Genomic DNA, 115,343 nt, shown 5'->3' with positions numbered 1-115,343 from the left:
TCCATTCAGCTATGGTAAACTGCAGGACCGCTTGAGAAATCGGGGCATGGAATACACCATTCATGGCCGCAGCCTGCGTCTCACGCCTTGCCGCTTGCGTCGGGGCGGTTATAGAGCGCAATCACAGATTTTGACTGAGGACCACTACCGATCATGAGCGCCGTGAAATTCTCGACCTTCCGCCCGGCCCGCTTCGCGCTTGTCTGTGCTGCTCTCGCTACGCTCGCAGCCTGCGGTGGTCGCGATCGTCCGGTAGCAGATCTTGCCGCGTCGCAGATCACCACGATCGGGGTCAATTCCTACCTGTGGCGCGCCGCGCTCGAAACCGTCAGCTTCGCGCCGCTGGTGCAGGCCGACAGCGCCGGCGGCGTGATCATCACGGACTGGTACGCCAACCCGAGCAATCCGGGCGAGCGGGTCAAGGTGACTGTGACCATCCTCGACCAGGATCTCCGTGCCGACGCCATTCGGGTGGCCGCCAGCCGCCAGGTCGCACAGGGCAACGCTTGGGTCGACGCGCCGGTGCAGGCGGCGACCGTACAGAAGCTCGAAGACATTATCCTGACCAAGGCGCGCGACTTGCGCCGCCAGGCTGTGGCTTCCTGATCCAACTTTCCCTAACGGGGATAGCATGACCGATACGCGTTTCGATCCGTCCACGGCCGACGGTCGCTGGCAGCGTGCCTGGGAAAAAGCGGGCACGTTCGAGGCAGACAGCAACTCGCCCAAACCCAAGAGCTACGTCCTCGAGATGTTTCCCTATCCCTCGGGGCGCATCCACATCGGCCATGTGCGCAACTACACGATGGGCGACGTGCTGGCCCGTTACAAGCGCATGCGCGGTTTCGAAGTTCTTCACCCGATGGGATGGGACGCCTTCGGCATGCCAGCCGAAAACGCCGCCATGGAAAAGGGCGTCCATCCGGGAGGCTGGACCCGCGCCAACATCGAACACATGAAGGCGCAATTGAAGCGCATTGGATTTGCGCTCGACTGGTCGCGCGAACTGGCGACCTGCGAGCCCGAATACTACGGCCATGAGCAGGCGCTGTTCCTCGATCTCTATGAGGCGAGGCTGGTTTACCGCAAGGAGAGCGAGGTCAATTGGGACCCGGTCGACATGACGGTGCTCGCGAATGAGCAGGTGATCGACGGCAAGGGTTGGCGCAGCGGCGCCGAGGTCGAGAAGCGCAAGCTCAACCAGTGGTTCCTCAAGATCACCGATTTTGCCGAGGAGTTGCTCGAGGGGCTGGGCGATCTCGAAGACTGGCCGGAAAAGGTCAGGCTGATGCAGGAGAACTGGATCGGCAAGAGCCAGGGCCTCGAATTCAGCTTCCAGCTTTCGAACGGCGAGACCTTGCCGGTTTACACCACGCGGCCGGACACGATTTTCGGCGCGAGCTTCGTTGCAGTCGCTGCCGATCATCCGGTGGCGCAGGCCGTCGCGGCGCAGAACTGCGACGCAGCCAAATTCATCGAGCAATGCAAGCGCGGCGGTACGACCGCAGCCGAGCTGGAGACGGCCGAGAAGCTCGGCTTCGATACCGGCATCGGCGCGGTGCACCCATTCACCGGCGAGCATCTGCCTGTCTACATAGCGAACTTCGTGCTGATGGACTACGGCACCGGAGCGATCATGGCGGTGCCCGGCCACGACCAGCGCGACTTCGAGTTCGCCAGCAAGTATCGGCTACCCATCCTGCGGGTGGTGGCGCCCGATATGGATCAGGCCGACCGGCCGTTCGGGACCGAGGCCGAGCCGGGCGACGGCGTTTGCGTGAATTCCGATTTCCTCGACGGAATGGCTGTCGAGGACGCCAAGACGGAAGTGATCGCGCGTGCCGAGCGCGAAGGATGGGGTCAGGGCACGACCGTGTGGCGCCTGCGCGACTGGGGCGTCAGCCGCCAGCGCTATTGGGGCACGCCGATCCCGTTCATCCATTGCGACAAGTGCGGCGTCGTGCCGGCGCCCAAGGCAAGCTTGCCGATCACCCTGCCCGAAGATGTCGACTTCCAGACGCCCGGCAATCCGCTGCTGCGCCACCCAAGCTGGAAGCACGTCGATTGCCCCAAATGCGGCGGCGCGGCCGAGCGCGAAACGGACACGCTCGACACCTTCGTCGACAGTTCGTGGTATTTTCTGCGCTTCGCCAGCCAGCCCGACGACAAGCCGTTCGACAAGGACGAAGTCGCCAAGTGGCTCCCGGTCGAGCAATATATCGGCGGGATCGAGCATGCGATCCTGCACCTGCTCTATGCCCGGTTCTGGACCCGCGCGCTGGCGCACATGGGCCAGATCGATCTCGCCGAGCCCTTCGCTTCGCTGTTTACGCAGGGCATGGTCACGCACGAGCTCTACTCGCGCCGATCGCCGGAAGACGGGCGGCAGACCTATTTCAGTCCTGCCGAAGTCGAGCGTCGAAGCGACAGCGCGATTCTCAAGGAAGACGGCTTTCCGGTCGAGATCGGCCGGGTCGTCAAGATGTCCAAATCGAAGAAGAACACGGTCGACCCTGACGACATCATCGATCGCTTCGGTGCCGATGCCGTGCGCTGGTTCATGTTGTCCGACAGCCCGCCCGAGCGCGACCTGCCGTGGTCGGTCGCCGGGATCGAGGGCTGCGGTCGCTTCGTTCAGCGTCTGTGGCGCCTGTTCGAAAGCGTCGACGACGCGGCCCAGGGCGAGGACATCGCGCTTGAACGCAAGGCACATCAGGCGATCAAGGCGGTCGCCGAGGATATCGAGGCGCTCTCGTTCAACAAGGCCGTCGCCCGCATCTACGAACTCACCGCCGCGGCAGAGAAGGCGCCGTCGAGCGCCTCGCGCAATTTCGCCATTCGCTCCGTGATGCTGTTGTCAGCACCTATGATGCCGCACCTCGCGGAAGAGGCCTGGGCCAAGGCAGGGGAGTCGGGCCTGATCGCAAACGCCGCCTGGCCCGAAGTCGACGAAGCCATGTTGGTCGAAGATGAGGTGACGATCGCCGTCCAGCACAAGGGCAAGCTGCGCGATACGCTCACTGCGCCCAAAGGTTCGTCGAAAGAAGACCTCGAGGCGCTTGCACTGGCGAGCGAGAAGGTCCAGCGTTCGCTCGACGGGGCAGAGATCCGCAAGGTGATCGTAGTGCCCGACCGGCTGGTGAATATCGTAACCTGATGCGTTCTGCCTTCGCCCTTTTCCTGTGTGTCGCGCTCGCCGCTTGCGGCCTTCAGCCGATGTATGCGGGAGGCAACCGGGCGGATGTGGCACAGGGGCTGGCAGCGGTAGAGGTCCCTGCTATTCCGGGGAGGGCGGGTTGGCTGGTGCGCAATGCGCTGGTCGATCGCCTCGGCGTCGCCGGCAATGCCGACGCCCGCTATCGGCTCGATGTCCGGCTCGACGATTCGCTCGAAGGGCTTGGGGTTCTGGGTGACGATACGATCAGCCGCGAACGCCGCATCTTGCGCTCGCGCTACCAGTTGATCGAGCTTGCGAGCGGCGAGATCCTGCTCGATGCAAGCGCCGGAAGCGATGCAGGGATCGATGTGGTGAGTTCTGAGTATGCGACAATTGCCGCCGAGCAGACAGCACTCGAAAACCTCGCCAGCGATCTTGCCGACCGAATGGTCCGCCGCGTTGCCTTGCGGCTGCGTCAGGGTGTCGAACCCGAAGGCCCGGGCGATGGGGAGAACCTCGGCCAGTGAAGGCGACCCAGCGCGATTTCAGGCAGGTTTCGCAGCGCGCGGCAGAGCAGTGTTCGACCTTTTTCTTTTGCGGTCCTGACGAGGCGGGGGCAGCGGCCGCAGCGGCGCATCTGATTACGCTTCTCGACGATCCCGGCGAGCGGGTTGAAATGTCGGGCGCCGACCTGCGGCGCGATCCGGTTATCCTGGGCGACGAGGCGCGCTCGGGCTCGCTGTTCGGAGACACGCGCTACATCTATGTCCGCGCGAATGGTGATGAGGCGCTCGACGCGATCGGCAACCATTTGCTGGCCGAGGGCGAAGGCTGCCCGGTGATCGTCGTCGCCACGAGCGCAACCGACAAGTCACGCACGGCAAAGCTGCTCGAGAAGCGCAAGGATGCGCTCGTCGCCATGTTCTGGCCGCCCGACCTCGCGACGGTTTCGGCGAACGTCCGGCAAATGGCTGATGCTGCGGGTCTTCGGCTCAATGGCGACCTGGCGGAACGGATCGCGCGAGGGGCCAATCTCGATGTGCGTCTGGCGCAATCTGAGGTGACCAAGCTTGCGCTCTATTGCGATGCCTCGCCGCAATCGCCCAAAACCGTCGAGGCGGCGGATCTCGAGGCGATTGGTGCCGCGACCGAAGAAGACGGCTTCATGCCGCTGGTCAATGCGGTGCTCTCCGGCGAGACTGGCAAGCTGGGCCGCGAACTGGCGCGCATGCGCGAGCATTCCATGAACCCGGTCGGCCTGCTGCTGGCGATCGAGCGCCGCGCGGCGCAACTGGCGCAGATCACGGCGAAGCTTGGCCCACGCGGCTCGCTTGAATCCATGAACAAGGGCGAGAAGGCCCAACTGGGGATCTTCTGGAAGGAAGAGCGCGAGATCCGCAACCAGTTGACGCGTTGGCGCGGGGACCGGTTGGAGCGATTGGGGCCGCGTCTGATCGAATTGCATCGGGCGCTCATTACCAACAGCCAGGCGGCGGAAACCCTGCTGGCTCAAGACCTTGTCGAGATCGCCCGCTTCGCCTCGCGCCGCTAAGCAGTTGGAATCAGTAGATTCATCAACAGTTTCGGCGCCTCGCTCGCTCCACAAACCAGGTATTTGCGCGTAATTCGGCTCCAGCGAAGTAGCGGGTCGAGAAATGAACAAGCCGGTTGCCGACCTCACCCGCGCCATCAGGGCGCATGACACGGAAATCCCCGTGGCATCGTCGCTTGAGCAGCGGCGGCTCCGACTTTATGCCGCCTTGCTGTTCGGCGATGGCGCGCTGCTCCTGCTCGGTTTCGCGATCGCGGGTCTCGCCTACGAAGGCGCATGGCTCGAACCGAGGGCGATGAAACAGGGGCAATTGCTGATGCCGCTGTTCTACACCATCGCGCTCTACAATCGCACCTATTGCGCCCAGGCTCTGACCGATTGGCGCTTTGCCATCGGCAAGGCGGCCGTCGCGCTCATGATTGGCGCCGGGCTGCTCAACTTCATCGCATTCTACCTCAAGACCAATGCGACTTTCTCGCGCGGGAGCTTCACGCTTGGCTTGGTCTTCACATTCATCCTGATCGCCGGCTCGCGGCTCGGCGTGACTTGGCTCGTTCGATCCATCTGGGGAGGGCGAGTGCGCAATTGCCTGGTCATCGACGATGGCGGTCCCGAATTCTCCGAACGGGACTCCGACCGCGTCAGTACGGCGTCGATGGATATCGATCCGTTCAGAAACGATCCGCAGATGCTCGATCGCCTGGGTCGCTTGTTCGCAGCTCGCGATCGGGTCGTGGTCAGTTGCCCGCACGAAAGACGCGGCCAGTGGGCCCTGCTCTTGAGGTCGATCGGCGTACATGGCGAGGTGGTCAGCGCCAGTGCCTATGAACTCGGCGCTGTCGGCGTGCGACGTCATGAAGATCAGGGCGTGGCGACGTTGGTCGTCTCGGTGGGCAAGCAAGGCCTGCGGGCGCGAACGATGAAGCGCGTCTTCGACCTGGCGGTGGCCGCTACTGGGCTCGTGCTGCTTGCGCCTCTGCTGCTGGTCGCGGCGCTGTTGATCAAGCTCGAAGACGGCGGCCCGGTGCTGTTCGTGCAGCGCCGCATGGGCCAGGGGAACCGCTTCTTCTCGATGTACAAGCTACGCACCATGCGTGAGGACGGCCGGGACGCAGAGGGAGCGCGTTCGACGCGCGAGGATGATCGCCGGGTGACTCGCATCGGTCGGTGGCTCAGGCGCAACAGCTTCGACGAGCTGCCCCAGCTATGGAACGTCATCCGGGGTGAGATGTCGATCGTCGGCCCGCGTCCGCACGCGCTGGGAAGCCGGGCGAATGACAAGCTGTTCTGGGACATCGACACCCGCTACTGGAAACGGCATTCGCTCAAGCCGGGACTGACGGGTTTGGCGCAGGTCCGCGGGCAAAGGGGCAGCACCTGGGAGGAAAAGGACCTCACCGACCGGTTGCAGTCCGATCTTGAATATATCGCGGCATGGTCGATCTGGCGCGACATGCTGATCGCGTGGCGCACGCTCAGCGTACTGCGCCACGAACGCGCCTACTGATCCTCGTTCAATTGCCGCCGTCTTCGGGGACCTGGAAGGTGCCCGAGACCCTGCCGCCGGGACCCGAGGTGGCAGACCCTGCGACCGGCGACGAGCCGCTGGCGCGACCATCGACACTCGAGACCCCGCTGCGCAGGTCGATCACTAGGCGTCCGCCGTTGAGCGTGTCCCCGCCGCGATTGAGCCTGACATTGCCCGCCATGGTGATGATCCGCCGGTTGAAGTCATAAACCGCGACATCGCCGCGCGCAGCCTCGTTGCCGCGCGTCACCGACACGCCGCCTGTCGCAGTGATGCGCTGAATGCTGAGCGATCCTGCGTCGCTGTAATTGACCAGCATACGGTCGGACCGGACGGTCAGGCCGGCCTGGGTCACGACGACGTTGCCAGACAGCACCACCCGGTTCTGCTTGTCCTGCAGTTCGATTCTGCCCGCTTCGTAGGAAACGGGCGCGTTCGAATTGTGTCCGGCGATCGCCTGCGCGTTGAGTTGCATCCCTCCAAGCGCAACCGCCGTCAGCGCAAAGGCGCCGAGACCGGAGCGGAGCGAGGTTTTCCAAAGCGGGCGTTGCGTATCGGTCATCAGGGCATCCTCAGTTCGCCCGGGCGCATGTAGAGCCGGGCATTGCCGATCAGTGTGACGGTGCGTTCGGGCAGGTCTGCTTCGAGCCGGTCGGCCGAGAAAGTTCCCGCCGGTACCGCCCCCTCGACCCCGCCAGCGCCAACCATGCGGCGTTCCTCGAGGTCGATCGAAACGCCTCGCGCGACCATGGAATAGCCGTCGGCGGCGGTCATGCGCAGCGGCCCGATGACCGAGACCCGCTCATCGTCGATGTCGTAGGCGCCGGCCTCGGCGCCGATCCGGGCAGGCCCTTCGGGAAGCACGATGCTGGCGACGAGGTCCTGCATCCGCACAATGCCCTCGCGGCTCGAACGTTGCACGGCCTCCCCTGCCGTGAGCGAGAAGGGGCGGCCATCGTCGTCCTCGCCGCGGTACATCGCGTTATCGACAGTCAGTCGCTCGTCGATCATCGCGACCTTGTTGCGATCGAGCAGAAAACTGATCTCCCCGCGCGGGCTCAACGGCGTGATCACCATTAACGCCGCGATCACTCCCACTGCCATCGGCAGCGCCTTGGCAAGGAACGAGACGAGCTTGTCATGGCTACCGCCGGGCGCGGCGAAATGCTGGCGCTTGGTGCGCAACTCCTTCGCTTCGCTGGTTTCGATGCGGCGCTTGATAACCATGTCGCTTGTATGACGCTCCGGCTGATTAGGCGTGGCTGAATATATCGTGGTCGGCCCAGCCGGCCATGTCGAGCTTCGCCCGGGTTGGGAGGAAGTCGAAGCAGGCTTGCGCGATCTCCAAGCGCCCTTCGCGTTCGAGCCGGCGCAGCAGTTCCTCGCGCAGGCGATGCAGATAGCGTACGTCGCTGGCGGCGTATTCGCGTTGCGCCTCGTTCAGTTCGGGCCCACCCCAATCGCTCGATTGCTGCTGCTTGGACAGGCTCTCGCCCAGCAGTTCTTCGACCAGGTTCTTGAGGCCGTGACGGTCGGTGTAGGTGCGGGTCAGCTTGCTCGCGATCTTGGTGCAGAAGACTGGTCCCGCCTCAACCCCCAGGTAGTGCTCGATCGCTGCAAGATCGAACCGGGCGAAATGATAGAGCTTGAGCCGATCGGGATCGCCCAAGACTGCCTTGAGGTTGGGGGCGTCGTAGGTGCTTTCCGGCCCGAAGCGCACCAGATGTTCGTCGCCATTGCCGTCACTGATCTGGACCACGCACAGGCGGTCGCGATGGGTGATGAGACCCATGGTTTCGGTATCGACCGCGATTGGTCCATCGGCGAGCACGCCTGCGGGCAGGTCTTCTTCGTGAAAATGTACAGCCATATGCGATTGTCGCTTAGGCTGATTGGGGATTGAAGGGAAGGGGCGGTGGCGAGTGAAGGACGCGCCGCGTATCAGGCTGGTATGAGCGCGGATCAGGTCCCCGAAAGCTGGCGTGAGGCGATCGAGCCGGTGCTTGCCGCGCCCGAGGCGCGCAAGCTGGGCGGGTGGCTGCGAAAACAGGAGGATGCCGGTCGGACGGTCTATCCGCCGCGTGGCGAGCGGCTAAATGCGCTGGCGCTCACGCCGCTCGATCAGGTCAGGGTCGTGATCCTGGGCCAAGACCCGTATCACGGGCCGGGACAGGCGCATGGGCTCGCCTTTTCGGTGCGGGATGGGGTGAAGGTGCCGCCCTCGCTGGTCAATATCTACAAGGAACTCGAAAGCGATCTCGGGGTAGCGCGGCGCGAGAACGGCAACCTCGAGCATTGGGCGCGGCAGGGCGTGCTGTTGCTCAACAACACGCTCACCGTGGAGGCTGGGCAGGCCGGCAGCCATGCGGGGCGCGGTTGGGATGCGATCACCGATGCCTGTGTGCAGGCTGTGGTGGATCGCGGCGATCCCGCGGTGTTCATTCTGTGGGGCAGCCATGCCAAGAAAAAAGCCAGCCGGGTCAAGGGGTTGGGTGCAGGGGACCATCACCTCGTGCTGACCAGCCCGCATCCAAGCCCGCTCTCGGCGCATGCCGGCTTTTTCGGTTCACGCCCTTTCAGCCAGGCCAACGCCTTTCTCGAACGGCATGGACGCGCGCCGATCGACTGGTAAGCTCATCGCAATGACCGAGGACGAGGCGAAAGATTTGCTGACAACGCGTCTTGCGCAGATCGAGCGCGAGGATGCGGCCAATGCAGACGCGCGCGATACGGTCGAATTGCAGCAGGACAGTGTCGGGCGGTTGAGCCGAATGGACGCGCTGCAGCAGCAAGCGATGGCGCAGGCTACAGAGCGCAGGCGTCAGGCCGAAAGGCAACGGATCTTGGCGGCGCTGGCGAGGATCGACGAGGGCGAATGGGGCTATTGCCTCTCCTGCGGTGAGGAGATCGCCGAAAAGCGCTTGCGTAACGACCCCGGCGTGCCACGCTGCGTCAAATGCGCCAGCGGCATCTAGGCAGGCGTCGAGGGAGGAAGCGATGCGCAAATCGGCAACATTGGCCTTGGCTGGAGGACTGGTCCTCGCCGCATGCGTCGTGGTCCCACAGGTCGCGGACGCGCCCATGGCCAAGGAAGCCGCAGCCCAGGCGGAGGCACCCAGGTACGATCTCGGTCGGCCCTATATCGGCGGCCCGCTTTCCGGCGGGGAAAGCCTCATCCATCCGCCACCCGAAGCTGGCAGCACGCGCATGACGATCGACGAGGAGGCCAATGCCCGGTCCCTGTCGCTACGTGGATCGCCGCGCTGGGAGCAGGCTGCGCGCGACGCCGACCTGGGTGAGAACTGGTACGGGCGTGCCTTCTCTTGCGCCGCAGGGGTCAGGATATCTCCGGAGGCGACGCCCAGGATCGCCAATCTCCTGCGCCGTGCCGGAACGGATTTCGGCATGTCGACCGGCGCGGTGAAAGACGTGTTCAAGCGACCGCGACCGTTCACGGTCAATGGCTCGACGAGCTGCACTCCGCAGGAGGAAGAAGCGCTGCGCGGCAACGGATCCTATCCTTCCGGCCACAGCGCAATCGGCTATGGGACGGCGTTGGTGCTGGCAAGCCTGTTGCCCGACCGCGCTGCCGAACTGGCGAAGCGCGGGCGCGGCTATGCCAACAGCCGTTGGGTCTGCAATGTCCACTGGTACAGCGACACGGTGGAATCGCAGGCCTTTGCCGGCGCGACCTTCGCCCGGCTCCAGTCCAATCCCGATTTCCAGGCGGACTACGCAGCAGCGCGTGAGGAAGCGGCAAGCCTTGCTCCAGCGCCCGTTGATGAAATCTGTGCTGCCGAGGCGGAGAACCCGGGCGCCTAGAACGCTGCCGTAAGTCGCAGCCCGGCAATCACGCCAGTATCGCGCGGCGCGATGGCGCTATCGACGAGCTGAACATCGGCGGTGAGCTGGAGGTGCTCGCCAATCCCGAGTGTGTAGAAAGCCTCGACTCCTTCCTCGTCTTCGAGCGGAATGCGGTTCGCGAGAGCATCGACCAGGCCGTCGGTCAGCGAGTAGCGGAACCAGGCGAGGCCGAACCGGTCCTGCGGCCGAGCCCGCGGATTGCCCGAAATGCCGATGAATCCGCTCTTGTCGAGGAAGGTCGGGTCGCCCTTCGAGAGGTAGACCTGCCCGAAGATGCCCCAGCCCTTGCCGGGCGCCTCGGGATAGACGCCGAGATACTGGTAGCCGGCCAGCACGGCGGCAAACTCGCCGCGATCGGTGCCGAAGCCCGATCCAGGCGCAGGGATCAGCACCGCCGGCAGCGAATCGGCGTTGATGTCGTTGCGGGTCGAGCCGGAGAGCTTGAGCGCATAATAGCCCGGCTTGCCCCCAATCTTGACCGGGAAGGTGACCGAACCAAGAAAGCCGACTCCGCTGCCGAAGGCGGTCTCGAAACCGCTGCGTCCATATTGCGAATCGGGATCGAACACCCACAGCCGATAGAGCACCTTCTCGGTTGGCACTTCGAGGAGCGCGCCCGTAATCGTGTTGGGGATGATCGCGGAAGGCGGCAGCGCCATCGAGAGGTTCTGGAAGCCATAATGGCCGTCGCTGCCGACCACCGGGAGCCTGCCGCCCTGGTCGAGCACGTTGACCTTACCGACGATCAGCTTGGCGCCCGAATTCCAGCGCTTGGAGATGCTGACCGACAGATCGAAATCTTCCCGGCCCTCGCCCCGAAACAGCGCCGTGTTATTGGGGATCAGACCGATGGTGCCGTTCGAATCCTTGCCCCAAGTGAACTCCGGGCGGATTGTCAGGGTGAGGCTGTCGTCTGCACCAAAGCTGCTACCGCCGATGTCGACATAGGCATCCGCCCTGCCGCTGTAGCGGAGCGTTTTTTCCGCATCGCCAGAGATAGGTCGATCGACGAACTGAGAGACGACCAGCCGGGCCGCGATTGGACCGGGGTCCGGTTGGGCTACCGGTGCAACAGGAGCGATCGCCGCCCCAGCTTCCTGTGGTTCTTCTGCAGAAGCGGCATCGGCGCCCTGCGCGGCAAGCGGGCCCGACAAGGCCAGGAGAAGAACCGAGGTTCCCGCCAGCAAGCGCGCCTTGGACAGCAATTCCCGCCTGCATCTGGCTATCACGATGTCGCGACCCCCGTCCCGCCCGGTCGGTCCGCAGGTTGCGGGGGCCGGGTCTTGTGCATTTTTCTATCGGGCGGAATGGAAGCATGCGCGACAATTCGCAGCAACGCGAAATGCCGGAATACATCCATTCTGGTCCCAACTAATTCGTTATGAATCAGCGAAAACTTCGCGAATTGTACAAACGCGACAAGCTGGAGAGGTCCCCGACCTAGCGTGGCAATTCGCTCACACCCATCAGGAACTCATCGACTGCGCGTGCGGCCTGCCGCCCCTCGCGGATCGCCCAGACCACCAGACTCTGCCCACGACGCATGTCGCCGCAAGAAAACACCTTGGGCTGGCTGGTCGCGTAACTTTCCGTATTCGCCGAGACATTGCCGCGCTCGGAGAGCTCAACGCCGGATTGGTCGAGCAATCCGGCCTTCTTGGGTCCGGTGAATCCCATAGCAAGCAGGATCAGCTCGGCCTCGAGCGTGAACTCGCTGCCGGGCACTTCCTCCATCTTGCCGTCATTCCACTCGATCCGGACGCACTCGAGCCCGGTGACGTTTTCCCCATCGCCGACGACGCGCTTGGTCAGTACGGCCCAGTCGCGATCGACGCCTTCCTCGTGGCTCGAGGAGGTGCGGAGCTTGAGCGGCCAGTCGGGCCAGGTCAGCGCCTTGTCCTCGTGCTCGGGCGGCTTGGGCATGATCTCGAGCTGGGTAACGCTCTTCGCACCCTGCCGGTTCGACGTGCCGACGCAGTCGCTGCCGGTATCCCCGCCGCCGATGACGACGACATTCTTGCCGGTCGCGAGGAGCGAGCCGCGCGGCGCAGCACGAACTTCCTCGTCGCCCGCATTGCGCTTGTTCTGCTGGGTGAGGAACTCCATCGCGAGCCGTACGCCGGGCAGTTCCGCACCCGGGATGACCAGGCCGCGCGCTTCTTCTGCGCCGCCCGCGAGAACGATGGCGTCGAAATTCTCCTCCAGGCTCTTGAACGAGACATCGACACCGACTTCCTTCGAAGTGCGGAATTCGACCCCTTCGGCCTCCATCTGCACCGCGCGGCGGTTGATGAGATGCTTCTCCATCTTGAAGTCGGGGATGCCGTAGCGCAGCAAGCCGCCAATTCGGTCGCTCTTCTCGAACACGACGACGGTATGACCGGCCCGGGCGAGTTGCTGGGCACAGGCTAGCCCGGCGGGGCCGGAGCCAACCACGGCGATACCCTTGCCGGTGCGTTTCGCCGGGACTTGGGGCAGGATCCACCCTTCGCGCCAGCCGCGGTCGACGATCGCGCATTCGATCGACTTGATGGTTACCGGCTGGTCGATGATGTTGAGCGTGCAGCTCGCTTCGCATGGCGCGGGGCAGACGCGTCCGGTGAACTCGGGAAAATTGTTGGTCGAATGGAGCACGTCGAGCGCGTTCTTCCAATCGCCCTCGTAGACCAGGTGGTTCCAGTCCGGGATGATGTTGTTCACTGGACAGCCGTTGTGACAATAGGGAATGCCGCAATTCATGCAGCGGCTGGCCTGCGCCTTGAGCGTTTCGTCGTCCGGCTGGACCACGAACTCGCGGTAATTGTGCACCCGTTCTGCCGGATCGAGATAATCGCGATCGCGGCGGTCGAGTTCGAGGAAGCCTGTTTCCTTGCCCATACCTTCTGACCCTTACTCCGCTGCGACGGTTTCGGCTTCGAGCCGCTCGGTCTCGAGCGCTTCGAGCGCGCGCTTGTAGTCGCGCGGCATCACCTTGCGGAAGTTCTTCAATGCATTCTGCCAGTCGTCGAGCAGCGCCTTCGCCTTGGCCGAGCCGGTGTGCAGCAAGTGACGTTCGACGAGGATCTTCAGCCGTTCGGAATCGTGATAGAGCGGATCGCCCATCCCGAAATTGTTGACGGAGATCGGGCGCTGCTCGGGGCGGCTCCAGCTGTTCTGGGCACCCTCGCCATCGCCCGGGGTGACGTCGACGATCTCGACTTGCGCCTTGTTGACGAGCTGGTCGAACGCGCCGTCGGGATCGTACACATAGGCGATCCCGCCGCTCATCCCCGCGGCGAAATTGCGACCGGTCTGGCCGAGTACGACAACTACGCCGCCGGTCATATATTCGCAGCCGTGGTCGCCCGTACCCTCGACAACCGCAATGGCGCCTGAGTTTCGCACCGCGAAGCGCTCGCCAGCGACGCCGGAGAAATAGGCTTCGCCCGCAATCGCGCCGTACAGCACGGTATTGCCGACGATGATGTTCTCGCCCGGATCGCGGTCGACGCCTTCGGGTTGCTTGACGATGATCCGCCCGCCCGACAGGCCCTTGCCGACATAGTCATTGGCATCGCCGGCAAGATCGAGCGTGACGCCGTGCGCCAGCCATGCGCCGAAGCTCTGGCCTGCCACCCCAGTCAGCTTGATACGGATGGTGTCGGGTGCAAGACCCTCGTGGCCATGCGCCTTCGCGATCTCGCCCGACAGCATGGTGCCAACGGTGCGGTTGACGTTGCGGATTTCGCGCGTGATCTCGACCGCTTGGCCGCTTTCGATGGCCGGCTTGCAAGCTGCGATCAGCTCATTGTCCATCGCCGCTGCCAGCCCATGATCCTGGCCCTCGGTGTGACGGAGCGGTGCCCCTTCCTCTAGCGTGATCGTGTGCAGGAGCTTGGACAGGTCGACGCCCTGCGCCTTCCAGTGGCGGTGGACGCGGCGCATGTCGAGCCGGTCCACTCGGCCAACCATCTCCTCGACGGTGCGGAAGCCGAGTTCGGCCATGATCTGGCGCAGTTCCTCGGCGACGAAGAAGAAATAGTTGATCACATGCTCGGGCGTGCCGGTGAAGCGCTTGCGCAGCACTGGGTCCTGCGTCGCGACCCCGACCGGGCAGGTGTTGAGGTGACACTTGCGCATCATGATGCAGCCCGCCGCGATCAGCGGCGCAGTGGCGAAGCCGAACTCGTCCGCGCCCAGCAGCGCACCGATGGCGACATCGCGACCGGTGCGCAGGCCGCCGTCGACCTGGACCGCGATGCGGCTGCGCAAGTCGTTGAGGAGCAGGGTCTGCTGGGTCTCGGCAAGGCCGATCTCCCACGGGCTGCCCGCATGGGTGAGCGAGGTCAGCGGAGAGGCACCGGTGCCCCCCTCGTAGCCCGAGATCGTGACATGGTCGGCACGCGCCTTTGACACACCGGCGGCAACGGTGCCGACGCCGACTTCGGAGACCAGCTTGACCGAGATGCGCGCGCTCGGCTGCACGTTCTTAAGGTCGTGGATCAGCTGCGCGAGATCCTCGATCGAATAGATGTCGTGATGCGGCGGCGGGCTGATGAGGCCAACACCGGGGGTCGAGTGCCGCACCGCGCCGATCCGCTTGTCGACCTTGTGACCGGGCAACTGGCCGCCTTCGCCGGGCTTAGCGCCCTGCGCCATTTTGATCTGGATATCGTCCGAATTGACGAGGTACTCGGTGGTCACGCCGAAGCGGCCGCTGGCGACCTGCTTGATCCGGCTGCGCATCGAATCGCCATTGTCGAGCGCGCGGAAGCGCTCGGGCTCTTCGCCGCCCTCGCCGGTGTTCGAACGACCGCCGATCCGGTTCATCGCGATGGCGAGGGTCGAATGCGCCTCGTGGCTGATCGAGCCGAAGCTCATCGCCCCGGTGCTGAAGCGCTTGACGATCTCGCTTGCCGGTTCGACCTCTTCCAGCGGGATGGCCTGGTCAGCCCGCTTGAACTCCATCAGTCCGCGGATCGTCAGCAGCCTTTCGGACTGCTCGTTGATCGACCGCGCGAATTCCTCGTAATTCTTCGCATCATTGCCCCGCACCGCGTGCTGCAACTGCGCGACGCTGGTCGGGGTCCAGGAATGCGCCTCGCCCCGCAAGCGGTACTGGTAGATTCCGCCGACATCGAGCATCGATCGGTAGAGCGGGTTGTCGCCATATGCCTGCGCATGACGCAGAACGCTTTCCCTGGCGACGTCTTCCAGCCCGACGCCCTCGATCGTGGTCGCGGTGCCGGTGAAGTATTTCTCGATGAAATCGGAGCACAGGCCGACCGCGTCGAAGATCTGTGCACCGCAATAGGACTGGTAGGTCGAAATGCCCATCTTGGACATGACCTTGAGAATGCCCTTGCCGACCGCCTTGATGTAGTTCTTCTGGACGGCCTTGGGATCGATATCGGGGTGCCGCTTGGCGCGCACTTCCTCGAGCGTTTCGAACGCGACGTAAGGATTGACCGCTTCGGCGCCGTAACCGGCAAGCACGCAGTAATGGTGCACTTCGCGCGCCTCGCCGGTCTCGATAACCAGCCCCGCCTGCATGCGCAGGCCCTGGCGGACGAGGTGATGGTGCACGGCAGCGGTCGCGAGCAGCGCGGGCATGGCCACGCGATCCGGACCCTGCGCGCGGTCTGACAGGATCAGGATATTATGGTCCTGAAGTACCGCTTCGGTAGCCGCCCAGCACATTTCGCGCAGCGCGAGCTCGATCCCCTCGACGCCCGCCGAGGCATCCCAGGTGATGTCGATGGTCTCGGTCCGGAAGGCGCCGTCGAGCGCGATCTCGACCGAGCGGATCTTGGCCAGCTCGTCATTGGTGAGGATCGGCTGGCCGATCTCGAGGCGCTTGTGCGTACCGGCATCGCGGCCCAGCAGGTTGGGGCGCGGGCCGATCATCGACAGCAGGCTCATTACCAGTTCTTCGCGGATCGGATCGATCGGCGGGTTGGTGACCTGGGCGAAGTTCTGCTTGAAATAGTCGTAGAGCAGCCGACTGCGGTTCGACAGCACCGCGAGCGGCGTATCTGTACCCATCGAACCGATCGGATCGTCGGCGCCGACCATCATCGGTTCGAGGAAGCGCGCAATATCCTCCTGCGTATAGCCGAAGGCTTGTTGGCGCTGGAGCAGGGTAGTGGTGTGTTCGGCAACGGCCGACAGCTCGGGCTCGATATGATCGATATCCTCGAGCTTGAACTGCACGTCCTCGAGCCACTTGTTGTAAGGGTGCGCAGCGGACAGCTCGGCCTTGAGTTCCTCGTCCTCGATGATGCGACCCTGTTCGAAATCGATCAGCAGCATGCGCCCGGGCTGGAGGCGCCACTTGCGGGTGATGTCTTCCTCGGCAAATGGCAGCACGCCGCTCTCCGAAGCGAGGCAGACGATTTCGTCCTTGGTCACGCAGAAACGCGCGGGCCTGAGGCCATTGCGGTCGAGCGTCGCACCGATCTGGCGCCCATCGGTGAAGGCGACCGCGGCGGGGCCGTCCCACGGTTCCATCAGAGCGGCATGAAATTCGTAGAAGGCGCGCCGACCCGGATCCATCAGCTCGTTCTTGGCCCAGGCTTCGGGGATCAGCATCATCATCGCATGGGCAAGGCTGTAGCCGCCCAGCAGCAGCAGCTCGAGCGCGTTGTCGAGGCAGGCGGTGTCCGATTGGCCATGCGGGATGATCGGCCACAGCTTGTCGAGATCGGCGCCGAACAGCGGCGATTCCATCGTCCGGCGGCGCGCATTCATCCAGTTCACATTGCCGCGAACCGTGTTGATCTCGCCGTTATGCGCCATGAAACGGTACGGGTGGGCGAGCCGCCAGCTCGGGAAGGTGTTGGTGCTGAAACGCTGGTGGACCAGGCCGAGCGCCGAAACGCAGTCGGGGTCGCGCAGATCGTCGTAATAGGAGCCGACCTGGTTGGCGAGCAGCAGGCCCTTGTAAACGATGGTGCGGCTCGACAGGCTCGGGATGTAGAGCTCGGTCAGGCCGGGAAGATCGTGCTTTTCCTCGAGCTTCTTGAGCGGGTTTTGCACCTGTTTGCGGATGACGATCAGCTTGCGTTCGAAAGCGTCCTGGTCGGCGCAATTGTCGCCCCGGGCGATGATCGCCTGGCGCATCACCGGCATCGATTGGACCACCGCCTTGCCGAGCCCATCAAGCGTCGTCGGGACCTTACGCCAGCCGATCAGGCGCTGGCCTTCCTTTTCGATGAATTTCTCGAACTGCTCGGTCACGAAGGTGCGCGCGGCATCGTCCTGCGGCATGAAGCATTGCGCCACTGCATAGTCGCCTGGCGCCGGGAGTTCCTTGCCCTCGCTGACCGCCCATTTGCGGAACAGCGGGTCGGGAATCTGCAGCAGGATGCCCGCACCATCGCCCAGCAGCGGGTCGGCGCCCACCGCGCCGCGATGGTCGATATTGGCGAGAATCTCGAGCGCCTGGGTTACGATCGCGTGCGATTTGTCACCCTTAATGTGGGCGACAAAGCCCACACCGCAGGCGTCATGCTCATTGCGCGGATCGTAGAGGCCCTGCCGTTCCGGCAGGCCATGCGCCGGGTAACCCATTCAATCTCCATCCCATCGTCGCTGCATCCTGCCCTGCTCGCCGGAGCGGCCAGTGGGCAATGAAGCGCGATTCGCCCCGCATCAGGGCTTCGAAAATGTCGCGAAGGAACTTCTTGAAGAAATGAACGTGTTTTTGCAACTGCGAAGGGAAGTGAATTCGATTGCCCCGGCTAAAGGCCGACTTTAGCCTTGCCGCGCAAATTTGGCCTCTGTCGCCGGCTGCCGTAGCGTCGGATCAGAAGTTGCCGCTCATGCGCTGGAGCTTCTCCAGCGCCTCGCGCAGGGCTTCTTCAGTGGCCTCGGCCTGCTCGCGCGTCGAGATGTCGAGCGCGGCATTTCCCTGGGTCGCCTGGTACTGAGTGGGCGCCGCGCGCTTTGCCCGTTCGTGACCGGTCAGGGCCTTGAGCGCGGCTGCGATCACGGGCTGGACCTCGTTGCGCAGCGCCGGGTCGCGCTCGATGGCGTCACGGTGTTCGGAGAGCGCACCGCCGAACCTTTCGACCATTTCCGCAAGGCTCAATTCCTCGAGCCTGCGCGAGCGAAGCCTGCCGAGCCCATCGCGGGCATCGGGCGCAGGCGCTTGTGGAGCCACCGAGTGGGGCGAAGGAGCATGAGCAAGCGGCGCAGGCTCGGGCGTGGGTTCGAAGTCTTCAACCTCTTCCTCAAGACCCCATGCGCCCACATCGGGCCTGAAATCCTCTGGATCGTGGCTTGCTTGTTCGAAGTCCCAATCCTGCGCCTCGTCCTTGGCGACAGCTCGGTCGAGCCCGGCCTGATCGAGTTCCTCGATTGTAAGGATGGCCGGTTCGCTGGGTTCTACCGAAATTTCGGCGATCGCCGGTTCTTCGATTTCATCATCGAGCATGTCGGGGTCGATGTCGAAGGGGAACGGGTCCTCTTCTTCGCTGTCGATTTCCGGTGCGAAGACTGGATCCTCAATCTCGGGATCTGCGACATTCTCTACTGCAACCCTGGCCTTGCGGGCGGTGAGGCGTGCCAGCAGCCGGGCGATCATGAATCCGGCCACTCCGCCGAATACTGCCGCGGCTGCTGCGACCAGAAATCGGGCAGTGCTGCCGAGCGGAGGTTCGGCTGCGGGGAGCACGGCGGCAAGACCGCTTCGTGCAACCAACCCCTCCAGCATGGCGCCTGGCAGGACCATTACGGCGAGGCCAAACAGAGCTGCGACCCACAGGCACAGGATCGCGGCAAAGGCGGGATGCGCAGCGAGCGGCTGGCGCGGTGTTGCGGTTGTCCTGCGGCCCAAAGCCATGAAATACACCTGTTTCCTGCGTTCGGTCGTCCGGCTTCAGGCTGCCTGCCTGTCGCCGCTTGTCCGATTGCCTAGCAGTTCATGGTAAACGAGCAGATAACGCTCGACGTTCTTGGCCCAGTCGTGCCGCGTGCGGACATGCGCCAACGCACGCTGCTTGATTGCGTCCCATTCGTGCCGGTGACGGATGAGGTCGCCGAGCGCATCGGCGCAGCCTTCGGGATCGTCGGCCGGGAACAGCGTGCCGGTCGCACCATCGGTGATGAGTTCGCGATGACCGCCGACGTCGCTCGCGGCGACCAGCCGCTGCTGGGCCATTGCCTCAAGCGGCTTCAGCGGAGTGACGAGATCGGTCAGGCGGCTTCTCTTGCGAGGGTAGGCCAGTATGTCGATCAGCGAGTAATAGCGCTCGACCTCCGAATGCGGGACGCGTCCGGTGAAGATCACGGCTTCGGGATCGGACAGGGCCGCAACCTGCGCGCGCAACGCAGCCTCCATCGGACCTCCACCGGTCATCAGCAGTCGGGCGCCCGGGTGTTCCGCGCGCAGCAGCGGCATCGCCGCGATGAGATCGTCGAGCCCTTCGTAATCGTAGAAGCTGCCGATGTAGCCGATCACCGGCTCGTCTGGCGCGATGCCAAGCTCGGCTGCCAGCGCGTCGTCGCGCGGCGCCGGCTCCCCGAACAGCGCCATGTCGACGCCGTTGGGTGAGATGCCGATCTTTCCCGGATTGAAGCCCCGCGCGATCAGGTCGTCGCGAAGTCCGTGGCAAATGGTGAAAACGGCATCGGCACTGGCTACGACCCGATTCTCCAGCGCCCTGGTAAGCCGATACTTGATCGATCCTTCGCGTCCGGTGCCGTTGCCGACCGACGCGTCTTCCCAGAAGGCGCGGATCTCGTAGACCAGCGGGATATTGTGCTTGCGCGCCACCTTGTGTGCGGCGGCGCCACATAGAGCGGGTGAATGGGCATGGATGACGTCAGGGCGCCAGTCCGTGACGACCCGCTCGATCCCCTCTGCGAAAGCGGCAATCTCGCGCCATTCGCGCAGGCCGGCGGGGCCCTCGGCAGTCCCGGCAGTACGGTGGAACAGCAGCCCGTCGACTTCCTCGACTGGTGGGCCGTCGCCGAGCTGGCGCGGGCCCGTGACGCCGCGCACCTCGAGGCCTGCGGCCTGCTGGCTCTTGAGGATCGCACGTGTGCGAAAGGTATAGCCGCTGTGGAGCGGGAGCGAGTGGTCGAGGACGTGCAAGATGCGCATGGCGACCTTCCTTTGCCACGAATGTGCTTAACGGGCCGTCAACTGCATGCTGCTAGGCGGGAATCACGATGGGCGCATTGTGCGCTCGCCATGGATCACGAAACGGAAGCGGCGCTTGATCGATTATTTCGCCCTTGCCCTTGGCCACGGACTTCTGATCGTCGCGCTGCTGCGGCTGATGGCGCGCGACGAGTTGGACGAGGAAGTGCTGGCACCGGAACCGACGACGGCCCCCGTTGCCGAGCCGGACGAGCCGCGCCGTTATCGCTCGGGAAACCGGGTCAGGCGATGATCGATCTCGTTTTCCTTGCCTTCATCGGCTTCGTGTTGGTGCTCGGACTGAAGCGCCCGTTTTTCTGGGTGCTGGCCTATGCCTATATCGACATCCTTGCGCCGCAGAAGATCGGTTACGGCATCATCCAGTCGGTCCCGGTCTCGCTGATTGCCTTTGTCGCGGCGTTTGGCGGCTGGCTTCTTCTGGACGGGAAGAAGGGTGCACGCTTTTCGCTGCGCCAGGCGCTGATGCTGGCTCTGCTGGCATATTGTGCCTGGACCACTTCGCGGGCGGATTTCCCGATTGAAGCGCTCGAGAAATGGGAGTGGGTGTGGAAGGCGTTGGTGTTCGCGATCTTCCTGCCGCTGACCCTGACGACGCGACTGAGGATCGAGGGGCTGGCGCTGGTCATGACGCTGACGGTGGCGACTATCGTGGTCAGCGCGGGCATCAAGACTGTGCTTGGTGGGGGCGGCTATGGCGGGCTCTACCTGTTCGTGAACAACAACAGCGGCATCTACGAGAGCTCGACACTGGCGACCGTCGCCATTGCCATGATCCCGGTGATCCTGTGGTTCGTGCGCTTCGGCTCGATCTTTCCGCCCGACTGGCGGGTCAAGACCTTCGCCTATGCGCTGATCTTCGCCAGCCTGCTGATCCCGATCGGGACCGAGGCGCGCACCGGACTGCTGTGCATCGCCGCGCTCGGCCTGCTGATGCTGCGCGACGTCAAGCAGCGCGTGCTCTACATGATTGCCGGGGCGACCCTTGGCCTGGCAGCCCTGCCGTTCCTCCCGCAAAGCTATTACGAGCGCATGGCGACGATCACCGGGCACCAGGGAGACCAGTCGGCCTCGACCCGCCTCGCCGTGTGGGAATGGACCATCGAGTTCGCCGAGGAGCGCCCGCTTGGCGGCGGGTTCGACGCCTATCGCGGAAACAAGTTCGCCTACGACATGCCGGTCGTCGAGGTGCAGGGGAACACCCAGCTGATCGAAAACCGCGAGGTTGTCGATGAAGGGCGCGCCTATCATTCGGCGATCTTCGAAATGCTCGGCGAGCAGGGCTGGCCCGGCCTGATCCTGTGGCTGTGGCTGCATGCACTGGGGATCATCCACATGGAGAAGATCCGGCGACGCTGGAAGGACCGGGTCGGGGAGGGTAACCAGTGGCAGGCGCCGTTCGCTGCCGCACTCCAGATGGCGCAGATAATCTATCTTGTCGGTTCGCTGTTCCAGGGCATTGCCTACCAGCCCTTCATCCTGATGTTGCTTGGCCTGCAGATCGGGCTGTGGAACTACCTCAAGCGGATCGAGACGCCGGAAAAGGTGCCGATTACTGAGCGGCGCCCTCGCGGAGGCGCTGGCGCGCAGCCCACCGTTCCGAGCCCCATCGCGCCACCAGCGCATCGACGGCCGAGCGTTTCTCGCCCTTGAGCGCGCCATAGCGGGTGCAGCTTCGGCTTGCCTCGAAGCAGGCCTCTTCGCGGTCGAAGCGGAGCGAGACAATTCCGTGGTGCTGGTCAGTCATGCCGATCGCGGTCGGCTCATCGAGCGTTCCAACATGCATGAAGGGGGCAAACTGCCGGGCGGAAGGCAGTTTGGCGCCGAGCAGGCCATGCAGGATGCGGCGGTAGTCGCTGATCGCGATGGGCGCGGTGACCTGGTCGAGCGGGCGATTGCTGGCGAGGAAGGTGCCGTACTGCAGGCGGTCGATCATGTGTCCATGGCCCAGGAAACCCTCCTCGAACAGCGCTTCGCCATGATCGCCGCTGACCAGCAGGATGGTGTTGTCCCACTGCCCCAGCTCCTTCAACTGATCGACGATCTGGCCGAGGGCGGCATCCGCATGCGCCACCGCGTTCCAATAGGTCAGCCGCACGCGCTCCGCATTCTCGGCGCCGATCTCGCCGCGTTCGATCGGCGGATGCGCGAAGCGTTCGGGAACGCCGGGATGATGGTAGGGGAAGTGCGGCGACTGGAAGTTGAGATAGACGAACTGGGGTTTGGCCCACTGGCTCTTCTCGCCCAGCGCCTTGGCGAACTCGCCGGTCACGACCGCTTCGTCGACCAGCAGTGAGCCTTGCGCTGCGAAGCTGAAGGCGCGCTGCTCCTTGAGCGCTTCGGCATCCACGAAGCGATCGGCCAATTCGCGCATTCCGACCGCTTCCGAGATGCCGCCGAAATCCTCTGGCTGGCCGGAGAAGACGGAGATGCCGTAGCCGCTCTGCTTGAGCTCGCGAAACAGGCTGGGCGCGCCCGGTGCGACCTCGATCGCTCCAGCAAAGATCGATTTCAGCGAGCCGGTGGTAAACCCGATATGGCTGAAACTCGGGACTATTGCGCCGCCCTGGGCCACCACGGCTTCGAGGTTCGGCGCGACCGGCTTGCGGTCGATGCGTTTGCCGATCGCGTCCCAGCGGGTGCTTTCGAGGATCACGATCACGACGTGCGGTTGGTCGCCTGCTACCGGCGTCAGCGGTAGCGGGGCCGGCACCGGCACCAGCTCGAGGTCGCCGCCATAGCCGTCCTCGTCCACGCCATTGCCCGGAATGTCGAGCGCCAGCGGATGGCGCGCGCCGTCGAAGGGGTGGGTGTCGATGCTCCTGCCCGCAAGGCCATAGCCATCGCCATCGAAATCGGTGGTCGCGGCGAGCGCGGAGGAGGCACCCTGCCAGACCAGCATCCGGCCCAGCCCCTTGGTCGCGTCGCCACCGAATTGCGGGACGATGAAGAGCGCGGCGAGGAAGGCGGCCCAGGCCAGACCCACATGCCGCTTGCGCAGCGGACCGGCGGGCGCGCGGTCACCCGCCGTCGCAATACGCCGCACCAGCCTGGCGAGCCCCCACCACAGCGCAATCACGATTGCTACCGCACCCAGGCCCAGCGCGATCTCGTTCTTGGCGAACAACAGCGCGTCGGTCGCGCTGCCTCCGCCCAATTGCTTGAGCAAGGCGAAGCTTACGGCATCGCTGAAATAGGAATGGAGCTGGTATTGAACATTGAGCGCGATCAGGCTCAGCCCGCCATAGAGAAAGGCAAAATGCACGACCGTGACGGACGAACCTGAATCGCGGGCAATCCACTTGGCGATAACCCATGCCAGGAGGGCCGCCGCCAGCTGCGAGAGGACGTAGCCGATCGCAAAGATCGCCAGTTCGGATGGGGTGTCGACCGCCTGCGACTGGCCGAACCCGCCCGTGAACACCCCGTATTTGCGGTCTGCAACTAGCAGTTCGGCCGCACTTACCGCCAGCACAACCAGCGGAACCGCGAGCCGCGGCCTCAGCGATCGGTCGAACAATCCTGCGAGCATCGCCCCTTCCCTCACACCGCCCAATATCGCGAATGCGCCCGCGTCAGCCATAGCGGGCGGCGGTTAATGCACGGTCACGCGCAAGTAGGGCCGAAATTGAAGCTTTCCCAAGCCCGCCAAGCCGTAACGGCAAGTTGACGTAAACGGAAACTTGATTGCGCTCTTGGCTCCGATGCGCCATGAGTCCCGCGACAACGCGCGCCGGAGTCGCGCGATTTCGAACGCACAGATTTAGGAGAGGCGCATGACCCCGCAGGAATTGGCAGCAAAGACCGGCGAAAACATCGGCACCAGCGAGTGGGTCGAAATGAGCCAGGACCGCATCAACCAGTTCGCCGATGCGACCGGCGACCACCAGTTCATCCATATCAACGAAGAAGCGGCCAAGATGACGCCCTTCGGCGGAACGATCGCCCACGGCTTCCTGACGCTCTCGATGATCCCCTATCTCTCGGCCAACAGCGACATACCGAAGATCGACGGCGTGAAGATGGGCGTAAACTACGGTGGCAACAAGACGCGCTTCATTTCGCCCGTCCGCTCGGGCAAGCGTATCCGCGGCCACTGGAAGCTCGTCGAGATGGTCGAGAAGCGCCCCGGCCAGTGGCAACAGACCGCCGAGATCACCATCGAGATCGAAGGCGAGGACAAGCCCGCACTGATCTGCGAATGGATCACGCAGTTCTTCGTCTGATCCCAGGCGCCCGGCCTCGCCCGGGCGCATCCCCTCCCCAGGGATACGGACCCTCGAAACAATTTGAAGGAATACCCCATGTCACGTGACGCAGTCATCGTCTCCACCGCCCGCACCGGAATGGGCAAGGCTTACAAGGGCGCATTCAATTCGACGCCCGGTGCGACGCTCGGCTCCTATGCCCTCGCGCCCGCCATCGAGCGGGCCGGCATCGAAGCGGGCGAGGTCGATGACGTGATCTGGGGTGCAGCGCTCCAGCAGGGCGCCCAGGCGGGAAATCTCGGGCGCCAGGTCGCCTTGCGCGCCGGCTGCCCGATCACCACCAGCGGCATGACGATCGATCGCCAGTGCTCCTCGGGCCTCATGACGATCGCGACCGCTTCGAAGCAGGTCGTGATGGACCGGATGGATGTGGTTGCCGCAGGCGGCCAGGAGTCGATCAGCCTCGTGCAGACACCCGAAATGCGCGTCATGCCCGACAAGTCGCTGATGGCGATGCACGGCGCGATCTACATGCCGATGCTCCAGACGGCCGAAACGGTTGCGCAGCGTTACGGCATCAGCCGCGAGGCGCAAGACGAGTACAGCCTGCAGTCGCAGCAGCGCACGGCTGCCGCGCAGGAAGCGGGCTTGTTCGGCGACGAGATCGTCTCGGTCAGCACCACGCATATGGTCAAGGACAAGGAGACCGGCGAAGTCTCCGAACAGGACGTGACCATCGCCAAGGACGAGGGCAATCGTCCATCGACCACGCTCGAAGGCCTGGCTTCGCTCCAACCGGTGCTCGGCCCAGGCACCACGATTACCGCGGGCAATGCCAGCCAGTTGTCGGACGGTGCGGCTGCAGTGGTGGTGATGGAAGGCGCCGTTGCCGCTCAGAAGGGTCTCACCCCGCTTGGCCGCTGCATCGGCATGGCGGTTGCCGGGACCGAACCCGACGAGATGGGCATCGGCCCGGTCTTTGCCATTCCCAAGCTGCTCAAGCGCTTCGATCTCTCGATCGACGATATCGACCTGTGGGAGCTCAACGAGGCCTTCGCGGTTCAGGTGCTCTATTGCCGCGACAAGCTTGGCATCGACAACGACAAGCTCAACGTCAACGGCGGCTCGATCTCGATCGGCCACCCCTATGGCATGACTGGGGCGCGCTGCGTCGGTCACATCCTGCGCGAAGGTCAGCGCCGCAAGGCGAAATACGGCGTCGTCACTATGTGCGTCGGCGGCGGCATGGGTGCAGCGGGCCTGTTCGAGATTTTCTGATGCGCCTTAAGTCTCCTCGGATCGAGCCGGTCGACATGGATCGGCTCGACGAGGAGCAGCAGACTGTGCTCGCACCCCTCACCAATCCCGACAACATGGTCGGGGGCGGCAAGGTGCTGAATATCTTTCGCACGCTCGCCCATGCGCCAAAGGGGCTCGCAGCCTTCCTCGGCTGGGGCAGCTATATCCTGTCGCGCCGCAACAGCCTGCCGCCACGCGAACGCGAGATCGTGATCCTGCGCACGGGTTGGCTGTGCCGGTCGGGTTACGAGTTCGCCCAGCATACGCGGATCGGCAAGCTCTGCGGCCTCAGCGATGATGAGGTGGCGCGAATCAAGCGAGGCCCCGATGCCGAGGGGTGGACTCCGCTCGAGCGCGCGATGCTGCGCGCCTGCGACGAGCTCGTTACGGACCACCATGTCAGCGATGCGACCTGGGACGACCTGTCCGAACTCGGTACTAAGGGGCGCGTGGATCTGGTGATGACGGTGGGCCAGTACACCCAGGTTTCGATGATGCTGAACAGCTTTGGGGTGCAGCTCGAGGAGGGCGACATGGCCGATCCGGACCTGACGCCAAGCTAGCCTGGAGTTTACAAATAGCTGGCGGGATTGCCGTTTTCGGCATTTGCGCGCATTCTCCCGGGCGGAGAGGACGCGACAATGGGCATCATGGAAATCATCGGGATCGCGGGAAGCGTCAGCCTGCTGTCAGGCTGGCGGCTCTATCTCTGCATCTTCGCGACGGGCCTGGCGATGCGGCTCGAAGCGCTGCCGATCCCCGAACACCTCGCTTCGCTGGGCGTGCTCGCCAACCCGTGGGTGATGGGTATCGCCGCGCTCGGCGCACTGGCGGAGTTCTTCGCCGACAAGGTGATGTGGCTCGACAGCATTTGGGACACGGTCCACACGCTGGTCCGCCCGGTCGGCGGCGCATTGCTCGCGCTCGCCATTGTCGATCCGTCCGATCCGGCGATGCAGGTGGTTGCCTTCCTCCTCGGCGGCGGGGCAAGCCTCGCCGCGCATGCGGGCAAGGCGGGGACACGCGCTGCGGTCAATGCCAGCCCTGAACCGGTCAGCAATATCGCGGTTTCGACGGCCGAGGATGTCGCGACCGTGGGCCTACTCTGGGCGGCCTACGAATATCCCTACATCGCGGCCGGTATCGCACTGGTCCTGCTGGGTCTGACCATCTGGCTCATTCTTGCTTTGCGGCGCTTGATCCGCGGCTTCTTCAATCCGCGACCCAAGGAACCGCCGCCAGCATCGTAGCCGCCTTTCTGTTTTTTGCCGGATAGAGGGCTAAGCCGTCCCCCGCTTGGTCGCCTCCCACGCGCGGCCATCCAGTACGACCAGTCCCAGCGCAATGATTGCCATGCCGGTGATCTCGTTGGGGGATAGCTGCTCTGCAAGAAAGGTGGTGCCGAGTGCGATCGCCGAAACCGGAATGAGGAATGTGACGAGCAGGAGGTTGGTCGCGCCTGCTTGCGCCAGCAGCCGGAAATAGAGGACGTAGGCGAGCGCGGTCGAGAACAGCGCCAGTCCGAGCAACGCCAGCATGGCTGCGATCCCGGGCATCGCCATCTGGCCGGGACGGTCGATCAGGATGGCGACCGGAGCGAGGAAGACCGCCGACGCAGAGAGTTGTCCTGCGGCGACCATCACCGGGTCGACTCCGTAGTCGCGAAACCGCCGGCCGAATGCCCCCGCGAAAGCATAGGAAATCGCGGCAAGCAGGATTGCTGCCTGCGCCATGGTGCTCGCACCCAATCCGCCGAGAGCGTCGCTGCCGATCAGAACTACTACGCCGACGAAACCGATCGCCACGCCTGTGATCTTGGCAGGGCCGGGACGTTCATCCGGTAACCAGAGCGCAGCGACAAGGACCGCGAACAGCGGTGTCGTCGCGTTGAGGATTGAAGCCAACCCGGAAGAGATCTCGGTCTGACCCCAGGCGATCAGGCTGAACGGGATGAGGTTGTTGAGCAGGCCCATGATTGCGAATGCCAGCCAGATTCTCGGTTGCAGGGCGAGCGGGCGCCGGGTCACTAGGAGAAACACCCATAGGCAGGTTGCGGCGATCGTGACCCTGCCCAGCACAAGCGTCAATGGAGGAAGATCAACCAGGATCGCTTCGACGAAGAAAAACGAGCCTCCCCAGAGCATCGAGAGGAGCACCAGCATCGCCCATTGCGCCTTGGTCATCCGGATATCGATCATGCTCGCTTGCCCTTCCGCTACCGGCAAAGGGTATAAAGAGGCGCATCGCGATGCGTCCCGGAACTTGCGCTCAATGTTTGTGAACGGCCGTCCGCCGATCAACCGTGCTTGGCGATGAATTCCTCGACCACCGGGGCGACCTTGGTGCGCCAGCGGCTGCCGTTGAAGATGCCGTAGTGCCCAGCACCCTCGGCCATGTAATACCGCTTTTTCTTCTTTGAGAGGCCGGTAGCGAGATCGAGCGCGGCCTTGGTCTGGCCGAGCCCCGAGATATCATCGCGCTCGCCTTCGACGGCCAGCAGGGCAGTCTCGGTAATAGCCCCGAGATCGACGATCTCGCCCTTGTGGCGGAACTCGCCATTGGGGATCGAGTGCTTCTGGAAGACCTCCTCGACCGTCTGGAGGTAGAATTCCGCGGTCATGTCGCAGACGCTGCGGTACTCGTCGTAGAAATCCTTGTGCGCCTGCGCGCTGTCGCCATCGCCCACGGTCAGATGCTTGAACATCTCGTAATGGCTCATCATGTGGCTGCCGAGGTTCATGCTCATGAAACCGGCGAGTTGCAGGAAGCCCGGGTAGACGCGCCGCCCGGCGCCGCGATGGTTCATCGGCACGGTTGCGATCACCGTCTGGCGGAACCATTCGATCGGGCGTTCCATGGCGAGGTCGTTGACCGAAGTCGGGCTTTCGCGCGTATCGATCGGGCCGCCCATCATGGTGAGGGTCGCGGGAGCGGCGGGATCGTCATGCAGGTTCATCAATGCGGTTGCGGCGAAAGCCGGAACCGAAGGCTGGCACACCGCCATCATGTGCGGGCGCTTGCCGCCGCCGCCGGCATGGATGAACTGGAGGAACTCGATCAGGTAATCGATGTAGTCGTCGAGGTCGAAACTCCCCTCGTGCAAGGGCACGGTCTTCGCGTCGGCCCAATCGGTGATGTAGACCTCGTTCGTCTCCACCATCTTTTCGACCGTCCCGCGCAGCAGCGTGGCGTAATGCCCGCTCATCGGGGCGACGATCAGAAGCTTGGGCGCGTTTTCGGGCAGCCCCTCGCGGTGGAAGCGCTTGAGGTCGCCGAACGGGCGGTTGACCACCGTCGCCTCTTCAACCGGATATCTCTTGCCCTCGATCTCGACGAACTCGATGCCGAAAGCCGGCTTGCCATAGGTCGCCGTCGCATGGGCAAACACTTCGAGCGCGCTGGCTGCCATCGGACCAAGGCCGAGATAAGCCATCGGATTGGCCGGATTGGTCATCAGTTCGGCACTGATCGAGGCCCAGGCGCTGGCGCCGTTCAACCAACTGCGCTGCAGTTCGTATGCGTGATAAAGCAAGACATTCCCCTGTTGCGACGTCGTATGCGCGCGCCTCTTCCGTGCGCTTGAACGAGGGAGACTGACGCGTTGACGGTCATTGTGCAATGCACAAAATGCGCAAAAGTGCCCTTTTCATCGCCTATTTGTGGATTTGCGGGGTGAAATTCATGAGCCTGGGGGCTACCTGACAGCGCAATGGACGGAAATTCCGAGGAACTGGAGGCGGCTGAGCCGCAGGGCGGATTCTTCGCTCGCCGCAAGGAGCGGCGCGCGGGCAAGCCGGCGCGCACGCTCGGGCCGCTCAAGATGATCTATCGCGAGGCGGCCAAGTATCCGACGCAAATTGCCCTCGCCTTCCTCGCGCTCTTGACCACCGCAGGCGCCACATTGGCGATCCCGTGGCGGTTCAAGGTGATCATAGACGAGGCGTTCAGCGGTGCCGCAGGGCAGGAACAGATCGCGCATGCCTTCCAGTACTTGCTGATGATCGTGGTCGTGCTCGGCCTGGGCACGGCGCTGAGGTTCTACTTCGTGAGCTGGATCGGCGAGCGTGTCGTGGCGGATATCCGCAAGAAGGTGCAGAGGAATCTCCTCCGGCTGGCGCCGGGCTTCTACGAAGAGAACAGCCCGAAGGAGATCTCTAGCCGGATGACGAGCGACACCTCGATCATCGAGCAGGTTGTCGGAACAACGGTCTCGATCGCGCTGCGTAACACGCTGATGGCGATCGGCGGCACGGCGTTGTTGCTTTACCTGGCGCCGACCCTGACCCTGGGGCTGTTGATCGGCATCCCGGTAGTGATCCTGCCGATCATGGTGTTCGGGCGGCGCATCCGGTCTGTCTCCCGCACCAGCCAGGACCGGGTCGCCGACGTTGGCGCGATGGTCACCGAGGTGCTGTCGGGCATGAAGATCGTGCAGGCTTTCAACCAGGAAGCGCGCGAAGAAGAACGCTTCGGCGACGTGGCCGAACGGACCTTCGAGACGGCACGCAAACGCATCCTGTTGCGCGCGATCATGACCTCGATCGTCATTCTGCTGATCTTCGGCGGAATCACCCTGGTCATGTGGCGCGGTGCGATCGCAGTGACGGAGGGGACGATTTCCGGCGGCACGATCTTCGCCTTCGTCCTGACCGGCGGACTTGTCGCAGGCGCGTTCGGCGCGCTGACCGAAGTATATGGCGACCTGTTGCGGGGCGCCGGCGCGGCCAGCCGCCTCAACGAGCTGCTTAATGCCAAGCCCGATATCGCGCCGCCCGAGCGGCCCGAGGCGCTGCCGCTTCCCCCGCGCGGCAGCCTGTCGTTTCGCAACGTCACGTTCCGATATCCGACCCGGCCCGAGACGGCGGCGCTCAAGGATTTCACGCTCGAGGTCGAACCCGGCGAGACGGTGGCGATCGTCGGCCCTTCGGGTGCGGGCAAGTCGACCATCTTCCAGCTGGTCGAGCGGTTCTATGACCCGCAGGCAGGGACGATCCGGCTCGACGGCGTACCCCTGACCAAGGCCGATCCGGCCGAAATCCGTCAACGGATAGCCTTCGTCCCGCAGGATGGCGTGCTGTTCAGCGCCAATGCTCGCGACAATTTGCGCTACGGCAATTGGGAAGCGGATGACGAGGCGATCTGGGAGGCGGCGCGCGCGGCGAACGCCGAGAGCTTCCTGCGCGATCTGCCCGAAGGTCTCGACACTTACCTTGGCGAGAGCGGAACCCGCCTGTCGGGCGGCCAGCAACAGCGCATTGCCATTGCGCGCGCCCTGCTGCGCGATGCGCCGATCCTGCTCCTCGACGAAGCGACCAGCGCGCTCGATGCCGAGAGCGAGCAATTCGTCCAGCAGGCGCTCGAGCGGCTGATGGAACACCGCACCACGCTGGTCATTGCGCATCGCCTGGCAACGGTGCGCGCGGCCGATCGCATTGTCGTGCTCGACGATGGCCGGATCGTCGAACAGGGAACGCATGCGGAGCTCAGCCAGGCCGGCGGGCTCTATGCGCGACTTGCGAAACTCCAATTTGCCGCTACCGAGGCGGCCTGAGCCAAACATCTGAAGGCGCGAGCCCGCTTCCATGACATTCCTGCAATTGCTGCTGATCGCCATTGTCCAGGGGATCTCGGAGTTTCTTCCGATCTCGTCCTCGGGTCACCTGATCCTGATCCCCCACCTCACCGATTTTCCGGACCAGGGGCCGATGATCGATGTGGCGGTTCATGTCGGGTCGCTGCTGGCGATCATCATCTATTTCTGGCGCGATGTTATGGGGCTGGCGCGCGGCGGCTTCGCGACGGTTGGGCTGGCCGACGATCCGCTCCAGCGGCGACTGTTCCTGTGGGTGCTCGTCGGCACCATCCCGGCGGTGGTGGTCGGATTGTTCCTCAAGATGGGCGGCTACCTGGAGAGCTTCCGGAGCACCGATCTCGTTGCCATCAACCTCATCGTCTACGGGCTGCTCCTCGGCGCGGCTGATCGTTGGGGGCGGCAGGAGAAGAAATTCGAGGATCTCACCTTCCGCGACGCGGTTCTTGTCGGGCTGGCCCAGGCCCTCGCGCTTATTCCGGGGACGAGCCGTTCGGGTTCGACCATGACGATGGCACGTTTTCTCGGCTACGGCCGTGTCGAAGCTGCCCGCTTCTCCTTCCTCCTGGCCATGCCTGCCGTGGCCGGCGCCGGCCTGCTGGCGGCCCTCGATCTCGCGGAAGCTTCGCAGGCCATGCAACTCGACGCGCTGATCGCGGGAGGACTTACCTTCCTCGCCGCGTTTGCCACGATGGCCTTCCTGATGAACTTTCTCAAAAAGGCGTCGATGCTCGTTTTCGTGATCTATCGTGTCGCGCTCGGTATCATTCTCCTTGCGTTGTTCTAAACCACAACGGTTCATCGCAAATCTGGAACCAATTGCACTGCAAGCTTGTTGTACCGACTAAACCGAGTTGGAAGAAAGCATGGCACTCATTTTGCTGATCGTGATCGGCGCCATTCTGGGATGGCTGGCATCGATCATCACACGCACCGAAGATCGCAACGGTATCCTAACGGATGCCGCTGCGGGCGTCATCGGTTCCCTGCTGGCGGGCCTGCTCGTCAACAAGGGCTCGATCATCGGTGGCCTCAGCGCGACTGCACTGCTCGCAGCGGTTGCCGGAGCGGTAGTGCTCCTGGCCGCACTCACTCTTTATCAGAGGCATCGGGCGAACGCCTGAGCGGGTCCACCTTACGACATCAATCAGGGTCAGGGGATGTTTCCTACCGCTGTCCCAATTTCAAGAAGGGGAAAGTAAATGAAGTTCACTATGAAGAGCGCCGCGTTCGCTTCGGTTGCCGCTATGGGTCTTGCTCTCGCAGCATGCGACAGCCCGGCTGAAGAAGCTGCCGAAGAACAGGCTGAAGCCATGGAAGACACGGCTGATGCGATGGAAGACGCCGGTGCGATCACCGACGAGCAGGCCGATGCCATGGAAGCCCAGGCTGACGACATCGAAGACGCTGCCGAAGGCGACACCGACGCGCTGACCGAAGGCGTGGAAGAAGCCGTCAACTAAGCGGCCGATCCAATCGGATTAGAAGCCGGCTCGGGAGCGATCCCGGGCCGGTTTTCTTTTTGGCTTGGTTCAGACGGGTCTTGCCCCGCTACCCCGACCGCCGCGCAGCCAGTATTCCTGGGTGCCGCGGTGCAGCACATTGTCGACGTCGATCACCGCCGAATTGGCGTAGGTGAAACTCGGCGCAAGGCTGCGGTAAAGCCGGTCGAAATCGCGTTCCACCGTCTGCCGGTAGAGATCTTCGAAGCTTTCGATGACGAAATAGGTCGGCTGCAGGTCGCTGATTACGTAGTCGGTGCGCATGACCCGGTCGACATTGAGCATGATGCGGTTGGGGCTTTCGGCTTCGACTGAGAATACGGCCTCGGTCGGCCCGGAAAGGATGCCCGCACCATAGGCACGAATATCGTCGGGCGCTTCCTCGATCAGTCCGAACTCGACCGTGTACCAATAGAGTGCGCCGAGCGCCTTCAAGTGGTTGTAGCGCATCGCCTTCCACCCGGCGCGGCCATATTCCTGCATGTAATCGGCATAGACCGGATCGGTCAGCATCGGGACATGGCCGAAGACATCGTGAAAGACGTCAGGTTCCTGGATGTAGTCGAAGGTCTCGCGCGTGCGGATGAAATTGCCCGCCGGGAAGCGGCGATTGGCGAGGTGCCAGAAGAACACGTGATCGGGGATCAGCATCGGCACGGGAACCACCGTCCACCCGGTGAGGGCCGACAGATCCTCGCTGAGCTTGCCGAATTCGGGAACGCCGCCGCGATTGAGATTGAGCTTCTGCAGGCCGGCCATGAAGGCGCTCGCTGCGCGGCCGGACAGCACATCCATCTGGCGCGCGAACAGGTCGTTCCAGATATCGTCTTCCTCGGACGAATATTCGGTCTGCTTGGGCTCGAGCCAGTCCTCCCCAACATGCGCGGGTTTCTTGAGCGGCGCGGTAAAGACATCGGCCGGCAATTCGGGCAGGATGGAATAGTCCTGCTGTGGTTCTGCGATCGTAGCCATAGTTTCAATTGCAACCATATCACGCGCTTTGCCGCGTGACAATTCGGGAGATGGGCGTGGCCGGCGACGAAGGCAAGTTGAAGCGTAAGCAATATGAGGACCTGCTCGAACCGCTCGAACTGGAGCTTGTCGCGATGGCGCGCTGGGCCAAGGCGACCGGCGCGCGAATCGTGGTCCTGTTCGAAGGGCGTGATACCGCGGGCAAGGGCGGCGCGATCCGCGCCGTGAGCCAGCGGCTCAATCCGCGCCAGTGCCGCGTAGTGGCCCTGGGCAAACCGACCGATGCGGAGCAGAGCCAGTGGTACTTCCAGCGCTATGTCGACCACCTGCCCAGCGCAGGCGAGATCGTGCTGTTCGACCGCAGCTGGTACAACCGCGCCGGGGTGGAGAAAGTGATGGGCTTCGCGTCAGAAGAGCAGGTCGATGCCTTCCTCAAGCAGGCGCCGAGTTTCGAGCGGCAATTGGTCGACGATGGCATCCTGCTGTTCAAATACTGGCTCACCACCGACCAGGAAAACCAGGAGGAACGGCTGGCCGAACGGCTCGAGGATCCGCTCAAGCGCTGGAAACTCTCCCCGATCGACCTCGCCGCCCGCGAGCAATACCAGGCCTATACCAAGGCGCGCGAGGCGATGCTCAAGGCGACGCACAGCGAATGGGCGCCGTGGACCTTGGTCGATTTCAACGATCAGAAGCGCGGGCGCCTGACATTGATCCGCGACCTGCTCGACCGACTGCCTGATACGCATATCGATCCGCCGCCGCTGGAGTTTCCCGAGCTGGGTCATGCGGCGCTGAAGGAGACCTATGGGGTGATTGAGCCGATCGAAAGCTATCCCGTGAACGTCGACTAGAACGTCGCGTTGGCCTTCACGCACTGCCTTCCGTCGCTCGCGAAGGTGCCGAGTTCAACGCCGTCGTCGCCCCGACGCATGGCGAGGTGAAGCACCTCATCTGCGATCGCCGGGCTGACTGCGCGGAAGCTGAAGCTCTTGAGCTTGTTCTCGCCCAGCTCGCGCGCCGCCAGCTGCAGCAGGAGGCTGGCCATCAACGGGCCATGCACCACCAGCCCACGGTAACGCTCGACATCGCGCGCATAGGGGAGGTCGTAATGAATCCTGTGGGTGTTGAACGTCAGCGCCGAGAATCGGAACAGCAGCCGCGGATCGGGCGTGACGATTGTGTGCGCGTCCCATGCAGTGATGTCGAATGTGCCCTGCCCCAGACCCGGCGGGCTCATCGGCGCGTCGGGCGACACGCTGTCGCGGTAGACCAACGTCTGCGTCTCGCGCACTGCCTCCGCGCCATCAGCCGAGGTCACGTGCTCGACGTCGACGAAGCCCAGCTTGCCGGTCGAGCCTTCCTTCTCGGCGATTGAGGCGATGCGGCTGACGCGTTTGATCTCCGTGCCGACACGGATCGGGGCAAGGAAGGCGATATTACTCGCCGCCCACATCCGGCGTGGCAGCGGGATCGGCGGGAAGAAGCTGGTCGCACTATCGTCGCGCCGGGGATGTCCATCCTCCCCAAGTGCAGATTGCGGCGCTTCGGGAGTGCAGAGGCACAGATGAATGCCCTGCGGCATGATACCGTCTACGGGCGGGGAAAGATCGAATGTGCCGCACCACCGCCGTGCGAGCGCAGGATCGAGCACGTCCTCTTGGACCAGTTCGCGACCGATCCAGGCATCCCAGTCGCTCATGGCTAGGCCGCCCGTTCGAAAATCGCGGCGATGCCCTGCCCCCCCCCGATGCACATGGTTTCGAGGCCGTAGCGCACCTCGCGTCGGTGCATTTCGGCGGCCATGTCGGCAAGAATACGTCCGCCGGTCGCTCCGATCGGATGCCCCAGCGAAATGCCCGAACCGTTGACGTTGAGCATGTCGCGGCGACTGTCACCCGCGGACCAGCCCCAGCCCTTGAGCACCGCGAGCACCTGCGGCGCGAAGGCCTCGTTGAGTTCGACCAGGCCAATGTCGTCCCAGCCCATGCCGGTGCGCGCGAACAGGCGCTCGACGGCTGGCACGGGGCCGATGCCCATGCGGCTCGGATCGCAGCCCGCGGCCGCCCAGCCGCGGAACCAGAGCGACGGCTCCAGGCCCATTTCCTCGAGCTTGTCCTCGGCCACGACGAGGCAGGCTGCCGCGGCGTCGTTCTGCTGGCTGGCGTTGCCCGCGGTGACGATGGCATCGGGATCGCGCTTGAGATCGATCGCGCGCAAGGCGCCGAGCGATTCCATACTGGCATCGGCGCGATAGCCCTCGTCATGGTCGAACACCACCGGATCGCCGCGCCGCTGCGGAATCTCGACCGGCACGAGGTGATCGGCGAATTTGCCTTCTTCCCACGCCTTGGCTCCATTCTGGTGGCTACGCACGGCAAAGGCATCGGCCTCCTCGCGTGTGATCGCGTAATCCTTGGCGAGGTTCTCCGCAGTCTCGATCATGCCGGTGATCACCCCGAAGCGCTCGATCGGCTGGCTCATCAGCCGCCCGCGCGAGAGGCGGTCGTGCAAGGTCATGTCGCCCATGCGCACGCCGCCGCGCAGGTCGGTGGTGTAGTGCTCGACATTGGACATGCTCTCGCAGCCGCCTGCGACCACGACATCGGCCATGCCGGTTTCGACCATCATCGCGGCGGTCGCCACCGCCTGCACGCCCGAGCCGCAGCGGCGGTCGAGCTGGAAGCCTGGCACTTCGAGCGGCAGTCCGGCCGCCAGCCAGCTCCAGTGGCCGATGGCAGGCGCCTCGGCATTGCCGTAGCCCTGGCTGAAGACGACGTCGTCGACCCGCTCAGGATCGATCCCGCTGCGCTCGACCAGCGCCTTGAGGATGACCGCCCCGAGCGCCCCTGCATCGAGCGGCGCGAGCGAGCCGAGGAACTTGCCCACCGGCGTGCGCAGGGGAGAAACGATGGCGGCGCGTCTGGTCATCTTGATTCCTTGTCACTGGTGGCGACTGTTCCGGCGTCGATCAGCTTGCCGATAGCGCCCGACGACAGCCCCAGCTTTTGCGCAAGCACCTCTTCGCTGTGCTGGCCCAAATATGGCGCGGGCGCGGGATCGCCGGCGTGCTTCTCGGGCATATGCGCAAAGCTGCGCGTGGCGGGATAGGCAAAGCCCGAGGGGTTGGCGGGCGATGGCCCGAACAGCGGGTTGTCATCGATCAGCACCGGATCGTTCGCCGCCTCGTGCATCGTACGATAGCGTTCGAAGGTGCAGCCCTGCGCAGCCATGCGGGAGGCAAGCTCGTCATAGTCCCGTTCCTCCGCTGCCTGCTGGAACAGGTCGAACAATCGGTGGCGGTGTTCGAAGCGCGGGCGGTCGCCAGCGGCAAAGTTCGCTCCGACCTCGGCCTCGAGCGCGGCGATCTCCTCTGCTAGTTCGAAGGCGGCGACGAGGCCATCCCACTGCTTAGCGGTGAGCGCGGCCACCATGAATCGCTTGCCGTCGCGGCTGCGGAAATCGCGCCCGAAGGCGCCCCAGATGGCATTGCCGAGCCGTTCGCGGTCGGCGCCGCGATAGAGCATCTCCGCCATAGCTCCGGAATTGGCCATGGTGCCGATCGCGACGTCACCCAATGGAATGCGCACTTCGCTCCCTTCGCCGGTCGCGTCGCGATGGCGCAGTGCGGCGAGCAGGGCGAAGGCGCCATAGGCGCCGGTGATGAAATCCCAGGCGGGCAGCACCTGGTTGACCGGCGGCGCGGTCTTGTCATCCCACTCCTCCGGCCCGCACATCAGCGGATAGCCGCTGGCGGCGTTGACCGTGAAATCCATCGCCTGCCGTCCGTCGTGCCAACCCATGATCCGCAGCGAGACCATGTCCGGGCGGCCGTCAGCCATGGCCGCGTGGCTAAGGAAACTTTTCTCGGGCAGGTTGGTCACGCATTGCCCCGTCTTTCTCGCGAGTTCGACGCACAGCTCGCGTCCCTCTGCGCTCCGCAGGTCGAGCGCGACCGATTTCTTGGCGCGGTTGAGGTTCTCCCAGCTCAGCGAGCGCCCCTCTTTCGTCAGCAAGTAGCGATCGTAGTCGAGCCCTCCCGCCTTGTGGTCGACGCGGATCACCTCGGCCCCCATTTGCGCGCAATAAAGCCCGATGGTGGGCGAGGCGACGAAGCTCGAGACTTCGATGACGCTGAGGTCGCTGAGCAGCTTGTACACGCGCCAGCCTCAGCCGTGTTCCGCTGCCCAGTCGCGCAGCATATGCTTGGCGATCTGGAGCTGGAGGATTTGCGTGGTGCCCTCGTAGATGCGGTAGATGCGGGCATCGCGGAAGAACCGCTCGGCATCGTATTCGGCAAGGTAACCCGCGCCGCCGTAGATCTGCACAACGCGGTCGACCACGCGCCCGCACATCTCGCTGGCGAAGACCTTGAAGGCGGCGGCCTTGCGCAGGATGTTCTCGCCGCGGTCGGCGCGCGCCGTGACATCCGCCATCATGCATTCGGCGGCGTAAATCTCGGTCTCGCTCTCGGCGAGCATCTGCTGGATCAGCTGGAAGTTGGCGATCGGCTCGCCAAAGGCCTTGCGCTCGTTGGCATAGCGCAGCGCGCTGTCGAGTGCGCGGCGAGCATAGCCGGTCGAGGCCGCGCCGACCGAAATGCGGCCATTGTCGAGGCTCTTCATCGCGAAGATGAAGCCCAGGCCCGTCTCGCCGCCGAGCAGCGCTTCGCCGCTCACGTGGACGTCATCGAGCATGACATCGGAAATATGCGAACCGGACTGGCCCATCTTCTTGTCGGGACTGCCGGTCGAAACGCCCGGCGTGTCCATCGGCACGATGAAAGCGCTGACATGTGCGTTCTTGGGCAAATTGTCCTTCTCGGTGCGCGCCATGATCAGCCCGACCGAGGCATGCGGCGCATTGGTGATGTAGCGCTTGGTCCCGTTGAGGATCCAGCCATTGCCGTCGGGATCGGGGCGGGCCGAGGTCTGCATTGCAGCGCTGTCGGATCCGCTGCCCGGTTCGGTCAGGCCGAAGCAGGCGATCTCGCCAGCGGCGATACGCGGCCACCATTCGGCCTTCTGCGCCTCGGTGCCACCATTCTTGATCGCCGAGTTGAACATGCCGACATTGATCGAGAAGATCGAACGATAGGCGGGCGCGGCATAGGCCATCGTCTTCACGACCTGCGCATATTGCGAGGTGTTGAGCCCTGCCCCGCCAAATTCCTCGGGCACGGTCAAGCCGAACAGGCCCATGTCCTTCATTTCCTGCAGGATGGCGTCGGGGATGCGGTCGTTCTCGATCACCTCCTTTTCGGCGGGGATGAGCCGCTCGCGCACATAGCGCTCGAGCTGGTCGATGAACTGTTCGAAGATCTCGGGGTCCATCCCGCTGTCGGCCATGTGCTCTTTCCTTGCGTTGGTGTGGCTCGAACTAACCGGCATCCGGCGGCGCGTCGCCTGCCTCGACTTCGGGAGGCTTGGGGGCTTCGTCCGCGCCCGTATCGGGCAGGGCCTCTTCGGGGAGGCGGCGTTGCTCGATCATCTCTGCCGCCTCGTCTAGCGCGCGCGCCTCCCCCACGGTCACGCCGCCCGGGCCGGGGTCATTGTCGGCGGGCCCGCAGGCGGCGAGGGCCAACAGCGACATGGCGAGCGAGGCAGGGATGCGTTGCTTCATGCAATCGACCATAGCGAGCCCGACAAAAAGAAAAAGCCGACGAATCGAATAGGGGAGCATGTCCCCACCCGATCCGCCGGCCTTCGGAATTCGCGAGCCGCCAGCGCGGCGCAGTGCTTATTCGGTTGCCGCTGCCTCGGCTGCTTCTGCTGCGGCAGCAGCATCGGCAGCGACATCGGCGGCGGCTTCTGCCGCTGCGTTGGCCTCGTCGACGCTGACATTGGTGTCGTCTTCTTCGGCGACGGCATTGGCATCAGCATCGGCCACCGGCTCTTCGGTCACACCTTCGAGCGCCTCGTCGGCGGGCATTTCAACCGTGTCGGCAGTGGCTTCGGTCGAAGCGTCGTCTGCGCTGCCACATGCGGCGAGCGCCAGCGAAGCGGCGGACACGGCCAGCAGCGCGGAAAACTTCTTCATTGCATAATCTCCTGGTTTCTTCCGGCAGCGAGGTCCGGACCGGGAGGGCATACAATGGGGTTTTCGGCTGCGCCAAGTAAAATTGCGGCAAAATTGCGACCAAGCGAGCCTTATCAGCGGGTTAACCATTTCCGGCTAGGGATTCCGCCATGTTCGACGATTCTCCTTCGGCAATTCCGGTTCGGCTCGGCTGGATGGGCGCGGCGGCCATTGCGCTCGCCGTTGCTGCAATACCGCTCGCGGCACTGCTGGCCCAGCCGGCGCGCGGCCCGTTCTCGATCGAGGAGAGCGGTCGAAGCTACGCCAACCTGCAGCAGGCGCTGGACGCGATCGGCAATGGTCGCGGCACCATCGTGATCGCGCCGGGCGTCTATCGTCAATGCGCCGTCCAGGAAGGCGGCATCATCACGCTGCGGGCCGAGCAACGCGGCACCGTCGCCTTCGAAGAAGAAACCTGCGAGGGGAAGGCCGCGCTGGTCCTGCGGGGCCGCAGCGCAAATATCGACGGAATCATCTTTCGCGGCATGGCCGTGGAGGACGGGAACGGTGCCGGGATCCGGCTCGAACAAGGCGATCTCACCATCAGCCAGAGCTGGTTCGTCGATAGCCAACAAGGTATCCTTACCGCCAACGATCCCGACAGCGCGATCACGATCGACAAGTCGACCTTTTCCGGCCTTGGCACCTGCGAGAATTCTGCCGGCTGTGCGCATTCGATCTACACCGGTGACTACGGCCTGCTGCGCGTCACGCGCAGTCGCTTCGAACGCGGCACCGGGGGGCATTACCTCAAGACGCGCGCCGCGCGGGTAGAGATCGAAGGCAACAGTTTCGACGATGCGCAAGGGCGCGAGAGCAACTACATGATCGACCTTGCGGCGGGGGCGACTGGTCGCATCGCGGGCAACTGGTTCGTCCAGGGCCGCGACAAGGAAAATTATTCGGCCTTCATCGCGGTGGGGCCGGAGGACAACCTCCACCCTTCGCATGGCCTGACGATCGTCGACAACACCGCCCGGTTCGTGCCAGGGCTCAGCCGGTCATCGGCCTTCGTCGCCGACTGGACCGGGCATCGCTTGGTGATCGAGCGCAACGAGATCGCGCCGGGTATCGCGAAATACGACCGGCGCTAGCCGAAGGCAGGTGCGTAGCGCACTTCGCCTGAAGGCAAATTTTCATCGAGCAGCAGGCACTGGAAATACTCGGGCGACGGGCCGGGATAGGTGAGCTGCGGTTCATGCCGGAAACCGAAGCGTTCGTAATAGGCCGGATCGCCCAGCAGCACGATGCCTTGGGCGCCGAGCGTGCGCATGTCGGCGATCCCGCGCTGCACCAGCCGGAATCCGATCCCGCCACCCTGGCATTCGGGCAGCACGCTAATCGGGCCCAGCCCGTACCAACCGGTCGTACCGTCCGCGATCGTCACGGGCGAAAAGGCAATATGCGCGACGATGCGCGCGCCATCTTCGGCCACCAGTGACAGCGCCAGGTCGCCATCATCGCGCAGGTTATCGACGATGCGCGGCTCGCTGCCATCGCTGTGTTCGGCGTCTCGAAATGCCGCCGCCGTAACGAGATGGATCGTCGCATGATCCTGCGGCAGCTCCGGGCGGATCGAGATCGCCGTCACCCGAGGAGATGCCCGGACTTGTCGCGCTTGGTCGCGAGATAGCGCGCATTATGCGGGTTGTCGGGCAATTGATGCGGCACGCGCTCGCTGACCGCGACACCTGCGTTTTCGAGCGCTACAACCTTGCGCGGATTGTTGGTCATCAGGCGAATGCCGCGCACGCCGAGCAGGTCGAGCATGCGTGCGGCAGTCGAGAAATCGCGCGCCTCGTCGGGCAGCCCGAGCCGCTGGTTGGCCTCGATCGTGTCGAACCCCTGGTCCTGCAATCGATAAGCGCGCAGCTTGTTGACGAGGCCGATACCGCGCCCCTCCTGCCGCATGTAAAGCAGCACGCCCCAGCCGCCGCGTTCTGCCTCTGCCGCCATTGCGGCAAGCGCGGCGTCGAGCTGCGGCCCGCAGTCGCATTTGAGGCTGCCGAGGATATCGCCGGTAAGGCATTCGGAATGGAGCCGGACCAGCGGTTCGACATCGCCCTGCTGGCGGCCGATCACCAGCGCGACGTGCTCGCGGGTGTCATCGGCGCTGCGAAAGGCAACGATCTCCGCAGTCTCGCTGGCCGCGATGGGCAGGCGCGCGCGGGTCGCGATCTGGAGCCGATCGGGTTCGGACCATGCGTCCACATCGCCAGCCGAGATAGGCTGCGCTTCGCCCGCATTGTCAGGATCGACCAGGAACGCCGGGAGGATACCCGCGATCCGCGCCAGCTCCATCGCTGCCAGCGCCGCATCGCACCAATCGATATGCTCGGCCTTGAACGGGCCCTTGAGCGGGTTGGCAAGGTCGAGCGCGGGGTCGGCAATCGGCAGGGCGGTGCGCAGGTCGAGCGGCTCGCCGCCGCGGATCAGCACCGGAGCGTGCGGCTCGGCGGCCTCGCGCTGGTTGGCTAGCTTGAGCGTTGCCCCACGCGCCGCTGAAATCAGCATCAGCGGGCTGGTCGCTTCCCGCGCGATCGAGGTTTCGACCGGCAGCAAGATCGGCCCACCCTCGAAGGCGATCGGCCAGCCGTGCCGCAAGGCGTCGACCGCCAGCGCCGCGCGCCTCGCCGGGCTTGGGGAAGGCGGAGGCGCGTTCAGAGATTGAACTCCGTGAACAGTGGGATGTGGTCGCTCGGCTTGTCCCAATCGCGCGCGTCCTCGCGCAGCCAGTGCCGTCCCGCCTGTTTCGCCAGATCGGGGCTGGCCCACATGTGATCGAGCCGCCGTCCGCGATCGTTCGCTTTCCAGTCCTTCGCGCGGTAGCTCCACCAGCTGTAATAGCGATCGGGATCGCGGATATGCTCGCGCCCGATATCGGTCCAGCCATGCGCGTCCTTGAAGCGCTGAAGTGTGTCGACTTCGATCGGCGTGTGGCTGACGACCTTGAGCAGTTGCTTGTGATTCCAGACGTCGCTTTCGAGCGGGGCGATATTGAAATCACCGACGATCAGCGTGGGGCGATCGACCGCGTCGGCCCAGCGCGTCATCCGTTCGAGGAAATCGAGCTTCTGCCCGAACTTGGCGTTGATCGTGCGATCGGGCTCGTCCCCGCCCGCCGGGACATAGACATTCTCGATCACCATGCCCTGGCCCGGCCCGAGCAGTTCGACCCCGACGTGGCGGGCCTCGCCATTGTCCTGCCAGTCGTGGCGCGAAAATTCCTTCAACGGAATGCGGCTGACAGTGGCGACGCCGTGATAGCCCTTTTGCCCGTGGATCGCCTGGTGGACATAGCCGAGATCGGCCAGCGCCTGCGCCGGGAACTGGTGTTCCTGGCACTTGATTTCCTGCAGGCACAGCACATCGGGCGCTTCCTCCTGCAGCAATCGCTCGACGATCGGCAGGCGCAGGCGAACCGAATTGATATTCCAAGTTGCGATAGAGACCATGGGAGACGACTTAGGGACGGTGCGGCGGTGGGTCCAGCCTACAACTTTCGCTTTCGCGTCACATTCGAAATGGATAGCGAGGCGGCAAAGGAGAACCCACCGATGACCAGTCGCACCAAATCTCTCGCCCTGGCTGTAGCGCTGGCCATGCCGCTTGCGGCCTGCGCCACGGCCGAAGCCGGCGCGCCCCTGGCCAGCGCCCCGGTCGCGCCTGCCACCGCGCCGGCCAAAGCGAAGAAGGTCATCCTCTTCATCGGTGACGGCATGGGCATCTCGACCATCACCGCCGCGCGCATCTATGCGGGGCAAAAGCTCGGCCAGAGCGGCGAGGAATTCGTCCAGTCGTACGAGCGGTTCGATAATGTCGCGCTGGTCAAGACCTACAATACCGATGCGCAGGTACCCGACAGCGCGGGCACGGCCAGCGCAATGCATACCGGCAAGAAGACCCGCATTGGGATGATCGGGGTCGGGCCGGAAGCACCGCGCAACGATTGCGCGGCCTCGCTCCAGCACCGCCTGCCGACGCTGGGCGAGGATGCCAAGCGCAAGGGGCTCGCCGTCGGCATCGTCAGTACGGCACGCATCACCCATGCCACGCCCGCGGCAGTTTACGCCCATATCCCCAACCGCGACTGGGAAGCCGATGCGAGCATTCCCGAAGACCAGCGCGGGCTCGGATGCGAGGATATCGCGGCGCAATTGATCGGCAGCGGCTTCGATGTGGCACTCGGCGGTGGTCGCGCGGTGTTCTATGGCCCGGACAAGCGCGGGGTACGGCTGTCGGCCGATGCCGACCTGCCGGCGGCATGGCAGGCGCTGAGCGGCGGGACATTCGTCGAAGACGGCGCCGCAATGGCGGCGGCTCCGGTCGACAAGCCGCTGTTCGGCCTCTTTTCGAACAGCCACATGACCTACATGATCGACCGCGAGGCCGATAGCAGCGAGCCGACCCTGACCCAGATGACCGCGGAAGCGATCAGGCGGCTCGAGCGCGACCCGGATGGCTATTACCTGATGGTCGAGAGCGGGCGGATCGATCACGGCCACCACGCCGGGCAGGCGGGATATGCGCTCGAGGAAGCCATCGAGTTCGCCCGCGCGATCCAGTATGCGATCGACAACACCGATCCAAACGAAACATTGATCCTGGTGACGGCCGATCACAGCCACGTCTTCACCATGGCCGGCTATCCCCGGCGCGGGAACGATATTCTCGGACTGGTGCATCCGCCCGAAGGCGGCGGTGAGGACGGAGGGGAGTCGGATGGCGGGCCGATGCTGGCGGCAGACGGTAAGCCCTACACCACGCTGGGCTACGCCAATGGGCCTGGCGCCGTGACGGGCGAGCGGCCAATACCAGAAACCGGGTCCAAGGCACGCCAGCAAGCGGCGATACCCATGCGGAGCGAAACCCACGGGGGTGAAGATGTCGCCTTGTTCGGCACGGGGCCCGGCGCGGAGCGGGTGCGCGGAGTCATCGAGCAGAGCGTGATCTACGACATCATCGTCAAGGCGCTCGGCTGGAAGGATTGAGACGTATTCGTCTATCGCACGTAGGTAGGGGCGAGAGCGCCATCGCTTGAGGCAAGACAAGCAGGTCGAGCCCAACAAAAAAACCCTCGCGCCGGGGGCATTGGCACGAGGGTTCTTTTTGAGCGTTCGTCACGCTTGGCCAAGGCGGATCTTGATGAAGATCGGGCAACAGGGGGGAAACCCGCTTCGTCCGCCTTGGATTAGGAGACTACGCTCCCGTGGCTTTCCTGTAAATGAACAGCGCGCAGCGTCTTGTCGCGTTCGTACAACGAATTACGGTCCAGCCGTTCACCGTGGGCGACGAGACGTGCGGCGCGGATCCTTGAAGGTGAAGGCGCTGTCAGAGACGGCGACTCCGTAACGATGGTTACGGAGCTTGACGGTCGTGCGGTGATTCTGGGAATCGAGCGCAACCCAATTCGTCAGCTGGAGCCCACCGGGTGCGGAGGAGCTTCGCACGAAGATCATCGTGATCACGCCGAATTCCGGACGGCTCGAATCGCGCACTTCGATGCTCACCACGTCGGGATTGCTGGTCGGAATGAGCTTGCCGTACTTCTTCACGTCGCGATTGGGGTCGAGCAGCGCGCCGAGCGGCGAACGCCTGATCGGCCAGCGCTGGACCTGGTCGACCTCGTAGTCGATCATGTAGAGCGACTTGCCGTTCGAGACGACCAGCATCGGGATGCTTTTCTCGTACTCGAAACGGATCTTGCCCGGACGTTTGAGCGTCATCACCCCGCGCGCGACCTGGCCTTGCCGGTCGGTCTGGGTGAAATCCGCCTTCATGGTGGAGATTCCGCGCAGAGCGGTCACCGCGCGGTCGAGATCGTCCTGCTGGGCAGCCGCCGGGCTGGCAGGGGCGGTCAGGGCGGCCACCGGCAAACCGACGGCCAGCGCCGCGGCCAGGGCGGCACGCAACGGGCGTTGGGTAAGAGAATGCAAGATGTTCATGCTCCTGTGACTAGTTCCAGGGCATTGAACAGCGAGTGAACCCGGGAAGTTCCCGAGGTTCAGCTTACTTGATCTTCGCTTCCTTGAACTCGACGTGCTTCTTGGCGACGGGGTCGTACTTGCGGAAGGTGAACTTCTCGGTGTGGTTGCGAGGGTTCTTCTTCGTCACATAGTAGAAACCCGTGTCGGCGGTCGAGACGAGCTTGATCTTGACGGTTGCGGGCTTCGCCATGGCGTGTTCCTAAAGATCCTGTGAGGCCGCCCCTGTTACGGGAAAATGGCCGAAAAAATAATGGCGGCGCTCAGCATGCACCGCCGTCCGGCGCGCCCATTGGGTGATTCACGGGGAAAAGTCAAGCGTGGGCGCGCATTGTTCGCCCCTCTGGCGACCTACCAATCAGAGCGCGAGACCTTGCCGCGATTGGCCTTGACCGCACCGCGCACCTTCTTCTCTTTCAGGCGCTGCGCCTTGCCGACGCGGTTGACCCGGCTCTTGGCGCGTTTCTTGGGCTGCCTGTGCGCCTCGACCAGCAGCGCCTCGAGCTTCTCGCGCGCTTCGGCGCGGTTTGCTTCCTGCGTGCGATGCTCGCGCGCGGTGATGAGGATGTCGCCTGCGGCCGTCAGCTTGCTCCCGGCGATCTCCTTGAGCCGCGCGAAGACGGGCGGCGCCAGCTTCAGCTTGTAGGCGTTGACGCGCAGCTGCACCTCGGTCGCGACCTTGTTGGCATTCTGCCCGCCCGGACCCGACCCGGCGAGGAAGCTTTCCTCGGCAAGCGCATGGGCGCGGGCGATCAGGTCCTCATCCATCGATCATTTCGTCGGTTACGCCGAGCGCACGAAAATCGGCCGGTAGCGGCGCCCGTGCCTCGATCGCCGACTTGCCTTCGCGCGGGACTACCAGCCTGTAGGCGTGCAGCATGGTGCGCGGCGCGCCCTTGGACGAGCCATAGACCGGATCGCCCAGCAGCGGGATGCCGAGCCCGGCCAAGGCGTGAATCCGGATCTGGTGGGTGCGCCCGGTCTCGGGCGTGAACCGGACGAGGCTGTTGGCACCAAGGACGGCGATCCGCCGCCAATGGGTGACCGAAGGCTTGCCTTTCTTCGCCGCGATCATGCGCCAGCCTTTCTCGGCGCTGCTGATCTTGCTGAGCGACAGCTCGATCGTGCCCTCGTCCTGCTCGGGTATGCCCGCTAGGATCGCAAGGTAGCCCTTCTCGACCTGGCGCTCCTCGAAGGCCCGGTTGAACCGCTTCAACGCCTTGGGATTGCGCGCGAGCAGCAGGCAGCCCGAAGTATCGGTGTCGAGCCGGTGCGCGGGCATCGGCGGGCGCTGGAACCCCAGCTTGAGCGCCTCGAGGTGATCCTCGAGCGAGGCGCCGCCCTTGCGGGGTCGATCGATCGACAGGCCGGCGGGCTTGTCGATGACCAATGCTTCGCCGTCTTCGTAGAGAATGTCGATCATGGGATGAATTTGGCCTTGGTCAGCCCGCGCACTGCATTGCCGAGCAGGAATCCGTCTGCGAGATCGTCCAGCGTCAGCTCGGCCTCGCCGGCCTTGCCCGCCTCGATCAGCGACCGGCGCAGGACGCCGGGCAGGAGGCCGAGCGTGGCCGGAGGGGTGAGCAGCACCCCGTCGCGTTCGACGAAGATATTGGTGAAGCAGCCTTCGGTGACGAGCCCGTCTGCGCGCACCAACAGGGCCTCCTGCGCGCCGCAGTCCTGCGCGACCTTCAGCGCGTCCTCGTAGAAGGCGCGGTCGCTGGTCTTGTGCCGCAGCCGCCAGTCGCCGGGGTCGACCGGCAGCGGTAGGGCGATGCAGTGCAGGGCGGCAGCCGATGGCTCACCCAGCGCCTGCGCCTCCAGCGCCAGCGCGCCCTTGCGCGACGCGAGCAGACGAAGCTTGCGCCGGTCCTCGAGATCGAAGCACAGCGCCTGGATCTGGTTGCGGGCGGCATGGCGGTCGAAGGAAAACCCGAGTTCGGCGGCGCTCGCCTTCATGCGCTCGAGATGGAGTTCGAGCAGTTCTATTCCCGCCTCGGGTTCGAACAGCATGGTCTCGATCAGGTCGAACTGCGCGGCGCGATGATCGGGCGACGTGGCGCGGGCGAATCCGGCCTTCACCTCGCTTTCGCGGCGCTCGGCGAGCGCGTCGCTGTCCGCAACGATGGCCGAGCCAACGCCAAGCACGGCGCTGCCCTGCTCGTTCTCGATCGGGGTCAGGCGCAGCGTACGGATCGCGACGTTGAACGCGGCGCTGCCATCCGGATCGATTCGCCCGATGGCGCCGCAATAGGGGCCCCGCGCGTCCCGTTCGACATCGTCGATCAGTTCCATCGCGCGGATCTTGGGCGCGCCAGTGATCGAGCCGCAGGGGAAGATCGCGCGCACCAGATCGACCGCCCCCTTGCCGTCATGCAAGCGGGCATGGACGGTCGAGACCATCTGGTGGACGGTGGGATAGCTCTCGACCGCGAACAGCCCCTCGACCTCGACGCTGCCGGCCTCGGCCACCCGGCTTAGGTCGTTGCGCATCAGGTCGACGATCATCAGGTTTTCGGCCCGGTCCTTGGCCGACGATGCCAGTTCCTCGGCCATGGCAAGGTCGGCGACCTCGTCCTCGAGCCGGGGACGCGTGCCCTTCATCGGCTTGACCTTGGCCCCAAACCCGTCGGCGCCGCCCTTGAGCGAAAAGAACAGTTCGGGGCTGAGGCTCAGCAGCCAGTGCGAACCGTCGTAGACCAGTCCGCCGTAACCCGCGCCCGCCGATGGGCGGAGCGCCGCATAGAGCGCCAGCGGATCGCCGCGATAGGACCCGGCGAGCGGATAGGTGAGGTTGGCCTGGTAGATGTCGCCCGCGCGGATGGCCTCCTGCAAGGTCGCGAAGGCTGCCTCATAGCCGCCGTTCGAAACCTGCGGCACCAGCGGCCCGAGCGAAGCATCTCCGCCCGATTGTTCCTCCAGCCAGCGCGGCATGTCTTCGGCGGAGATCTCAACCGCGTCGTCGAACAGGCCGAGCCAGACCAGCGGCCCCGCCGCCCCGCTGCGCGCGGCCGCGAGCGGCGCGAGCCTCGGTTCGAGCGCCAGCCCGGCCTCATAGGCGAGGTAGCCGGCCAGATGTCCGCCGGTCTCGACGCGCGCCGCATCGGCGGCTTCGAGAATGGCGGGAACATCCTCGGCGCGCTGCGCGACGAACACCTGGCGCGGGTTTTCGAACAGTTGCGCGGCTGCGGCGCCAACTGCACGCGCGTCGTCCAGCAGGATGAAAGGTGTGTTCTGACCCATTTCCATCATGCCTTAGTGGTCTCGCGCGCGAATGGAAGCCTTGGCTTGGCCCTTTAGAACCGCGCAAGGGTTTTACGAGCCGGAACTTGACCCATCGCCTACCCCTGCTCCACACCGTGCAAATCATTCGGGAGCGGAGAAACCCTACAAATGAGCCAGATTTTCATCGGCCTCGCGGCCAATGGCGAAAAGCAATATCTCGACCTGTCGCGCGCCAACCGCCACGGGCTGATCGCCGGGGCGACCGGCACCGGCAAGACGGTGACCTTGCAGGGGCTCGCCGAAAGCTTCTCCGCCAACGGCGTCCCGGTGTTCGTCGCCGATGTGAAGGGCGACCTTTCGGGCGTCGCCATGCCCGGCTCGCCGACCTTCAAGCATGCCGATAAGCTCGAAGGCCGGGCCAAGGAACTGGGCATGGACGATTATGCCTATTCGGATAACCCGGTCGTATTCTGGGACCTTTATGGCGAACAGGGCCATCCGATCCGCACCACGGTATCTGAAATGGGGCCGCTGCTGCTCAGCCGCCTGCTCGATCTCAACGACACCCAGGAGGGCGTGCTGCAGATCGTGTTCCGCCACGCCGACGACAACGAACTGCTGCTGCTCGATTTCGGCGACCTGCAGGCGGTGCTGGCATGGGCGTCCGAGAACGCCAAGGAGCTCTCGGGAGAATACGGCAACGTCTCGCGCCAGTCGGTCGGCGCGATCCAGCGGCAATTGCTGAGCTTCGAAAGCCAGGGCGCGGACCGGTTCTTCGGCGAGCCCGCGCTCGAGATTGACGATTTCCTCAAGGTGGACGAACAGGGGCGCGGCTATGTCAACGTCCTCGCCGCCGACAAGCTGATGCGCAGCCCCAAGCTCTACGCGACCTTCCTCCTGTGGCTGCTCGCCGAGCTGTTCGAAAGCCTGCCCGAAGTGGGCGACCCGGAGAAACCCAAGCTGGTGTTCTTCTTCGACGAGGCGCACCTGCTGTTCGACGACGCGCCCAAGGCGCTGCAGGACAAGATCGAACAGGTCGTGCGCCTGATCCGTTCGAAGGGCGTGGGCGTCTACTTTTGCACCCAGAACCCGATCGACATTCCCGAGGAAGTCGCCGGCCAGCTGGGCAACAAGGTCCAGCACGCGCTGCGCGCCTTCACCCCGCGCGACCAGCGCGCGATCAAGGCGGCGTCCGAGACCTTCCGCATCAATCCCGACCTCGACGTCGAGCAGGCGATCACCGAACTCAAGGTGGGCGAGGCGCTGGTCTCGACGCTCGATGAAGACGGCGCGCCCACGGTGGTCCAACGCACGCTGATCAAGCCGCCGCGCAGCCGCCTCGGCCCGGTCAATCCCAAGGAACGTGCGATCATCCAGTCGGTCAGCCCGGTCGAGGGCAAGTACGACACGGCCGTCGACCGCCAGAGTGCGGAAGAGGTGCTGGCGCAAAAGGCCGCCGATGCCGCGGCGACCGCCAAGGAAGTCGAGGAGAAAGGGCGCGAGGAAGTCGGCAAGCGCGAGCGCAAGTCGACCAGCCTGTGGGGCATCGATTTCGGCAAGGCCGGCAAGAGCGCGGCCACCGCGGCGGCCGGTTCGCTGACCTCGATCGCGGTCGCGACGGTGCTGGGGAAGAAATCGCGCGCCGACCCGCTACGGACCGGCGCAACCGCCTTCGTCCGCAACATCATTGGCGGATTGATGCGCTAGGGAGGGCCGCGCCATGTGGAAGGTCTATGGCTCGTCGGTCTCCTATTACACCGGCAAGCTGGAGGCCTATCTGCGCTACAAGGGCATCGCCTATGAAGCGCTGCCGACGCCCTATGGCGAGGCGAGGATGCTGATCGAGAAGGTCGGCGCGGTGCAGATGCCGATCGTCGAACGCGATGACGGTCGCTGGATGAGCGACACCACGCCGATCCTGCTGCAGGTCGAGCAGGAACATCCGACGCCATCGATCCTGCCTGCCGACCCGGTCGTTGGATTCGTCGCGGCATTGGTCGAGGATTATGGCGACGAGTGGCTGTGGCGTCCCGCGATGCATTATCGCTGGAGCTATCGCCGCGACCGGCGTTTTATCTCTGATCACCTGGCCGAGGAGGTTGGCGGCTTCATCAGGGCGCCGCATTGGCTGAAACGGATGCGGATTGCCAAGCGCCAGTTCACCAATTTCGTGGTCAAGGACGGGGTGAATGAGGCGACCCGCGCGCATGCCGACAAGGCCTATCTCAACGCGCTCGATGCCATGAGCGCGATGCTGGCGAATCGGCCCTTCCTGCTCGGCAATGCACCCTCGCTCGCCGACTACGGCATGATGGGGCCGATGTTCCGCCATTTCGGGCAGGACCCGACCCCGGCGGAAATCATGCGCCAGCGCGCGCCGCTGGTGTTCGAATGGGTGGCGCGGATGTGGTGTGCTGCGCAGGTCGACGAACCGCAATTCCTTTCGGAAGTGCCGCCGGACGCTGCCGCGCTGCTGCGGGAAGCCTGCGAGACGCACCTCGTCCAGCTTGCGGCCAATGCCGCGGCCTTTGGAAGGGACGAGACGCACTTTGGCGTCACGATCCAGGGCTGCCGCTACGAGAAGCTTCCGGCTTCGCGCTACCGCGTATGGTGCCTCGAGGAGCTGCGCCGGGCGTTTGCGGCGCTCGATGCCGATGCGCAAGGCAAGGTTCGGGCGTTGCTGAGTTACGACGGCGCCGAGATCCTCTGGTCGGGCGACATACCGCCCCCTCGCTTCAACGAGGACCACCACCTGCCCTTCGGCAAGGCGATCAATGTCTATGGCGAGGGAACGCCGCCCTAGCGCGGCAGGCTGATCCCGGCGCGCAATCCGCCCTCGGCGCGATTGGCGAGCGATAATGCCCCGCCATGCTGCTCGGCAATGGCCCGCGCGAGCGTCAGGCCCAGCCCGGCGCCGCCGGTCGCGCGGTTGCGGCTCGCCTCGCCGCGCGCGAAGGGTTCGAGCATCGCGGAGATCTGGTCTTCCGGGATTCCCGGGCCATCGTCATCCACGCGGATTGTCACGCGATCACCCTCGGCGGCGAGCGAGACCCGGGCTGTGCCGCCATAGCGCAGTGCATTGCCGATCAGGTTGCGGACCGCGCGGCGCAGCCAGGTGGCGCGGACCTGCGCGACAACGCGGTCCGTCTCGGCCATTTCCACGGGCTCGCCCATATCCTCGTATTCCTCGACCAGCGACGAGAGCAAGGCGGCGAGATCGGTCTTCTCGAGCGGATCGGTCGAACGGCCGACGCGGGCGAGGTTGAGAATATCGTCGAGGGTGCGGGTAATGTCCTCGATACTTTCGGCCATGCGGAGGCGCTGCGTCTCGTCGGCGACGTTCTCGATCCGCACCCGCAGGGCCGCGAGCGGGGTCTTGAGGTCGTGGCCGATCGCGCCGAGCATCACGTCTTTCTCGTCGAGCATCGCCGCGATCCGCGCTTCCATCGCATTATGTGCGGCGATCAGGTGGCGGATATCCTCCGGCCCGCTCTCTGCGAGCGCCACCGGGCGATCGGGATTGCGGGCGAAATCGTCGACCCGTGCGGTGAGGCTGGCGAGCGGCCGGGTGATGCGTCGCAGCATCGGGAACAGCAGGGCCACCAGCACGACAAAGGTGACGAGGGTCTGCAGCAGTATCGAGCCGACGATCGCACGCGGCGCGCGGGGTTCGGGCACGCGCACGATCCGCCAGGGCGCGCCATCCTGCGCGATCCCGGCCACGTAGATCTGCCGCCGCTGCCATCCTTCGCCGCCCAGCCGTTCGTGGAAGCGTGGGCGATCCTGCAGAAAGGGGTCATCGCCTGCGCTGCGGCGCAGCACGACCAGCTTCGATAGCTCGAGATCATGCTGGTCGAGCAGGTCGCGAATCGTCGCCTCCAGCTCCGGCAAGCGCTTTCCGCCCTGGCCCAGCGGGGACACCTGGCTGAGTTCGACGCCCAGCCGCGCGCGTCCGCGCATGTCGTGCGGGCGGTGGCCGCCGCCATCGCGATTCAACCGGCGGGCCTGGTGGCGCGCGATCCGCTCGGCATTGGCCGGGCCTTCGAGCGCCGCGACGATGCGGAACGCCAGCGAATGCACCAGCGCGGTTTCGCGGCGCTGTTCGGCGGCGCGGTAGAGCATGGCGCCCGAAACGGCCTGGCCGACCATGAGGCCGAGCGCGAGCACCAGCATCACCTGGCCAAGCAGGCTCCTGGGCAGCAGGCGCGCCATTATCGGACCGGACCCGTCCGGCGGACGTCCGCGGCAAGGCAATAGCCGCCTCCGCGCACGGTCTGGATCAATTGCGGATCGCGTGTGTCGGCCTCGATCTTGCGCCGCAGGCGACTGACCTGGTTGTCGACGGCGCGGTCGAACAGATGCGCCTCGCGCCCCTGCACCATGTCGAGCAGCCGGTCGCGGTCTAGCACCTCGCGCGGATGGTCGAGAAAGGCACGCAGCATGCGGAACTCGGCAGTCGACAGCGGGACGGCGACGCCCTGCGGGTCGGTCAGCTTGCGCTTGAGCGGGTCGAGCTGCCAACCCTCGAACTCGTAGCCGAGATCGCCACTCGCAACCGCACTGCCGTTGGTCGTCGCGCGGCGCAGGACCGAACGGATGCGCGCGACCAGTTCGCGCGGCTCGAACGGCTTGGCGACGTAATCATCCGCCCCCATCTCGAGCCCGACGATGCGGTCGGTCGCCTCGCCCCGCGCGGTGAGGAGAATGACGGGAGGCCCGCCGGTCTCGATCAGGTGGCGGCACAGCGACAGCCCGTCTTCGCCCGGCATCATCACGTCGAGCAGCACCAGGTCGGGGCGGCTGTCGATCAGCCGGCTGCGGGCCACGGCCGCGCTGTCAGCCTCGCGCACCGCAAACCCTTGGCCGGCAAGATATTCGGCCAGGGGCTCTCGCAATGTCGCTTCGTCGTCGACGAGCAGCAGGGACACGGGCTTGGTCTCGCTCATGACTGGCCTAATGAAGCAGTCGCGCCGGTTGCTCAACCGACGCGAATGCGGCCTATTGTGTTTGGCGCCGTTCCGTCATCTTTGCGCGCATCGCCGCGCGGGCGGCCTGGCGCTCTTCGGCGGAGATGGTGCCCGAGCCATCGGTGTCCATGCTGGCGAAATGAGCGTCCGTCGCCGCGTCGAACTCGGCGCGGCTCAGCGATTTGTCGCCATCGGTATCGGCGCGCTTGAGCATGGCATGCATCCGGTGCATCCCGCCGCGACCCTGGCGCTTGCCGCGCATTTCGCCATCGCCGCGCTTGGCAGCCATGTGTTCCTTGCGGGCCGCATGGGCGGCCGCCATTTCTTCCTGACTGATCGAGCCATTCCCATCGGCATCGAACTTCTCGAGCATCTGGGCTGGGCGCGCCTCGCTGCGTCCGCCACGCTTCGATTCGCGCTGTGCCATGCGCGCGGCGTGGGCCGCCTCGATCTCGGCGGCGGAGAGTTCGCCATCGCCATCGGTGTCGGCCTTGGCGAAATGTTCGGCGCGGCGTTCGGCGCGCCGGGCATCGTGTGCGGCGCGGTCGGTCTCGTTGAGGACGCCGTCGCCATTGGCATCCATCCGCGCGAACATCGCGGCGGCGTGCGCGCGGTGCTCTTCGAGCGTGACGACACCGTCGCCATCGGTGTCCGGATTGTGGCCGCGCTTGCCGCCGTGGTGATCGGCAAGCGCAACGCCGGCGCCGGTCAGCGCCAGCGCGGCTGCGGAAAGGGAAAGGGTCAGTTTACGCATCGTGATACTCCCAAGAGAAAGGCTCTTGAGCTGCGGGGCGCGGGGCCGGATGGGGGAGGGGGTCATCGCCCGCCGCGCCGCCGCAACTCGTTCGCCTTGTCTAGCCTGCCAGTGTCGCAGGAATATGCCGGGAGCGCGGAGAATTGTCGCGAATTGTATCGCGATCTGCGCCCCGTTCACCTGGGTGCAAGGCGAACAGGCGCGCGCGCCATCAGCCCTGGGTCATGCAGAAGGCATTGAGCTTGTTGCCCTCGGGATCGCGGAAATATCCGGCGTAGAAGGTATTGCCATTCTCGTCGGGCTCGCCGCGCGGACCGGGCGCACCTTCGTCGCTGCCGCCGTTGGCCAGGGCAATGTCATAGATGCGCTTGACCTGGTCGGCATCCTTGGCCTGGAGCGCGACCATGGTGCCGTTGCCGACGCTCGCCGCCTTGCCGTCGAAGGGCTGGGTCAGCGCAACACCGGCCACGTCCCAATTGCCCCAGGCAATGAAGGTGTCGAAATCCATCATCCGCTCATATCCCATCTCCTGGGCGATGGCGTCGTAGAATGGCGCGTTCTTCTTGAGGTCGTTGGTACCCAAGGTGACATATCCGATCATCTGAAATCTCCTTTGCGAATCGCGACCATCAAGCGGAACAATACGAGAACAAATACGATCGGGCAAGCCCCGTCACAGCGGCGCGCATTGTCCTTCGAGCCAGGCCAGGTCGTCCCCTTCGAGCTGCGGTGACAGCAGGGCGTAGACCTTGGCGTGATAGCTGTCCCACCAGGCGATTTCGGCGGGCGAGAGCATGGACTTGTCGACCAGGCGCCGGTCGATCGGGACGAAGGTGAGGTTCTCGAACCCGAAATAGTCGCCTTCGGCACCCTCGATTTTGCGTGGCTCGACCAGCACGAGGTTTTCTATCCGGATGCCGAAATGGCCCTGCTTGTAATAGCCCGGCTCGTTCGAGAGGATCATGCCGGCGAGCAGTTCCTGGTCGGTGCCGGCCTGGCCGCCCGCTGCCTTGGCGATGCGTTGCGGCCCTTCATGGACCGACAGGAAACTGCCGACGCCGTGGCCGGTGCCATGGGCATAATCGACACCCGCCTGCCACAGATATTGCCGGGCAAAGCTGTCGAGCTGGCTGCCTGCGGTGCCCGAAGGGAAGATCGCGCTGTCGATCGTAATATGGCCCTTCAGCACGCGGGTATAGCGATCGCGCATCTCTTGCGTCGGCTCGCCCGGGCCGACCCACACGGTGCGGGTAATGTCGGTGGTGCCATCCTGATACTGCCCGCCCGAGTCGACGAGATAGATGCTCGAGGGCGGGATCGGGATATTGCTGTCCTCGTCGACCTTGTAGTGCGGCAGGGCGGCGTGCGGCCCGGCGGCCGAAATCGTGTCGAAGGACAGGTCGCGCAGATCACCATGCGCTTCGCGGAATTCCTTGAGCTTGGCTGCCGCGGTGAGCTCGTCGATCTCGCCCGACGGCGCGTTGAGCTCGATCCAGCGCAGGAACCGCGCGACCGCGGCGCCATCGCGCGCCTGCGCATCGCGGTGTCCCTGCTGTTCGACCGGGTTCTTCACCGCCTTGGGCAGGATCGTCGGATCGCGGTCGAAGCTGACCTTGGCACCGCCTTTCTCGAGCAATTGGGCGATCGCCGCTGCGCCATAGTTGGGATCGACCGACACGCTCTTGCCCGAATAGCCTTCCAAGGCGTCGGGAAAGCCCGACCGCTCGCGGATCGTCACCGCATTGCCGAGGTGCTGCGTCAGCTCGGGCGACACCTTCTCCGGGGCGATGAAGAGCTCCGCCGTGCCATCGGCATGGGCGACGAGATAGGACAGCGCGACGGGAGTATGCTCGACGTCCTGGCCGCGGATATTGAGCACCCAGGCGATCGAATCGAGCGCCGAGATGACAGCCGCGTCATGCCCTTCCGCCTTGAGCCATTCGGCGATCTCGGCACGTTTCTCGGCCGAGGAGCGTCCAGCTACCTCTTGGGCGTGGATCAGGGCCGGGGCGTCAGAGGGGGCGGGGCGATCCTGCCACACCGCGTCGATCGGGTTACCGTCTACCGGGACGAGCTTGGCGCCCTTCTTGTCGAGCTGCTTTTGCACCGTCTCGACCCAGCGCTTGGTGTGGAGCCAGGCGTCATAGCCGATCCGCGCACCCTCAGCCGCATTCTCGACGATCCAGCCGCCGATCGTGTCCTTGGGTACCGAGCGGTACTCGAACAGCTTTTCGTCGACCTGGTCGCGGACCTGGACGGTATAGCGGCCATCGACGAAGATTGCCGCCGCGTTGCCCAGCACCACCGCGCTGCCCGCGCTGCCGCCAAAGCCCGTGAGCCAGGCGAGGCGCTGCGCATAGGCGCCGACATATTCGCTCATGTGCTCATCGGAGATCGGGATGACGAAACCGTCGAGTTCGCGGTGCTTCAGTTCGCGGCGCAAGGCATCGAGACGGGCTTCGTGTGTCTGCATCAGCATTCGGGCGGTTCCTGCAATATTGTGTTGCTCGCGCGGTTTTGGCACGAGCGCATTCCATAGCGACCAACATAGGGGCCAAAGCCCCGGCTTGCCAGCCATTGGGCGCGAATAGGAAACGGATCGCACAAGAAGGCATACCCAATGAAAACATGGAAACCCGCTGCGGCGGCTCTTGCCGCTTGCCTCGCCGCTATGCCCGTGGCAGCGCAGGCCGCCAATCAGGACAAGGACAAGCCCCAAGTGAACAGCGAGGTACCGACCTCTCCGCCCGTCGCCGAGAAGCGCGAGCACAGCTACACGCACCACGGGATTACGCTCAGCGATCCCTATCACTGGCTCCGGGACCCGTCCTACCCGACGGTCGATGACGAGGGCATCCTCGACTACGTCAAGGCCGAGAACGCCTGGTTCGAAGCGCGGATGGCTCCGAACAAGCAGCTCACCGAAGAGCTGTTCCAGGAGATGAAGGCGCGGATCAAGGAGGACGATTCGACCGTTCCGCAGAAGGATGGCGACTGGCTCTACTGGTCCGAGTTCGAGGAAGGCGCGCAATACCGCAAGTGGTATCGCCGGCCGGTCGCGGGCGGCGACGCGGTGCTGATGCTCGACGAGAATGCGCTGGCCGATGGGCACGAGTATTTCCGCCTCGGCGCGCTGTCGGTCAGCCGCAACGGTCGCTTCATGGCCTATTCGACCGACACCAACGGTTCGGAACGCTTCACCGCCCGGATCAAGGATCTCGAGACGGGCGAACTGCTGGGCGATGAGATCCCGGAAACGCTCTCCGGCCTGACCTGGCTCACGGGCGACACCATGATTGCCTACGGCAAGGTCGACGACCAGTGGCGCGTCAACAATGTCCGGCTGCACAAGATCGGCACGCCGGTGAGCGAGGACGTCGAGATATTCAGGGAAGACGACGTCACCTTCCGCGTGGGATCGGGCTTGTCCGCGCAGGAGGACTGGCTGGTGATCTCGACCGGCGACAACGAGACCAGCGAAGTGCGGCTGGTGCGCGCCGACGATCCGACCGGCGAGCAGATCCTGGTCAAGCCGCGGCGCAAGGGCGTCGAATATTCGGTCGATGTCCGCGACGGGGAACTGTTCGTCTGGACCAATGACGACCACGTCAATTTCCGGCTCGCCAAGGCCTCGCTCGCTTCGCCGGGCGAATGGGAAACGGTGATTGCGGGATCGGACGAATTCTACCTGACCGGGTTCGACCTGTTCAAGGACTTCTTCGTCACCGAAGGGCGGCTTGACGGCTTGGACCAGATCCAGCTGCGCAGCTACGACGCACCGATGGAAGCGCGACCGATCGCCTTTCCCGAGGCGAGCTATGACGCGGGCCTGGACAACAATCCCGAATACGACATGCAGAAGCTGCGGCTCGGCTACGAAAGTATGGTCACGCCGGATTCGGTCTACGACTACGACGTCAGGACCGGCGCGCTCGAACTGCTCAAGCAGCAGGAGATCCCGAGCGGCTATGACGCGACGCTCTATACTACCGAGCGCACCACGATCACCGCGCGCGACGGGACGCAGGTGCCGGTCAGCGTGCTGATGCGCAAGGACCGGAAACCGGGCGGGCCGCTCCATCTCTATGCCTACGGTTCCTATGGCTATGCCGTGCCGCCGGGGTTCTCGACCACGCGGCTGAGCCTGGTCGATCGCGGCTTCGCCTATGCCATCGCGCATATCCGCGGCGGCGACGACCTCGGGCGGCGCTGGTATCTGCAGGGCAAGGCGTTCGAACGGCGTAACACCTTCAACGATTTCGTCGATGCGGCGAAGGGGCTGATCGATCAGGGCTACACCGCCAAGGGCAAGGTCACCGCCTCGGGCGGTTCGGCCGGCGGCGAACTGATGGGCGCGGTGATCAACCAGGCGCCCGAGTTGTGGGGCGCGATCGTGGCGCATGTTCCGTTCGTCGACGTGCTCAACACCATGCTCGATGAAAGCCTGCCGCTGACTCCGGGTGAATGGCAGGAGTGGGGTAACCCGATCACCGACAAGGAAGCCTTCGGCTATATCCTAAGCTACTCGCCCTATGATCAAGTCGTACCTAAGGCTTATCCTCCGCTACTGGTTACCGCCGGACTCAACGATCCGCGCGTGACCTATTGGGAGCCTGCCAAATGGGTCGCCAAGCTGCGCGATGTGAAGACCGACGACAACGAACTGCTGCTCAAGACCAATATGGGCGCAGGCCACGGCGGCAAGTCGGGCCGGTGGAATTCAGTCTATGAAGTCGCCGAGGAAGTCGCCTTCATCCTGTGGCAGATGGGACTGACCGAGGAGGAATAGCGCTTGCCAATCCGCAATATCGTCTTCGACATCGGCAATGTGGTGGTGCCCTGGGATCCGCATGCCATCGTGCGCGATGCGCTTGGCGATGAGCGGGTCGACCAGCCGGGGTTTCGTTCGCCCTTTGCGAGGAGCGAAACCTGGATCGCGGTCAATCGCGGAGAGCATTCGCTAGAAGAGGCAAAGCCACTTTTCATCGAAAGACATGGGCTCGCCGACGATGAAGTCGACCGGCTTTATCAAGCCTTGTTCGACAGCATGGTGCTGCTTGAGGGTACGGTCCCGCTAATGCGCGACTTGGCCGCCGCCGGCCACCGATTGTTCGCACTTACTGACAATGTTCGTGAGATCGTGGCGCACCTGCGGCGCCGCTACGATTTCTGGGACCTGTTCGAGCATGCCGCGGTTTCAGCCGAAATTGGCGTGCTCAAGCCAGATCCGCGCATCTATCAACATCTGATCGATGCGGGATCGCTCGATCCGCAGGAAACCCTGTTCTTTGACGACCTGCCCCGCAACGTCGCTGGCGCTGAAGCGGTCGGCATGATCGGCCGGGTCTTCACCACCGCTCAAGCTGCGCGCTGCGACCTTGCCCAACTCGATGTGATAATGTGAAAGCACAGGCATGAGCACCGCGTTCAGCATGGCCTTCACCGCATTGCCGGAACACATCGACGAGCTTGGTCACGTCAACAACACTGTCTGGGTCGGCTGGGTTCAGGATATCGCGACGGCGCATTGGGATGCGGCGGCGCGAAGCGAAGACCATGGCGCCTTCTTTTGGGTCGTGATCCGCCACGAGATCGACTACCGCGGCAATATCGCGGAGGGCGAGACCGTGACCGGCGAGACCTGGATCCCCGATGCGCCGCAGGGTGCCAAGTCCGACCGGCGGGTCGACTTCAGGACCGACGCGGGAAAGATTATCGTCTCTGCCCGAACCACATGGGCAATGCTCGATCGTGCGAGCCAGCGCCTTGTCAGGGTGAGGCCCGAAGTGATCGCACCTTTCCAGATATCGGAGGAACCATGAGCGAAACCGACAGCCCGATCTTCCAGCCGCTCAAACTCCCCAACGGCACCACGCTCGCAAACCGTCTCTGCAAGGCGGCGATGGAGGAGAATCTCGCGGTCCAGCCCGGTCAGTATCCGGGCACGAAGCTGTTCAATCTTTACCGCCAATGGGCCGAAGGCGGCGTCGGCATGATCCTCTCGGGCAATGTCATGGTCGATCCCGCGGCGCTGACGGGGCCGGGCGCCGTGGTGCTGCAAAAAGGCACCGATCTCGCGCCGTTCAGGGAATGGGCGCGGATCGGCAAGTCCGGCGGCGGACAGTTCTGGCTGCAGATCAGCCATCCGGGGCGCCAGCTATACAAGAGCCTGGGTGAAACCGCCGTCTCGCCTTCGGGCGTCGAACTCAACCTGGGCAAGTTCTCTTCGCTGTTCGCGCCGGTCCGCGCGCTGGAGGAGCGCGAGATCGAGACGATCGTCACGCGCTTTGCCGATAGTGCGGAGGCGGCGCAGGAAGCAGGCTTCGACGGGATCGAGATCCACGGCGCGCATGGCTACCTGGTCAGCCAGTTCCTCTCGCCATTGACCAACCGGCGCGAGGACGAATGGGGCGGCAGCCTTGAAAACCGCGCGCGCTTTCTGCTCGAAATCGTCGATGCCGTGCGCAAGCGGGTGAAGCTCAGCTTTGGCGTCGGGTTAAAGCTCAACTCGGCCGATTTCCAGCGCGGCGGTTTCGATTTCGACGACGCGCGGCAGGTGGTTGAATGGCTCAACGGGCACGGGCTCGACTTCATCGAGTTGTCGGGCGGCAGCTACGAGAGTCCCGCGATGCAGGGCAATGCCGACCACGAGAGCGGCGGCTCGACGTCGTCGACGCTGGCGCGCGAAGCATATTTCATCGATTTCGCGCGCGACATCGCCAAGGTCGCCGACATGCCGATCATGGTCACGGGCGGCATCACCCGGCTGGAGGTGGCGGAGGCGGCGCTCGCGCATGACGAGCATGGCTTCGGGGTCGAACTACTGGGGCTCGGCCGGGCAATGGCGAGCGATCCGGCTCTCCCCAGGCACTGGCGCGAGCGGCTCAAGACCGACGTCACCCTGCCGGTCGCGGGCTTTGCCAATCCCTCGCTCAAGGGGCTTGCGACCATGGCGCTGACCAAGCAGCAGATCGAGCGCATGGCGAAGGGCAAGGCACCCGGTGATGGCGGTTCGGCAACGATGGCATTGCTGGCCGACCAATACCGCGCGGCCAGGCGCGCCAAGCGCTATCGTGACTGGCGCGCCGCGGCCTAGGCGACCTTGGCGTCGCCGCGCCGATCGTTCTTGTTGCGCGGGCTGAAAGGGCGCAGCTTCTCGCTGACCATCCGGTTGCGGCCCTGTGCCTTGGCTTCGTAGAGCAGCATGTCGGCGCGGCTGTAGATATCGGAGAACGCGGCCTTGGGCAGTGCACGCCGGGGCGCAACCAGCAGCCCCATGCTCGCCGTGACCACTTGCGACAGTTCGGGCAGTTCCCGCGCCACGCGGAGCGAGACGATCTGCCGCAGTCGCTCGGCGCGCTCCTCGGCATCGGCCCCGCGCATCATCAGCAGGAATTCCTCTCCGCCGAGCCGCATCGCAATCGTGCCGGCGTCGTCGTTGAGCGTTCGGGCGACGACCTGGAGCACCCTGTCGCCCGTAGTGTGGCCCTCGTTGTCATTGACCTTCTTGAAGTGATCGAGATCGACCAGTGCGAAAGTTTCGTAGCCGCCGATGTGCAGTTCCTCGAAACGCTCGTCGATCGCGCGGCGGTTGAGCAGGCCGGTGAGCGGATCGCGCACTGAAAGGCGCTCCAGCTCGATCGCCTCGATCAGCGCCTCGTCGCGCTCGCGCCGCATCAGGAAGAACCGGTCGGCCACGCCGATCGCGGTGATCGTCGTCTCGCTCAGCGTGCCGAGGTAGAACATCGGCAGGGCATCGGTCGGCAGCCCCAGCGGCGTGATATAGGTAAGCAATTGCAGGGCGAAGGCGAGCATCAGCGGCGCCCAGCCGAGAATCTGGAACCGGATGGCCCGCGAACCGCGGCGGTAGGCGTCCACCATGGCTAGCATGAAGGTGATGAGCACCGGCGCCAGCGCGTAGGAATGGAACGATCCGCCGAGCGGCGCGAGGAAATCGAACGCCGAGGCATGGATCGCCGAAGCGATAAGTGCCCAGACCCCCATTCTGGGGAGCCACTTGCGCAGGCGCGGATCGAGCTTGTCGTTTTCCACGAAGGAACAGGTGAACATCGCCCCGACAAATGCGCATAGCCCCAGGCCCATGATCAGCAGGCCACGCCAGACCTCGATTGTGAGCGGCAGGAATTCGACCACCAGTCCCGATCGAAATAGCACCAGCAGCGCAAAGCTCAGCGACAGGGCGGCATGCCAGAGGAGGAATTCGGACTTGAGCGCGCCGTAGAAGGCGAGGTCGAAGATCACCGGAGCGATCACCAGCCCAAGCAGCACGGCAATCCCGAGCAAGGCCAGCAGGTGTCCATGCGACAGGGTCGGATCCTGCGGGAATAGCAGCGCGCGCAGTACGGTGGGGTCGTGGCGCGCGCCCTTGATCTGCATGAACACGGCGCGGCTGGTTTCGCTGACCTCGGGAAGGTCGGCCAGGAACATCGGATCGTTGGAGATCAGCTTGACGTCATCCCGTTCGAAGATCGACTGGCGGACCGTGCCGTCGGCGTCGACCACGCTCAGCTCGAGGCGATCGAACAGCCCGATCCGGGTCCGCATTACGATCGGAAGCTGGCGCGCCTCGGCAAGGTCGAACCGGACGAGCGCGGCGATCTCGCTAACCGATCCGCTGGTACTCGTGCAGTCCCAGTGAGCGCCGGGGCCTGCCAGCGCTTCGGAGGTCAATGACGCTGATTGATTGGCGATACAGGCAGGGGCAATCGCGCCTTCGCGCGCGACCGGATTATAAGCGAGCGCCAGCGCCGCCAGAAAAACCAGTGCAGCATATGCCGCCGCCGCTATGGTGTAGCCCCTGCCCGTCACGCAAATTGCTATAATGACGCAACTTTTAACTTTTACTAAGTGCGGCAGCAGGAAAAAATTTACATTTGTGATGGGCGGAAGTGCAATCCTCTTGGCGCCAAGTATGAATGCCGACAAATACTATGCTAGGGTTGGCGGATGGTTCGGCTGGGCAAGATTATCCTGTTAATCCTCGCACTTGCGATTGGCGGGGTGTTTCTGCTCTGGGCGACCTCGCCCGACCCCCGGCTCAATGTCGCAAGCTTCGAGCAGGAACCGCTCGACCCCGCGCTCGCACCGCTGAGCGAAGCCGTCACGCTGGCGCAGGTGAAGCGCGGAGATGGCTCGGTAGCCACCCTGCTGGTGACCGAACTCGCGGCCGAGGCGATCACCGCGGTCGACCTGTCGCGCGCCACGGGCGTGAGGAGCGAGGATCCCTTCGCGGTGCTCGCGGCGGCGACCGATGAACAATTGCGTTCGCTCGCCTCGCTCGGCGGGCTCCTGGCGAGCTATCCGATCGCCGAGCTGTTGCCGGCGGCGCCGCGCGGCGATCGCCATATCGGCACCGGGACCAATTTCCCCGAGCACGCGGAGGAAGCCGCGAGCGATGCGGTGTTCCAGTTTCCCAAGTTCGGCGCGGCGATGGGCACACGGTCGAACGTCGCCGGCCGCGCCGACGTGCTGCTCGATTACGAAGTCGAGCTGTGCATGCGTTTCGACCGGCCCATTGCCTCGCGCGCGGATTTCGACGCCGCTGCCAAAGGCCTGTTCCTGTGCGGCGACTTCACCGACCGCAGCCGGCTGATCCGGCTGATCGATCCCGACAACCTCGATAGCGGCCGCGGGTTCAGCGATGGCAAGAGCCGCGAGGATTTCTACCCGGCAGGCGCGCTGCTGGTGGTGCCGCGCGACTGGCAGAGCTTCGTCGCACAGGAGCGCATGATGACCTTCGTCAACGGCGAGCCGCGGCAGGATGCGCGCGGCGGGGAAATGACGCTCGATTTCGGCGCGCTGGCGGAGAAGGCGCTCGCTGACATGCAGCGCCAGCGGTTCCTCTTTGAGGGCCGGTACTACAAGCTCGCCCCGCAGCCAGCGATCACGCCCGACATGACCTTGATGAGCGGCACGGCAGAGGGCGTCATCTTCACCCAGCCGACCCGGGGCGACATCATCGAGGGCGGCGCGCGCTGGCTGCTCACCGCGGGCTGGGCACGTGGTGAGGAATTGGTGCCGAGCGTGATCGAGACTTTCATCGCCAATGAATTCGCCAGCGGCCATTTCCTCCAGCCGGGCGACGTGGTCGAGCACCGCTCGGCGCGGCTGGGCGACATTCGGGTCGAGGTGACCGGAAAATAGCAGCGGTGGCCTGCCTGTAGACACCGCCGACGGGCGAAATTTCTCGCACCTTCCCTAACGGCACCACCCTTCCCACCCACCGACACATGTGTAAGTAAGACTCCCGAGAGCGAGAGGAGTCCCGCACCATGAACCTGGATTTCACCCCCGAGGAGATGGCGTTCCGCGACGAAGTGCGCGCCTTTATCGCCGAGAACTACCCCAAGGATATTTCACCCGACGGATTGCGCGACGATCTCGACCCCGAGGACATGGTCGCCTGGCACAAGATCCTGGGGCGCAAGGGCTGGTCGGTCCCGGCATGGCCGGAGCAATATGGCGGCACAGGCTGGACCCCGACCCAGCGTTATATCTGGTCGGAAGAGAATGCGCGCGTGAACGCGATCATGCCGCTGCCCTTCGGCGTGTCGATGGTCGGCCCGGTGATCTATACCTTCGGCAATGAGGAACAGAAGGCGCAGCACCTGCCGGGCATCCGCAGCGGCGAGGTGTGGTGGTGCCAGGGCTATTCGGAACCGGGCGCGGGTTCGGACCTCGCCTCGCTCAAGACCACTGCGGTCCGCGACGGCGACCACTATGTGATCAACGGCCAGAAGACCTGGACCACGCTGGCGCAGCATGCCGACTGGGGCTTTTTCCTGTGCCGTACCGACCCTGACGCGGCCAAGCCGCAGGAGGGCATCAGTTTCATCCTCATCGACATGAAGACGCCGGGGATCGAGGTGCGCCCGATCAAGCTGATCGACGGCGGCTACGAGGTCAACGAGACCTGGCTGACCGATGTGCGCGTGCCGGTCGAGAACCTTGTCGGCGAAGAGAACAAGGGCTGGACCTATGCCAAGTTCCTGCTGGCGCACGAACGCAGCGGGATCGCCGGTGTCGCCCGCTCGAAACGCGGCGTCGAACGGCTGCGCGAGATCGCCAGGAGCGAACAGCTCGACGGCGCCCCGCTGATGAGCGACTTCGATTTCGCCCGCAAGGTGAGCCAGCTCGAGATCGATCTCGCCGCGCTCGAAATCACCGAACTGCGTACGCTCGCGGGCGAACAGGCGGGCAAGGGGCCAGGGCCGGAAAGCTCGATCCTCAAGATCAAGGGGACCGAGATCCAGCAGCGCCTGACCGAACTGACGCTCGAGGCGGTCGGCCATTACGGCACGCCCTATTACCACGGTATGGCGGACGTCGGATCGAACGAATATCCGATCGGGCCCGACTACGCCCAGCATTCGGCAGCGACCTATTTCAACATGCGCAAGACGTCGATCTACGGCGGGTCGAACGAGATCCAGCGCAATATCATCACCAAGATGATCCTCGGCCTCTGAAGCCGGCCGAGCGGGAGACAACACGTGGATTTCAATTTCACCGAAGAACAGGACATGGTGCGCGACGGGCTCTCGCGCCTGATCCGCGAGAGCTATGATTTCGAGACCCGCCGCAAGGTGATCGCAAGCGACAGCGGCTGGCGGCCCGAGATCTGGGCGCAACTGGCCGAGCTCGGCATCCTCGGCATGCCGTTCGGCGAGGACGACGGCGGCTTCGGTGGCGGCGCAATCGATTCGCTGGTGGTGATGGAGGAATTCGGCAAGGGTCTGGTGGTCGAGCCGTTCGTGCCGACCGTGGTCTGCGCGGGCGGGTTCCTCAAGCATGCGGGCACTGCCGCGCAGAAGGAAGAGCATATCGGCGGCATCGTCTCGGGCGAGCGCATCTATGCCTTCGCCTATGCCGAGCCGCAGGGCCGCTACGACCTCGCCGATCTGACGACTACGGCGAAGAAGGATGGCGACGGCTACGTGCTAAGCGGCCACAAGGCAGTGGTGGTCGGCGCGCCCTGGGCGACGCACCTGGTGGTGACTGCCCGGACATCCGGCGAGCGCCGCGATGCGCAGGGCATTTCGGTGTTCGTGATCGACAAGGGTGCCGATGGCGTGGTCACGCGCGACTATCCAACGGTGGACGGTCGCCGCGCTTCCGAAGTCTATTTCGAGAATGCCTCCGTCCCGGCCGAGGCGCTGATCGGCGAGGAAGGCAATGCCCTGCCGCTGATCGAGCAGGTGGTCGACGAAGCCATCGCGGCGCAATGCGCCGAGGCGATGGGGGCGATGAAGGTCGCGCACGCGATGACGGTCGAATATTCGCGCCAGCGCAAGCAGTTTGGTGTGCCGATCGGCAAGTTCCAGGTGCTGCAGCACCGCATGGTCGACATGTACACCGAATACGAACAGTCGGTTTCGATGACCTACCTCGCCACGCTCAAGCTCGACGAGGCGGAGCGCGATCGCAAGCTGGCGGTCTCGGCGGCCAAGGTCCGCGTCGGGCAGGCAGCGCACCATATCGGGCGCGATGCGATCCAGATCCACGGCGGCATGGGCATGACTGACGAACTGGCGGTCGGCTCCTATTTCAAGCGGCTGACGATCTTCGATTCCGAATTCGGAAACATCGACCACCATATGAAACGGCACGTGGCGCTGTCGAACGGGTAGGCTGATCTAACGTCGTCATTTCCGCGGTTGCGAAGCAGGCCAAAGGCCTACGCGGGAATCTAGAGCCGCAAGTACCCAACTCGCAGGCACTGGATCCCCGCGTTCGCGGGGATGCCGACTGCAGGCCTATGCCCCACAAAATCCTACTCGATGGAACACTTGGAACACGGTCCAAGGCTGAAAAGCCCCTTTCCGTCACTATAGCGGCGCAAAGTGTGACTGTGCGTGCAGAAGCGTGACCTTGGAGCACGAATAGTGTGACCTTAAGGCGCCCGATCTGTGACCTTTTCTGTTCGACGTGTGACCCGTGCGACAGTTGAGTTGCCCCGCCTGATGGCAGCGCTTCCCTGGGATGAAGTTCACATGACGAAAGAGCCGGTGCTACGCTGCATGGGAGCGCGCTGCGAAGTTCAAGATGGCATGCGATCGTGGATGTAGGAAAGTTCGAACGTCCGCTATCTACCCAATGACGGACATTCAAGACCGACTAGCGCAAGTCCAAGAGCGGACATTTCCCGGCTCTGCAAACCGAGTCCTGATGTGATCGGTGCCCTCCGCTAGCTATCCACCAAGCATAACGAGGCACCCCCGGGATCGCTCAGGAGCACAGGATTGCTCTCCCAATCTTTGGAGGGTCTGCCCTCAAGCAGCTGGACTCCCAGCACCTTGGCTTCCAGCGCTGCGCGATGCGCGTCATCGACCCGCACGCTCGGCACCCACATCGCCTGCGTATCCTGACCACCAGCATTCAGCAGTCGCCCAATATCGGTGGAGGAAGGTCCAACGATGCGGCGCTCTCCATCGGTGCGCCCCGATGCTGCAGAGAGCTCCCAGTCGAAGAGTTCCAAATAGAACCCGGCGGGGAACTCGGACCGTCCCGACAGATAGATCTCGGGTCCGAATTGCCGGGTCGGAGCGGGATAGTCATGGCGCGAGAGCGCCAAACCGATCAGCGCACCCGCAGGGTCTCGCAACAACGCGTTTCGGCCCACCCCCGGAACCTCGAAGGGTTCGCGCAGGATGGTTCCGCTGAGCTCCTGCGCCTGGGCACATGACGCATCGACATCCGCGACTTCTACATAAGCGATCCAGCTGTTCGGAAACGCCTCGGGAGTCTGCGTACAACCGGCGCCTGCTTCGCCGTCCAGCAGCGCAAGAATGAAATCCTTCTCGCCGCCGCCCCACGCAAAGTCCGTCGCGTGCTCGTTCTCATAATGCCAACCTGCGACGCGCCTGTAGAAGTCCAGCGAGCGCTGAAGGTCGCTCGAGAACAGGTCATGCCAGATGATCCGGCCGATCTTCTCCGAGTTCATGATGCTTCTCCTTCGTCGAATTTCGCTTTCTTGATCCGACGGACCATTTTTCCGAACTCCTTGTCTCTTGATCGGCGTTCCGCGAGGCTGGCATTGTTGAACGCCTCTTCCGCCTTGAGCTTGCGCCACCGGTTCAGCCGGGCCTCCTCGATAGTGCCATGTTCGATGGCATCCAGGATTGCACACCCCGGTTCAGCCTCATGCCGACAGTCTTTAAAGCGGCACTGGGACGCCAGTTCGTGCAGATCGGCAAAAACACTGTCGATGCCGGACGCTGCATCGGTCAATTGCAGCTCTCGCATGCCCGGCGTATCGAGAACGACGCAACCGCCCGGGATCAGGTGCAACTGGCGCCGGGTAGTCGTGTGGCGCCCTTTTGCATCGTCCTCGCGTATCGGCTGAGTTGCGATAGCATCGCTTCCGGCCAAGGCATTGGTCAGGGTTGATTTCCCGACGCCCGACGAGCCGAGAAACGCGACGGTCTGACCTGATTTGCACCACGGGCTGAGCTTCGTTCTGGGCTCGGCGCCACGCGCATCGAGAGCAATGACCGGAACCAGATCGGAAATCGCCTGAGCTTTGGCGAGATATTCCTCGACGCCTTGTGCCAGATCGGACTTGGTCAGCAGGATGACCGGAGCGATGTCTGCTTCGAAAGCGATGGCAATGTAGCGTTCCAGGCGCGCGACCTTGAAATCCTGATTGCACGAGGAAACGATGAAAATCGTGTCGATATTGGCAGCGATGAGCTGCACTTGCCGGTCCGTCCCAGGTGCGCGACGCTTGATCAGGCTCTTTCTGGCGAGGATGCGGCTCGCGCCCGGTCGCTGGGGGTTCAGCATGATCCAGTCACCGATGGCTACGCCGTCGATGGGCACGATGTCCCGATCGATACCATCGCCGACCACATGCATTGCACCGCGATGGACTTCGACGATGCGGACAGGCGGAGTCTCAGACAGATCATCGGCGCTGACTTGCCGAGAGAAGAACGGTTGCCAGCCAAGCGTTTCGAGAGGTGTCGGTTGTCGTTGGTTTAGTCCGCCCAAAGCCTTGGATGAACGGAACACGGAAAAATCCTTGGTCATTGTGAATAGCTTTCATGTCGCTGCCGCGAGCGTTGCTCGGGCGCAAAGTGTCAGAATGTACTGAGGTCACAGACGAAGGAAGTCACTCAGGCGAACCTGGCAACCGTGACGCTTCGTCAGATTTGCACCGGGAGGAACGTCGTTCCTCCCCACTTTACCGGGACATCAAAGCTCCGTTTTTCCTGCGGTCATCTTAGTCATTTTTCGACCGAACCACAAGGTCCACAGGACCGGTGGTCTCTGGCAGGACGCAGAAGCTGATGCTGCCGATCGAGCGTGTTGTCCCGCCAAAACCAGACCGTCCGCTTGCGGCCCATTGTCGAAAATTGGCCGAGATGCCCCCTGGAGCGGATTCCCATCCCTATCGGGGAAGATCTCGCGCTGACCGACATGGTTGGCCGGGTCGACCATCACTCCCTGGCATGAGCTAGTTCTAGCATGGGGCGGGCAATCCTGCAGCAGTAGTCTATTGGTCGCGTTGTTATACCTCGGGTCACAATCCCTGGCCAACTAGCCTCGCTGCCCTGATCACCCATGGGTGCACGCCTTCAATGGTCCATTTCACGGCGATGATAGCCAAGGTCGCGGCGATACAGTTGAGCGCAAAGCGAGCCCAATCTCGTTTCGAGCCCAGCGCCGGACGGATTCCCCATTCGACCATCAGGGCGAGCCCGCAGAACAGGACAACCAGGTAACGCGTCTCGATCTGATTCTGGGTGACGAGGCGCGTGACCAACCCGACCATTGCGAAGGCCAGGGCCCATGCTGTGAGCGACAGGAACTTATGCGCCTTGGTCATGTCCGCATCACGCTGAGTGGTTGGCTACGGGTCACGACGGGAAATGGGCTGGGGCTGGCCTAAAGCGGATTCCCGTCGCGATCCCGGAAGATTTCGCGCCGCCCGACATGGTTGGCCGGGCCGACCAGCCCTTCGCCCTCCATCCGCTCGATCCACTTGGCGGCGGTATTGTAGCCGACCCCCATCTGGCGCTGGAGCCATGACCCGCTCGCCTTCTGGTTCTCGATCACGATCTGGCAAGCCTGGCGATACTTGCGCTCCTCGGGATTGTCGCTGGCGGTGAATTCGTCCTCGAACGACAGCCCGCCATCCTCGGGCTCCTCGGTCACCGCGTCGACATAGTCGGGCTTGCCCTGGCCGCGCCAGAAATCGGCCACTGCCTCGACCTCCTCGTCGCTGACGAAGGGCCCGTGGACGCGCACCATCGCACCGGTATTGGGTTTGTAGAGCATGTCGCCCTTGCCCAGCAGTTGCTCGGCGCCCTGTTCGCCCAGGATCGTGCGGCTGTCGATGCGGCTGGTCACCTTGAAGCTGATGCGGGTCGGCAGGTTCGCCTTGATCACGCCGGTGATGACGTCGACGGAGGGGCGCTGCGTCGCCATGATCAGGTGGATGCCCGCGGCGCGCGATTTCTGCGACAGGCGCTGGATCAGCACCTCGATCTCCTTGCCGACGGTGACCATGAGGTCGGCCAGCTCGTCGACGATCAGCACGATCTGCGGCAGCGGTTCGTAATCGAGCTGTTCTTCCTCGAACAGTTCCTCGCCCGTCTCGGGGTCGAAGCCGGTCTGGACGCGGCGTCCCAGCGGCTTGCCCTTGGCAGCAGCGGCGGTGACCTTCTCGTTGAACGAGTTGATGTTGCGCGAATTGACAGAGGACATCTGGCGATAGCGCCGCTCCATCTCCTCGACCGCCCATTTGAGCGCGCGGACCGACTTGTGCGGCTCGGTCACCACCGGGCTCAAGAGGTGCGGGATATCGTCATATGTCTTGAGCTCGAGCACCTTGGGATCGATCAGGATCAGGCGGCACTCGGCCGGGGTGAAGCGATAGAGCAGCGACAGCAGGATCGCGTTGAGCCCGACCGATTTGCCCGAACCGGTGGTGCCCGCGACCAGCAGGTGGGGCATGGCGGCGAGGTCGGCGACGATCGGCTCGCCCGCGATATCCTTGCCGAGGATGATCGGGAGGTTGCCCTTGTTCTCGGCGAAGGCGGCGCAGGCGGCCAGCTCCTTGAAGCTCACCATCACGCGGTCGGCATTGGGCAGCTCGATCCCCATCACCGTGCGGCCCGGGATTGGCGAAACGCGCGCGCTGATCGCGCTCATGTTGCGGGCAATATCCTCGGCGAGGCCGATCACGCGGCTGGCCTTGATCCCCGGGGCAGGCTCGAGTTCGTACATGGTGACGACCGGGCCGGTGCGGACCGCAGTGATCTCGCCCTTGACGTTGAAATCGTCGAGCACGTTTTCGAGCAGGCGGGCGTTGCGTTCGAGCGCCAGCTTGTCGAGCTTGGGTGCGTTGTTGGCGGGCGCATCGGCCAGCAGCTCGAGGCTAGGCAGGTCGTAGCTTGCAAACATGTCCCGCTGCTTGGCCTTGGGCATTTGCGCGGGCTTGGGCGGGGCGGACGGGTCGCTGATCTCGGGCGCGCGCCGCTGGACCGGTTCGGGCCGCGGTTCGGCCTCCGGCTTGGTCCTGCGTGCGGGCTTCTCCCGACCAGGCAGCGGGACGCGGTCTTCGGCCAGCGCCGGGCTGCGCTGGAGAAATTCGGGGAGCGTGAGCAGGCTGCGCCAATCGATCGCGAAAATGCGGGTGAGAAGCGCCACCCCGCCGGCAAGGCTGGCAAGCGCCGCGCCGAGGATGATCCAGCCCTGCGAGCCTTCGCCGAACCGGGCCGCGACCGCTTCGATCGCTGCTGCGCCGAGCAGGCCCGAGATCCCGCCCATCTGCGCGGGAAGCGTGCCGCGCGGCCCTTCGAAGGCAAGCGACAGCACGGTCGACAGCAGCGTCATCGCCAGCAGCAGCATGCCGAGCGGCAGCCACCAGCGGGTCGTATCCTCTTCGCCTTCGTGTTCGACATCGCGCCATAACTTGCGCGCGCCGATGTAGATCAGCGGCAGCAGCAGGACCGAGGTGAGCCCGAAAGCGCCAAGCACCTTGTCCGCGACCCAGGCACCGCTCGCGCCCATCCAGTTGCGGATGTCCTCGCCCGAGGCGGCGGTCGAGCCGCTTGGATCGGTCTGGGTGTAGCTGGCGATCGAGAGCGTCAGGAAGACCAGCGCCAGCATCAGCACGCCCGCGCCGGTCATCTGCGCCGCGCGGCGCATCGAACGGCGAAATGCCGCGCGCCAATCGGTGTTTCCGCGGGTTTTTCCCGTTGTCATAGCCCTCGTAGCCATCCGGCTGCCTCCTGTCGGAACACACCATGAATCTTCGCGGACTCGGGGTCAAGCGATCAGCGGCGAGGCGAGTCTCAGCTCAATCCGTCGATTGCGGCCCAGCGGGGCCAGTCGAGGCGCTGGGCGGTGGCATCGTTCATGCCGCCGAGCGCGATCACCGGCATTTGCGCATGGCGCGCCAGCATACGAAAACGCGCGGGGCCGAGGCTCGGCGATCCCGGGTGCGAGCGCGTCGCGAAGGCGGGCGACAGCATGATCGCATCGGCGCCGTGGCGATTGGCCTGCGCAATCTCGTCCATGCCGTGCGCGGTGGCGATCTGGACCAGCTCGCTGCGGCGCGGATAGAGGCTGCGCGGCGCACCGTAGATCCCGTCGGCGCCCCATTCGCGCGCGGTCAGCGCGCTGTCGGCGAGGAGCATCCAGTGGTCCATCGTGCGCGCGATCCGGCGCAGCGCCCGAAACCGTGCCCACCGCTCCGGGTCGCCCAGGTGATAATGCCGATAAACGAAGCCCGATCCGCGCGGCAGGCGGCGGAGCGCCTCCTCCAGCACCGCATCGTTGCGCTCGTCGGAAAGCAGCCAGAGCTGCGGCAGGGACTGGAAACGGCGCATCGCTTCGCTATAGCGGCGCGCGATGGACAATCCAGCATCCCCGCTCGAGCAAGTGCACACCGAAATTGCCAAGGCCTGCAAGGCCTCGCGCCGCGAGCCCGGCGACGTGACGCTGATCGCGGTCAGCAAGACGCATCCGGCCGAGGCGATTGCGCCGCTGCTTGGCGAGGGTCACCGCGTCTTCGGCGAGAACCGGGTGCAGGAAGCGCAGGAGAAATGGCCCGAGCTGCGCGAGCAATTCCCCGACGTCGAACTGCACCTGATCGGCCAGCTGCAGTCGAACAAGGCGGAGGATGCGGTGGCGCTGTTCGACTGCATCCATTCGCTCGACCGGCCGAGCCTGCTCAAGGCGCTGGCGAAGGCAATGGACAAGGCGGACAGGCGCGTGTCCTGTTTCATCCAGGTCAATATCGGCAGCGAGGAGCAGAAGGGCGGCTGCGCTATCGATGCGCTGCCCGACTTGCTCGAACAGGCGCGCGCGGCAGGCATTCCGGTGATCGGGCTGATGTGTATCCCGCCCGCCGAAATCGAACCCGCACCCTTCTTCGCGCTGCTGGCCAAGCTGGCTTCCGAGAATGGGCTCGACCAGCTCAGCATGGGGATGAGCGGCGATTATCCGACGGCGGTCATGCTCGGCGCGACGCATGTACGCGTCGGCACTGCGCTGTTCGGCGCGCGTTCTTGATTGGCAACGGGGAGGGATCGCTCCCTCCCCGCACCAATGATCAGAATTCGAACGCGGCTTCGATCCCGACCTGCCGCCCCTTCATCAGCGGCGAGAAGGTGCCGACTGCCGGGTTCGGATCGAACGGGCGGTTGACCCCGTTCGAGAAGGCGCCCGCCCCGAACGGCAGTTGCGTGTCGCCGCCGGCCTGGACCTGGTCGAGCAGGTTCTTGCCGTAAAGCGACAGGCTCAGCCCATCGACCGGCGTGTTCCAGGTGATGTTCGCATCGAGCATCGAGGCGTCCTGGACGTAGCCGAAGTTGTTGTCGGTGTAGGCGAACTCGTCGCGGTACTGGAAGTTCACGCGGCTGACGATTTCGCTCGCGCCAAGATCCCATTCATGGATCACGCCCATGCCCCAGGTCACTTCGGGCACGCGCGGCAGGCGCAGGGCAAGATCGGCGTCGTCGATCGCGCCGTCGCCCGAAATGTCGAACAGGATCGCGTCGTACTTGTCGTCCATCACCCCGAGGTTGGCGGTGAACAGCAGCGAGGGCGACACGCGCATGCGCGCTTCGGCCTCGAACCCCAGGATCGAGGCGTCGGCGGTGTTGAAGATCGACTGCGCCACGCCCGCGCTGGCCGAGGCCTGGTTGACCTCGCGCTGGATGTTCGAGATGTCGGTGTAATAGGCCGCGACATTGAGCGTGAAGTCGCCGCTGTCGGTCTGGAACTTGCCGCCGATCTCGTAATTGTCGACCTTTTCCTCGTCGAAGAAGAAGGCGCCGTTGGCCGCTGCAATCGCTTCGAACGCGGCGGGGCTGGTGATGCGGAAATTGTAGCCGCCGCTGCGATAGCCGCGGGTCCAGTGGGTGTAGAGCTGGCCGCGGCCGAACTCGTACTGCAGGCCCAGCTTGGGCGACCAGTTGGTCCAGTCGTTCTTGTCGCTGAACCCGTTGTTCTCGATGCCGCCCGGGAAAATCGCGGCTAGCGCCGGATTGGCGCTGAACGGATTGGTGCCGGTGACCGGGCAGGTCCCGTCGATGACCGAGCATTCGGGGCGCGGGCGGACATAGGTGACCGCCGCGTCCTTCTCTTCGCGGCTCCAGCGGATCCCGACGATCAGCGAGAGCGCATCGGTAAGGTGCCATTCGCCCGCGGCAAACAGCCCTAGCACTTCGTGGTCCTGCTCGCCGCCGCCGTAGAAGGCGAGCGGGGCGACGCTGACGATGTTGCGCTGTTCAGTGTAGGCGATCGACTGGTCGAACCAGAACCCGCCCACGGTGAGGTCGAAGGCATCGGTCGAGACGGCATAGCGCAGCTCGTTCGAGAACTGCTCCTGCGCGGTGTCGGTCGGCGAGTGGAAGATGAAGACCGGCAGCGAGTCGATGTCGCCATCGGTGGTCGCGTCATATTTGCGCCAGCCGAAGATATTGGTCAGCGTGCCGGGGCCGATGTCGGCCTCGGCGGTCAGCGAGGCGGTCCAGATCTCGTTGTCGTAGTTGCCGGGATTGTCGATCGCCAAGTCGAAGCTCTCGCGGTCGAACTGGCCGCGGTTCTGGCCCGCCGGGCCGTCGCCCTCGCTGTCGAAATAGTCGAGCTTGCCGGTCAGCGTGAGGTCGCCGAACCGGCCTTCGAGCGCACCGCGCAGGATCTTGGTCTCTGCTTCGCCGTGGTTCGAGCCGTCGAACAGGTTGGTGAAGTAGCCTTCGTCCTTGTTGTAATAACCGCCCAGCTTGAACAGCAGCGTGTCTTCGACCAGCGGGCCGGACACCACGCCCGAGACGGTGTAATTGGCGCCGCCGCGCCCGCCGTCGAGAAACGGACCGTCGACCGAGGCGCGCAGCTTGCCGGTGAGGTAGTCGGTGGGGTTGCCGGTGTTGATCAACACCGCGCCGCCGGTGACGTTGCGACCGAACAGCACGCCCTGCGGGCCGCGCAGGATTTCGACGCTGTCGAGGTCGAACAGGTCGAACACCACGCCCGCATTAAGGCCGAGGTAGACGCCGTCGACGAACACGCCGACGGTCGGGTCGATCGAGGGGATCGAGCTGTTGATGCCGAGCCCGCGGATCGAGAAGTTGGCCTGGCCGCGGCTGGTGCCGATCTGGTCGAGGCTGACGTTGGGCGCGGAATAGCTGAGCGACTGGATGTCGCGCACCTTGAGCGCCTCGAGGCTCTTGGCGTTGAACGCGGTCACGGCGACCGGAACGTCCTGCACATTCTCGGCATTCTGGGTCTTGGTGCCGGTGACGACGATGGTGTTGAGCGCGCCGATCGCGCTGTCGTCCTCGCCGCCAGCCAGGGCCTCTTCGGCCTCGTCCTGGGCATGTGCAGTCATGGGGGCAAGCGCGCAGCTGGCCAGCAGCAGCGCCGCAGAGCGCCGCGCGGCGTTCCGGAAATTCATCTTGGATTTTCTCCCTGAAGGGATTGGGGGGACCACGCCAATAGCCTTCGGGAATCAGATTGCAACCCGACGAATTTACGTTCCCCTCAGTAATAGAACGAGGTTGACATCCGCTATTGCGCGGGTTCGAGTTCCGCCTGTCGCTGGTCGCTGGCGGCCTCGAGCAGGCGCCGCTCGATTTCTTCGAGGCGGGCCCGGGCCGTAACTTTTTCCCCTGTCAGATCGGTGACATAGAAGGTATCCGCGGCGCGCTCGCCATAATTGGTGATATGCGCCGAATTGACCATCAAGTTGCTTTCGAACAACGCACGGGCGAGCCGGTTGAGCAGGGCAGAGCGATCGCGCGCATTGACCTCGACCACGGTGAAGCGGTTGGACGCCTTGTTGTCGAAGGTGACCCGCGGCGCGACTTCGAAAGCGCCGGCGCGGCTGCGCGGCAGCGGGCGCTGGGCGAGCTTGGGGACGAGCTCGATCCGGTTGCCGAGCGCGTCGGCGATCGATTTTTCGAGGCGTGCGATCTGCCCCTCCTCGCGGAAGGGATTGCCGAGCGGATCCTGCACGAGGAAATTGTCGAGCGCCCAGCCGCTGCGCGAGGTGTGGATGCGCGCGTCGATGATGTTGGCACCGGCGAGGTGGATGCCGCCAGCAATTCGGTAGAACAGGCCGGGATGGTCGGCCGCGATCACGCTCACCAGCGTCGCCCCGCGCGCTTCGTAATATTCGCAGGCGATCGACAGCTGGTCGCCGCGCGATCGGGCGGCGTCGTATTGGACGAGGTTCTGCGCGATGACGTCTTCCGCCTCGGCGATCCAGTAGGCATCGCCGAACTGCTCGCCGACACGCTCGACCACATCCGACTGCTGGCCGAGGTTCTCCGCCACGATCCGCTTCTTGGCCGACACGCGTTCCTTGCGCCCGTGCCGTACGTGCCCGAGCCGCAGGCGTTCCTGCGCGGAATCGTAAAGCTCGCCGATCAGCTGGCGTTTCCAGCTGTTCCAGGTCCCCGGCCCGACCGCGCGGATATCGACCACGGTCAGCAGCATCAGGTTGCGCAGCCGCTCGAGGCTTTGCACCTCGGTGACGAAATCCTCGATCGTCTTGGGATCGGTCAGGTCGCGCTTCTGCGCTGTCGCGCTCATCAGCAAGTGCTGCAGCACCAGCCAGGCCACGAGATCGGTCTCCACCTCGCTGAGCCCGAAACGGGGACACAATTCATGCGCTACCTCGGCACCGAGCACCGAGTGGTCGCCGCCGCGCCCCTTGGCAATGTCATGCAGGAGGACCGCGACATAGAGCGCGCGGCGCGAGGCGATCTTGTGGATCAGCCGAGTTGAGCGCGGATGGTCGGCCTTGAGCTGGCCCTTCTCGATCTGCGACAGCAGGCCGATCGCGCGAATGGTGTGCTCGTCGACCGTGTAGTGATGGTACATGTCGAACTGCATCTGCGCGTTCACGCGGCCGAAGTCGGGGACGAAGCGGCCGAACACGCCCGCCTCGTTCATCCAGCGCAGCACCAGTTCGGGATCGTTGCGGCCCGATAGCAGCTCGACGAAAAGCGCATTAGCGCGCGGGTCGTCGCGCACCTCGTCCTTGATCAGCACGCTGTCGCGATTGGCCTGGCGCATGGTTTCCGGGTGGATTTCGAGGCTGTGTTCCTCGGCCAGCTGGAAGATCTCGATCAGCCGCACCGGGTCTTTCTTGAACCAGTCGTCGGATGGCGCCGCGATCCGGCCACCGAACACGCGGTAGCCCTTGAGCACGCGCGGTTTCTGTTTCCAGCCCGCGAAAAAGCCCGACTTGGCGCGCTTGTGCGCGAACTCGTCGTCGATATGGGCGAGGAACACGCCGGTCAGGCTGCCGACGCGCTTCGCCTGGAGGAAATAGAACTGCATGAAGCGCTCGACCGCGCTCTTGCCCGGGCGGTCCTTGAAGTTCATCCGCTCGGCGACCTGGCGCTGGAGGTCGAAGGTCAGCCGGTCTTCCGCGCGGCCCGTGATCATGTGCATGTGGCTGCGCACCGCGAGCAGATAGCCTTCCGCGCGGCGGAAGCTGCGGTATTCGTTGCGGGTCAGGAGGCCGACGTCGACCAGCTCGGATGCGGTCGAGACGCGGTGGATATACTTGCCGATCCAGTAGAGTGTCTGGAGATCGCGCAGGCCGCCCTTGCCGTCCTTGATGTTGGGTTCGACGACATAGCGGCTGTCGCCCATCCGCTTGTGCCGGGCGTTGCGCTCCTCGAGCTTCTCGGCGAGGAACTGGCGCTCGCTGCCCTTGACGACCTCGTTCCAGAAGCGCGCGCCGCATTCCTCGTAGAGCGCGCGGTCACCCCAGATAAATCGGCTTTCGAGCAGCGCGGTGCGGATGGTCAGATCGTCGCGCGCCATCCGCAAGGTATCGTCCACCGTCCGGCTCGAGTGACCCACCTTGAGGCTGAGGTCCCACAGAAAATAGAGCATGGCCTCGATCACCTGCTCGCACCACGGGGCACGGCGGGTCGGCGTGATGAAGGCGATGTCGACGTCCGAATGCGGCGCCATCTCTGCCCGACCATAGCCGCCGACCGCGAGGATGGTCAGGCGCTCGGCCGCGCTGCGATTGGCGACCGGATAGACATGGGCGATCACGTGATCGTGGATCAGGCGGATCACCTGGTCGATCAGGAAGCTTTGCCCGTGGACGCATTGGTGCCCTTGCGCCGGATGTTCCTCCAACCGCCGCGCGATCTCGGCGCGCCCGTCTTCGAGCGCCTGCTTGAGGATGGCGACGATCTCGGGGCGCGCCTTGAGCGCACCCTTGTCCGCCGCGAGCGCCTCAATCCGCTCGGCCAGCGCGCGCCGGTCGATGATCGTGCGCTGGTCGGGGATGGTAAGCGAAATCAAGGCAGTCCTCTTGTGGTAACGCGCCTCAGGCGTTCATGAAGTCGCTGGCGAACATCGAACGGACAGTGCGCTTGTCGATCTTCTGCGTGCCGAGGCGGGGCAGGTGCTTGTCCGACTGCCAGATATGTTCCTCGAGCGGCACCTTGAAGCTCGCGGTGGTCTTGAGCAGGAATTCGCGCAGCTCCGCCGCGGTCATCTGCTTGCCGTCCTTGAGGTAATAGACCGCCGCCGGGACTTCGCCATAGCGATCGTCGGGGATGCCGAAGACCGAACATTCGGCGATGCAGTCATTGGCGTAGATCGCCTCTTCCACCTCGATGCAGGTGATGTTCTCACCGCCGCGGATGATGATGTCCTTCTTGCGGTCGACGATGTAGAGATAGCCGTCCTCGTCGAGCCGGCCGAGGTCGCCGGTGCGGAAATAGCGGTTGTCGGTGAAGGCCGCCGCGGTCGCCTCGTCATTGTCCCAATAGCCGTTGAAATTGCACACCGAACGGATGCAGACCTCGCCGACATTGCCCTGCGCGACCGGATCGCCGCAATCGTTGAGGATCGCAAGGTCGACCAGCGGGCGGCTTGCCTTGCCGGTCGATGACGGCTTAGCGAGATAGTTCTCGTTGAAATTGGCGCAGCCCACGCCGTTGGTTTCGGTGAGGCCATAGCCGAGCAGCGGGAAACCGTCGGGGAAGGCATCGCGGATCTTGGTCACGTGATCGACCGGGCGCGGGGCGCCGCCGGCGGCGAAGCCGGTGCACGAGCTGATGTCGTATTGCGCGCGGTCGGGATGGGTCGCGATCTCGTAGCTCATCAGCGGAACGCCGGCGAAATAGCTGACCCTTTCCTTGTCCATCAGCCGCAGTGCTTCGCCTGCATCCCACTTCGGCATCATCACCAGCTTGCGGCCAAGCGCGAAGCTCTGGAGGAACACCGGCACTTCGCCGGTGACGTGGAACAGCGGCACCGCCACCAGCGCGCAGGCCTGCGTCGTCGGCGCATCGCCGGTCGCATCGAGATAGGTGAAGGCCATCAGCGTCTGCATGGCGTAGCTGAGCGCGCCGTGGACGACACCGCGATGGTCGGACCAGGCGCCCTTCGACTTGCCGGTCGAACCCGAAGTGTAGAGCACGGTGGCGAGATCATCGGGTCCGACAGCCGGGAATTCGACCCCTTCCGGATTGCGCCAGAAATTGGCGAGCCCTTGAGCGGGCGCAACGTCATGTTCGAACAGCGCGATCTTCGCGCCATGACTCTGCCCTTCGAGCCGCCGCGCGCGCCCCGCATCCGCGAGCAGCAGCTTGCAGCCGACGAGTTCGATCTGGTCGGCCAGTTCTTCGCCGCTCGAGAAGCCGTTGAGCAGGGTGGCGCAGCCCCCGGCGATCAGGATCCCCATATAGGCGATGATCCAGTTGGCCGAATTGCGCGCCGCGATGCCGACGCGGTCGCCGCGCTCGACGCCATGCTCGGTGATGAGGCCGGCGGCGACGTGCCGCGCCGCGTCCCAGGCTTCGGCAAAGGTGACGCGCAGCTCGCCATCGACGATGAAGTCGGCGGCGCCGTGCTCGTGGCAGTAATGGGCGAAATAATGCACCAGGCTGGGCGGTGCATTCTTCAGCATGGGCATGTCGGTGCCGCCGCGATCGACGGGAACGGTTTCCGCCGGCGCCCCCGGCGCGGTCAGCTTGTCCATGATGGCATCAAGAGTCTTGTCGAGCTCGGTCGGCATGAATTGCCCTCTCCTCATCCTTTGTCGCTCACGAGCGCGCGCCTAACCATCGCGGAAAGACGCGTCTCGCCAGATGCGCAGGCTTCCCCCAAAACCCCTGCTGTGCTTAAAGCCGCCCGACACGCGTGCCGATGCGGCGCGCGATAACCATTAGGGGGTTCGCTTCGTGCTGTCACTACTCGCCGCATCGGGTGCCATCGAGCCGATATATTGGGAGAATCTGGGCCTGCGCCCCTACCTGTTCGACCTCGGGGGCTTCCAGCTGCGTTACTACTCGCTGGCCTACCTCCTGGGTGTCATCGGGGCCTATTGGCACCTCTCGAAGATGATCAAGGCGCCCGGCGCGCCGATGGCGCAGCGCCATGCCGATGACCTGTTCTTCTACTGCACGCTGGGAGTCATCCTGGGCGGGCGACTGGGCTATGCGGCCTTCTATACCGGCGGCGACACCGGCAAACCGAGCCTGTTCACGAATTTCACCCCGACCGAAACGGTCAGCTGGGATCTCCTGCGCCTGTGGGACGGCGGCATGAGCTTCCATGGCGGGGTGCTGGGCGTGCTGCTGGCGATCGCCTGGGTGGCATGGCGCGGCAACCTCAGTTTCTTGCGGGTGTGCGATTACGTTTCGGTCAATGTGCCGTTCGGCTACATGCTCGGTCGCCTGGCGAATTTCGTCAATGGCGAGCTGTGGGGCCGGCAGACCGACGTGTCCTGGGGCATGATCTTTCCCGGCGGCGGCGATGTCGTCCGTCACCCCAGCCAGCTCTACCAGGCCGGGATCGAGGGACTGCTGCTGATGGTGATCATGCTCGCCCTGTTCTGGAAAACCCGCGCCCGCTTTCGCCCCGGCCTGCTAGTGGGTATCTTCACCATAGGCATGGGAATCGGGCGGTTCGTTAACGAATTTTTCCGCGAACCCGATGCACAATTGGCGGAATTCGCCGCCGAAACCGGACTATCGATGGGGCAATGGCTCACAATACCGCTGATTCTGATTGGGTTGATTGTAACGCTTTACGCCGTGATGCGCGCGCCGCTCGGGAGCGGCGGGGCAAGGGCGACGGCGGGCTGAACGACAACCAGCGCCCGCGCTCAAAGCTGACGATCATCGAGCCCGAGCCCGAAACGGCGGAGGCTCCCCAGGCTGACGTCAAGGCGGCAAAGCCCGCAAAACCGGCCCCGATCAAGGTCGAGGCCGATCCGCGCGGCGAGGCCAGACCCGACGCGGTCAAGGTGGTGTTCAAGCAGCCTGCGGCGGACAAGCCCAAGGACGAGACAGCAGCTGCGGCCAAGGCCGAGGCGCCCAAACCTGCCCCCAAACCGGCGCCCAAGCCGGCGCCCGACCCGGAGGTGGCCAAGGAGGCCGAGGAAAAACCGCCAGAGCCGAAGAAATCGCAGCCGAAGCCTGCCGAGCCCGAGCAGCCCGAAGCCAAGGCAGTGGCTCCCGCCCAACCGGAACCGAAGAAAGCCGCGCCGAAACCGGCGGAAAAGAGGGCGGTCGAGAAAAAACCCGAGCCAAAGCCGGAGGAGCCGGAGCCAAAGCCGGAGAAGCCGCAAGCGGACAAGGCTGCGTCCGAAAAGGTCGCCGAAGCGCCAGTCGCACCGGAAAAGGCGGCACCCCAGCAGGTCGAGGCCGAGAAGCCTGCTGAGCAACCCAAACCGGCGGAGCCGGAGAAGCCCGCCGCGCGCAAGCGCGATGCCCTGAAGCTCAAGACCGAGGCCGAACAGGCCAGTGTCGCCCCGGTCAAGACCAAGGCCGAGGATGCGCCCAAGCCCGAGCCGAAGAAACCCGCGCCCCGCAAGCGCAAGCCGCCCAAGCCACCGGTCGATGCGGGCAAGCGGTTCCGCCGGCTGATCAAGGAAAGCGGGCCGATCAGCCTGGCGCAGTACATGGGCGAATCGAACGCGCTCTATTATTCGAGCCGCGATCCCTTCGGCGACGAGGGCGATTTCATCACCGCCCCCGAAGTGAGCCAGATGTTCGGCGAGTTGATCGGCTTGTGGCTGGCCGACGTCTGGGTCCGCGCCGGTGCGCCGGAGAAAGTGCATTATGTCGAGCTCGGCCCCGGGCGAGGGACGCTGGCGCTCGATGCGCTGCGCACCGCGGCACGCTACGATCTCAATCCGACGGTCCATTTCGTCGAAGGGTCTGAGACGCTGCGCGAACTGCAGGCCGAAACGATTCCCGATGTCGAGCATCATCATGACCTGTCGACCGTGCCGACCGACGCGCCGATCCTGGTGGTCGCGAACGAGTTCTTCGACGCGCTGCCGGTTCACCAGCTACTGCGTGCAGCGCAGGGCTGGACCGAGCGGATGGTCGGGTTGGAAGGCGAGAAACTGGTCTTTGTCGGCGGCGACAAGCCGATGGATTCGATCGTCCCGACCAGCTGGAGGAGCGCGCCGCAGGGCACGCTGATCGAGACCAGCCCGGCGGCGGCCGCGATCATGTCCGAACTTGCCGACCGGCTGGTGGCGCAAGGCGGTGCGGCACTGGTTATCGACTATGGTGGGCTGGAGCATCGCGCGGGTTCGAGCCTGCAGGCATTGAAGGCCCACAAGAAAGTCGATCCGCTCAGTCATCCTGGGCAGGCGGATATCACCGCCCATGTCGATTTCGAGACGCTCGGCCATGTGGCGCAGCGCCAGGGCGCCCGGCACATGGGCACGGTCATGCAGGGCGATTGGTTGCGCGAGCTCGGGATCGAGACCCGCACCGAAGCGCTGCAGCGCAAATCGCCGGCCGATGCCGCCAAGATCGCCCGCCAGCGCGAACGCCTGATCTCCGAGAGCGAGATGGGCCTCTTGTTCAAGGTGATGGGGCTGAGGTCGCCCGCATGGCCTGACGGGGTCGGCTTCTAGCTAGAGCCCGATCTGTTCGGCGAGCCAGCGCGCCGCCTGCGCCGGACGGCGCTTGTCCTCGTCGCGATCGACCATCAGGTTCGCCTGCCGCATCAGGTCCACATCGATCCTGCCGATCAGCGGATCGAGCGTGGCGACGAGCTCCGCGTCTTGGCGCGCCGCCGGGCTGAGCAGCACGATCGCGTCGTAATTGGGGAAGGCGCGCCGCGGGTCGGCGAGGACCGCCAGATTGTTCGCCGCGATCCGCCCGTCGGAAGTATAGGCGCTGATCACCTGTGCTTCGCCCGACAACACCGCATTGTACATGAAGGTCGGGGCGAAGGTCCGCTGGCGGGCGAACCGCAGCCCATAGGCGTCGCGCACCGCGATCCACTCGGGTCGCTCAAAGAATTCGGGATCGCCGCCGATGGTCATTTGCGGCGCGACCCGCGCCAGGTCCTCGATCGAATTCAGCCCGCTCATCTGCGCGGCTTCCTGCGTCACCGCGAGGCCATAGGCATTTTCGAATCCCATCCGGCCGAGGACCAGCGTGTCGGTGGTCTCCTCCTCCCATTCGGTGATCGCGGCGATCATCGCATCGCGTTCGGGATTGTCCTGCCGCTTCATCTGGTTGGTCCAGATCGTGCCGGTGTAGTCGACGAGGATGTCGATTTCCCCGGTTGTCACCGCGCTGTGCGCCACCGCCGAACCGAGCCCGTCGCGATATTCGATCGCATAGCCCGCGCGCTCAAGCTGCTGGCCGATCAGCCGGGCGAGAATATATTGCTCGGAAAAGCCCTTGGCGCCGATGACGACGCGAGCTTCACCGCGAGCCAGCACCTGCGGCGCGAGCGCAGCACCGATCCCGAGCGCGACCGCCAACAGCCCCGCGAGCCACAGCCCGCGCTTCCTTTCGCGCAGGCCGCGCTCGATCAGCCCCAGCAGGCCGTCGGCGATCAGTGCGAGACCGGCCGAGGCGAGACAACCCGCAAGCACCAGCGCCCAGTTCTGGGTCTGGAGGCCCGCGAAGATCGGATCGCCCAGGCTCTTCTGGCCGATGGTGGTGGCGAGGGTCGCCGCGCCGATGGTCCACACCGCAGCCGTGCGGATCCCCGCCATAATGTAGGGCGCCGAGAGCGGCGCCTCGACCAGCGCCAGTTTCTGCCACGCGGTCATGCCGACACCATCGGCCGCCTCGAGCACGCCCGGGTCGAGATTGGCCTGCGCGGTCACTGCGTTGCGCAGGATCGGCAACAGGGCATAGAGCGCCAAGGCGAGCAGCGCCGGTAGGAAACCGAGCGTCGGCAACCCTTCGCCGAACACTGCCCTCAGGCTGAGCAGGATCGGGAAGAACAGCGCCAGCAGTGCCAGCGCCGGGATGGTCTGGACGAGGCTGGCGAAGCCGAGCGCGACCCGTGCCACCGGCGGCGAGCGGCTGGCCCAGATCGCCATCGGCAACGCTACGAGAATGCCCAGCGCAATCGCCGCAGCCGACAGCAGGACATGCGCGGTCAGCTCGTCGCCGAGATTGGCGAGAATGGCGAAAAAGCCGTTCACCGCTCCATCTCCGCGAGCCGTTCGGCCTGTTCGCGCGGCACGGCGACAAGGCCCTGCGCGATGTCCCCGCCTGCGCCCTTGAGCAGCGCCTCGGGGGTCTCGTCGGCAACGACCCGGCCCGCATCCATCACCACCACGCGGTCGGCGAGCAGCAAGGCTTCGGCCATGTCATGCGTCACCAGCACCGAGGTCAGGCCGAGTTCGTCATGCAGCTTGCGCACCCGGCGGCCGAGGGCATCGCGGGTGATCGGATCGAGCGCGCCGAAGGGCTCGTCCATCAGCAGCAATTGCGGATCGTTTGCCAGCGCGCGCGCCACGCCGACCCGCTGGCGCTGCCCGCCCGACAGCTCATCGGGCTGGCGGTCGGCCATCCCGGGCTCGAGTTCGACCAGTTCGAGCAATTCGCCGATGCGTTCGCGAGCAAGCCGTGGGCCCGCCAGCCGTGGCCCAATGCCGATGTTCTCACCCACCGTCATATGCGGGAACAGGCCGATGCCCTGGAAGACGTAGCCGATCCGGCGGCGAAGCGTGGGCGGGTCATGCGCCGTCACATCCTCGCCGGCAAAGGTCACGCGGCCCGCACTCGGTACCGCCAGTGCATTGACCATCTTCAGCAATGTCGACTTGCCTGCACCGGAAGCGCCAACCAGCGCGACGAAGGATCCTGCGGCAATGTCGAGATCGACGCCCTCGACCGCAAACACCTCGCCATAGTGCTTGTCGACCGCCTCGAACGCGATCAGCGTAGCTGCTTGTCTGCCCGCCTCTGCGATGGGCCTACTCGTCGTCCTGGCTCGGGGCGACGTAGGTCACCTGCCGCAATTCGACGGTCAGCCCGCTGTCGCTGGTGGTGCGCATGGTGCCGTCCTTCTCCTGCCGTTCGTTGGCCCAGCATTCGCCGCTGCGTCCTTCCTCGGACGGGGTGAAGCACAGCCGCCCCTCCGACACTTCTTCCCAAGTTCCTTCCTGCAGGGGATCGCCGTTCCTGAAGTCGCGATAGGTCCCGTCCGGGTCGAGATAGGTGGTGTAGACGCCGCCGTCTTCGCCATCCACGCGCCACGCGGTTCCGGCCAATGCCAGCTGGTCTCCGCTCGGCTCGGGGCTCGGCTCGGCGGAGCTTTCTTCCCCGGTTGCAGTGGTCGGCTCGCCGACGGGGGCGGCGGCCTCTTCCTCGGCAGGCGGGGTGCAGGCGGCGCAGATCGCGAGGGCGGCAATGGGGGGCAGGCAACGGGCGGGCATTCTCATCCGGGCCAGCCTAAAGCGCATGGAGGCAAAGGCCAAGCGGCATGGCCGCTATTTTCCGGCCCCGCACAGCCGTGCGAGCGGCACGGTGATCTCGACGATCAACCCGTCAGCCTGCCAGTCGCGCTCGATCTTTCCGCCGAGCTGGTTGCGGATCGCCGTGTCAGCGAGCCTCGTCCCGAAGCCGAATTGCTCGGGGCTGGAAACGCGCGGGCCACCGCGCTCGTGCCAGCGGATCGCAACCTCCTCACCGTCCTGCTCGATCTCGATACTGACCGAACCCTTGTCGGTCGAGAGTGCGCCATATTTGGTCGCATTGGTGGCGAACTCGTGGAAGACCAGTGCAATCGGCGTGGCGACCTTCTGGCAGATCGGCACTGCATCGCCGATGATAGTCACCCGTCCGCCTGCACCATCCTGATAAGGCGACATCAGCAGCTCCAGCAGTTCGCTCAGCTCCTCGCTGCCATCCTTATCGAGCGGTCGGACGAATTCCTGCGCGCGGCCGAGCGTGCGGATCGTCGCGTTGATTTCCTGTCCGAAAGCCTCGAGCTCGGCATGTCCGCGGGTTCTGAGGGTGATCAGGCCGGAGATCACTGCGAAGATGTTCTTGATCCGATGCGCCAGTTCCTTGGCGACGAGCTCGCGCGTGTCGGATAGGCGATGGCCGTCATCGATATCGGTGATGGTGCCGAACCACCGTTCGACGATACCGTCGGCAGTCTTGAACGGCAGGCCCCGCGCGATGACCCAGCGATAGCTGCCATCGCTGCGCTTCAACCGGTATTCGGTTTCATAGGGCTCGCCCCGCGCCCGCGCCTGTTCCCACGCATCGAACCAGCTTGCCCGGTCTTCCGGGTGGAACCAATCGTCCCAGCCGCCTTCGGGCCGCTCCTCAGAGCCGACGAATTCATACCACCGCCGGTTGAAGTAATCGAAATTGCCCTCGGCGTCCGACGACCAGGCGATATCGGGAATGCTGTCGGCCAGCATCCGGAACTTGGCCTCGCTCCGCTCGAGCTCGGCATCCGCGATGCGCATGCGGCGATGCCCGAACAGGCGGCGGATGACTGCTTCGGCGAGGACTTCGAGGCCTTCGAGCTGCAAGGGCGTCAGCCCGTCCGGACGCGGCGTGGTATCGGTGACGCACAGTGCCCCGAGCGGCGCCCCCTCGGCCGAAACCAGCGGCGCGCCGGCATAGAAGCGCACATGCGCCGCACCGGTGACCAGCGCAAACTCGCGGAAGCGCGGGTCCTGCGTCGCGTCGGGCACGATCAGCGGTTCGGTGCCGAGCATGGCATGCGCGCAGAAGCTCGTGGCGCGCGGCGTCTCGGTGGTCTCGGTTCCTTCGCGGACGAGGAACCTCTGCCGCTCGGACTCGACCAGGCTGATCATCGCCGATGGCGCGTCGCACAAGGTGGCGGCGAACTGCACGAGGCGCGCAAGTTCCGGGTCGGCCTCGAGCTCGTCGAAGCCGTAGCTGGCCATCACCCTCAGCCGTTCGCCCTCTCCGCAGAATTCCGCAGCGGGCGGAGTCCTCCGCGGCCAAGGTATTAAGTCGCTGATTTTCGAACGGTTAAGCATCCGGTCCAGCCCTTGCATAATCTTCTGCTTAGCACAATCGGCGTCCCGCGGGGGTCGATTTCACCTGCAACCGGTTTGCGCGGCGAAAAGGTGTTGCTATGCGCCTCGTCAGATCAAGGAGATATCATGCGCGCCACCCCCGATTTCGATTTCCAGCTTGGCGAAAGCGCGGAGATGATCCGCGAAAGCGTGGGCCGCTTCGCCGACGAGCAGATCGCGCCGCTGGCGAACAGGATCGACCGCGAGGATTACTTCCCGCGCGACGAGCTTTGGCGCCAGATGGGCGAGCTGGGCCTGCACGGCATCACGGTGGCGGAAGAAGACGGCGGGCTGGGCCTCGGCTATCTCGAACATGTCATCGCGGTCGAGGAAGTCAGCCGCGCCAGCGCCTCGCTCGGCCTCAGCTACGGCGCGCATTCGAACCTCTGCGTCAACCAGATCCGCCGCTGGGGCAATGACGAGCAGAAGGCGAAATACCTCCCTGGGCTGATTTCGGGTGAGCATGTTGGTTCGCTCGCCATGTCCGAAGCCGGCGCGGGCTCGGACGTCGTCTCGATGAAGCTCAAGGCCGAGGAAGTGCAGGGCGGTTACGTCCTCAACGGCACCAAGTTCTGGATCACCAATGCGACCTATGCCGATACGCTGGTGGTCTATGCCAAGACCTCGCCCGAAGCATCGAGTCGCGGCATCACCGCCTTCCTGATCGAGAAGGGCGACGAGGGGTTTGCGATCGGCCAGAAGATCGAGAAAGTCGGCATGCGCGGCTCGCCCACGGCAGAGCTGGTGTTCGACGACTGCCATATCCCTGAGGACCGCGTGATGGGCCCGGTCAATGGCGGGGTCGGCGTGCTGATGAGCGGGCTCGACTACGAGCGCGTCGTGCTCGCGGGGCTGCAGCTCGGCATCATGCAGGCCTGCCTCGACACGGTCATCCCCTACCTGCGCGAGCGCAAGCAGTTCGGAAAGCCGATCGGCAGCTTCCAACTGATGCAGGCCAAGGTCGCCGACATGTATGTCGCGCTGCAATCGGCGCGCGCTTACACCTATGCGGTGGCGAAGAGCTGCGATGCGGGCCACACCACCCGCTTCGATGCGGCGGGCGCGATCCTGCTGGCGAGCGAGAATGCCTTTCGCGTGGCGGCCGAAAGCGTGCAGGCGCTGGGCGGCGCAGGCTACACGCTCGACTGGCCGGTGGAACGCTATATGCGCGATGCGAAGCTGCTCGATATCGGCGCGGGCACGAACGAGATCAGGCGGATGCTAATCGGGCGCGAACTGATCGGGGCGGCGGGATGAGCGCACCTGTTCTCGTCTCGAAGCTTGACCGCGAGGCGCCCGACGCCAAGGCGCGGTTTGATCACAACAAGGCCCTGGCCGACGAACTGCGCGCGCATGTGGCCGCGGCTGCACTCGGCGGGCCGGAAAAGCACCGCGAGCGGCATGTGTCGCGCGGCAAGCTCCTCCCCCGCGACCGCGTCGAGCGCTTGCTCGATCCGGGCTCGCCTTTCCTCGAGGTCGGCCAGCTCGCGGCGAACGGCATGTATGAAGGCGACGTCTCGGGAGCATCGATGATCTGCGGGATCGGGCGCGTCTCGGGCCGCCAGGTGATGATCGTTTGCAACGATCCGACCGTGAAGGGTGGCTCCTACTACCCGATGACGGTCAAGAAGCACCTCCGCGCACAGGAAATCGCGCAGGAGAACCGCCTGCCGTGCATCTACCTCGTCGACAGCGGCGGGGCGAACCTGCCCTATCAGGCCGAAGTCTTCCCCGACCGCGAGCATTTTGGGCGCATCTTCTTCAACCAGGCCAACATGAGCGCGCTCGGCATCCCGCAGATCGCCTGCGTGATGGGCAGCTGCACCGCGGGCGGCGCCTACGTCCCCGCCATGTCCGACGAGACCGTGATCGTGCGCGAGCAGGGCACAATCTTCCTCGCCGGTCCGCCGCTGGTGAAGGCCGCCACGGGAGAAGAGATCAGCGCCGAGGACCTTGGCGGCGGCGACCTGCACGCCAAGAAATCGGGCGTGGTCGATCACCTCGCCGAGAATGACGAGCACGCGCTCACCATCGTGCGCGATATCGTCAGCCACCTCGGCGAGAACCACGCGGCGGCGAAAGATATCGGACTGCGCGATCCGCGCGCGCCCAAGTTCGACGCAGAGGATCTCTACGCGCTGATCCCTGAAGATGTCCGCGCGCCCTATGACGTGCATGAGGTGATCGCGCGCATCGTCGATGGGAGCGAGTTCCACGAGTTCAAGCAGCTCTTCGGCTCGACGCTGGTGTGCGGCTTCGCGCATATCTGGGGCATGCCGGTCGCGATCCTCGCCAACAATGGCGTGCTGTTTTCAGAGAGCGCGCAAAAGGGCGCGCATTTCATCGAGCTCGCCTGCCAGCGCCGCATCCCGCTGCTGTTCCTGCAGAACATCTCGGGCTTCATGGTCGGCGGGAAATACGAGGCGGAAGGCATCGCCAAGCACGGCGCGAAGCTCGTCACTGCGGTCGCCACCGCGACCGTGCCCAAGGTTACCGTAGTGATCGGCGGCAGCTTCGGTGCAGGCAATTACGGCATGTGCGGCCGCGCCTATTCCCCGCGCTTCCTGTTCACCTGGCCCAATGCGCGCATTTCGGTGATGGGGGGAGAGCAGGCCGCCGCGGTGCTCGCCACCGTCCACCGCGACGCCGACAGCTGGACACCCGAACAGGCCGAGGAGTTCAAGGCCCCGATCCGCCAGAAATACGAGGACGAAGGCAACCCCTATTACGCGACCGCCCGCCTGTGGGATGACGGCGTGATCGACCCGGTGCAGACGCGTGACGTGCTGGGGCTTGCCTTCGCCGCCACGCTCGAAGCGCCGATTGCCGACCGGCCCGCCTTCGGCGTGTTCCGGATGTGATGTGATGGGTGTGCTCCTGCGCGTGTTCGGAGTTGTCTGCATCGCGGTGGGAGCGTTGCACATTGCACTGGGCCTGCAGGCGGACCAAATGCTCGGAGCGGGAATCTCGGAAGAGACGCTCACCAATGCCTCGCTCGACAGTCAGAACCGATTCTATGGTGCGCAGTTCATGCTGGTGGGTGCGGTCGCGTGGATGTGCGGTGGCGATCTTGAGCGCCATGCAACGCTTTTCCGGGTGTTGATGGCGGTCTTCTTCCTCGGTGGCCTGGCACGGCTGGTCTCGCTCCTGTTGCTTGGGTGGCCTGCGCCAATGGTCCAGCTGCTTGCGGCGAGCGAGCTTGTCATTCCACCCCTGCTCTTGCTGTGGCATGCAAGACTAACCCGGGCGCGCGGGCCAGCGTCACGCAGCTGACCTTCAAACTCTCTCGCATTCCTCTCCGTAGCTGCTAGGCAGTTGGACAGGGGAGAGAGAATTGTCGTCACAGCCGCCTGAAGGTCCGGCCCGAAATCCGCGTCGCAAGCGATCCATCCTGTCGCGCGTCGTGCGGCGGATCATCTGGGTGATCTATCGCCTGCAGGGCTGGAAGATCGACACCCGGCTGCCGCATATTCCGAAATACGTCATTGCGGGCGCGCCGCATACGTCGAACTGGGATTTCGTCTTCTTCACCGGCGCCACGGCGGAAGAGGGCGTGGCGCCGAGCTTCATGGGCAAGCACACGCTGTTCCAAGGCTTCATGCGCAATTTCATGTTCGACATGGGCGGCGTGCCGATCGACCGGACCAAGCGCGCCAACTATGTCGAGCAGGTCGCGGACGCCTTTGCGGCTGCCGACAAGCTTGCGCTGGTGATCGCGGCAGAGGGCACGCGCAGTTCCAACGGCGAATGGAAATCGGGGTTCTGGCATATCGCGCGCGAGGCCAAGGTTCCCATCGTCCTCGCCTGGGTCAGCTGGAAGACCCGCAGGCTCGGCTTCAGCGAGCCGATTACGCCGAGCGAGGACTACGCCGCCGACCTGGCGAAGATCGCCGCCTGGTTTAGATCCAAGCGACCCGATTACGAGCGTTACAAGGTGCTCGAAGCGCAGGCGCGTCGGCTGGTCGAGGAGAAGGATGTGTCATGATCGTCGAAGCACTGCTGTGGAACTTCGCCATCCTGGTCGGCGTCGTGCTGATCCTTTGGGTGATCTCGGTCCAGATCGACGACGTGTCCTTCATCGACGCCTTCTGGGGCGCGGGCATGGCGATGCTGGCCCTGATCAGCTGGCTCAGGTTGGCCGAACCCGGCCCGTTGGCAACGCTGCTCATGGCGATGACGGTCTCGTGGGGACTGCGGCTCGGCATTTACCTGCTGCGCCGCTGGCGGCGCGAGGGTGAGGACAAGCGCTACAAGCTGATCCTGAAGAAAGACCGCGAGAAGGGCAATTTCGCCATCGCCGCGCTGACCAAGGTGTGGCTGATGCAGGCAGTGCTGCTGTTCATGGTGTCGAGCCCGGCGCAATACGGCATCCTCGAGTCCGGGAGCGTGCAGCCGATCAGCGGTCTCGCGCTGGTGGGCCTGGCGGTCTACGCGATCGGCATCTTCTTCGAATGGGTCGGCGACTGGCAACTGGCGCGGTTCAAGGCCGATCCGGCGAACGAGGGCAAGGTGCTCGACACCGGATTGTGGCGCTACACCCGCCACCCCAATTATTTCGGCGACTTCATGGCCTGGTGGGGCATCTGGATCGCCGCCGCATCGGCTGGCTGGTGGGTGGCGGCCTGGACCGTGATCGGCCCGCTGTTCCTCAGCTTCACGCTCACCAAGTGGTCGGGCGTCGCCTTGCTCGAGAAGGGCATGGACCGGAGCAAGGGTGACAAATACGCCGATTACAAGCGGCGCACCTCGGCCTTTTTCCCTCGCCCGCCGAGGAAATAGGCGGGTTGCAAAAGAAAGGCCTTTAACCCGCCCGCTTGCATCCTAAATGGGTGGTCTCAAGGTCGAGACGGGAGCCCCCACCGTGAGCGAAGACGAGTTGATCGAAGAGCGAAGTCGCCTGACCCGCAAGGCGATGGAACTGATGGAGCGCAGCGGCGAAGAAGTCAGCCGTGGCCGCCTGGCTTCCGAACTCGGCATATCGCGCGCGCGCATCGAACAGGTCTTTCCCGAGGATGACGACCTGCGCGAGGCGGTCACCGCGGAATGGTTCGCGCCCAAGCTGGCAGTGATGGACGAGGTCATGGCGAGCGACCTGCCGCCACGCCGCAAGATGTACGAATTCTTCGCGCGCCGATTTGTCCTGCTGCGCCAGAATTTCCGCGACGACCCTGTGCGCTTCCGCTTCTACGTCGAGCTGGGCGAAAGCTATTTCGAATATGCGCGCAGCTACATCGACCTGGCCGACCACTACACGTGCGAACTGATCGCCGAGGCGCAGGCCGAAGGGCACCTCAAGGAGCTCGAAATCAACCACGCGCTGTCGCTGATCAACCAGATGGTGATCTGCTATATCCAGCCCTACCTGATCGCGATGCTCGACGAACGCCTCACCGAAGAAAAGCTGGGCCGGATCATCGACACCATCTTTGACGGACTGTCGGCGGAAGATCGCGGCGCGCAGGGCGTAACCGGGCTGCGCGCGGCAACCTGATTACTGGCCGCTGTCGAGCCGGGTAACCCGCCCGGTCGGCGGGAGCGCCCGCACTTCCCCTTGTGCCAGCCACAGTTCCATCGCTTCGAGATCGAGCGGGCCGACGGTCGCTTCGGTGCCCTGGGTGAAGACCGAAAAACTGTCACCCCCGCCTGCAAGGAAGCTGTTCATCGTCACGCGATAGGTCGCGGCAGGATCGATCGGCTTGCCGTCCAGCGTGACGTTCACGACGCGGCTGCCGACCGGGCGGCGCATGTCGTAGGTGAGGACGAAGCCCTCGGAAGGGCTAAAGGTCTGCACGAAACCCTCGTCGTCGAATTGCTGCTCGAGCAGCGCCAGAAGCTGCGCCCCGGTGAAGCTCTTGGTCACGAGCGTGTTGCCGAACGGCTGGACGGTGTAGACATCGGCGAAGGTCACCGTGCCATCCGCCCGCGGTGTTAGCGCCGCGCGAATGCCCGAATTGTTCATGAACGCGATCTGCGCGCCCGCGTCGCGCGTGGCGAGGAGTTGCGCATCGGCAATGGCATTGCCCAGCGGCGTCTCTTCGGTTGCCGTCGCCCGAAAGCGGCCATCGCCCGTGATCCGCCCGACCGAACGCTCGGCGATCGCGCGCGCGGCCTCGGCATGGACCGCGACATAGGCATCGGCAGCAGCATCGAGCGTGCCGGTGGTCGAACCATCGGCGCGGACCATTACGTTTCGCGCGCTGCTGGCAGTAACGTCGCTAGCGACCGGATCGATGGTCAACGCGATATCGGTGACGAAGGCGCCGCCATAGCCTGCACTGGTAACGAGGAAGCTGCGCGCGGGATCGATCTCGGAATAGTCGCAGACGTAGAACTGGTGGGTATGGCCCGACAGGACCAGGTCGACCCGGGGATCGACGCGCGCCAGGATGTCGAGCAGCGGACCGTTGATCCCCTCGCAGCCCGGATCGTCGAAGCGGCGGTCGCTGTAGAGGCCCTGGTGGATCGCCACGATCACTGCATCGACGCCCTGCTGTGCGAGCTTCTCGACCTCGGCATTGATCGCCAGCGCCTCGTCCGCGAATTCGAGGCCGTCAACCCCGCTTGGCGTGACGAGATTGGGCGTGTCCTCCAGCGTCAGGCCGATCACACCGACCGAAATCCGCGCCTCGCCCTCGCCGAAGCTCCTGATCGCCGAGCCCGGGAACAGCGGCTCGCCGCCGTCCTCGAACTGGGTTCCGGCCGCGAGGATCTGGAAGCTCGCCCCCTTGAAAGGCTCGACCTGGCATGGCTCGCGATTGGAGAACTTCTCGCAGCCTCCGTCCTGCATGCGCCTGAGTTCGCGCCAGCCGCGGTCGAATTCGTGGTTGCCCACGGCGCTGAAGTCGACCCCGAGGTTGCCGAGACCGGTCACGGTCGGCTCGTCGAGGAACAGCGAGGACACCAGCGGGCTGGCGTTGATCATGTCGCCCGCCGCGATGACGAGACTGTGGTCGTTCTGCCTGCGCAGGCTGTCGATCACGGCGGAATAGGCGGCGAGCCCGCCGACCTGCACCTGTTCGGTGCTGCCGTCGGCCTTCGGCACGGTGTAGGGCCGCCGCAGCGGCTCGAGATTGCCGTGGAAATCATTGAGGCCGATCACCCGCAAGGTGACCGGTTCGGGTGCGGCGCTGGGCGCTTCGGGGAGCGTGGCGCAGGCGCCGAGTGCCAGCGCGGCCAGGAGGGGGGCGAGTTGCTTCATGGGCAGTGCTGATGCCTGCCTATTGCTGCAATCTCAAGATGCTACGTCGAGTGGGTGGCTAGCGCAGGCGCCGCGGGCCACCGTCGCCCTTCGCGAGAGCGTATTTCAGGGTGATGGCGATCGTCCCCGCCGAGATCGCGAGCAGCACGATAGCCCACAGCCAATAGGGCAGCAGCAGCGCCTCTTCCATCGCGCCGGTGTCCGACAGCATGGGCTGCCCGCCGATCACCGCGCTGTGCGAAAACAGATAGTCCCAGTCGCGCAGCATGCTCATCGCGGCAAGCACGCCGAGGAACTGCAACGAAAAGCGTTGCGCCCAATCCTTCCCGCGATAGGCGATCCAGGCGATGGCGGCGCCGACCAGCGGCAGGACGACCAGTCCCACCGTGCTGCGCACCCAGATCAGCGCGGAGAGCGCGATCAACCCGGCCAGGACCAGCAGCGCCGGCCTCCAGCGCTTGCGCCTGCTGCTGGCGAGGATCAGCGCTGCGCCGATAATCACCGGACCCAACGGCCCGCCCGCCGCGATCAAGCCGTGCGAGAGATTGCCGGCATCGCTGTCGAGCCGCGTCTCCGCGTACCCGGAGCCATCGGTGAAGATCACCAGGCGCTCGAACTCGTGGCCGAGCAGCATGCCGGTGAGCCCGTGGCCCATCTCGTGGAACCACGTCGTCAGGATCGTGAAGGGATAGATCACGTAATTGCCCAGCGGCAGTTGCGGCATGAACACCACCAGCACCCCGGCGAGGAACAGGCGGCCGAGTTGCTCGCCCGAGCTGCCTGGTGCGACCACGGACCTCATTGCTCGACCTCCACCGGCCGCGAGACGCCGCGCTGCTCGCTGAGGATCGACCAGCAGGCAATGAACAGGCCTGCGGCCATCGGGCCGAGCACGATGCCGGAGAGGCCTGCCATGGCAATGCCGCCCAGCGTCGAAACCAGGATGATCCAGTCGGGGATGCCGGTATCGCGCCCGACCAGGATCGGTCGCAGCAGGTTGTCGGCCATCCCGATGACCGCCACGCCCGAGACCACCACCACGATCCCCTGCCAGATCGCGCCGGTGGCGAGCAGGTAGATTGCGACCGGCGCCCACACCAGCGCCGGGCCGAGGGCAGGCAGCAGCGAGAACACCGCCATCAACACACCGAACAGGACAATCGAAGGCATGCCGACGATCCAGAAGGTGATCGCGCCCAAGGCACCCTGGACCAGCCCCACGACGACCGAGCCCTTGATCGTCGCGCGCACGATGCCGAGGAATTTTTCGACCAACCGGTCGGCGACCGGGCGTTCGAGCGGCAGTGCAGCGGTGACCTTCTCGCCCACCTGCGTGCCGTCGCGCAGCAGGAAGTAGGTGACGTAAAGGCCGACACCGAAGGCGAGTACGAAGCTGAACACCCCGCCGCCGACGGCGACCGCCTGCTGGGCGATCAGTCCGGCGCTCTCGGCGAGAAATTCCTGCGCGCGGGTCTGGAGAATGGCCAGGTCGGTCCAGCCCGAGGTGTCGAGCGACTGGCGGATATTGGCAGGAAGCGCGGCCAGAACTTGCTCGAACCAGGCGGCGACATCGATCTCTCCGCGCTGGAAGGCAATCACCAGGCTGGCCGCTTCGTTCACCACCATGCTGCCGATCCAGAAGGCCGGGACGAGTACCGCAACGAAGATCACCAGCAGGGCAAGCGCCGCGGCCCTGCTCGGATGGGTCGGCATCCGCCTCAGGATCCGCTGGTAGAGCGGCTGGAACATGATCGCCGCCAGCGTCGCCCACAGTAGCGGCGCAGCAAATGGCCAGACGATCCAGGCGAGGGCGAGCGTGACCAGCGCCAGCAGGAGCAGGAAACCGCCCTGCTCGATGTGACGCGTTTCCCTCCGCCCTTCCATCAACTCTCCTGCCGCTGCATTGGTCGCCGATCAGATATCGAGATTGGCGACGTTGAGCGCATTTTCCTGGATGAACTCGCGCCGCGGTTCGACCACATCGCCCATCAGGCGGGTGAAGATCTCGTCGGTAACGTCGGCATCCTCGACCTTGACCTGCAGCAGCGCGCGGTTCTCGGGATCGAGCGTGGTCTCCCACAACTGCTCGGCGTTCATCTCGCCAAGACCCTTGTAGCGCTGGATCGACAGGCCCTTGCGCCCTGCGGCGAGCACTGCGTCGAGCAATTCGGTCGGGCGCGAGATGGCATCGCCACCGACGGCGGCGGGCGCGTCGTCCTCTTCCGTGTCATCGGCAGGAACCGCCTCGGCATCGGCCGAGCTGATCTTAACCAATTGCGCGGGGCGGGCATAGGCTTCGGCCTGCTGGCCGGCGAGCCCGTGGAGCTTGTGCGCTTCGGTGCTGGAGAGGAAGCGGCCTTCGATATCGTGCACATCGGTCACCCCGCGCCAGACGCGCTCGAAACGGACGGTTCCGTCGTCGCGGATCGAGGCGGCCCAGGTCGCATCGTCGTCGCCCTGCTCCATCCGCTGCGCCGCGAATTGCAGCGCCTGCAGGCGAATATCGGGCGAGAGGCTGGGGTCGAGCGCGCCCGACAGCGCCATCTGCTCGATAATGGCAGGGTCGTATTTGCGCGGGATGAAGCCGAGCAGGCTGCGCAGGCGCAACGCATGGTCGACCAGCACGCGCAGGTCCTCGCCCGAACGCGCCCCGCCCGCGGCTTCGAGCACGCGGCCCTGTAGTCCGGCATCGACGAGGTAACGGTCGAGCGCGGCCTGGTCCTTGAGGTAGACCTCGCTGCGGCCCTTCGCGACCTTGTAGAGTGGCGGCTGCGCGATGAAGAGGTGCCCGGCCTTGATGATCTCGGGCATCTGGCGGTGGAAGAAAGTGAGCAGCAGCGTCCGGATATGCGCGCCATCCACGTCGGCGTCGGTCATGATCACGACCTTGTGATAGCGCAGCTTGTCGAGCGTGAATTCGTCGCGAATGCCGGTGCCCATCGCCTGGATCAGCGTGCCGACTTCCTTCGAGGAAATGATCCGGTCGAAGCGCGCGCGTTCGACATTGAGGATCTTGCCCTTCAGCGGCAAGATCGCCTGCGTCTTGCGGTCGCGGCCCTGCTTGGCCGAGCCGCCTGCGGAATCACCTTCGACCAGGAACAGTTCGGCCTTGGTCGCGTCACGCTCCTGGCAGTCGGCCAGCTTTCCGGGGAGCGAGGCGACGCTCATCGCGCCCTTGCGGCTCATTTCGCGGGCGCGGCGGGCGGCCTCACGCGCGGCGGCGGCGTCGATGATCTTCTGGATGATCTGCTTGGCATCGCCCGGGTTTTCCTCGAGCCACTCGGTCATCTTCTCGCCCATCAGGCTTTCGAGCGGCTGGCGCACTTCGGAGCTGACCAGCTTGTCCTTGGTCTGGCTGGAGAATTTCGGGTCGGGCAGCTTGACACTGACGATCGCGGTCAGCCCTTCGCGCATGTCCTCGCCCGATAGCGTGACCTTCTCCTTCTTCAGCAGGCCGGCAGAGGTCGCGTAATTGTTGAGCGTGCGGGTCAGCGCGGCGCGGAAGGCCGCCAAGTGCGTGCCGCCATCGCGCTGCGGGATGTTGTTGGTGAAGCAGAGGACGTTTTCGTAATAGCTGTCGTTCCACTCGAGCGCGACATCGATCCCGATCCCGTCCTTGTCGGCCGAAACCGCGATCGGCTCGGCCACCAGCGGTTGCTTGTTGCGGTCGAGATATTTGACGAAGGCAGCGATCCCGCCCTCGTAGAACAGGTCGTGCTCGAGCGGATCCTCGTGGCGCTTGTCGCGCAGCAGGATGCGCACGCCCGAATTGAGGAAGGCGAGTTCGCGATAGCGGTGCTCGAGCTTCTCGAAATCGAACTCGGTGACGTTCTTGAAAGTCTCGTGGCTGGCGCTGAAGGTCACGCGGGTGCCCTTTTTGAGACCGTTGTCGTCGCCATTGGACGCCACCGGCGGGGCATCGCCGACGATCTTGAGCGGGCCAACCGCGTCGCCGTGCTCGAAGCGCATCCAGTGCTCCTTGCCGTCGCGCCAGATGGTGAGCTCGAGCCATTCGCTGAGCGCGTTGACGACCGACACGCCCACGCCGTGCAGGCCGCCCGACACCTTGTAGGCATTGTCGTCGCTGGTGTTCTCGAACTTACCGCCCGCGTGCAGCTGGGTCATGATGACCTCAGCTGCCGACACGCCTTCTTCCTTGTGCATGTCGACCGGGATGCCGCGGCCGTTGTCTTCCACCGAAACGCTGCCGTCGGGGTTGAGTTCGATCAAAACGAGGTCGCAATGCCCGGCCAGCGCCTCGTCGATGGCGTTGTCCGACACCTCGAACACCATGTGGTGCAGGCCCGATCCGTCATCGGTGTCGCCGATATACATGCCGGGGCGCTTGCGCACCGCGTCTAGGCCCTTGAGAACCTTGATGGAATCGGAATCGTAGGCGTTCTTCTTGGGAGTTTCCGCGCCCTCGTTTTCAGGGGCGTTTTCCGGGTTGTTTTCGGTGTTCTCGTCCATGCCGATTATATAGGCATTTGGAGCAGGATTCCCAAGCTTACAGGCATTCTCTGGCGGCGTTTTCCACCGCGCACTGAGAATGCTCGCTTTAGTCGCCTGCGGGCGTCAATCGCCACAGATGACCGCTGACATCGCCTTCGCCGATATTGCCCTCTGTCAATAAGTAGAGCGTGCCGTCCGGAGCCTGGCGAACATCGCGAATCCGGCGCTTGAAATCGCTCAGCATGCGCTCTTCCTCGACCAGCAATCCAGTTGTTTGTCCGATGCGCAGGCGTACAAGCGAGCGACTTGCCAGCGCGCCGACCAGCAGCTTGCCATTCCAGGCGGAATTGGTGTCCGAACGGTAGATCGCGAGGCCGGATGGCGCAATCGACGGCGCCCAGAAGAAACGCGGCGACTCGATGCCCGGCGCTTGTTTGAGATTCGAGATCGCGCTGCCGTCATAGTCGATGCCGAAAAGGACGAGAGGCCAGCCGTAATTCCTCCCGGGCAGAATGCGGTTTATTTCGTCGCCGCCGCGCGGACCATGTTCGTGCGACCAGATCTCCCCCGTCGTGGTGTCGAGCGTCAGTCCCTGGATATTGCGGTGCCCGAGGGAATAGATTTCGGGGGCATAGCCGTCCCAGTTCACGAATGGATTATCTGGCGGGATCGATCCGTCCCGGCCAATACGGACGAGCTTGCCAAGATGGCTCTTCGGATCTTGGGCGGCGTCGCGATAGCTATAGCCATCCCCGACTCCCACCAGCAGCGTGTTATCAGGCAGCAGGATCATGCGCCCACCGGGATGCTGGGGTGTTTCGCGGCTCGCGTTTGACCGAAATATCGTGTGTCCATCTGCCAGTCTGGTGCCGTCGAGGCGCGCTCGCCAGACTGCTAGCCGGTTGGCGTTTTCCGTGCCCTCGACATAGGCGAGATAGAGCAAGCCATTCGTGGCAAAGTCGGGGTCCAGCACGACGTCGTGCAGCCCGCTTTCGGCCTCGCGCAAGAGATTGTCCGGCGCGCCTTCGACAGCTTGGGAAAGCCCGGTGGCAGGATCGACGATATGCAAACCGCCAAGCTTCTCGACCAGTAGGATGCGATCATCGGGGAGAAATGCCAGGGACCATGGCGAGTTGAATGCCGGTCCGACTTCTTCGACCATCAGTTCGGGAGCAGGCTGCGGGTCGACCCTGTCGATCGCAACATCGCGCAGACGTTGAGACTGGGTTTGCGCCGCAGAAGGCATCGAGAACGCGGCCAAAGCCAGCAAAGTGGCATGCGCAATACGAATCATGACTACCCCCCGATCTCGGTCGAGAGCCACCCTAGCAGGCCGGATTGCGCAAACCTGCGGCTTGTCGAGACCTCTGTCCGGTTCATCGAAAACGGCGGCTTGGCACCCCGATTTCGGCTTTGCGATAGCTCGGCCCATCAGCCTTTCTTCTGTTGCATATCGGTTGACCTTTGCGCGGGGGCGAACGAAAGCGCGAGCATGCTGTCAGTGCTCGACATTTTCCGGATCGGCGTGGGGCCTTCGAGCTCGCATACGGTGGGGCCGATGCGGATCGCGGGCATGTTCCTGCAGGTGCTCGCCAAGCAGAAACGGCTTGAGCGCGTCGCGCGTGTCCATGTCGAGTTGCAGGGCTCGCTCGCCTTGACCGGCGTGGGCCACGGCACCGTGGATGCGACGATCCTGGGGCTGGCGGGATTCGCGCCCGAGACGACCGATCCCGACGAGGCCGCGCGCACGCTAGCGGCGATCCGCGAGTCCGGGCGGCTGGTGCTGGGCGAGGTGCGCGAAATCGCCTTCGAGCAGGCGCGCGACATCGACCTTGCCGGGCATATCATCCCGCAGCTCCACCCCAACGGCATGAAGATCTGCGCCTGGAACGAGGCGGGAGAGCGCATGCTTGAGCGGACCTATTATTCGACCGGTGGCGGCTTCGTTGCCTCGGCTGCCCAACTCAAGCGCAAGCCCAAGGACGACCGGATCAACACCGGGGTCGAGGTGCCGCATAATTTCGGATCGGCGGCCGAACTGCTGGAAGCCTGCAACGCCAACCAGCAGACGATCGCCGATCTCGTCCTCGCCAATGAAGACGCGATGCGTCCGCGGGAGGAGACGCTGGCCGGCCTCGACGCCATTGCCCAGGCGATGGACCAGTGCATCGAGCGCGGATTGCACCAGCGCGGCATCCTTCCGGGCGGGCTCAAGGTCCAGCGGCGCGCGCCCGACCTGTGGGACAAGCTTTCCGCCAATCCGCAATCGAACGAGCGCGAGCAATTGTTCGACTGGCTCAACTGTTTCGCCATGGCTGTGAACGAGGAAAACGCCGCGGGCGGGCGCGTGGTGACCGCGCCGACCAATGGTGCGGCGGGCATCATCCCCGCCGTGATCCGGTTCTACTGCGTCAATGCCGAAGAGGGGCCGTGCCGCGAAAGCCGCCGCACCTTCCTGCTCACCGCCGGCGCCATCGGCCTCCTGTACAAGCAGCGCGCCTCGATCTCGGGTGCCGAAATGGGGTGCCAGGGCGAGGTGGGCGTGGCCTGTTCGATGGCGGCTGGCGGCTTGGCGGCGCTGTGGGGCGGGACCCCCGAACAGGTCGCCAGCGCAGCCGAGATCGGCATGGAGCACAATCTCGGGCTGACCTGCGACCCGGTCGGCGGGCTGGTGCAGGTGCCGTGCATTGAGCGCAATGCGATCGGCGCGGTCAAGGCGGTCAACGCCGCACGACTCGCGCTGCACCGCTTCGGGGTGGAGAGCTGCGTCAGCCTCGACCAGGTTATCGAGACCATGCGCCAGACCGGGCTCGACATGTCATCGAAGTACAAGGAAACGAGCCAGGGCGGGCTCGCGGTCAACGTCATCGAGTGCTGAGAATGCCGTAGGCGGTTGGGGCGCTTGCCTTTCTGACCGTATATAGTTAGATAGCTAATCAAATACGGTGGAGGCGATTGGCGATGGCAGGAATTTCCCGCAGACGAGTTCTCGCCGCTGGGCTGGGCGGCGCGGCATTGGTGGCGACCGGCGGCGTCTGGCGTGTCACACGGACACCGCAGACAGCCTACATGCCGTGGGAGCTCGATCCGTCGCCGCCAGCCGATGTGCGGCTCGATGCCTTTCGGCACGCCATTCTCGCGCCCAACCCGCACAATCGCCAGCCCTGGGTAATCGAGCTCGTCGGCGCGGACGAAGCCATCGTCTCGTGCGATCTCGAACGGCGGCTGCCGGTAACCGACCCCTTCGATCGCCAGATCACGATCGGCTTCGGAACCTTCCTCGAGCTGGCAAGGATTGCTGCCGCCGAACGCGGGGTGGCGCTGGAGATCGAAGCCTTTCCCGAGGGCGAAGATGCTCGCTCGCTCGACGCGCGTCCGGTTGCTCGCCTGCGCTTCATCGCCGATCCCGCGGTTTCGCGCGATCCGCTGTTCGCGCAGATCACGCGGCGCCGGTCGAACAAGGAGGAGTATGACCTTTCGCGCAAGGTGAGCGCGCAAGATCTCGCCGCCGTGATCCGCGACGGAGGAACGGGCACCGTGGATCCGGCCCGGCTCGCAATGTTGCGCGAGCAGATCGTCGCCGGGATCGAGGCGGAGATCACCACGCGCCCCGCCTATATGGAAAGCGTCGAACTCATGCGCATCGGGCACGAGGAGATCGATGCCAATCCGGACGGGATCGATCTCGATGGACCGATTATCGAGGCCGGCAAGCTGTTCGGCCTGGTGGATCGCGCAACGCTCGCCGATATGGAGAGCGATGCCTACCGTCAGGGGCTGGAGATGACCCGCGCCACCTATGGTTCGATCCCGGCGCTCATATGGATCGCGACCCCGGGCAACTCCCGCGCCGACCAGCTTGAGGCAGGGCGGCAATATGTCCGCGCCAACCTTCACGCGACCGCAGCCGGCATGGCGATGCATCCAATGAGCCAGACTTTGCAGGAATTCGCCGAGGTCGCTCCGATGTTTGCGCGCGTCCACGAACTACTGGGCACTGCGGGCCACGAGCGGGTTCAGATGCTCGCGCGGATCGGCTACGGACCGGAGGTCGGCCCGTCACCCCGCTGGCCGGTGGAGACGCATATCGTATGAGTTCGCAAGACCCGCTCGCCTTTCGAGTGCTGAATGAAATCGGGATCATCGACCAACTCGCCGCGCACGCGATGACGCAGGTGCTGCCCCGCAGCATGACCATGGCACAATTCGGGATCCTCAATCACTTCGTGCGTTTGAAACAGGAATTCAGCACGCCTGCGAAGCTCGCCAGCGCATTCCAGGTCAGCCGACCGACCATGAGCAACACCCTCGCCCGGCTCGAGCGGGCGGGACTGGTATCGATCTCGCCCGATCCGGAGGACGGTCGCGGCAAGCGAGTAGCCATCACCGAAGCGGGGCGCGCCATGCGCGAGGAATGCGTCGCGCGACTTGCCCAGCCGCTAAGCGATATGCAGGCGCAGGTGCCGCAGGAACTGCTCGACGATCTGCTGCCGCGCTTGACGCGGCTGCGCGAAATACTCGACGAGATGCGCAACTGATTCGCGTTGCGAGGGAAGAATTTGCCGATGATCGAAACCTTGCAGGCCGAATTCGGATCGTTCTCTGCGGCCCTGTCCGATTGGGCGGCGTCTCAGCCGGGGAAGCCCGCGCTGCGCGACGAAGACGGCGAGATCACCTGGGCGGAACTGGATGACCGGATGGAGCGCATTGCCGCGCAACTGGTCGAAACCGGCTTGGAGCGTGGGCAATCGGTCGCGATCCTCGGGACGAGCTGCATTAACTATGCGCTGGTGTTCCTTGCCGCGGTCCGCGCCGGCGGGGTTGCGGCGCCGCTGACCACCAGTGCCAGTCGCGACCAGCTCGAAGGCATGGCGGGCGACAGCGGTGCGCGACACCTGTTCATTGACGCGGCCAAGCGCGCCGATCTGGGCGCGGAATTCATGCCCGGGCTTGATCACATCGCGCTGGAGGATCTCGACCGTTGGATGGCGCCGGAAGGAACCACCGCGCCGCCGTTCGATCCCCGGCCGGGCGATCCGTTCAACATCATCTATTCTTCCGGCACGACGGGGATTCCCAAGGGCATCGTCCATTCGCACCAGATGCGCTGGCGCCAGTTTGCGCCGACGGCAACGAGCTATCTCGCCGCGGGGCTGGAGGTACGCTCGCTCTCCTCCACCCCCCTCTATTCGAACACCACCATGGTGGCCTTCCTCGCCGCAATGTTGGCGGGCGGGACGCTGCGGATCATGGGCAAGTTCGATTGCGCACGCTGGCTGGCGCATGCGGAGAGCGACCGAACCACTGTCACCATGCTGGTCCCGGTGCAGTACCAGCGGCTGATGGAACACCCCGGTTTCGACGAGCATGACCTGTCGGCACTGGCGCTCAAATATTGCACCAGCGCGCCATTCTCCGCCTCGCTCAAGGGTGAGGTACTTCGCCGGATGCCGGGCGCGCTGATCGAGATCTATTCCATGACCGAAGGCGGCGTAGTGTGCCTGCTCGCGGCCCATGAGTTTCCGGACAAGCTGCACACGGTCGGTCGTCCCGCGCCGGGGAGCGAACTCAAGGTGCTCGATGACGAGGATCGCGAAGTACCTCCGGGCGTTGCCGGCAATCTGGTCGGCAGGTCACAGACCATGATGAGCGGCTACAAGAACCAGCCCGAGAAAACCCGCGAAGGCTACTGGACCGATCCTGCGACCGGTGAGGTGTGGCAGCGCATGGGCGATATCGGCCGCGTCGATGCCGAAGGTTTCGTCGAATTGGTCGGCCGCTCCAAGGACATGATCATCTCGGGCGGCTTCAACATCTTCCCGTCCGACCTCGAGGCCGAACTGGAGAAGGAGGAGGATGTGCTGGAGGCAGCGGTGGTGGGCATGCCCTCGCAGCGCTGGGGAGAGACGCCGGTTGGTTTCGTGACGCTGGGGGATGGCGCGCGCGACTGCGAGGCGATCTGCGCGGCAGTCAACTCCCGCCTCGGCAAGACCCAGCGTCTCGCCGGGCTCTATGCGATCGAGGAAATGCCGCGCAGCCATATCGGCAAGCTGCTCAAGAGCGAGCTGCGCGAGGAGGCCGCGCGGCGCGAATTCGCCGGTTAGACGAGCGTATGGCCCAACAGCATGGTGCTGAGCCCGGTAGCGATGATCAGCGCGGCAAAGCGGTTCGCGAAGTCAGTCATGGCTTATCTCCTTTCGTGGTTACGCACGAAAGTTCGCCAGATACTTTTCGAAAGTTACACGGCGATCGAGACTGGCCGCAAACGGCAGGAGTTGGCCTTTGCGATCGAGACGCAGCCGCCGGGGTTGGGGGGGAGGACTGGTGGCGGCCGCGTCTCTTTCGCTGCCTATGCGCCTTGCCGGGGGGATGACCTCAGACGAGAATATGTCCGAGGCTGAGACCGCTGAACGCGGTCGCGGCAAGAAAGGCCAGGACGTGAACTGCTACACGCATCTCACTTCTCCTGTACACGCCCGGCGAGGTGGGAGAGGAAACCTCGTCTTCAGGCGATGAGTGGGAGATAGTGTTCGACCCCATCCAACTCAAATGCGAAAAGATCAGCCGTTGTTGCAAGATTTGCAACCAATGACCGACCGAGTGAGGGCGTAATGCACTGACCTTGCTCGCAGAAATTGCATCTCGCACAGATAACGCTCACAATACGCAAAACAAAACGGGTGGCCGAGTCGCTTTCGGGTGGGGAGCACTAATTGGCCGATCGTCAGTACAAGGCATTCATCAGCTATTCGCATCGCGACAAGGCGATTGCGAGCTGGCTCCACCGCGCGCTCGAAACCTATCGTTTCCCTAAAGGCAAAAACGGCGCCGAGCCGCCCGAACGGCTGCATCCGATCTTCAAGGACCGCGAAGAATTGCCCGCCGCGGACAGCCTGGGGGAGGCGATCGACAAAGCGATCGAACACAGCGATGCGCTGATCGTGCTGTGTTCCCCGGATTCGGCGAACTCGCCCTGGATCGCCAAGGAGGTCGACGCCTACAAGCGCCTCAACGGCGACCGCAATGTCTTCCCGGTGATCGTCGCCGGCGAACCGCCCGCCAACTTCCCCGCGCCACTGCTGGTCCATTACGAGAATGGCGAACCGACCGATCGCGAGGCCGAGCCGATTGCCGCCGACCTCAGGCCCGAGGCTGATGGCAAGAAACTCGCCAAGCTCAAGCTGGTAGCCGGGCTCGCCGGGGTCGATCTCGACACGCTGGTGCAGCGCGACGCCGCGCGGCGGCAGCGCCGCATGGCGGCGGTCGCGGCGGCCTCGCTGGTAGGCATGGTCGGGACCTCGGGGCTGGCGCTCTACGCGATCGACCAGCGCAACGAGGCACGCGAGCAGCGAGCCGAAGCCGACGGACTGATCGAATACATGCTGACCGACCTGCGCGAGCAGCTCGAGCCGGTCGGGCGGCTCGAGGTGCTCGACGGGGTCGGCAAGCGCGCGATGGCCTATTATACGCGGCAGAAGCTCGAGGATTTGTCGGCCACCGAATTGGGACGGCGGGTGCGTGCCGTGCAACTCGTGGCAGAAGTGCAGAACCTACGCGGCAACAACCAGGAGGCACTGCCCGCCTTCGAACAGGCAGCGCGCACCACCGCGGAACTGCTGGCGCGCCGGCCTGACGACCCCGTACGCATGTACAACCACGGGCAGAGCCTGTTCTGGGTTGGCTATATTGCCTGGCAGCACGGCAAGATGGGTGAAGCACGCGAGGCGATGGAGGCCTATGCCGACATCTCGACGCGGCTCGCGGCGATGGATCGCTCCAACCTCGAGTGGCAAATGGAGGAGTCCTATTCGCTGAGCAACCTCGGCACGATGGATTTCGAGGAAGGCAAGCTGAGCAGCGCGCTTGATTATTTCGAGCGAAGCTTGGTCGCGGTCGACAAGGTTTCACAAGCTGAAGGTCGCCCTGTTTCGCGCCAGGTCGAACTGGGCGAAAGTCATTCGTGGGTTTCGACCACACTCCTCAACCTGGGACGGATCAAGGAGTCGTCCGAAGTGCGACGCGCCGAGCTCGCAATCTACGCTCCCCTGGAGCAAGCCGATCCGGCAAACAGTAATATTGCCTTCGCGCAGGTCTCAGCGAAAGCAGCGATGGGGTTCCTGCTGATGCAAAGCGGCAAGAACGCCGAAGCAAGGCAGTTCCTCGACGATGCCATTGCTGGCGGCGAAAAGCTGATCGCAGCCGATCCCGCCAATACATTCCCGCGCGAATTGATCCGACCTGCCCTTCGCGAGCGCGCCTTGCTGGCCTGGAATGAAAGAGATGCGGCGCTCTCCGCTCGCCTCTATGACCGACTGGAACAGATGCTCAGGGAATTGCAGCGCAAGGACCCCGACAACTACGAATGGAATATCGAGAACTCGGCGCAGGTCGATATCTACCGAGTATTGAGCGATCCCATGTCCGGCCCGCCTGATGGCCTCATACGGATGGCGTCACAATGGCGCGCGCGGCTGAACCCGAATGACCTCGACAGCCGTTGGATGCTCGTCGCGCTCGACCTGATCGATGGGCTTGCTCACGAACGCTCGGGCAAGCATTCCGAGGCCCGCGAGGCATTCCGTCGGGCGCTAGGTCAGCCGCAAGCCAAGGGCGAACGTGTCAGCATCGAGGGAATTGCCCTGCGCGCGGTTGCAGCCGAGCGGATCGGGGAACGCGAGCAAGCGCGGACCCTTCGTCAGCGCTTGAAGGAACTGGGTGTCGATCCACCGATCGATGACGCCATCACGAGGAGATCGAGAAACTAGCAGCTCGAGGAATTCCGGCCCTGTCGGATCGCGTAGCAATGGCATCGGATAGTCCGGGCCAGACAGGAGAGAAGCAATGACGACAGCAACGACCACAGGAGTGGGCGCGGTCACGATCAAGATCGATGACCAGAAGAAGAAGACCTATGTCCCAGACGAGGTGACGCCGGATTCAAACAACAACATCGTGATGACCCTGGAATCCGAAGGCAGCAAGCAGTGGGTGTTCAAGGATCCGCCGATCACGATCAACAATCCCGCCGACTTCAGCTGGTCTCCCGCAGATGGCGGGGGCACAGTTCTAACCGTCACCGACACCAACGCCGACAAGTCGCGCGTTCCGCAGCACAACTACACCGTACACGTGAAGAACAATGCGGGCGAAGAAATGGATATCGATCCGAAGATTGTGGACCGTTAGGCCCAGTCATCGCGGATCGAGTTTCAATGCCCTGTTGATTGGCGATCTCCTGGGTAGAGACATGAACGCCATCTAGGAGAGGACTTCTCATGCCTGAAGGACAAGTACTGATCGAGATCGACTTCAACAACAAGGTCACCGCGACACCTGAGGACGTGACGCCTGATGCCAGCAACAATATTGAATTCACGCTGGTTGACGACAGCAACGGCTACGGCTGGGTGTTCGATGAGCGAAACCCGATCACGATCGTCAATCCGGCTGACTTTACCGTCACCCGGGTCGCGAACGGGTTGTTGAGGGTCTACGACAATGAGAACGACAGCAGCGACAGATCCAAGCCTCCGAAGACGCACAAGTACACTCTGAACTTCTCAAGCACGACAAGACAGGCGCGGCTTAGCTTCGATCCGAAGATTATCGATCGGTAATCGAGCAATCAGGGAAACTTGATCGGCCCGGGCGAGCGCATTCGCCCGGGCCAAACTTCCGCTCCTCGCTAGACAGTCTCATGCCCTGACACTAACGCGCGCGCATGGACGACGCGCACCTTCCCGATTCCATCCTCATCGTCGATTTCGGCAGCCAGGTTACCCAGCTCATCGCACGCCGCGTGCGCGAGGCCGGGGTCTATTGCGAGATCGCACCCTTTTCCCTGGCTGAAGCGGCGTTCCATCGCCTCAAGCCCAAGGGGATCATCCTCTCCGGCTCGCCCGCCAGCGTGCCCGACGAAGGTAGCCCGCGGGCACCCGACATGCTGTTCGAGGCCGGCCTGCCGATCCTCGGCATCTGCTATGGCCAGCAGGTGATGAGCCACCAGCTGGGCGGCGAGGTCCGCCCGGGTCACGAAACCGGCGAAGGTGGAGAATTCGGCCGCGCCTATCTCACCGTGACGAGGGATTGCGCGCTGTTCGACGGCCTCTGGAAAGAGGGCGAGCGCCACCAGGTCTGGATGAGCCATGGCGACAAGGTCACCCAGTTCGCGCCCGGCTTCGAGATCGTCGCCATTTCCGATGGAGCTCCCTTCGCGGTGATCGCGGACGAGGGCCGCAAGTTCTACGGCACGCAGTTCCACCCGGAGGTGGTCCACACGCCCGACGGCGGCAAGCTGATCGCCAATTTCGTGCGCCATGTCTGCGGCCTCGCCGGCGACTGGACCATGGCCGCTTATCGCGAAACGAAAGTGCGCGAAATCCGCGAGCAGGTGGGTGACGGAAAGGTCATCTGCGGGTTGTCGGGCGGGGTCGACAGCTCGGTCGCGGCGATCCTCATCCACGAGGCGATCGGCGAGCAGCTGACATGCGTCTTCGTCGACCACGGCCTGCTGCGGCTGAATGAACGCGAGCAGGTCGAGACCATGTTCCGCGACCATTACAACATCCCTCTGGTTGTCGTGGACGCCGAAGAGATGTTCATGAGCGGCCTCGAAGGCGTCACCGACCCCGAGGCGAAGCGCAAGTTCATCGGCAAGACCTTCATCGACGTGTTCGAGGAAGAGGCGCGCAAGATCGGCGGTGCGGACTTCCTCGCGCAGGGTACGCTCTATCCAGACGTGATCGAAAGCGTCAGTTTCACCGGCGGGCCGTCCGTCACGATCAAGAGCCACCACAATGTCGGCGGCCTGCCCGAGCGCATGAACATGCAGCTGGTCGAGCCCTTGCGCGAATTGTTCAAGGACGAGGTGCGCGAACTGGGCCGCGAGCTGGGCCTGCCCGACATGTTCGTCGGCCGCCACCCTTTCCCCGGACCCGGCCTTGCGATCCGCATTCCGGGCGAGGTGACCAAGGAGCGCTGCGACATATTGCGCAAGGCCGATGCGATCTATCTCGACGAGATCCGCAAGGCGGGTCTCTACGACGCGATCTGGCAGGCCTTTGCCGTGCTGCTTCCGGTGAAGACCGTCGGCGTCATGGGCGACTATCGCACTTATGACAGTGTCTGCGGCTTGCGCGCGGTGACGAGCACCGACGGCATGACGGCGGATGTCTATCCATTCGACGCGGGCTTCCTGACCGGCGTCGCCACCCGCATCGTCAACGAGGTGCAGGGCATCAACCGCGTGGTTTATGACTACACGTCAAAGCCGCCCGGGACGATCGAATGGGAATGAATAGGTAGGCACAGACCTTCGCTGAGGCCCCTGCTTGCGGTACTTCCGGGAACGACCGGGAGAATCGCCGTGCAATCCAAAGCCCTGAAATCTCTGCCCTTCGCCATGCTCGCCCTGCTGCTAGCATCGTGCGCGACCACGAACAGCCCGCGGCTGGTCGAGGACTGTGCGGCAGCGGACAAGATCGGCCTGTTCGATCCCTCCCGCGACTTGCTCATCGCCAATTACGACTCCAAGCCCGATGTCGACGACCTGCAGGCAGTCGCCGGGCTCGGCTCGGTGCTCAAGCATCCGGCCTATTCCTGCGTCGATTTCATCGCCACGCATGGCGCCTATGGCATGCAGACCGGCAAGTTCCTGCCCGCGGCCGAACTCTTCACCCTGGCCTTCGGCGACCGCTGGCTCGATGCCCACGCCGATCGCGAAGCGACGGTGGCGCAACTGGCGCACCGGATGGGCGAGACGATTTCGGCTGGCGGCAAGGTATGGGTGGCCGAGGCCGGCCAGTCGGACGTCACCGCCGCCGCGGTCGAACGGTTGCCCAAGGATATGTGGACCAGGGTCCATGTCGTGCAGCACAGCTATTGGAACGAGAGCATGACAGCCAAGGAGGCGATGCAGACCGTCGTCTACAACACGCGCTATCACCGGATCCAGGACGGCAACTTCCCCGACAATGGCTCGCCCGCCTTCAACACGAAGGATGGATCGCACTGGCCTGTGCTCCTGGCCGATCCTGAAGTCGGCCCGATCTGGGCCGAGGCCAAGCGGCTGTCGGACCTGCACAATCCCGTAGCCGAGTACGTCAACCCGGCCGTCTCCGCCGGAGGAATGGATTTCTCGGATACGGTCGAGATCGCCTATATCTTCGGCTTCGACGACATGGAGGGAGTGGGCGATTTCGTCGCGCGCTTCGCCGCAAACCAGCGATAGAGTGCAGTTGGCGAGGTCTTCAGACCGAGAAGCTGACCCCCGTCAGTTCTTCCGATTTCGACCATAGCCCCTCGGCCAGCGCCCCGTCGCGGACGTGCGGATGGACCCCTCCGAATGGGACGTCTTCGGCTGCGGGGGCTGCGATATTGCAGTTCTCGCAATAAACGCCGCCCATCCCCTCGAGCAGCGGTGAGACCGCGCACCAGACGGTGGTCGAGGCGCCTTCCTCCGTCGACTTAAAGGCCTGGTTGACGTTGCCCTCCTCGTCGTACCAGCCCATCGCGCGCTGTTCGTCCATCGTCAGGTGACGTTGCAGCGGGGTGGCGATACCGCCTGGATGGACGGCGAAGGCGCGCACGCCATGCGGCTCGCCAAGCTTGTCGAGCTGGAGCGCGAACAGCGCGTTGGCGCTCTTGGCCTGGCCGTAGGCGGGCCATTTCTCATACTCGCGCCGTTCCCAATTGGGGTCGTCGAGATCGAGGCCGTTGAGGCGGTGCCCGATCGAGGACAGCGCGACCACGCGCGCTCCGCCGCCTGCCTTGAGCAGCGGCCACAGCCGTGCAGTCAGCTGGAAGTGGCCGAGGTGGTTGGCGGCAAACTGCGCCTCGTATCCGCGCGCATCGCGCATCAGCGGCGAGGCCATGATCGCAGCGTTGTTGATGAGGATATCGATCGTCTCGTGCTCTGCCGCGACGCTTTCCGCAAAGGCGTCGATCGAAGCCGGGTCGAGCAGGTCGAGCGGCAGGATCGCGATATCGCCCGCCATCCCGTCCAGCACCTCATGCGCCTGCTCGGGCCGCCGCGCGCCGACGATCACATTGGCTCCGGCCCCGGCGAGCGCGCGCACGGTCTCGGTGCCGATCCCCGAATAACCGCCGGTCACGACCACGGTCTTGCCGGACAGGTCAATGCCATCGACCACCTCCTTGGCGGTGGAACGGTAGCCGAAAGGCGAGTCGAGTGGGGTCTGTGCGCTGGTCATGTGCCAAGCTTAGCAGCACTTGTAGCTTTGGCGAATGACGCGCATGAGTGTCGCCGTATCGTCACGTCAACGCATGGAGGTTGCCCCAATGAATCCGGTCATCAGAACCACGGCAGCAGCGAGCCTGTTCACCATGGCGGCCTGTTCGCAGCCAGCGCCGGCCCCGCTTGTAGAGGGTGACTGGAGCCTCGACAATTCCGCGAGCAGCCTCTCCTTCGTGTCGGTCAAGGCGGGCGATATCGGCGAGGTGCACGGCTTCAAACAGATGGAAGGCGCGGTCTCGCGCGACGGCAAGGCCAAGGTCACCATCGACCTCGCTTCGGTCGATACGGGGATCGAGATCCGTGACGGGCGCATGCGCGAGTTCCTGTTCGATACCGGCGCCTATCCCGAGGCCACGATCAGCGCCCAGGTCGATCCGGCGGCGTTCTCCACGATGGCGGTGGGCGCAAGCACGATCCAGCCGATCACGGCAACGATCGATCTGCGCGGTGCGACCAGCGAGGTCGAGACCGAGGTCAATGTCTTGCGGGCCGGGGAGGACCGGGTGGTCGTCTCCAGCGCGCGTCCGATTATCCTCGATGCCGACGCGTTGGGCCTGTCGGAGGGCGTCGGCAAGCTCCAGGAACTGGCCGGACTGCCTGCGATCAGCGCGGCGGTGCCGGTGACCTTTTCGCTCACCTTCGAGCGATAGCGGCCGGCGCGTCAGGCGGCCTTTTTCACCCGCCGTTCGATCCGCTCCACGGCCTTGCGCAGCGTTTCCGCCGCGCCGCTGTCGAGCCGGTGTTCGAACAGGGTGAGGTGCTGCAGCAGGGTCTTCCTCACCGCGCCTTCGGGTTCGCCGCGCTCGCTGAAATGCTCCAGCCCGTAACGCAGGACGATCGTCGCATTGGCGGCCAGGTCGCCCAGGCGATCTGTCGGCCAGTCGAGCAGGTTGCAGTCCACCATCGCGCGCAGGTATTGCTCGATGCTGTCCTGCGAACGTTGCAACCAGCCCGGCACATTCGCTGCCATCACTTCGACATGTTCGTCATGGTGCGGGCTGTCGCGATAGAGGAAGCGGTACTCGCGCTGTTCGTCCATCAGCGCTTCCAGCCAGGTGGCATAGGACTGGGCCGGTTCGTCCGGGTCGAGCGGCATCGCCATGCGCCGCTCGATATGTTCGCCGATCTCTTCGGTGATCGCTGCGAGAAGGTCGCGCTTGGTCTTGAAGTGGTACCACAGATTGCCCTCGGCAATGCCGCAGGCCTTGGCCAACGCGGCGGTGGTCACCGCGCTGTAGCCCAGTTCGTTGAACAGGTTCCGCGCTGTCGCAATGATCCGGTCGCGGGTCTTCATCAGTAGCGCGACAGTTCCACCGGCAGTTTCTTGAACCCGTGGACGAAGCAGGCGGGGACGCGTTCGGGCTCGCCCACCACATTGACGCGCAGCCGCCGTTTCGCCAGCTCCTCGAGCAGGGTGATCAGTTGCAGTTCGGCGACGCGCGCACCGACGCAGCGGTGAATGCCGTAGCCGAAGGCGAGGTGGCGGCGGGCGTTCTCGCGGTCGACCTGGATCGAGTCCGGATCGTCGAACACCTCCTCGTCGCGATTGGCCGAAATGTACCACAGCGCGACCCGGTCGCCCTTCTTCATTTGCGGGCCGAACATGTCGGTATCTTCCATCACCATGCGCCGCATGTGCGACAGCGGGGTCTGCCAGCGAATGATCTCCTGCACCGCATTGGGGATCAGCTCGGGATTGGCTTCCAGCTTGGCGCGTTCCTCGGGGAACTGGCTCAGCCCAAAGGCATAGCCCGACATGGTGTTGCGCGTGGTATCGTTGCCGCCGACGATCAGGAGGATGAGATTGCCGATGAACTC

At 64.5% G+C, this 115,343-nt stretch carries 101 protein-coding genes (1 of these 101 cut by a window edge); 49 read left to right on the top strand and 52 right to left on the bottom strand.

The window, feature by feature from the left end:
- The first annotated feature begins 153 nt into the window (after positions 1–153).
- The 5 genes from P7228_RS05380 (at position 154) to P7228_RS05360 (ending at position 6,216) form a co-directional block, all read left to right on the top strand.
- Positions 154–606: a DUF3576 domain-containing protein gene (locus P7228_RS05380; RefSeq protein WP_278017188.1), complete on the top strand. Its 453-nt coding sequence runs from the start codon at positions 154–156 to the stop codon at positions 604–606.
- A gap of 25 nt (positions 607–631) precedes the next feature.
- A complete protein-coding gene (leuS, locus tag P7228_RS05375; RefSeq protein WP_278017187.1) occupies positions 632–3,157 on the top strand; it encodes a leucine--tRNA ligase in 2,526 nt (841 codons plus the stop codon).
- The gene (gene lptE, locus P7228_RS05370; protein ID WP_278017186.1) at positions 3,157–3,684 is read left to right on the top strand and encodes an LPS assembly lipoprotein LptE; all 528 of its coding nucleotides are present in this window, start codon (positions 3,157–3,159) and stop codon (positions 3,682–3,684) included. Before leuS ends, lptE begins: the two co-directional genes overlap by 1 nt.
- On the top strand, positions 3,681–4,709 hold the full coding sequence (gene holA, locus P7228_RS05365) for a DNA polymerase III subunit delta (protein ID WP_278017185.1): 1,029 nt from the start codon (positions 3,681–3,683) through the stop codon (positions 4,707–4,709). Before lptE ends, holA begins: the two co-directional genes overlap by 4 nt.
- 103 nt (positions 4,710–4,812) lie before the next feature.
- Complete coding sequence (locus P7228_RS05360; protein WP_278017184.1) at positions 4,813–6,216, top strand: sugar transferase; 1,404 nt, start codon at positions 4,813–4,815, stop codon at positions 6,214–6,216.
- Between the two features lie 7 nt (positions 6,217–6,223).
- Here P7228_RS05360 and P7228_RS05355 read toward each other — a convergent pair whose 3' ends face one another.
- Genes P7228_RS05355 through P7228_RS05345 form a run of 3 tightly spaced genes read right to left on the bottom strand, consistent with a single transcriptional unit; the run spans position 6,224 to position 8,107 of the window.
- Complete coding sequence (locus P7228_RS05355; RefSeq protein ID WP_278017183.1) at positions 6,224–6,799, bottom strand: LptA/OstA family protein; 576 nt, start codon at positions 6,797–6,799, stop codon at positions 6,224–6,226.
- Positions 6,799–7,464: an LPS export ABC transporter periplasmic protein LptC gene (gene lptC, locus P7228_RS05350; RefSeq protein ID WP_278017182.1), complete on the bottom strand. Its 666-nt coding sequence runs from the start codon at positions 7,462–7,464 to the stop codon at positions 6,799–6,801. The genes P7228_RS05355 and lptC overlap by 1 nt, the downstream gene beginning before the upstream one ends.
- Before the next feature lie 25 nt (positions 7,465–7,489).
- Positions 7,490–8,107: a ribonuclease D gene (locus P7228_RS05345; RefSeq protein WP_278017181.1), complete on the bottom strand. Its 618-nt coding sequence runs from the start codon at positions 8,105–8,107 to the stop codon at positions 7,490–7,492.
- An 81-nt stretch (positions 8,108–8,188) separates the two neighbouring features.
- On the opposite strand from P7228_RS05345, the gene ung reads away from it, so the two are divergent.
- From ung to P7228_RS05330, 3 genes are read left to right on the top strand one after another with little or no spacing between them, the layout of a single operon-like run.
- Entirely contained in the window at positions 8,189–8,869 is a 681-nt protein-coding gene (gene ung, locus P7228_RS05340) for a uracil-DNA glycosylase (RefSeq protein ID WP_278017709.1), read from the top strand.
- A 10-nt stretch (positions 8,870–8,879) separates the two neighbouring features.
- On the top strand, positions 8,880–9,212 hold the full coding sequence (locus P7228_RS05335; RefSeq protein ID WP_278017180.1) for a TraR/DksA family transcriptional regulator: 333 nt from the start codon (positions 8,880–8,882) through the stop codon (positions 9,210–9,212).
- A 22-nt stretch (positions 9,213–9,234) separates the two neighbouring features.
- Positions 9,235–10,059: an acid phosphatase gene (locus P7228_RS05330; RefSeq protein WP_278017179.1), complete on the top strand. Its 825-nt coding sequence runs from the start codon at positions 9,235–9,237 to the stop codon at positions 10,057–10,059.
- Here P7228_RS05330 and P7228_RS05325 read toward each other — a convergent pair.
- From P7228_RS05325 to P7228_RS05305, 5 genes are all read right to left on the bottom strand, one after another.
- The gene (locus P7228_RS05325) at positions 10,056–11,306 is read right to left on the bottom strand and encodes a carbohydrate porin (RefSeq protein ID WP_278017178.1); all 1,251 of its coding nucleotides are present in this window, start codon (positions 11,304–11,306) and stop codon (positions 10,056–10,058) included. The genes P7228_RS05330 and P7228_RS05325 overlap by 4 nt on opposite strands.
- Before the next feature lie 235 nt (positions 11,307–11,541).
- Entirely contained in the window at positions 11,542–12,978 is a 1,437-nt protein-coding gene (locus P7228_RS05320) for a glutamate synthase subunit beta (protein WP_278017177.1), read from the bottom strand.
- Between the two features lie 12 nt (positions 12,979–12,990).
- Complete coding sequence (gene gltB, locus P7228_RS05315) at positions 12,991–17,652, bottom strand: glutamate synthase large subunit (RefSeq protein WP_278017176.1); 4,662 nt, start codon at positions 17,650–17,652, stop codon at positions 12,991–12,993.
- A gap of 235 nt (positions 17,653–17,887) precedes the next feature.
- Positions 17,888–18,925 (bottom strand): hypothetical protein, encoded by a 1,038-nt coding sequence (locus tag P7228_RS05310; protein WP_278017175.1) that lies wholly within the window; start codon positions 18,923–18,925, stop codon positions 17,888–17,890.
- A gap of 36 nt (positions 18,926–18,961) precedes the next feature.
- The gene (locus tag P7228_RS05305; RefSeq protein ID WP_278017174.1) at positions 18,962–20,188 is read right to left on the bottom strand and encodes a TIGR04063 family PEP-CTERM/XrtA system glycosyltransferase; all 1,227 of its coding nucleotides are present in this window, start codon (positions 20,186–20,188) and stop codon (positions 18,962–18,964) included.
- Between the two features lie 115 nt (positions 20,189–20,303).
- Between P7228_RS05305 and P7228_RS05300 the strand changes: the two genes are divergently transcribed.
- Entirely contained in the window at positions 20,304–20,480 is a 177-nt protein-coding gene (locus P7228_RS05300) for a hypothetical protein (protein ID WP_278017173.1), read from the top strand.
- Complete coding sequence (locus P7228_RS05295) at positions 20,477–21,898, top strand: DUF5935 domain-containing protein (protein WP_278017172.1); 1,422 nt, start codon at positions 20,477–20,479, stop codon at positions 21,896–21,898. Before P7228_RS05300 ends, P7228_RS05295 begins: the two co-directional genes overlap by 4 nt.
- Here P7228_RS05295 and P7228_RS05290 read toward each other — a convergent pair.
- A complete protein-coding gene (locus P7228_RS05290; RefSeq protein ID WP_278017171.1) occupies positions 21,798–23,777 on the bottom strand; it encodes a sulfatase-like hydrolase/transferase in 1,980 nt (659 codons plus the stop codon). The two genes, P7228_RS05295 and P7228_RS05290, sit on opposite strands and share 101 nt — an antisense overlap.
- Before the next feature lie 244 nt (positions 23,778–24,021).
- Between P7228_RS05290 and P7228_RS05285 the strand changes: the two genes are divergently transcribed.
- The 4 genes from P7228_RS05285 (at position 24,022) to P7228_RS05270 (ending at position 27,002) form a co-directional block, all read left to right on the top strand.
- Positions 24,022–24,471, top strand: a complete 450-nt coding sequence (locus P7228_RS05285; RefSeq protein ID WP_278017170.1) for a MaoC family dehydratase — start codon at positions 24,022–24,024, stop codon at positions 24,469–24,471.
- A 78-nt stretch (positions 24,472–24,549) separates the two neighbouring features.
- Complete coding sequence (locus tag P7228_RS05280) at positions 24,550–25,731, top strand: acetyl-CoA C-acyltransferase (RefSeq protein WP_278017169.1); 1,182 nt, start codon at positions 24,550–24,552, stop codon at positions 25,729–25,731.
- Positions 25,731–26,315, top strand: a complete 585-nt coding sequence (locus tag P7228_RS05275; RefSeq protein ID WP_278017168.1) for a carboxymuconolactone decarboxylase family protein — start codon at positions 25,731–25,733, stop codon at positions 26,313–26,315. Before P7228_RS05280 ends, P7228_RS05275 begins: the two co-directional genes overlap by 1 nt.
- Positions 26,316–26,393: 78 nt before the next feature.
- Positions 26,394–27,002, top strand: a complete 609-nt coding sequence (locus P7228_RS05270; RefSeq protein WP_278017167.1) for a DUF4126 domain-containing protein — start codon at positions 26,394–26,396, stop codon at positions 27,000–27,002.
- Between the two features lie 30 nt (positions 27,003–27,032).
- Here P7228_RS05270 and P7228_RS05265 read toward each other — a convergent pair whose 3' ends face one another.
- The gene (locus P7228_RS05265; protein ID WP_278017166.1) at positions 27,033–27,950 is read right to left on the bottom strand and encodes a DMT family transporter; all 918 of its coding nucleotides are present in this window, start codon (positions 27,948–27,950) and stop codon (positions 27,033–27,035) included.
- A 98-nt stretch (positions 27,951–28,048) separates the two neighbouring features.
- Positions 28,049–29,284, bottom strand: coding sequence for a polyhydroxyalkanoate depolymerase (locus P7228_RS05260; protein WP_278017165.1), 1,236 nt, complete (start codon positions 29,282–29,284; stop codon positions 28,049–28,051).
- Positions 29,285–29,461: 177 nt separating this feature from the next.
- On the opposite strand from P7228_RS05260, the gene P7228_RS05255 reads away from it, so the two are divergent.
- From P7228_RS05255 to P7228_RS05240, 4 genes are all read left to right on the top strand, one after another.
- Positions 29,462–31,303 (top strand): ABC transporter transmembrane domain-containing protein, encoded by a 1,842-nt coding sequence (locus P7228_RS05255; protein WP_278017164.1) that lies wholly within the window; start codon positions 29,462–29,464, stop codon positions 31,301–31,303.
- A 31-nt stretch (positions 31,304–31,334) separates the two neighbouring features.
- Positions 31,335–32,129, top strand: a complete 795-nt coding sequence (locus P7228_RS05250; RefSeq protein WP_278017163.1) for an undecaprenyl-diphosphate phosphatase — start codon at positions 31,335–31,337, stop codon at positions 32,127–32,129.
- Positions 32,130–32,208: 79 nt separating this feature from the next.
- Entirely contained in the window at positions 32,209–32,466 is a 258-nt protein-coding gene (locus P7228_RS05245) for a GlsB/YeaQ/YmgE family stress response membrane protein (protein WP_278017162.1), read from the top strand.
- Positions 32,467–32,544: 78 nt separating this feature from the next.
- Complete coding sequence (locus P7228_RS05240; protein WP_278017161.1) at positions 32,545–32,805, top strand: hypothetical protein; 261 nt, start codon at positions 32,545–32,547, stop codon at positions 32,803–32,805.
- Between the two features lie 69 nt (positions 32,806–32,874).
- Here P7228_RS05240 and phhA read toward each other — a convergent pair whose 3' ends face one another.
- Positions 32,875–33,816: a phenylalanine 4-monooxygenase gene (gene phhA, locus P7228_RS05235; RefSeq protein WP_278017160.1), complete on the bottom strand. Its 942-nt coding sequence runs from the start codon at positions 33,814–33,816 to the stop codon at positions 32,875–32,877.
- A gap of 56 nt (positions 33,817–33,872) precedes the next feature.
- On the opposite strand from phhA, the gene ppk2 reads away from it, so the two are divergent.
- Complete coding sequence (gene ppk2 / locus P7228_RS05230) at positions 33,873–34,670, top strand: polyphosphate kinase 2 (protein ID WP_430732500.1); 798 nt, start codon at positions 33,873–33,875, stop codon at positions 34,668–34,670.
- Here ppk2 and P7228_RS05225 read toward each other — a convergent pair.
- The 6 genes from P7228_RS05225 to P7228_RS05200 form a co-directional block, all read right to left on the bottom strand.
- On the bottom strand, positions 34,667–35,518 hold the full coding sequence (locus tag P7228_RS05225) for an HTD2 family dehydratase (RefSeq protein ID WP_278017159.1): 852 nt from the start codon (positions 35,516–35,518) through the stop codon (positions 34,667–34,669). The genes ppk2 and P7228_RS05225 overlap by 4 nt on opposite strands.
- A gap of 2 nt (positions 35,519–35,520) precedes the next feature.
- Positions 35,521–36,747: an acetyl-CoA C-acetyltransferase gene (locus P7228_RS05220; protein ID WP_278017158.1), complete on the bottom strand. Its 1,227-nt coding sequence runs from the start codon at positions 36,745–36,747 to the stop codon at positions 35,521–35,523.
- On the bottom strand, positions 36,744–37,976 hold the full coding sequence (locus tag P7228_RS05215; protein ID WP_278017157.1) for a CoA transferase: 1,233 nt from the start codon (positions 37,974–37,976) through the stop codon (positions 36,744–36,746). Before P7228_RS05215 ends, P7228_RS05220 begins: the two co-directional genes overlap by 4 nt.
- Positions 37,977–37,985: 9 nt before the next feature.
- Positions 37,986–39,164, bottom strand: a complete 1,179-nt coding sequence (locus P7228_RS05210) for an acyl-CoA dehydrogenase family protein (RefSeq protein ID WP_278017156.1) — start codon at positions 39,162–39,164, stop codon at positions 37,986–37,988.
- A 31-nt stretch (positions 39,165–39,195) separates the two neighbouring features.
- Complete coding sequence (locus tag P7228_RS05205; RefSeq protein ID WP_278017155.1) at positions 39,196–39,438, bottom strand: hypothetical protein; 243 nt, start codon at positions 39,436–39,438, stop codon at positions 39,196–39,198.
- Between the two features lie 117 nt (positions 39,439–39,555).
- The gene (locus P7228_RS05200) at positions 39,556–39,855 is read right to left on the bottom strand and encodes a hypothetical protein (RefSeq protein WP_278017154.1); all 300 of its coding nucleotides are present in this window, start codon (positions 39,853–39,855) and stop codon (positions 39,556–39,558) included.
- 149 nt (positions 39,856–40,004) lie between these two features.
- Between P7228_RS05200 and P7228_RS05195 the strand changes: the two genes are divergently transcribed.
- On the top strand, positions 40,005–40,988 hold the full coding sequence (locus P7228_RS05195) for a right-handed parallel beta-helix repeat-containing protein (protein WP_278017153.1): 984 nt from the start codon (positions 40,005–40,007) through the stop codon (positions 40,986–40,988).
- On the opposite strand, the gene P7228_RS05190 is transcribed toward P7228_RS05195, so the two are convergent.
- Genes P7228_RS05190 through P7228_RS05180 form a run of 3 tightly spaced genes read right to left on the bottom strand, consistent with a single transcriptional unit; the run spans position 40,985 to position 43,349 of the window.
- A complete protein-coding gene (locus P7228_RS05190) occupies positions 40,985–41,485 on the bottom strand; it encodes a GNAT family N-acetyltransferase (RefSeq protein WP_278017152.1) in 501 nt (166 codons plus the stop codon). The genes P7228_RS05195 and P7228_RS05190 overlap by 4 nt on opposite strands.
- Entirely contained in the window at positions 41,482–42,498 is a 1,017-nt protein-coding gene (ribA, locus tag P7228_RS05185) for a GTP cyclohydrolase II (RefSeq protein ID WP_278017151.1), read from the bottom strand. Before ribA ends, P7228_RS05190 begins: the two co-directional genes overlap by 4 nt.
- Before the next feature lie 56 nt (positions 42,499–42,554).
- Positions 42,555–43,349 (bottom strand): exodeoxyribonuclease III, encoded by a 795-nt coding sequence (locus P7228_RS05180; protein ID WP_278017150.1) that lies wholly within the window; start codon positions 43,347–43,349, stop codon positions 42,555–42,557.
- A gap of 102 nt (positions 43,350–43,451) precedes the next feature.
- Here P7228_RS05180 and P7228_RS05175 point away from each other — a divergent pair, with 102 nt between their 5' ends.
- On the top strand, positions 43,452–44,885 hold the full coding sequence (locus P7228_RS05175; protein WP_278017149.1) for an alkaline phosphatase: 1,434 nt from the start codon (positions 43,452–43,454) through the stop codon (positions 44,883–44,885).
- Between the two features lie 288 nt (positions 44,886–45,173).
- Here the strand turns inward: P7228_RS05175 and P7228_RS05170 are convergent, their stop codons facing one another.
- The 5 genes from P7228_RS05170 to pabB form a co-directional block, all read right to left on the bottom strand.
- Positions 45,174–45,839: a LolA family protein gene (locus tag P7228_RS05170; protein ID WP_278017148.1), complete on the bottom strand. Its 666-nt coding sequence runs from the start codon at positions 45,837–45,839 to the stop codon at positions 45,174–45,176.
- A 64-nt stretch (positions 45,840–45,903) separates the two neighbouring features.
- Positions 45,904–46,071 (bottom strand): 50S ribosomal protein L33, encoded by a 168-nt coding sequence (gene rpmG, locus P7228_RS05165; RefSeq protein ID WP_278017147.1) that lies wholly within the window; start codon positions 46,069–46,071, stop codon positions 45,904–45,906.
- Positions 46,072–46,229: 158 nt separating this feature from the next.
- The gene (gene arfB / locus P7228_RS05160; RefSeq protein ID WP_278017146.1) at positions 46,230–46,646 is read right to left on the bottom strand and encodes an alternative ribosome rescue aminoacyl-tRNA hydrolase ArfB; all 417 of its coding nucleotides are present in this window, start codon (positions 46,644–46,646) and stop codon (positions 46,230–46,232) included.
- Positions 46,639–47,301 (bottom strand): RluA family pseudouridine synthase, encoded by a 663-nt coding sequence (locus P7228_RS05155; RefSeq protein ID WP_278017145.1) that lies wholly within the window; start codon positions 47,299–47,301, stop codon positions 46,639–46,641. The genes arfB and P7228_RS05155 overlap by 8 nt, the downstream gene beginning before the upstream one ends.
- Positions 47,298–49,121 (bottom strand): aminodeoxychorismate synthase component I, encoded by a 1,824-nt coding sequence (gene pabB / locus P7228_RS05150; RefSeq protein ID WP_278017144.1) that lies wholly within the window; start codon positions 49,119–49,121, stop codon positions 47,298–47,300. The genes P7228_RS05155 and pabB overlap by 4 nt, the downstream gene beginning before the upstream one ends.
- Before the next feature lie 150 nt (positions 49,122–49,271).
- Between pabB and P7228_RS05145 the strand changes: the two genes are divergently transcribed.
- Positions 49,272–50,810 (top strand): helicase HerA-like domain-containing protein, encoded by a 1,539-nt coding sequence (locus tag P7228_RS05145; RefSeq protein ID WP_278017143.1) that lies wholly within the window; start codon positions 49,272–49,274, stop codon positions 50,808–50,810.
- Positions 50,811–50,823: 13 nt separating this feature from the next.
- On the top strand, positions 50,824–51,906 hold the full coding sequence (locus P7228_RS05140) for a glutathione S-transferase family protein (RefSeq protein WP_278017142.1): 1,083 nt from the start codon (positions 50,824–50,826) through the stop codon (positions 51,904–51,906).
- Here the strand turns inward: P7228_RS05140 and P7228_RS05135 are convergent.
- The 5 genes from P7228_RS05135 to P7228_RS05115 all read right to left on the bottom strand — a co-directional run bounded on the left by P7228_RS05135 (position 51,903) and on the right by P7228_RS05115 (position 57,303).
- Positions 51,903–53,315, bottom strand: a complete 1,413-nt coding sequence (locus P7228_RS05135; RefSeq protein WP_278017141.1) for a sensor histidine kinase — start codon at positions 53,313–53,315, stop codon at positions 51,903–51,905. The genes P7228_RS05140 and P7228_RS05135 overlap by 4 nt on opposite strands.
- Positions 53,315–54,049: a response regulator gene (locus P7228_RS05130; protein WP_278017140.1), complete on the bottom strand. Its 735-nt coding sequence runs from the start codon at positions 54,047–54,049 to the stop codon at positions 53,315–53,317. The genes P7228_RS05135 and P7228_RS05130 overlap by 1 nt, the downstream gene beginning before the upstream one ends.
- Positions 54,050–54,101: 52 nt before the next feature.
- Complete coding sequence (locus P7228_RS05125; RefSeq protein ID WP_278017139.1) at positions 54,102–54,824, bottom strand: EF-hand domain-containing protein; 723 nt, start codon at positions 54,822–54,824, stop codon at positions 54,102–54,104.
- A 211-nt stretch (positions 54,825–55,035) separates the two neighbouring features.
- Positions 55,036–55,425 carry a VOC family protein gene (locus tag P7228_RS05120; protein ID WP_278017138.1) on the bottom strand — a complete coding sequence of 130 codons (390 nt, stop codon included), beginning with the start codon at positions 55,423–55,425 and terminating at the stop codon, positions 55,036–55,038.
- Between the two features lie 72 nt (positions 55,426–55,497).
- Complete coding sequence (locus P7228_RS05115; protein WP_278017137.1) at positions 55,498–57,303, bottom strand: aminopeptidase P family protein; 1,806 nt, start codon at positions 57,301–57,303, stop codon at positions 55,498–55,500.
- A gap of 141 nt (positions 57,304–57,444) precedes the next feature.
- Between P7228_RS05115 and P7228_RS05110 the strand changes: the two genes are divergently transcribed.
- Genes P7228_RS05110 through P7228_RS05095 form a run of 4 tightly spaced genes read left to right on the top strand, consistent with a single transcriptional unit; the run spans position 57,445 to position 61,920 of the window.
- On the top strand, positions 57,445–59,613 hold the full coding sequence (locus tag P7228_RS05110; RefSeq protein WP_278017136.1) for a S9 family peptidase: 2,169 nt from the start codon (positions 57,445–57,447) through the stop codon (positions 59,611–59,613).
- Positions 59,614–59,616: 3 nt separating this feature from the next.
- Positions 59,617–60,228 carry an HAD family hydrolase gene (locus P7228_RS05105; RefSeq protein WP_278017135.1) on the top strand — a complete coding sequence of 204 codons (612 nt, stop codon included), beginning with the start codon at positions 59,617–59,619 and terminating at the stop codon, positions 60,226–60,228.
- Positions 60,229–60,238: 10 nt separating this feature from the next.
- Positions 60,239–60,646, top strand: coding sequence for an acyl-CoA thioesterase (locus P7228_RS05100; protein WP_278017134.1), 408 nt, complete (start codon positions 60,239–60,241; stop codon positions 60,644–60,646).
- Entirely contained in the window at positions 60,643–61,920 is a 1,278-nt protein-coding gene (locus tag P7228_RS05095) for an NADH:flavin oxidoreductase/NADH oxidase family protein (RefSeq protein WP_278017133.1), read from the top strand. Before P7228_RS05100 ends, P7228_RS05095 begins: the two co-directional genes overlap by 4 nt.
- Here the strand turns inward: P7228_RS05095 and P7228_RS05090 are convergent.
- Positions 61,917–63,653 carry a sensor domain-containing diguanylate cyclase gene (locus P7228_RS05090; RefSeq protein WP_278017132.1) on the bottom strand — a complete coding sequence of 579 codons (1,737 nt, stop codon included), beginning with the start codon at positions 63,651–63,653 and terminating at the stop codon, positions 61,917–61,919. The genes P7228_RS05095 and P7228_RS05090 overlap by 4 nt on opposite strands.
- Positions 63,654–63,791: 138 nt before the next feature.
- On the opposite strand from P7228_RS05090, the gene P7228_RS05085 reads away from it, so the two are divergent.
- The 3 genes from P7228_RS05085 to P7228_RS05075 all read left to right on the top strand — a co-directional run bounded on the left by P7228_RS05085 (position 63,792) and on the right by P7228_RS05075 (position 67,474).
- Positions 63,792–64,988 carry a fumarylacetoacetate hydrolase family protein gene (locus P7228_RS05085; protein ID WP_278017131.1) on the top strand — a complete coding sequence of 399 codons (1,197 nt, stop codon included), beginning with the start codon at positions 63,792–63,794 and terminating at the stop codon, positions 64,986–64,988.
- Positions 64,989–65,116: 128 nt separating this feature from the next.
- On the top strand, positions 65,117–66,313 hold the full coding sequence (locus tag P7228_RS05080) for an acyl-CoA dehydrogenase family protein (RefSeq protein ID WP_278017130.1): 1,197 nt from the start codon (positions 65,117–65,119) through the stop codon (positions 66,311–66,313).
- A 24-nt stretch (positions 66,314–66,337) separates the two neighbouring features.
- Positions 66,338–67,474 (top strand): acyl-CoA dehydrogenase family protein, encoded by a 1,137-nt coding sequence (locus P7228_RS05075; protein WP_278017129.1) that lies wholly within the window; start codon positions 66,338–66,340, stop codon positions 67,472–67,474.
- 557 nt (positions 67,475–68,031) lie between these two features.
- On the opposite strand, the gene P7228_RS05070 is transcribed toward P7228_RS05075, so the two are convergent.
- The 5 genes from P7228_RS05070 to P7228_RS05050 form a co-directional block, all read right to left on the bottom strand.
- Complete coding sequence (locus P7228_RS05070; RefSeq protein WP_278017128.1) at positions 68,032–68,787, bottom strand: VOC family protein; 756 nt, start codon at positions 68,785–68,787, stop codon at positions 68,032–68,034.
- Positions 68,784–69,875, bottom strand: a complete 1,092-nt coding sequence (rsgA, locus tag P7228_RS05065; protein WP_278017127.1) for a ribosome small subunit-dependent GTPase A — start codon at positions 69,873–69,875, stop codon at positions 68,784–68,786. The genes P7228_RS05070 and rsgA overlap by 4 nt, the downstream gene beginning before the upstream one ends.
- A 493-nt stretch (positions 69,876–70,368) precedes the next feature.
- Positions 70,369–70,674 (bottom strand): hypothetical protein, encoded by a 306-nt coding sequence (locus P7228_RS05060; RefSeq protein ID WP_278017126.1) that lies wholly within the window; start codon positions 70,672–70,674, stop codon positions 70,369–70,371.
- A 59-nt stretch (positions 70,675–70,733) separates the two neighbouring features.
- Positions 70,734–73,073, bottom strand: coding sequence for a DNA translocase FtsK (locus P7228_RS05055; RefSeq protein WP_278017125.1), 2,340 nt, complete (start codon positions 73,071–73,073; stop codon positions 70,734–70,736).
- A 74-nt stretch (positions 73,074–73,147) separates the two neighbouring features.
- Positions 73,148–73,714: a thiamine phosphate synthase gene (locus P7228_RS05050; protein ID WP_347402858.1), complete on the bottom strand. Its 567-nt coding sequence runs from the start codon at positions 73,712–73,714 to the stop codon at positions 73,148–73,150.
- Here P7228_RS05050 and P7228_RS05045 point away from each other — a divergent pair.
- Complete coding sequence (locus P7228_RS05045; protein ID WP_278017124.1) at positions 73,707–74,369, top strand: YggS family pyridoxal phosphate-dependent enzyme; 663 nt, start codon at positions 73,707–73,709, stop codon at positions 74,367–74,369. The two genes, P7228_RS05050 and P7228_RS05045, sit on opposite strands and share 8 nt — an antisense overlap.
- Positions 74,370–74,409: 40 nt before the next feature.
- Here the strand turns inward: P7228_RS05045 and P7228_RS05040 are convergent, their stop codons facing one another.
- The 3 genes from P7228_RS05040 to P7228_RS05030 form a co-directional block, all read right to left on the bottom strand.
- A complete protein-coding gene (locus tag P7228_RS05040; RefSeq protein WP_278017123.1) occupies positions 74,410–76,755 on the bottom strand; it encodes a TonB-dependent receptor in 2,346 nt (781 codons plus the stop codon).
- Positions 76,756–76,868: 113 nt separating this feature from the next.
- On the bottom strand, positions 76,869–79,634 hold the full coding sequence (locus P7228_RS05035) for a [protein-PII] uridylyltransferase (protein WP_278017122.1): 2,766 nt from the start codon (positions 79,632–79,634) through the stop codon (positions 76,869–76,871).
- Between the two features lie 25 nt (positions 79,635–79,659).
- Positions 79,660–81,357 carry a class I adenylate-forming enzyme family protein gene (locus P7228_RS05030; protein WP_278017121.1) on the bottom strand — a complete coding sequence of 566 codons (1,698 nt, stop codon included), beginning with the start codon at positions 81,355–81,357 and terminating at the stop codon, positions 79,660–79,662.
- 166 nt (positions 81,358–81,523) lie between these two features.
- Here P7228_RS05030 and lgt point away from each other — a divergent pair, with 166 nt between their 5' ends.
- Entirely contained in the window at positions 81,524–82,429 is a 906-nt protein-coding gene (lgt, locus tag P7228_RS05025) for a prolipoprotein diacylglyceryl transferase (RefSeq protein WP_278017120.1), read from the top strand.
- A complete protein-coding gene (locus tag P7228_RS16080) occupies positions 82,327–84,219 on the top strand; it encodes a class I SAM-dependent methyltransferase (protein ID WP_347402857.1) in 1,893 nt (630 codons plus the stop codon). Before lgt ends, P7228_RS16080 begins: the two co-directional genes overlap by 103 nt.
- Here P7228_RS16080 and P7228_RS05015 read toward each other — a convergent pair whose 3' ends face one another.
- The 4 genes from P7228_RS05015 to P7228_RS05000 form a co-directional block, all read right to left on the bottom strand.
- Complete coding sequence (locus P7228_RS05015; RefSeq protein ID WP_278017119.1) at positions 84,220–85,755, bottom strand: ABC transporter permease/substrate-binding protein; 1,536 nt, start codon at positions 85,753–85,755, stop codon at positions 84,220–84,222.
- Entirely contained in the window at positions 85,752–86,459 is a 708-nt protein-coding gene (locus P7228_RS05010) for an ATP-binding cassette domain-containing protein (RefSeq protein ID WP_278017118.1), read from the bottom strand. The genes P7228_RS05015 and P7228_RS05010 overlap by 4 nt, the downstream gene beginning before the upstream one ends.
- Before the next feature lie 73 nt (positions 86,460–86,532).
- Positions 86,533–87,000 (bottom strand): hypothetical protein, encoded by a 468-nt coding sequence (locus P7228_RS05005; protein WP_278017117.1) that lies wholly within the window; start codon positions 86,998–87,000, stop codon positions 86,533–86,535.
- A gap of 48 nt (positions 87,001–87,048) precedes the next feature.
- Positions 87,049–88,485 carry a sensor histidine kinase gene (locus P7228_RS05000; RefSeq protein ID WP_278017116.1) on the bottom strand — a complete coding sequence of 479 codons (1,437 nt, stop codon included), beginning with the start codon at positions 88,483–88,485 and terminating at the stop codon, positions 87,049–87,051.
- Between the two features lie 222 nt (positions 88,486–88,707).
- On the opposite strand from P7228_RS05000, the gene P7228_RS04995 reads away from it, so the two are divergent.
- The 6 genes from P7228_RS04995 (at position 88,708) to P7228_RS04970 (ending at position 94,111) form a co-directional block, all read left to right on the top strand.
- Positions 88,708–89,877: an isovaleryl-CoA dehydrogenase gene (locus P7228_RS04995; RefSeq protein ID WP_278017115.1), complete on the top strand. Its 1,170-nt coding sequence runs from the start codon at positions 88,708–88,710 to the stop codon at positions 89,875–89,877.
- On the top strand, positions 89,874–91,481 hold the full coding sequence (locus tag P7228_RS04990) for a carboxyl transferase domain-containing protein (RefSeq protein WP_278017114.1): 1,608 nt from the start codon (positions 89,874–89,876) through the stop codon (positions 91,479–91,481). The genes P7228_RS04995 and P7228_RS04990 overlap by 4 nt, the downstream gene beginning before the upstream one ends.
- 4 nt (positions 91,482–91,485) lie before the next feature.
- Entirely contained in the window at positions 91,486–91,893 is a 408-nt protein-coding gene (locus P7228_RS04985) for a DUF4345 domain-containing protein (protein ID WP_278017113.1), read from the top strand.
- A 61-nt stretch (positions 91,894–91,954) separates the two neighbouring features.
- Complete coding sequence (locus P7228_RS04980) at positions 91,955–92,605, top strand: lysophospholipid acyltransferase family protein (RefSeq protein WP_278017112.1); 651 nt, start codon at positions 91,955–91,957, stop codon at positions 92,603–92,605.
- The gene (locus P7228_RS04975) at positions 92,602–93,399 is read left to right on the top strand and encodes a DUF1295 domain-containing protein (RefSeq protein ID WP_278017111.1); all 798 of its coding nucleotides are present in this window, start codon (positions 92,602–92,604) and stop codon (positions 93,397–93,399) included. The genes P7228_RS04980 and P7228_RS04975 overlap by 4 nt, the downstream gene beginning before the upstream one ends.
- 46 nt (positions 93,400–93,445) lie before the next feature.
- Complete coding sequence (locus P7228_RS04970; protein WP_278017110.1) at positions 93,446–94,111, top strand: hypothetical protein; 666 nt, start codon at positions 93,446–93,448, stop codon at positions 94,109–94,111.
- Here P7228_RS04970 and P7228_RS04965 read toward each other — a convergent pair whose 3' ends face one another.
- The 5 genes from P7228_RS04965 to P7228_RS04945 all read right to left on the bottom strand — a co-directional run bounded on the left by P7228_RS04965 (position 94,112) and on the right by P7228_RS04945 (position 101,564).
- Complete coding sequence (locus P7228_RS04965) at positions 94,112–95,818, bottom strand: bifunctional metallophosphatase/5'-nucleotidase (RefSeq protein WP_278017109.1); 1,707 nt, start codon at positions 95,816–95,818, stop codon at positions 94,112–94,114. It abuts the gene before it with no gap.
- A gap of 58 nt (positions 95,819–95,876) precedes the next feature.
- Positions 95,877–96,620: a M50 family metallopeptidase gene (locus P7228_RS04960; RefSeq protein ID WP_278017108.1), complete on the bottom strand. Its 744-nt coding sequence runs from the start codon at positions 96,618–96,620 to the stop codon at positions 95,877–95,879.
- On the bottom strand, positions 96,617–97,702 hold the full coding sequence (locus P7228_RS04955; protein WP_278017107.1) for an AI-2E family transporter: 1,086 nt from the start codon (positions 97,700–97,702) through the stop codon (positions 96,617–96,619). Before P7228_RS04955 ends, P7228_RS04960 begins: the two co-directional genes overlap by 4 nt.
- Positions 97,703–97,732: 30 nt before the next feature.
- Positions 97,733–100,288 (bottom strand): DNA topoisomerase (ATP-hydrolyzing) subunit B, encoded by a 2,556-nt coding sequence (gyrB, locus tag P7228_RS04950; protein WP_278017106.1) that lies wholly within the window; start codon positions 100,286–100,288, stop codon positions 97,733–97,735.
- Positions 100,289–100,376: 88 nt separating this feature from the next.
- Positions 100,377–101,564 carry a PQQ-dependent sugar dehydrogenase gene (locus tag P7228_RS04945; protein ID WP_278017105.1) on the bottom strand — a complete coding sequence of 396 codons (1,188 nt, stop codon included), beginning with the start codon at positions 101,562–101,564 and terminating at the stop codon, positions 100,377–100,379.
- 198 nt (positions 101,565–101,762) lie between these two features.
- On the opposite strand from P7228_RS04945, the gene P7228_RS04940 reads away from it, so the two are divergent.
- The 9 genes from P7228_RS04940 (at position 101,763) to P7228_RS04900 (ending at position 112,499) form a co-directional block, all read left to right on the top strand.
- Positions 101,763–103,148: an L-serine ammonia-lyase gene (locus tag P7228_RS04940; protein ID WP_278017104.1), complete on the top strand. Its 1,386-nt coding sequence runs from the start codon at positions 101,763–101,765 to the stop codon at positions 103,146–103,148.
- An 83-nt stretch (positions 103,149–103,231) separates the two neighbouring features.
- Positions 103,232–104,365 (top strand): Acg family FMN-binding oxidoreductase, encoded by a 1,134-nt coding sequence (locus tag P7228_RS04935; RefSeq protein ID WP_278017103.1) that lies wholly within the window; start codon positions 103,232–103,234, stop codon positions 104,363–104,365.
- Positions 104,362–104,808: a MarR family winged helix-turn-helix transcriptional regulator gene (locus tag P7228_RS04930; protein WP_278017102.1), complete on the top strand. Its 447-nt coding sequence runs from the start codon at positions 104,362–104,364 to the stop codon at positions 104,806–104,808. The genes P7228_RS04935 and P7228_RS04930 overlap by 4 nt, the downstream gene beginning before the upstream one ends.
- A 27-nt stretch (positions 104,809–104,835) precedes the next feature.
- Positions 104,836–106,374, top strand: coding sequence for a class I adenylate-forming enzyme family protein (locus P7228_RS04925; RefSeq protein ID WP_278017101.1), 1,539 nt, complete (start codon positions 104,836–104,838; stop codon positions 106,372–106,374).
- Between the two features lie 609 nt (positions 106,375–106,983).
- Positions 106,984–109,035 carry a toll/interleukin-1 receptor domain-containing protein gene (locus P7228_RS04920; RefSeq protein WP_278017100.1) on the top strand — a complete coding sequence of 684 codons (2,052 nt, stop codon included), beginning with the start codon at positions 106,984–106,986 and terminating at the stop codon, positions 109,033–109,035.
- A 76-nt stretch (positions 109,036–109,111) separates the two neighbouring features.
- Positions 109,112–109,456, top strand: a complete 345-nt coding sequence (locus P7228_RS04915; protein ID WP_278017099.1) for a hypothetical protein — start codon at positions 109,112–109,114, stop codon at positions 109,454–109,456.
- An 89-nt stretch (positions 109,457–109,545) separates the two neighbouring features.
- Positions 109,546–109,887 (top strand): hypothetical protein, encoded by a 342-nt coding sequence (locus P7228_RS04910; protein ID WP_278017098.1) that lies wholly within the window; start codon positions 109,546–109,548, stop codon positions 109,885–109,887.
- Positions 109,888–109,991: 104 nt separating this feature from the next.
- Positions 109,992–111,566: a glutamine-hydrolyzing GMP synthase gene (gene guaA / locus P7228_RS04905; RefSeq protein WP_278017097.1), complete on the top strand. Its 1,575-nt coding sequence runs from the start codon at positions 109,992–109,994 to the stop codon at positions 111,564–111,566.
- A gap of 69 nt (positions 111,567–111,635) precedes the next feature.
- On the top strand, positions 111,636–112,499 hold the full coding sequence (locus P7228_RS04900; protein ID WP_278017096.1) for a hypothetical protein: 864 nt from the start codon (positions 111,636–111,638) through the stop codon (positions 112,497–112,499).
- A 19-nt stretch (positions 112,500–112,518) separates the two neighbouring features.
- Here P7228_RS04900 and P7228_RS04895 read toward each other — a convergent pair whose 3' ends face one another.
- A complete protein-coding gene (locus P7228_RS04895) occupies positions 112,519–113,481 on the bottom strand; it encodes an oxidoreductase (RefSeq protein ID WP_278017095.1) in 963 nt (320 codons plus the stop codon).
- An 88-nt stretch (positions 113,482–113,569) separates the two neighbouring features.
- Between P7228_RS04895 and P7228_RS04890 the strand changes: the two genes are divergently transcribed.
- Positions 113,570–114,175 carry a YceI family protein gene (locus P7228_RS04890; protein ID WP_278017094.1) on the top strand — a complete coding sequence of 202 codons (606 nt, stop codon included), beginning with the start codon at positions 113,570–113,572 and terminating at the stop codon, positions 114,173–114,175.
- An 11-nt stretch (positions 114,176–114,186) separates the two neighbouring features.
- On the opposite strand, the gene P7228_RS04885 is transcribed toward P7228_RS04890, so the two are convergent.
- Both P7228_RS04885 and P7228_RS04880 read right to left on the bottom strand, forming a co-directional pair.
- Positions 114,187–114,819 (bottom strand): TetR/AcrR family transcriptional regulator, encoded by a 633-nt coding sequence (locus P7228_RS04885; protein WP_278017093.1) that lies wholly within the window; start codon positions 114,817–114,819, stop codon positions 114,187–114,189.
- Positions 114,819–115,343, bottom strand: partial view of a cytochrome P450 gene (locus tag P7228_RS04880; RefSeq protein WP_278017092.1) — the final stretch only. It continues 726 nt past the right edge of the window; only the last 525 of its 1,251 coding nucleotides appear in the window; its start codon lies off the right edge, out of view — the gene reads right to left on this strand; its stop codon occupies positions 114,819–114,821. The genes P7228_RS04885 and P7228_RS04880 overlap by 1 nt, the downstream gene beginning before the upstream one ends.

Source organism: Altererythrobacter sp. CAU 1644, from assembly GCF_029623755.1.
Taxonomy (GTDB): Bacteria; Pseudomonadota; Alphaproteobacteria; order Sphingomonadales; family Sphingomonadaceae; genus Erythrobacter; species Erythrobacter arenosus.
Note: the sequence above shows the minus strand (reverse complement) of the source record. Positions and strands in the feature narration are given on the sequence as shown.

Bases quoted from the DNA above. Each gene is read 5' to 3' on its own strand.
- P7228_RS05100 (WP_278017134.1), top strand. From the start codon at position 60,239: ATGAGCACCGCGTTCAGCATGGCCTTCACCGCATTGCCGGAACACATC.
- P7228_RS05045 (WP_278017124.1), top strand. From the start codon at position 73,707: ATGGACAATCCAGCATCCCCGCTCGAGCAAGTGCACACCGAAATTGCC.
- P7228_RS05175 (WP_278017149.1), top strand. From the start codon at position 43,452: ATGACCAGTCGCACCAAATCTCTCGCCCTGGCTGTAGCGCTGGCCATG.
- P7228_RS05110 (WP_278017136.1), top strand. From the start codon at position 57,445: ATGAAAACATGGAAACCCGCTGCGGCGGCTCTTGCCGCTTGCCTCGCC.
- P7228_RS05055 (WP_278017125.1), bottom strand. From the start codon at position 73,073: ATGGCTACGAGGGCTATGACAACGGGAAAAACCCGCGGAAACACCGAT.
- P7228_RS05240 (WP_278017161.1), top strand. From the start codon at position 32,545: ATGAAGTTCACTATGAAGAGCGCCGCGTTCGCTTCGGTTGCCGCTATG.
- P7228_RS05205 (WP_278017155.1), bottom strand. From the start codon at position 39,438: ATGAAGCAACGCATCCCTGCCTCGCTCGCCATGTCGCTGTTGGCCCTC.
- P7228_RS04970 (WP_278017110.1), top strand. From the start codon at position 93,446: ATGGGTGGTCTCAAGGTCGAGACGGGAGCCCCCACCGTGAGCGAAGAC.
- rsgA (WP_278017127.1), bottom strand. From the start codon at position 69,875: ATGACCAAGGATTTTTCCGTGTTCCGTTCATCCAAGGCTTTGGGCGGA.
- P7228_RS05290 (WP_278017171.1), bottom strand. From the start codon at position 23,777: ATGCTCGCAGGATTGTTCGACCGATCGCTGAGGCCGCGGCTCGCGGTT.
- P7228_RS05225 (WP_278017159.1), bottom strand. From the start codon at position 35,518: ATGAGCGACTGGGATGCCTGGATCGGTCGCGAACTGGTCCAAGAGGAC.
- P7228_RS05245 (WP_278017162.1), top strand. From the start codon at position 32,209: ATGGCACTCATTTTGCTGATCGTGATCGGCGCCATTCTGGGATGGCTG.
- P7228_RS04935 (WP_278017103.1), top strand. From the start codon at position 103,232: ATGGCAGGAATTTCCCGCAGACGAGTTCTCGCCGCTGGGCTGGGCGGC.
- P7228_RS05030 (WP_278017121.1), bottom strand. From the start codon at position 81,357: ATGCCGACCGAGCTCGACAAGACTCTTGATGCCATCATGGACAAGCTG.
- gyrB (WP_278017106.1), bottom strand. From the start codon at position 100,288: ATGGACGAGAACACCGAAAACAACCCGGAAAACGCCCCTGAAAACGAG.
- P7228_RS04890 (WP_278017094.1), top strand. From the start codon at position 113,570: ATGAATCCGGTCATCAGAACCACGGCAGCAGCGAGCCTGTTCACCATG.
- P7228_RS04975 (WP_278017111.1), top strand. From the start codon at position 92,602: ATGATCGTCGAAGCACTGCTGTGGAACTTCGCCATCCTGGTCGGCGTC.
- P7228_RS04965 (WP_278017109.1), bottom strand. From the start codon at position 95,818: ATGAAGCAACTCGCCCCCCTCCTGGCCGCGCTGGCACTCGGCGCCTGC.
- P7228_RS04990 (WP_278017114.1), top strand. From the start codon at position 89,874: ATGAGCGCACCTGTTCTCGTCTCGAAGCTTGACCGCGAGGCGCCCGAC.
- P7228_RS04995 (WP_278017115.1), top strand. From the start codon at position 88,708: ATGCGCGCCACCCCCGATTTCGATTTCCAGCTTGGCGAAAGCGCGGAG.
- P7228_RS05320 (WP_278017177.1), bottom strand. From the start codon at position 12,978: ATGGGCAAGGAAACAGGCTTCCTCGAACTCGACCGCCGCGATCGCGAT.
- arfB (WP_278017146.1), bottom strand. From the start codon at position 46,646: ATGGATGAGGACCTGATCGCCCGCGCCCATGCGCTTGCCGAGGAAAGC.
- P7228_RS05335 (WP_278017180.1), top strand. From the start codon at position 8,880: ATGACCGAGGACGAGGCGAAAGATTTGCTGACAACGCGTCTTGCGCAG.
- P7228_RS05310 (WP_278017175.1), bottom strand. From the start codon at position 18,925: ATGGCTTTGGGCCGCAGGACAACCGCAACACCGCGCCAGCCGCTCGCT.
- P7228_RS04930 (WP_278017102.1), top strand. From the start codon at position 104,362: ATGAGTTCGCAAGACCCGCTCGCCTTTCGAGTGCTGAATGAAATCGGG.
- rpmG (WP_278017147.1), bottom strand. From the start codon at position 46,071: ATGGCGAAGCCCGCAACCGTCAAGATCAAGCTCGTCTCGACCGCCGAC.
- P7228_RS05155 (WP_278017145.1), bottom strand. From the start codon at position 47,301: ATGATCGACATTCTCTACGAAGACGGCGAAGCATTGGTCATCGACAAG.
- P7228_RS04925 (WP_278017101.1), top strand. From the start codon at position 104,836: ATGATCGAAACCTTGCAGGCCGAATTCGGATCGTTCTCTGCGGCCCTG.
- P7228_RS04940 (WP_278017104.1), top strand. From the start codon at position 101,763: ATGCTGTCAGTGCTCGACATTTTCCGGATCGGCGTGGGGCCTTCGAGC.
- P7228_RS05000 (WP_278017116.1), bottom strand. From the start codon at position 88,485: ATGGCCAGCTACGGCTTCGACGAGCTCGAGGCCGACCCGGAACTTGCG.
- P7228_RS05145 (WP_278017143.1), top strand. From the start codon at position 49,272: ATGAGCCAGATTTTCATCGGCCTCGCGGCCAATGGCGAAAAGCAATAT.
- P7228_RS05270 (WP_278017167.1), top strand. From the start codon at position 26,394: ATGGGCATCATGGAAATCATCGGGATCGCGGGAAGCGTCAGCCTGCTG.
- pabB (WP_278017144.1), bottom strand. From the start codon at position 49,121: ATGGGTCAGAACACACCTTTCATCCTGCTGGACGACGCGCGTGCAGTT.
- lptE (WP_278017186.1), top strand. From the start codon at position 3,157: ATGCGTTCTGCCTTCGCCCTTTTCCTGTGTGTCGCGCTCGCCGCTTGC.
- P7228_RS05135 (WP_278017141.1), bottom strand. From the start codon at position 53,315: ATGGCGCGCCTGCTGCCCAGGAGCCTGCTTGGCCAGGTGATGCTGGTG.
- P7228_RS05080 (WP_278017130.1), top strand. From the start codon at position 65,117: ATGAACCTGGATTTCACCCCCGAGGAGATGGCGTTCCGCGACGAAGTG.
- leuS (WP_278017187.1), top strand. From the start codon at position 632: ATGACCGATACGCGTTTCGATCCGTCCACGGCCGACGGTCGCTGGCAG.
- P7228_RS04910 (WP_278017098.1), top strand. From the start codon at position 109,546: ATGCCTGAAGGACAAGTACTGATCGAGATCGACTTCAACAACAAGGTC.
- P7228_RS04895 (WP_278017095.1), bottom strand. From the start codon at position 113,481: ATGACCAGCGCACAGACCCCACTCGACTCGCCTTTCGGCTACCGTTCC.
- P7228_RS05210 (WP_278017156.1), bottom strand. From the start codon at position 39,164: ATGGCCGACAGCGGGATGGACCCCGAGATCTTCGAACAGTTCATCGAC.
- P7228_RS05275 (WP_278017168.1), top strand. From the start codon at position 25,731: ATGCGCCTTAAGTCTCCTCGGATCGAGCCGGTCGACATGGATCGGCTC.
- P7228_RS05295 (WP_278017172.1), top strand. From the start codon at position 20,477: ATGATCGATCTCGTTTTCCTTGCCTTCATCGGCTTCGTGTTGGTGCTC.
- P7228_RS05280 (WP_278017169.1), top strand. From the start codon at position 24,550: ATGTCACGTGACGCAGTCATCGTCTCCACCGCCCGCACCGGAATGGGC.
- P7228_RS04985 (WP_278017113.1), top strand. From the start codon at position 91,486: ATGGGTGTGCTCCTGCGCGTGTTCGGAGTTGTCTGCATCGCGGTGGGA.
- P7228_RS04960 (WP_278017108.1), bottom strand. From the start codon at position 96,620: ATGAGGTCCGTGGTCGCACCAGGCAGCTCGGGCGAGCAACTCGGCCGC.
- gltB (WP_278017176.1), bottom strand. From the start codon at position 17,652: ATGGGTTACCCGGCGCATGGCCTGCCGGAACGGCAGGGCCTCTACGAT.
- P7228_RS05255 (WP_278017164.1), top strand. From the start codon at position 29,462: ATGGACGGAAATTCCGAGGAACTGGAGGCGGCTGAGCCGCAGGGCGGA.
- P7228_RS05195 (WP_278017153.1), top strand. From the start codon at position 40,005: ATGTTCGACGATTCTCCTTCGGCAATTCCGGTTCGGCTCGGCTGGATG.
- P7228_RS05170 (WP_278017148.1), bottom strand. From the start codon at position 45,839: ATGAACATCTTGCATTCTCTTACCCAACGCCCGTTGCGTGCCGCCCTG.
- P7228_RS05380 (WP_278017188.1), top strand. From the start codon at position 154: ATGAGCGCCGTGAAATTCTCGACCTTCCGCCCGGCCCGCTTCGCGCTT.
- P7228_RS05125 (WP_278017139.1), bottom strand. From the start codon at position 54,824: ATGCGTAAACTGACCCTTTCCCTTTCCGCAGCCGCGCTGGCGCTGACC.
- P7228_RS16080 (WP_347402857.1), top strand. From the start codon at position 82,327: ATGGCTCACAATACCGCTGATTCTGATTGGGTTGATTGTAACGCTTTA.
- lptC (WP_278017182.1), bottom strand. From the start codon at position 7,464: ATGGTTATCAAGCGCCGCATCGAAACCAGCGAAGCGAAGGAGTTGCGC.
- P7228_RS05265 (WP_278017166.1), bottom strand. From the start codon at position 27,950: ATGATCGATATCCGGATGACCAAGGCGCAATGGGCGATGCTGGTGCTC.
- P7228_RS05040 (WP_278017123.1), bottom strand. From the start codon at position 76,755: ATGAATTTCCGGAACGCCGCGCGGCGCTCTGCGGCGCTGCTGCTGGCC.
- P7228_RS04955 (WP_278017107.1), bottom strand. From the start codon at position 97,702: ATGGAAGGGCGGAGGGAAACGCGTCACATCGAGCAGGGCGGTTTCCTG.
- P7228_RS05140 (WP_278017142.1), top strand. From the start codon at position 50,824: ATGTGGAAGGTCTATGGCTCGTCGGTCTCCTATTACACCGGCAAGCTG.
- P7228_RS05250 (WP_278017163.1), top strand. From the start codon at position 31,335: ATGACATTCCTGCAATTGCTGCTGATCGCCATTGTCCAGGGGATCTCG.
- guaA (WP_278017097.1), top strand. From the start codon at position 109,992: ATGGACGACGCGCACCTTCCCGATTCCATCCTCATCGTCGATTTCGGC.
- P7228_RS05305 (WP_278017174.1), bottom strand. From the start codon at position 20,188: ATGCGCATCTTGCACGTCCTCGACCACTCGCTCCCGCTCCACAGCGGC.
- P7228_RS05120 (WP_278017138.1), bottom strand. From the start codon at position 55,425: ATGATCGGATATGTCACCTTGGGTACCAACGACCTCAAGAAGAACGCG.
- P7228_RS05070 (WP_278017128.1), bottom strand. From the start codon at position 68,787: ATGAACTCGGAGAAGATCGGCCGGATCATCTGGCATGACCTGTTCTCG.
- P7228_RS05095 (WP_278017133.1), top strand. From the start codon at position 60,643: ATGAGCGAAACCGACAGCCCGATCTTCCAGCCGCTCAAACTCCCCAAC.
- P7228_RS04945 (WP_278017105.1), bottom strand. From the start codon at position 101,564: ATGATTCGTATTGCGCATGCCACTTTGCTGGCTTTGGCCGCGTTCTCG.
- P7228_RS05180 (WP_278017150.1), bottom strand. From the start codon at position 43,349: ATGGTCTCTATCGCAACTTGGAATATCAATTCGGTTCGCCTGCGCCTG.
- P7228_RS05345 (WP_278017181.1), bottom strand. From the start codon at position 8,107: ATGGCTGTACATTTTCACGAAGAAGACCTGCCCGCAGGCGTGCTCGCC.
- P7228_RS05085 (WP_278017131.1), top strand. From the start codon at position 63,792: ATGGTTCGGCTGGGCAAGATTATCCTGTTAATCCTCGCACTTGCGATT.
- P7228_RS05130 (WP_278017140.1), bottom strand. From the start codon at position 54,049: ATGAGCGAGACCAAGCCCGTGTCCCTGCTGCTCGTCGACGACGAAGCG.
- P7228_RS05355 (WP_278017183.1), bottom strand. From the start codon at position 6,799: ATGACCGATACGCAACGCCCGCTTTGGAAAACCTCGCTCCGCTCCGGT.
- phhA (WP_278017160.1), bottom strand. From the start codon at position 33,816: ATGGCTACGATCGCAGAACCACAGCAGGACTATTCCATCCTGCCCGAA.
- P7228_RS05330 (WP_278017179.1), top strand. From the start codon at position 9,235: ATGCGCAAATCGGCAACATTGGCCTTGGCTGGAGGACTGGTCCTCGCC.
- P7228_RS05285 (WP_278017170.1), top strand. From the start codon at position 24,022: ATGACCCCGCAGGAATTGGCAGCAAAGACCGGCGAAAACATCGGCACC.
- P7228_RS05060 (WP_278017126.1), bottom strand. From the start codon at position 70,674: ATGACCAAGGCGCATAAGTTCCTGTCGCTCACAGCATGGGCCCTGGCC.
- P7228_RS05115 (WP_278017137.1), bottom strand. From the start codon at position 57,303: ATGCTGATGCAGACACACGAAGCCCGTCTCGATGCCTTGCGCCGCGAA.
- P7228_RS04885 (WP_278017093.1), bottom strand. From the start codon at position 114,819: ATGAAGACCCGCGACCGGATCATTGCGACAGCGCGGAACCTGTTCAAC.
- P7228_RS05220 (WP_278017158.1), bottom strand. From the start codon at position 36,747: ATGACCAGACGCGCCGCCATCGTTTCTCCCCTGCGCACGCCGGTGGGC.
- P7228_RS04915 (WP_278017099.1), top strand. From the start codon at position 109,112: ATGACGACAGCAACGACCACAGGAGTGGGCGCGGTCACGATCAAGATC.
- P7228_RS05200 (WP_278017154.1), bottom strand. From the start codon at position 39,855: ATGAAGAAGTTTTCCGCGCTGCTGGCCGTGTCCGCCGCTTCGCTGGCG.
- P7228_RS05005 (WP_278017117.1), bottom strand. From the start codon at position 87,000: ATGAGAATGCCCGCCCGTTGCCTGCCCCCCATTGCCGCCCTCGCGATC.
- P7228_RS05360 (WP_278017184.1), top strand. From the start codon at position 4,813: ATGAACAAGCCGGTTGCCGACCTCACCCGCGCCATCAGGGCGCATGAC.
- ung (WP_278017709.1), top strand. From the start codon at position 8,189: ATGAGCGCGGATCAGGTCCCCGAAAGCTGGCGTGAGGCGATCGAGCCG.